This window comes from Escherichia sp. HH41S, assembly GCF_009820115.1.
Lineage (GTDB): Bacteria > Pseudomonadota > Gammaproteobacteria > Enterobacterales > Enterobacteriaceae > Escherichia > Escherichia coli_F.
In genome coordinates, this window is sequence record NZ_VNXE01000113.1 from 1 (window position 1) to 115,343 (window position 115,343).

The window sequence follows — 115,343 nt, forward strand, 5'->3', positions numbered from 1 at the left end:
ATGATACATCAACAATCGGTAAGCGCATCTGGCAGGAACTGCAAAGCGGCAAATGGGGCGAAATCGCCCCGTTCACCGTCACGCCGGAACTTATCGCAGCGGCAAAGGATGCCAAAAAGCGGGAAATCGAGCTCTGGCGCACAGAACAGGAGGCGCAGCCGTTCACCTTCGAATGGAACGGTCGTACCTGGAATGGTGGTGCAGACTCAATAAGTCGTATTGCGCCCGTGGCAATGGCGGCAAAGGTTGCAGGTGTGCGGTCAACGCTGGGATGGGGGGACGCAGCAAATAACCTTGTCACACTGACAATGGCGCAACTTCAGGAGCTGGCAGCTGCGATGGCGCAGGCGCAGGTTAAGCGCAATGACGAGATTTATCAGCGCCAGCGTGAGATGAAGGAAGAACTGAATAATCTGGAGGATTTACGCTCAATCAGAGCGATGACGATTAGCAGTAATTAGCGTTCAATTCTGGGCTTTTTGGTTGCACGCTTTTTGCCCAGAATTGTGCGTCAATTAGCCCAGAAAAAAATCGCAAAGTTACAATCAGGCAAAAAATCCCTTCTGCAAAACCAAAAAAGATTTCAACAAAATCAATCGGTTAAAAACACAGAAAAACGGTACAAAAAAGCATCTCAAAATCTTATTTTTTGTTTTAAATACAATTGGTTATTGTATTTTTTGAAACCTGCCAGTGTGGTACATGGATATCGATACCACCGCCAATTATAAACTGGGCGGTGCACAGCAACACGATAGCGTACGCCTCGATCCGTGGGTGTTTATGTTCTCAGCAGGATATCGTTTTTAATTCCGCATAAAAACGACCCCGTAATGTACGGGGTCAATAAGGACATGGTATAAAGGGTATTATTTCTTCGCTTCTACGCCATCAGTTTCAGAGCGTATTAAAAATTTCTCAGTTGTTTGCGGAATATGCTGAATCAGCCACTCGGCCATTTCTTTTTCCTCATTTAAAATCGCTTCAATGGTTGGAATTGAAGCTGTATCACCGGCATTTTTTGCTGCTGCTAATAGTGAGGTGTAACAGGCGATTTCAAATTGCTCGAAGACATATCCGCTAATAGAGCCTTTGACTATTTCATCAGAAGGGAATATACCACCGATTGACTGCCCAAGCGCAGCCATTTTACTCATGGAATCTTTAATGACTGAACGTGAAATGTCATTACGGTCAAGAATAGTTTCCAGTTGAACAATCTGGTTTTTGGTTTCACTAAGATGTTGTTCAATACGAGCGCGTAGTTCAGGATAATTATCTATACGACTGGCCATGGATTCAAGCATAGATTCGGCTTGCTTTTCCATTGCGTGGGCGTCACGTAACCAGTCATGATAATGTTCAATACGATTCATGAAAATGTCCTCTTTATAAAATGACTAAAAGTTAAAGTTCATATTTCAGGCTTTATTTTCGGCTTTCTTATTTACGTTATTAAGGGCCAGTTCAGTCAATTTGATGTCGGTGGCCTTTTCTTCTTCCAGGGTTTCTTTCAGAAGCTTCGCTGCTTTACGATAACCTAATTGTTCAGCCAGCGTCGCTAAGGTCCCGTAACTGGCGATCTCATAGTGCTCGACTTTCTGTGCAGCGGCAATCAGTGCGGCATCACGCACTTCGTTTTTCTCGGTGCTTTCGATGACCTCATTAGCTTCTTCAATGAGACCTTCCATTGCCACACATTTCATGCGCTTAATTTTCAGGTTCGATTCGGACTCCACAACTTGATCAATACGTTCAATCTGTCCATGAGTTTCCTCGAGGTGTGCATGAAAAGCCTGACTTAATTTTTCGTTTGATGTTGCTCTGGCGAGTTTTGCCAGTGCCCGTGTTAATTGTTTTTCTGCACTGTAGGTGTCTGAAAGCAGGTGAATAAATACATCTTCAATGGACTTCATATTCATATTTTTACTCCAGTGAAATCACTGCGAGCCATACGGCCCGCAGAGGCAATTATCTTTATTAACGTCAGCTGATATTAATAATTAACGGCGGATCAGGATTTTCCTGATTTATTTCCACCGCTGTGCTGACCGCCTTTTTTACCCGCTTCGGATGCGCGTTGCGGATCATTTTTAAAATTACCGCCGCTGTGTTGACCGCCTTTACGGCCTGCGTCGGATGCCTTCTCACGATCTTCGGCGAAATTTCCTGAACCACCACGATGTTCGGCCATGTTATTTCTCCCGTTACGTTGTATTGTTTCATAAATATGAGTGTTGTGTGTCGACACTCATTAAAATTAGTCGGTAATGAGAATTAGTCAAATTGAGCAAAGTGAGAAGGAATGTGAAAAATATATTTTGAAAAGGCTTTCGATATATTCATAAATACCCAAGAAATAAATGGCTTAGAGAAAATTATTGATTTTAGTAGTGTTTTGTTGCGGGATTAATTTGTTTGATTATATTACTTTTGGGCGGAAAAATGACGTAAGTTGACGTACCTCTGTTGTAAGCGGAACGGTAAAAGGATAAATAATAAATGAATTTAGGATTTTTCTGGCTTAGTTAAAGAAAGATAAAATGCCGCCAGCTGAACTGGCGGCTGTGGGATTAACTGCGCGTTGCCGCTTTCATCGGTTGTACAAAAGTTTTCAGTGCCGCCAGCATTTTCTCTGGCTCATTAACATATTGCTCGATGATTTTAACAATTGCCGAACCAGAAATCGCGCCCGCCGCTCCTGTATCAATCGCTGCTTTTACCTGCTCCGGGACGGAAATACCAAATCCTTGCAGTGGAGGCGCCGCGTTGTACTCCTTCAGCTTCGCAACCAGATGATTGAGAGGTAACGCGGCACTGTTTTCAGCTCCGGTCACACCCGCACGCGACAATAAATAGGTGTAACCACGACCGTATGAGGCAATCTGGCGCAGTAAATCATCATCAGCATTCGGCGGGCAGATGAAGATAGGTGCGACATTATGGCGCAACGCGGCCTGGCGGAAGGGCGCAGACTCTTCCACGGGCACATCGGCAACCAGCACCGAATCGACGCCGACTTTCTCGCACTCGGCATAAAACTCATCAATGCCTTTGTTAAACACCAGGTTGGCATACATCAAAAGGCCGATGGGAATGGTCGGGTACTTCTGGCGAATGAGTGCCAGCATCTCAAAGCACTGCGCCGGGGTCACACCTGCCGCAAAGGCACGCAGTGTGGCGTTTTGAATCGTCGGGCCATCTGCCAGTGGGTCGGAGAAGGGGATGCCTAACTCCAGCGCGTCGGCACCAGCTTCGATCAAAGCATCGATAATTTTCAGCGACTGCTCTACGCCCGGATCACCAAGGGTGACGAAAGGAACAAATGCGCCTTCTTTGCGCTCCTTCAGTTGGGCAAACAGAGATTCATAGCGTTCCATCAGATTTCCCCTCGTGCTTTCAAAATATCGTGAACGGTGAAGATGTCTTTATCGCCGCGACCGGAAAGGTTAACTACCAGCAACTGCTCTTTTTCCGGGTTTTCGCGCATCATTTTCAGTGCGTGAGCCAGCGCATGTGAGGATTCCAGCGCCGGGATAATCCCTTCGTGCAGGCACAGCGTTTTGAAGGCTTCCAGAGCTTCATCATCGGTAATTGACACGTAATCAGCGCGTCCAATGCTGTTAAGATAAGCGTGTTGTGGGCCGACAGACGGGAAATCCAGTCCGGCAGAAATCGAGTAAGACTCTTCAATCTGCCCGTCTTCGGTTTGCATCATTGGCGCTTTCATACCGAAATAGATGCCCACGCGACCATGTTTTAACGGTGCGCCGTGCTCGCCAGTTTCGATACCATGACCGCCTGGCTCTACACCAATCAGGCCGACGTCGGTTTCATTGATGAAATCTGCAAACATGCCGATGGCATTCGAACCGCCGCCAACACAAGCGATGACGGCATCCGGCAGACGACCTTCTCTTTCCAGAATCTGCGCTTTCGTTTCTTCGCCAATCATCCGCTGAAACTCACGCACAATGGTCGGGTAAGGATGCGGGCCAGCTGCAGTGCCCAGCATATAGTGCGCGGTTTCATAACTGCCGGACCAGTCGCGTAGCGCCTCATTACAGGCATCTTTCAGCGTCGCGGAACCGCTATGCACCGGGATCACTTCCGCACCCATTAAGCGCATACGAAAAACGTTAGGCGACTGGCGTTCAACGTCTTTGGCACCCATATAAATACGGCATTTCAGGCCGAGCAGGGCGCTGGCAAGCGCAGAAGCCACGCCATGCTGACCTGCACCGGTTTCGGCAATGATTTCAGTTTTACCCATCCGCTTCGCCAGTAAAGCTTGACCGAGCACCTGGTTAGTTTTATGCGCGCCACCGTGCAGTAAATCTTCACGCTTCAGATACAGCGTGGTGTTAGTGCCGGCTGTAATGTTCTGGCATTTGGTCAACGCGGTTGGGCGCCCGGCATAGTTTTTCAGCAGGTCGTTGAACTGGGCCTGAAATTCAGGATCTTTTTGCGCGCTGACAAAAGCTTCTTCCAGCTGGCGCAGAGCAGGCATCAGGATTTGTGGCACGTACATGCCGCCAAACTCACCAAAATACGGGTTAAGTAATGTTGTCATTGTTCCTTTCCTTAATATGCGCGCAGCGTCTGGAATACCGAGGCCAAAAGACGTGCGTCTTTGATGCCCGGTTGCGACTCTACAGCAGAATTAAAATCAAGCCCGGCGCAGCCGGTTTGTGCCGCTTCCACGCAGTTATCTGCGCCTAAGCCGCCCGCCAGCAGAACGTTGCCAAGCGATTGACCGTTTAACAGTGACCAGTCGAAACGTTGTCCGCTCCCGCCCTGACCATTGTCGAATACATATTTATCGATGTGCTGAAAATCGCGCGCGGGAAGAGTTTCACCGACACTTAAAGCCTTCCAGATGGCGACGTTTGCTGGCAGAGCATCACGCAGCGTATCGATATACAGCTGATCTTCATTACCATGCAGTTGCACTGCCGTCAGCGATAACACCTTAGCTTTGTCCACCACATCGGCAATATCGTGATTGCGGAACACGCCAACGTATTGCAACGGTGCCGCAGCCATCACTTCCTGCGCCTGTTCAACGCTGACGCAACGGGGTGACGTTGTAACAAATATCAATCCACCGTAAATCGCACCCGCGTCATAAGCTGCTTTAGCATCTTCCCCACGCGTCAGACCACACACTTTATTCTCACCCAGCAACACCCGGCGCACGGCGGCGTTCAAATCATCATGGGCCATTAGCGCCGAACCAATCAGAAAGCCGTTAGCGAAGTGGCTTAACTCACGCACCTGGGCGTAAGTATTGATGCCGGATTCGCTGATTACCGTCACGTTGTGCCCCAGTTTCGGCGCAAGCTCGCGGGTACGTTTAAGATCAATCGACAAATCACGCAGATCGCGGTTGTTAATGCCAACGACTTTTGCTCCCAATGCAATGGCGCGCTCCAGCTCCTCTTCATTACTGACTTCGGTCAGCACGCCCATCTCCAGACTATGGGCTACAGCAGCGAGCTGGCGATACTGATCGTCGTCCAGCACCGACAGCATTAATAAACAGGCATCGGCCTGGTAATAGCGCGCCAGATAGATCTGGTAAGGGTCGATAATAAAGTCTTTACACAAAATCGGCTGTGGGGCGATTTGGCTGACGATGGGGAGGAAATCAAAGCTCCCCTGAAAATATTTCTCATCAGTCAGCACCGAAATTGCCGAAGCGTAATGTTTATAAATGGCGGCAATGCGTGCCGGATCGAAATCATCACGGATCACGCCTTTTGACGGTGACGCTTTTTTGCATTCCAGAATAAACGCCGTGCGTGCGCCTTGCAGTGCATCATAAAAATGTCGCGTGCTCGGCTGAACCTCATTCTGAAAACTGGCCAGCGGTTGCTGCTGTTTGCGGGCTTCTACCCAAATCGCCTTGTCTGCGACGATTTTCGCTAAAACGGTTTGCATCATTTACCCTCGTGCCGCCAGTGCGGTGACTCTGTCGTAAGCGGAACCACTGCGCAGTACCTCAAGAACGGTTTGCGCATTGGCTTGCAGATCTTCATGGCCATGCAGGCGCATTAACATGGCGACATTCGCCGCGACGGCTGCTTCATGGGCGGCGTCGCCTTTACCTTGTAACAAGCGTGTTAAAATGTCACGGTTTTCTTCCGGTGTTCCGCCTGCCAGTTGCTCCTGATGGTAGGGTGTCAGGCCAAAATCTTCAGCGGTCAACTGATAGCTCTTAATTTCGCCGTCATGCAGTTCGGCAACGATTGTCGGCGCGTGTAATGAAACTTCATCCATCCCCCCGCTGTGCACCACCGCTGCGCGTTGATACCCCAGCACGCGCAAGGTTTCGGCAATTGGCAGCACCAGTTCCGGGCTGTAGACACCAATTAGCGCCAGCGGCGGATGCGCCGGGTTAATCAGTGGCCCCAGCACGTTGAACAGGGTGCGGGTTTTCAGTTGCTGGCGAACCGGCATCGCATGGCGAAATCCGGTGTGATATTTCGGCGCAAAGAGGAAACAGACGCCTAACTCATCCAGCGCCTGGCGCGATTTATCGGCGTTCATATCAAGATTAATACCGAATGCCGCCAGCAGATCCGACGAGCCAGATTTACTGGAGACGCTGCGGTTACCGTGTTTCGCCACTTTCAGTCCACAGGCCGCAGCGACAAAAGCACTGGCAGTAGAAATGTTGATGCTGTTGCTGCCGTCACCACCTGTGCCGACGATATCAGCAAACAGATAATCCGGGCGCGGGAACGGCGCGGCGTTTTCCAGTAGCGCCGTTGCTGCTCCGGCGATTTCGTTCGGGTGCTCGCCGCGAATTTTCATGCTGACCAATGCAGCCGCCAGTTGTTCCGGTTTCAGCTCGCCACGCACCACCGCTGAAAACAGCTGGTGGCTTTCTTGTTGGCTAAGCGTCTGCGCCTGATACAGTTTTTCCAGAATTGGTTGCAGTGTGTTGGTCGGCTCCAGCTTCTGTTGCGCCCAGGCCAGCGTTTGTTCCAGCAGGCGAGCGCCCTGGGTGGTGAGAATGGATTCCGGATGGAACTGGAATCCACAAACGCGATCCGCATCATGACGCACCGCCATCACCATGCCATTAAAATGGGCGTTGATGGTTAAACCGGCCGGAATATTACTGCCAACCAGCGAGTGATAACGCGCCACCGGCAGCGGGTTTGTTAATCCGGCAAACATCGCCTGACCATCATGTTCAATACTCGACGCTTTACCGTGAAGAATTTCGCCCGCCTGACCGACATACCCCCCATAAGTTTCGACAATCGCCTGATGTCCGAGGCAAATGCCAATAATTGGCAGCTTGCCACGCAAACGGGTGAGGAGTTCCGGCATACAACCCGCTTCACTCGGCACTCCGGGGCCAGGAGAAAGCATCAGCACCGGATTGCTCATGGTCGCAAGACGTTCAATTAAGGTTTGCGCCGGAATATGGTTGCGGTAAATCACCACGTTATGCCCATTGCTGCGCAACTGATCTGCCAGGTTATAAGTAAAAGAGTCGATATTATCGAGCAGCAGAATGTCAGCCATCAGAAAGTCTCCTGTGCATGATGCGCGGTGGCGATAGCGCGCAGTACAGCGCGGGCTTTATTACGGGTTTCGTCGGCTTCCGACTGCGGAACAGAATCAAGGACCACGCCAGCACCGGCCTGCACGGTGGCGACGCCGTTTTCCACCAGCGCAGAGCGGATCACAATGCAGGTGTCGAGATCGCCATGTGCGGTGAAATAACCTACCGCACCGCCGTAGCTGCCGCGTCGACGACCTTCCGCTTCGGCAATTAACTGCATGGCGCGCACTTTCGGCGCACCGCTTAACGTACCCATGTTCATACAGGCGCGGTAAGCGTGCAGGGCGTCGAGATCGTGACGCAGCTCACCGACAACGCGGGAGACGAGATGCATCACGTAAGAGTAACGGTCAACTTTGGTGAGATCGGCTACGTAGCGGCTGCCAGGAGTGCAAATGCGTGCCAGATCATTACGGGCGAGATCCACCAGCATCAGATGTTCAGAAAGCTCTTTATGGTCGGTACGCATCTCCAGTTCAATGCGGCTGTCCAGGTCTCTGTCCAGTGAACCATCGGCACGACGACCGCGTGGACGTGTTCCGGCAATCGGGTAGATCTCAATCTGGCGGCTGGTGGCGTCATACTTGAGCGAACTCTCCGGCGACGCACCAAACAGGGTGAAATCATTATCCTGCATAAAAAACATGTATGGGCTGGGATTACTCTTTTTCAGCACGTAATAGGCCGCCAGCGATGACGGGCAGGGCAGTGAGAAACGGCGAGATGGCACGACCTGGAAAATTTCTCCGGCGCGAATCGCTTTTTGCAACGAACGCACTACGCCACCGAACTCTTCATCGCTCTGATTACATTCACAACGCATATGCGGCACGGAAACTACCGGCAGCGGTGGCGCGGTTTCGGTCAGTTGTTGGCGAAGTTCGTTCAGGCGAGCAGTGAGACGTTGTTTTTCTTCTTCATTGGGAGCAAAAAGACTGGCCTGAATACGGGTGCTTTTCTTCTGATGGTCAATCACCATCAGCGTTTCAGCGAGATAAAAACAGAAATCAGGGCAGTTATTTTCCGCTGACAATTGCGGTAAATCTTCAAACCCCGCCACAAGGTCATAAGAGAACAGGCCGCCAAAGAACATCGCTTCCCGTTCTTCCTTCGGTACATTCAACAGATTCTGCAATAAGCGGAAAGCGTCAAAAACCGAAAGTGAGCATAAGCGGGCGTCTTCATCCAGCAATGGACTGACAGGAGGGAAGCGCAGCACGCGGCAGTTTGGTGATTGTTCATTTTCCACACCCGCAGGCAGGGCGTTATCCAGTAATGCCAGCAGAGCTTCGCCATTGCCGGAAAGTGCCTGAATAGTGACAGTGTCACCTAATGCTGTAATGCGCAGCGCACTGTCCACCAGCAGCAGGCTTTTTAAATCATCCTTGCTGTCGATATCTGCGGATTCCAGCAGCAGCGTTGCCGGGCGATCCCCACACAACTGATGAAAAAGCGCGGTCGGATTATCGCGATAAGCACCTTCGCAGGTTAACAGTTCGAGAGTCGGTTTTTGTGTTTGCATTGTTATTCTCTAATTTTGTTCAAAAAAAAGCCCGCTCATTAGGCGGGCTGGGTATCTGATTGCTTTACGCATGGTGAATACACTGCCCGTTTCAGAAAGTGCGCCACCAACCTTTCAGTACGAAAATCGCTTTCATTGTCGATACCCTTTTTACGTGAACTTGCGTACTAGTTAACTAGTTCGGTGATTAATTGTCAACAGCTCATTTCAGAATATTTGCCAGAACCGTTATGATGTCGGCGCAAAAACATTATCCAAAACGGGAGTGCGCCTTGAGCGACACGAATTACGCAGTGATTTATGACCTGCACAGCCATACCACAGCTTCCGATGGCTGCCTGACGCCAGAAGCATTGGTGCACCGTGCAGTCGAGATGCGCGTCGGCACCCTGGCGATCACCGACCATGACACCACAGCGGCAATCGCGCCAGCAAGAGAAGAAATTTCACGTTCAGGACTGGCACTGAATCTTATTCCTGGCGTGGAAATATCCACCGTCTGGGAAAATCATGAAATTCATATTGTCGGGCTGAATATTGATATTACTCATCCGCTAATGTGTGAGTTCCTCGCGCAGCAGACAGAACGGCGCAATCAGCGGGCGAAGTTAATTGCCGAAAGACTGGAAAAAGCGCAAATACCTGGGGCGCTGGAAGGCGCGCAACGACTGGCGCAGGGCGGTGCGGTGACGCGCGGTCATTTTGCTCGTTTCTTGGTTGAATGTGGCAAAGCCAGTTCAATGGCGGATATCTTTAAAAAATATCTGGCGCGCGGGAAAACCGGATACGTTCCGCCACAGTGGTGTACAATAGAACAAGCTATTGATGTCATTCATCATTCTGGCGGTAAGGCGGTGCTAGCTCATCCTGGGCGGTACAATCTTAGTGCTAAATGGCTGAAAAGATTGGTTGCGCATTTTGCCGAACACCACGGCGACGCGATGGAAGTCGCGCAGTGCCAGCAATCGCCCAATGAACGCACCCAACTGGCGACGCTTGCTCGCCAGCATCATTTATGGGCATCACAAGGATCTGATTTTCATCAGCCATGCCCGTGGATCGAACTGGGTCGTAAACTCTGGCTGCCCGCAGGCGTTGAAGGCGTCTGGCAGCTATGGGAACAGCCGCAGAACACCACAGAGAGGGAATTATGAGCCAGTTTTTTTATATTCATCCTGATAACCCGCAGCAACGTCTGATCAACCAGGCGGTGGAGATCGTGCGTAAAGGGGGGGTGATTGTTTATCCAACTGATTCCGGCTATGCGCTCGGCTGTAAAATTGAAGATAAAAACGCCATGGAGCGTATTTGTCGTATTCGCCAGCTGCCGGACGGTCACAACTTTACCCTGATGTGTCGCGATCTTTCTGAACTCTCGACCTATTCATTTGTCGATAACGTTGCGTTTCGTTTGATGAAAAACAACACGCCGGGTAACTACACTTTCATCCTGAAGGGGACGAAGGAAGTGCCACGCCGTCTGTTGCAGGAAAAACGCAAAACCATCGGTATGCGTGTGCCTTCTAACCCGATTGCGCAGGCGTTGCTTGAAGCATTGGGCGAACCGATGCTTTCCACTTCGTTGATGCTACCAGGCAGCGAATTTACCGAGTCTGATCCGGAAGAAATTAAAGACCGTCTGGAAAAACAGGTGGATTTGATTATTCACGGCGGCTATCTCGGGCAGAAACCAACAACGGTTATTGATCTCACCGATGATACGCCAGTCGTATTGCGTGAAGGCGTAGGTGATGTGAAGCCTTTTTTATAAGTGCTTAACTCTGTATACTACGCGGCCTAAAAATGGCGCTCTACTGCGCCATTGATTCTCCTGTTCGACGCCTGGGAAGGCGACACCAAAAGGAAGCTCTATGAGCGAAAAGCTACAGAAAGTGCTGGCGCGTGCCGGCCACGGTTCTCGCCGTGAAATCGAATCTATTATTGAAGCCGGTCGTGTGAGTGTAGATGGCAAAATTGCTAAACTCGGCGATCGTGTTGAAATTACCCCTGGACTGAAAATCCGTATCGATGGTCACCTGATTTCGGTACGTGAGTCCGCTGAACAAATTTGTCGCGTTCTGGCCTATTACAAACCGGAAGGTGAGTTGTGTACCCGTAACGATCCGGAAGGGCGTCCAACGGTATTTGACCGTCTGCCAAAGCTGCGTGGCGCACGCTGGATTGCCGTAGGTCGTCTGGACGTTAACACCTGTGGTCTGCTGCTGTTCACCACCGACGGTGAACTGGCAAACCGTTTAATGCATCCAAGCCGTGAAGTTGAACGTGAATATGCCGTGCGTGTATTTGGTCAGGTTGACGACGCGAAACTGCGTGATTTGAGTCGTGGCGTGCAGCTGGAAGATGGTCCGGCAGCCTTTAAAACCATTAAGTTCAGCGGCGGCGAAGGGATCAACCAGTGGTACAACGTTACTTTGACCGAAGGCCGTAACCGTGAAGTACGTCGTCTTTGGGAAGCGGTTGGTGTGCAGGTGAGCCGTCTGATCCGCGTTCGTTACGGTGATATCCCACTGCCGAAAGGTCTGCCACGCGGTGGCTGGACTGAGTTGGATCTTGCCCAGACTAACTATCTGCGTGAGCTGGTGGAACTACCGCCAGAAACCAGCTCTAAAGTTGCTGTAGAAAAAGACCGTCGTCGTATGAAGGCGAATCAAATTCGTCGTGCGGTGAAACGTCACAGCCAGGTCAGCGGCGGTCGTCGTTCTGGTGGACGTAATAATAACGGTTAATTTAAGTTAAGTATTAAATAAAGGCCCTGCGGGGCCTTTTCTTCATTTGAAGCATGATAAATAGTCGCAGTATTTTAATTTAATTTCATACTTGCTTATGAATAATGCCAGGGAATAGCCACATTACTATTTAATTATCTGAGATAAACTCAACGTCAAGAGGTGGGTTATGATTAGATATAGTGGATTATTTCTATCGCTGTTAATGCTTTCAGGTTGTGCAACTGAAGCATTGAAAAATGAACAAGCTGAAACTGTTATTACTGCGGGTAACAAGGCGGTTGCGGCGAATGCAAGTTTCTTTAAACAATACTATGCTTCTCGTGAAAACTTTCTTGTTAATTTTTATGCGACTAATCCGGATTGTGCATTGCGACCTGATTATACCATTGATGTTGCGAACGATGGTCAGGGTGGGAAATTATGCAGGCCCCCTGAAGAAAAAACAGATAAAGTACAATTAGTCCCATTCGAAAAAGAGAAACTACTGGCTTCAATGGAAGTCATTAATAGCATGAGTGCTTATGTAGAGCTCTTGACTGAAGACATAAAAACTACAGAAAGTCAGCAAGTGACATTACTTAAACAGGCTCTGGATCACGCAAACAACGCGCAAACACTACTTGATGTTTCACATAGCAAAGATTTAGCTGAATCGGCAGCGGCGGTTAAAGATTTAGTAAGTTATTTCAATGAGTTATATATAATAAAGGTCAATGCCGGGAAAATAGGTAAAACGGCGGATAAAAATTGGGTAAGACTTATAAAAAACATGACTGTTTTGCGTAATGATATTTATACAAAAGGCGATAAGATTGAAAATTATACCTTTGCGAATGTACATAATAATATGCTTTATTATAATGCGGTATCTAAAAACTCTAAGAATACAGAGTTTAACACTCTGAAAAACAGGAAGGAGTTTCTAAGTTCAGTAATCAATGTGAATGAAACCAGACTACAGGCATCGGCTGCTGCAATGCCCGCGATTGAAGCTTTAAATGCCTTTATAGATAAGGGTGATTATCTAAAAGGTTTATACACTAATAAAACACGCACGGCAGCTGAACAAAAAAGATTAAATGAAATATTACGCGCACAGGTCATTAGTGGGTTAAAGGCGTCTGAGGGGCTGGCGAAATTACTTATTGCCAGCGGAATAATGTTATAGGAGGGGCTTTTTATGAACGATGTACAAAACCGTAGAATACTGGCATTACTTGATATGCTGTATAATACTCTGGGCAACAAAACCACATGCAAGGTTTGTCATAAATATTTTATCCTTATCCTCACGGTAATGAACAATCTGACGATTAACTACGGTACTGAAACTTCGCCAGAGTTAAGCGGAATCAGTTATGAAGATGCCAATGCGTTAATTACTGAACTGATATTATTTATTGAAGATGTTGACGCTGAGAATCATGAAGCATATCCGGGACATTTGAATGAGATTAAACGGATTCTGAGTTTTGCTATTGCCGCTTGAATATAATTATGATTAAAGCACCTCAAGAGGCGAACTTTTGAGGTGCTTTCACTTAATAATCAATCCCGATTTGCGCCTTAACACCGGCATCAAACGCATGTTTGACGGGGCGTAATTCACTTACCGTATCCGCCAGTTCAAGAATATCCCGATGACAACCACGACCCGTGATAATCACCGTCTGTTGATGTGGACGTTCATTTAACGCCTGCACCACTTCATCCAGTGGTAAATAGTCATACGCCACCATATACGTCAGCTCATCGAGCAAAACCATATCCAGTGAAGGATCGGCCAGCATTCGTTTGGCATGTTGCCAGACTTCACGGCAGGCCGCGGTATCAGATTCGCGGTTTTGCGTATCCCAGGTAAAGCCCGTTGCCATCACCTGAAATTCAACGCCGTGTGGTTCCAGCAGATTTCGTTCGCCATTAGGCCAGGTGCCTTTAATAAACTGCACGACGCCCACTTTTTTTCCGTGACCAACTGCGCGTGTTGCCGTACCAAATGCTGCGGTGGTTTTGCCTTTTCCATTGCCGGTAAAGACGATGATAATACCGCGTTCATCCTGGGCCTGGGCCACACGGGCATCCACTTTATCTTTTACACGCTGCTGACGCTGTTGGTAGCGTTCATCACTCATTGGGATATTCCTGGTTTACGGCCCGGTTGGGCGTCAAAGGTCATGCCGGTTTTACGGCGGCTGTCATCGCCCATCAGCCAGAGGTAGAGCGGCATGATATCAGCGGGTGTTTTAAGTTTCTGTGGATCTTCGGTCGGGAAGGCGCTTGCGCGCATTGCGGTGCGCGTACCACCTGGGTTAATGCAGTTGACGCGCAGGCGCTGCTGATATTCATCGGCCAGTACCTGCATCATCCCTTCGGTGGCAAATTTCGACGCTGCATAAGCGCCCCAGTTTGCACGCCCCTGACGTCCAACGCTTGATGAAGTAAAGACCAGTGAACCGGCGTCCGATTTGAGTAATAAAGGAAGCAGTGCCTGGGTGAGCATAAAGGTGGCATTAACGTTGACCTGCATGACGTCCTGCCAGACCTGCGGGTTTTGCTCGCTCATTGGGCAAACATCGCCGAGCAATCCGGCATTATGCAAAACACCATCCAGACGCGGATAATTAACGGCAATGCGCTGTGCCAGTTGTTGGCAATCTTCGGACGTGCAGGTCAGCAAATCGAGAATAAACCACTGTGGCTGACGCCCAGTTTCTTCGTTTATGTGGCTGGCTACCTGACGTAATTTTTCTTCATTACGGCCCAACAGAATCACTGTCGCACCATAGCGTGCATACGTCATCGCGGCTTCACGACCAATACCATTGCTGGCTCCCGTCACCAGGATAATGCGATCATTGAGTAAATCTTGTTTTGGCTGGTAATGCATGGCTACTCCTCAACGACGTTGTCTGTCGCGCTGCCAGTGTACTTTAAGACTTTGGGGCTTTATGCCTGAAACAGAAGGGCATTTCAATCAGCCTGGGGCGATAACACCGCAAAATGGATACTTTGTCATACTTTCGCTGCAATAACATCTCTGCGAGACGGCTTAACATGCCTGTTGTAAACTGTGAGCCAAAGCGTTGTTTAACCAAGGTGGGGACTCGTGGAATTGTTGTCTGAATATGGTTTGTTTTTGGCGAAAATCGTTACCGTTGTGCTAGCGATTGCGGCGATTGCCGCCATTATTGTCAATGTTGCTCAACGTAATAAACGCCAGCGTGGCGAGTTACGGGTCAACAATCTCAGCGAACAGTATAAGGAGATGAAAGAAGAACTGGCCGCGGCGCTGATGGACTCACATCAGCAAAAACAGTGGCACAAAGCGCAGAAGAAAAAGCACAAGCAAGAAGCGAAAGCCGCAAAAGCGAAAGCCAAACTGGGCGAGGTGGCAACTGACAGTAAACCTCGCGTCTGGGTGCTGGATTTTAAAGGCAGCATGGACGCCCATGAAGTGAACTCGCTACGTGAAGAGATAACGGCGGTACTCGCAGCATTTAAACCGCAGGATCAGGTTGTGCTACGTCTGGAAAGCCCTGGTGGCATGGTGCATGGTTACGGGCTGGCGGCTTCGCAGCTGCAGCGTCTGCGTGATAAAAACATTCCTTTAACTGTTACGGTAGACAAAGTTGCTGCCAGCGGCGGTTACATGATGGCCTGTGTGGCGGACAAAATTGTTTCCGCACCGTTTGCTATTGTGGGTTCCATTGGGGTGGTGGCGCAAATGCCCAACTTTAACCGCTTCCTGAAAAGCAAAGATATTGATATCGAACTGCACACCGCCGGGCAGTATAAGCGCACGCTGACCTTGCTGGGTGAAAACACCGAAGAAGGGCGGGAGAAATTCCGCGAAGAGCTGAACGAAACGCATCAGTTATTTAAAGATTTTGTGAAGCGTATGCGTCCGTCTCTGGATATTGAACAGGTGGCAACGGGTGAACACTGGTACGGACAACAGGCGGTAGAGAAAGGCCTGGTTGATGAAATCAACACCAGTGATGAAGTTATTCTTAGCCTGATGGAAGGCCGTGAAGTGGTCAATGTACGCTATATGCAGCGTAAAAGACTCATTGACCGATTCACCGGCAGCGCGGCAGAGAGCGCCGATCGATTGTTGCTACGCTGGTGGCAGCGGGGGCAAAAGCCATTGATGTAAAAGACAAACGCGAGGGTAAGACCTCGCGTTTTGCTTTAATCAACCAGGTGATATTTTTCTGAAAGCACATGGGCCAGGTGTTTGAACATATTAAACACCGCGGTGCTTTTGGCTGTTGGCAATCCTTGTTCATCTAAAAAGTAGTCGCCGGTAAAGACCAGCACGCCATTACGCTGCGAGACGCCGGTGGCTTCAATCCCTGCGAGCGTATCCTCATGCTCACGAATGATTTTATTGGCCTCTTTCAACAGCGTTTCGCGGTCGATGGGTTGTGTCTCTTTGTTCATTATTTACTCCTTAAACAAGGACATTAGTCTACGCCAGGCATGGCTTGCAGACAAATATACCACGCTGGTGGCAAGAGCGCCTTACTGGCAACTTTGGATTTTGCATGCTAATAAAGTTGCGTATCGGATTTTATCAGGTACAGTGTGACGCTTTCGTCAATCTGGCAATAGATTTGCTTGACATTCGACCAAAATTCCGTCGTGCTATAGCGCCTGTAGGCCAAGACCTGTTAACTCAGTCACCTGAATTTTCGTGAACAGAGTCACGACAAGGGGTTGATATCCGCAGAGAACGAGTCCATATCGGTAACTCGTTGCCAGTGGAAGGTTTATCAACGTGCGACGCATTCCTGGAAGAATCAAATTAGGTAAGGTGAATATGGGTAAAGCTCTTGTCATCGTTGAGTCCCCGGCAAAAGCCAAAACGATCAACAAGTATCTGGGTAGTGACTACGTGGTGAAATCCAGCGTCGGTCACATCCGCGATTTGCCGACCAGTGGCTCAGCTGCCAAAAAGAGTGCCGACTCTACCTCCACCAAGACGGCTAAAAAGCCTAAAAAGGATGAACGTGGCGCTCTCGTCAACCGTATGGGGGTTGACCCGTGGCACAATTGGGAGGCGCACTATGAAGTGCTGCCTGGTAAAGAGAAGGTCGTCTCTGAACTGAAACAACTGGCTGAAAAAGCAGACCACATCTATCTCGCAACCGACCTTGACCGCGAAGGGGAAGCCATTGCATGGCACCTGCGGGAAGTGATTGGTGGTGATGATGCGCGCTATAGCCGAGTGGTGTTTAACGAAATTACTAAAAACGCGATCCGCCAGGCATTTAACAAACCAGGTGAGCTGAATATTGATCGTGTTAATGCCCAGCAGGCGCGTCGCTTTATGGACCGCGTGGTGGGATATATGGTTTCGCCGCTGCTGTGGAAAAAGATCGCTCGTGGTCTGTCTGCAGGTCGTGTGCAGTCGGTGGCGGTCCGCCTGGTGGTCGAGCGTGAGCGTGAAATTAAAGCGTTCGTACCGGAAGAGTTCTGGGAAGTCGATGCCAGCACGACCACGCCATCTGGTGATGCGTTGGCGTTGCAGGTGACTCATCAGAACGACAAACCGTTCCGCCCGGTCAACAAAGAACAAACTCAGGCTGCGGTAAGTCTGCTGGAAAAAGCGCGCTACAGCGTGCTGGAACGTGAAGACAAACCGACAACCAGTAAACCTGGCGCTCCTTTTATTACCTCTACGCTGCAACAAGCTGCCAGCACCCGTCTTGGTTTTGGCGTGAAAAAAACCATGATGATGGCGCAGCGTTTGTATGAAGCAGGCTATATCACTTACATGCGTACCGACTCCACCAACCTGAGTCAGGACGCAGTAAATATGGTTCGCGGTTATATCAGCGATAATTTTGGTAAGAAATATCTGCCGGAAAGTCCGAATCAGTACGCCAGCAAAGAAAACTCACAGGAAGCGCACGAAGCGATTCGTCCTTCTGACGTCAATGTGATGGCGGAATCGCTGAAGGATATGGAAGCAGATGCGCAGAAACTGTACCAGTTAATCTGGCGTCAGTTCGTTGCCTGCCAGATGACCCCAGCGAAATATGACTCCACGACGCTGACCGTTGGTGCGGGCGATTTCCGCCTGAAAGCACGCGGTCGTATTTTGCGCTTTGATGGCTGGACGAAAGTGATGCCTGCGCTGCGTAAAGGCGATGAAGATCGTATCTTACCGGCAGTCGATAAAGGCGATGCTCTGACGCTCGTTGAACTGACACCAGCCCAGCACTTTACCAAGCCGCCAGCCCGTTTCAGTGAAGCATCGCTGGTCAAAGAGCTGGAAAAACGCGGTATCGGTCGTCCTTCTACCTATGCGTCGATCATTTCGACCATTCAGGATCGTGGCTATGTGCGAGTAGAAAATCGTCGTTTCTATGCGGAAAAAATGGGCGAAATCGTCACCGATCGCCTGGAAGAGAATTTCCGCGAGTTAATGAACTACGACTTCACCGCGCAGATGGAAAACAGCCTCGACCAGGTGGCAAATCACGAAGCAGAGTGGAAAGCTGTACTGGATCACTTCTTCTCGGATTTCACCCAGCAGTTAGATAAAGCTGAAAAAGATCCCGAAGAGGGTGGTATGCGCCCGAACCAGATGGTTCTGACCAGCATTGACTGCCCGACCTGTGGTCGCAAAATGGGGATTCGCACAGCGAGCACCGGGGTATTCCTTGGCTGTTCCGGCTACGCTCTGCCACCGAAAGAGCGTTGCAAAACCACCATCAACCTGGTGCCGGAAAACGAAGTGCTGAACGTGCTGGAAGGTGAAGACGCTGAAACCAACGCGCTGCGCGCAAAACGTCGTTGCCCGAAATGCGGCACGGCGATGGACAGCTATCTCATCGATCCGAAACGTAAGTTGCATGTCTGTGGTAATAACCCAACCTGCGACGGTTACGAGATCGAAGAGGGCGAATTCCGCATTAAAGGTTATGACGGCCCGATCGTTGAGTGTGAAAAATGTGGATCTGAAATGCACCTGAAAATGGGGCGTTTCGGTAAATACATGGCCTGCACTAACGAAGAGTGTAAAAACACACGTAAGATTTTACGTAACGGCGAAGTGGCACCACCGAAGGAAGATCCGGTGCCATTACCGGAGCTGCCGTGCGAAAAATCAGATGCTTATTTCGTGCTGCGTGACGGTGCTGCCGGTGTGTTCCTGGCGGCCAATACCTTCCCGAAATCGCGTGAAACACGTGCGCCACTGGTGGAAGAGCTTTATCGCTTCCGCGACCGTCTGCCGGAAAAACTGCGTTATCTGGCCGATGCGCCACAGCAGGATCCGGAAGGTAATAAGACCATGGTTCGCTTTAGCCGTAAAACCAAACAGCAATATGTCTCTTCGGAAAAAGACGGAAAGGCGACTGGCTGGTCAGCATTTTATGTTGATGGCAAATGGGTTGAAGGGAAAAAATAACCTTTAATTCTGTCAGGTTATTATAAACAAAGGGTCGCGAAAGCGGCCCTTTTTTATTGCATATTATTTTTTCTTCACACCTATACACTAAGGCTATAAATGATATAGTGGTTATAGTTAGCACCTTTTTTATTATTAAATCGTATTAGTCACCCGCCAGGTGTGACGAAAAAACGATGTTCTGATGGCGTCTAAGTGGATGGTTTAACATGAAATTACAACAACTTCGCTATATTGTTGAGGTGGTCAATCATAACCTGAATGTCTCATCAACGGCGGAAGGACTTTACACATCACAACCCGGGATCAGTAAACAAGTCAGAATGCTGGAAGACGAGCTAGGCATTCAAATTTTTTCCCGAAGCGGCAAGCACCTGACGCAGGTAACGCCAGCAGGACAAGAAATAATTCGTATCGCTCGTGAAGTCCTGTCGAAAGTCGATGCTATAAAATCGGTCGCCGGAGAGCACACCTGGCCGGATAAAGGCTCGCTGTATATCGCCACCACGCATACCCAGGCACGCTATGCGTTACCAAACGTCATCAAAGGCTTTATTGAGCGTTATCCTCGCGTTTCTTTGCATATGCACCAGGGCTCGCCGACACAAATTGCTGATGCTGTCTCTAAAGGCAATGCCGATTTCGCTATCGCCACAGAAGCGCTGCATCTGTATGAAGATTTAGTGATGTTACCGTGCTACCACTGGAACCGGGCTATTGTGGTAACCCCGGATCATCCTCTGGCAGGCAAAAAAGCCATTACCATTGAAGAACTGGCGCAATATCCGTTGGTGACATATACCTTCGGCTTTACCGGACGCTCAGAACTGGATACTGCCTTTAACCGCGCAGGGTTAACGCCGCGTATCGTCTTCACGGCAACGGATGCTGACGTCATTAAAACTTACGTCCGGTTAGGATTGGGGGTAGGGGTTATTGCCAGCATGGCGGTGGATCCGGTCGCCGATCCCGACCTGGTGCGCGTTGATGCTCACGATATCTTCAGCCACAGTACAACCAAAATTGGTTTTCGCCGTAGTACTTTTTTGCGCAGTTATATGTATGATTTCATTCAGCGTTTTGCACCGCATTTAACGCGTGATGTCGTTGATGCGGCTGTCGCATTGCGCTCTAATGAAGAAATTGAGGTCATGTTTAAAGATATAAAACTGCCGGAAAAATAATTTCTTGCGTTATTTTCGGCACCTTTTATGTAGCGAAGGTGCCGGAATATATTCTCTTTTGTTGCTTATTTGTATACTGTGCACAATATTTTTATCCCTCATATTTATAGGGTAAATTACCTGTAAAGTAGTGTCTAATTACCCGCCTCGCAAACTCCAGTTTTCAAATATCTATTTCAGGTCAAAAGATTGAATTATTCACTGGAGACGATTCGTAAATTCGCTGGATTTTTGACTAAAGTTTCTTTAGGATTTGTCTCATCGTATGATTAATTACACCAATCGTTCAACGTCTTGCTGATAAGTGATGGCGATTATATGAGGTTAGCAATGCCTTCTGGAAATCAGGAACCCCGCCGGGACCCTGAATTAAAACGCAAAGCCTGGCTAGCGGTATTTCTTGGTTCTGCACTTTTCTGGGTGGTTGTCGCACTGCTGATTTGGAAAGTGTGGGGATAACTATGGTCGGTCAGGAGCAACTGGAGTCGTCACCATTATGTCAGCATAGTGACAATGAACCAGTAACGAAACGGGAATGTTCCGTCGTTATTCCAGACGACTGGCAACTAACAACGCAGCAGCAAGCCTTTATAGAACTGTTTGCTGAAGATGATCAGCCGAAACAATAATTATCATCATTCTTATTACCCATTTTTAATGAATTAAAGGGCTTTTAATACACCGCAGCAATAACAGGTTGAGTTATCTCAACACAAAGTAATAACCGTTAAGGGTGTAGCCTATGATCAACACAAATATGAAATATTGGTCCTGGATGGGCGCATTTTCTCTGTCGATGCTCTTCTGGGCCGAACTCCTCTGGATCATTACTCACTGATCCCTGACCCCGCTGCGGCGGGGTTTTCATTTGCTTTGCCACAAGGTTTCTCCTCTTTTATCAATTTGGGTTGTTATCAAATCGTTACGCAATGTTTGTGTTATCTTTAATATTCACCCTGAAGAGAATCAGGGCTTCGCAACCCTGTCATTAAGGAGGAGCTATGTCGTCAACCCTACGAGAAGCCAGTAAGGACACGTTGCAGGCCAAAGATAAAACTTACCACTACTACAGCCTGCCGCTTGCTGCCAAATCACTGGGCGATATCACCCGTCTGCCTAAGTCACTCAAAGTTTTGCTCGAAAACCTGCTGCGCTGGCAGGATGGTAACTCGGTTACCGAAGAGGATATCTACGCGCTGGTGGGATGGCTGAAAAATGCCCATGCTGACCGTGAAATTGCCTACCGCCCGGCAAGGGTGCTGATGCAGGACTTTACCGGCGTACCTGCCGTTGTTGATCTGGCGGCAATGCGCGAAGCGGTTAAACGCCTCGGCGGCGATACTGCAAAGGTTAACCCGCTCTCACCGGTCGACCTGGTCATTGACCACTCGGTGACCGTCGATCGTTTTGGTGATGATGAGGCATTTGAAGAAAACGTGCGCCTGGAAATGGAGCGCAACCACGAACGTTATGTGTTCCTGAAATGGGGAAAGCAGGCGTTCAGTCGTTTTAGCGTCGTGCCGCCAGGCACAGGCATTTGCCATCAGGTTAACCTCGAATATCTCGGCAAAGCAGTGTGGAGCGAATTGCAGGACGGTGAATGGATTGCTTATCCGGATACACTCGTTGGTACTGACTCGCACACCACCATGATCAACGGCCTTGGCGTGCTGGGGTGGGGCGTTGGTGGGATCGAAGCCGAAGCCGCAATGTTAGGCCAGCCGGTTTCCATGCTTATCCCGGACGTAGTGGGCTTTAAACTCACCGGAAAATTACGTGAAGGTATTACCGCCACAGACCTGGTTCTCACTGTTACCCAAATGCTGCGCAAACATGGCGTGGTGGGGAAATTCGTCGAATTTTATGGTGATGGGCTGGATTCACTACCGCTGGCGGATCGCGCCACCATTGCCAATATGTCGCCAGAATATGGTGCCACCTGTGGCTTCTTCCCAATCGATGCTGTCACCCTCGATTACATGCGTTTAAGCGGGCGCAGCGAAGATCAGGTCGAGTTGGTCGAAAAATATGCCAAAGCGCAGGGCATGTGGCGTAACCCGGGCGATGAACCGATTTTTACCAGTACGTTAGAACTGGATATGAATGACGTTGAAGCGAGCCTGGCAGGGCCAAAACGCCCACAGGATCGCGTTGCACTGCCCGATGTACCAAAAGCATTTGCCGCCAGTAACGAACTGGAAGTAAATGCCACGCATAAAGATCGCCAGCCGGTCGATTATGTTATGAACGGACATCAGTATCAGTTACCTGATGGCGCGGTGGTCATTGCTGCGATAACGTCGTGCACCAACACCTCTAACCCAAGTGTGCTGATGGCCGCTGGTTTGCTGGCGAAAAAAGCTGTAACCCTGGGCCTCAAGCGGCAACCGTGGGTCAAAGCGTCGCTGGCACCAGGCTCGAAAGTCGTTTCTGATTATCTGGCAAAAGCGAAACTGACACCGTATCTGGATGAACTGGGATTTAACCTTGTGGGATACGGTTGTACCACCTGTATTGGTAACTCTGGTCCATTGCCCGATCCTATCGAAACGGCAATCAAAAAAGGCGATTTAACCGTCGGTGCGGTGCTGTCCGGCAACCGTAACTTTGAAGGCCGTATCCATCCGCTGGTTAAAACTAACTGGCTGGCCTCGCCGCCGCTGGTGGTTGCCTATGCGCTGGCGGGAAATATGAATATTAACCTCGCTTCTGAGCCTATTGGTCACGATCGTAAAGGCGATCCGGTATATCTGAAAGATATCTGGCCATCGGCACAAGAAATTGCCCGTGCGGTAGAACAAGTCTCCACAGAAATGTTCCGCAAAGAGTACGCAGAAGTTTTTGAAGGCACAGCAGAGTGGAAGGAAATTAACGTCACACGATCCGATACCTACGGTTGGCAGGAAGATTCAACCTATATTCGCTTATCGCCTTTCTTTGATGAAATGCAGGCAACACCAGCACCTGTGGAAGATATTCACGGTGCGCGGATCCTCGCAATGCTGGGGGATTCGGTTACCACTGACCACATTTCTCCGGCGGGCAGCATTAAGCCCGATAGCCCGGCGGGGCGATATCTACAAGGTCGGGGTGTTGAGCGAAAAGACTTTAACTCCTACGGTTCGCGGCGTGGTAACCATGAAGTGATGATGCGCGGCACCTTCGCCAATATTCGCATCCGTAATGAAATGGTGCCTGGCGTTGAAGGGGGGATGACGCGGCATCTACCTGACAGTGATGTCGTCTCTATTTATGATGCCGCGATGCGCTATAAGCAGGAGCAAACGCCGCTGGCGGTGATTGCCGGGAAAGAGTATGGGTCAGGCTCCAGCCGTGACTGGGCAGCAAAAGGTCCGCGTCTACTTGGCATTCGTGTTGTGATTGCCGAATCGTTTGAACGAATTCACCGCTCGAATTTAATTGGCATGGGCATCCTGCCGCTGGAATTTCCGCAAGGCGTGACGCGTAAAACGTTAGGGCTAATCGGGGAAGAGAAGATTGATATTGTCGATCTGCAAAGTCTACAACCCGGTGCGACGGTTCCGGTGACGTTTACGCGCGCGGATGGTAGCCAGGAAGTCGTACCCTGCCGTTGTCGTATCGACACCGCGACGGAGTTGACCTACTACCAGAACGACGGCATTTTGCATTATGTCATTCGTAATATGTTGAAGTAACGAGTATTTGCTTGCCGGTTATTTTGCTTCCGGCAAGCAAATGAATTACACAATGCAAGAGGGTTATTTGTTCAGCAAATGACCCATTTTCTCGGCTTTGGTATCGAGATAATGTTCGTTATTGGGGTTACGACCTACAATCAACGGTACGCGTTCAACAATATTAATCCCTGCTTCGGTCAGAATTTCGACTTTTTTCGGGTTGTTGGTTAACAAGCGGACTTCATTGACGCCAAGGAGTTTGAACATATCAGCGCAAAGAGTGAAGTCGCGCTCATCAGCGGCGAAGCCTAACTGGTGGTTAGCCTCTACAGTATCGTAACCTTGATCCTGCAGTGCATAAGCGCGGATTTTATTCAGCAGACCAATGTTACGACCTTCCTGACGGTGATACAGCAAAATACCACGGCCTTCTTCGGCAATTTGCGTCAGTGCCGCTTCGAGCTGGAAGCCACAATCGCAGCGCAAGCTGAACAGGGCGTCACCGGTCAGACATTCGGAATGGACGCGCGCAAGTACCGGGGTATGCCCGGAAATATCGCCATAGACTAGCGCGACATGATCGTGTCCGGTTGCCAGTTCTTCAAATCCCACCATCAGGAAATCGCCCCATGGGGTTGGCAGTTTGGCTTCTGCCACACGTTTAAGCTGCATGAAATTCTCCAGATAATGCTGGTTCTGTATTGGCTTATTTTGCCATAACGAGAAGGGGTTCACCTAATCACGACGCGTCGATCGTTCACGGAATGGCACAAATCTGTCAATTTTTCCTGGAACTGGCATTTTCAGTTATGATTGTGGGACTTATCAAAAAGGAGATGCCATGCGTTCGATTGCCAGACGTACCGCAGTGGGAGCTGCACTATTGCTTGTTATGCCGGTAGCCGTATGGATTTCTGGCTGGCGTTGGCAACCTGGAGAACAAAGTTGGCTACTAAAAGCAGCTTTTTGGGTTACTGAAACTGTCACTCAGCCCTGGGGCGTCATTACACATTTGATTTTATTCGGCTGGTTTCTCTGGTGTCTGCGTTTTCGCATTAAGGCTGCCATTATGTTATTTGCCATTCTGGCGGCGGCAATCCTTGTGGGACAAGGCGTTAAATCCTGGATCAAAGACAAAGTCCAGGAACCACGACCTTTTGTAATCTGGCTGGAAAAAACACATCATATTCCGGTTGATGAGTTCTACACTTTAAAGCGAGCAGAACGCGGAAATTTAGTGAAAGAACAGTTGGCTGAAGAGAATAATATCCCACAATATTTGCGTTCACACTGGCAGAAAGAGACGGGGTTTGCCTTTCCTTCCGGTCACACGATGTTTGCTGCCAGTTGGGCGCTGTTGGCCGTTGGGTTGCTGTGGCCGCGTCGGCGAACGTTAACCATTGCTATCTTGCTGGTCTGGGCAACAGGAGTCATGGGAAGCCGCCTGCTACTCGGGATGCATTGGCCGCGCGATCTGGTGGTAGCTACGTTGATTTCGTGGGCGCTGGTGGCGATAGCAACGTGGCTTGCACAACGAATTTGTGGGCCATTAACACCACCTGCGGAAGAAAATCGCGAAATTGCGCAACGAGAACAAGAAAGTTAACGCTGGTTGATTTTCCGAATTTAGCCCTTAAATCATCAACAATGCGCGTGGTTGCCATTTCGCAGACGGCGCGAAAATGGTACTTTAAAGGGCTATTGCGGTAAGTTGACCATAATTTATTCGCTCTAACCACATAACGGGAAGTAATGTGAAATATTTACTCATTTTCTTACTGGTGTTAGCGATCTTCGTGATTTCGGTCACGTTGGGTGCGCAGAACGATCAACAGGTGACGTTTAATTATCTGTTAGCGCAAGGGGAGTACCGTATTTCCACATTGCTGGCGGTATTGTTTGCTGCGGGGTTTGCTATCGGTTGGCTGATTTGCGGCCTGTTCTGGCTGCGAGTTCGTGTTTCCCTGGCGCGCGCTGAACGTAAAATAAAGCGACTGGAAAACCAGCTTTCACCCGCGACTGACGTGGCTGTAGCGCCGCATTCGTCAGCGGCGAAGGAATAACTTTCTATGCTGGAGTTGTTGTTTCTGCTTTTGCCTGTAGCCGCTGCCTATGGCTGGTATATGGGCCGCAGAAGTGCGCAACAAAACAAGCAAGATGAAGCCAACCGCTTGTCGCGTGATTACGTAGCGGGGGTTAACTTTCTGCTTAGTAATCAACAGGATAAAGCGGTAGACCTGTTTCTCGATATGCTTAAAGAGGATACGGGTACCGTTGAAGCCCACCTTACGCTCGGAAACCTGTTCCGTTCGCGTGGCGAAGTTGATCGCGCTATTCGCATCCATCAGACCCTAATGGAAAGCGCTTCGCTGACCTATGAACAGCGTCTGTTGGCGATTCAACAGCTGGGGCGTGATTACATGGCCGCCGGGTTATACGACCGCGCGGAAGACATGTTCAATCAACTGACCGATGAAACTGACTTCCGCATTGGCGCGCTGCAACAGTTGCTACAAATCTACCAGGCTACCAGCGAGTGGCAGAAAGCAATTGATGTTGCCGAACGCCTGGTGAAGCTGGGTAAAGATAAGCAGCGCGTCGAAATTGCTCATTTCTACTGCGAGTTAGCCCTACAGCATATGGCCAGCGACGATCTCGATCGTGCCATGGCCTTGTTAAAAAAAGGTGCGGCGGCAGATAAAAACAGCGCCCGCATATCTATCATGATGGGACGCGTATTTATGGCGAAAGGAGAATACGCCAAAGCCGTCGAAAGTTTGCAACGCGTGATATCCCAGGACAGAGAATTGGTCAGCGAAACGCTGGAAATGCTGCAAACCTGCTACCAGCAGTTGGGTAAAACTGCCGAATGGGCTGAGTTCCTGCAGCGCGCGGTGGAAGAGAACACCGGTGCCGATGCTGAACTAATGCTTGCGGACATCATCGAAGCGCGCGACGGTAGTGAGGCCGCACAGGTCTATATTACGCGTCAGCTTCAGCGTCATCCGACCATGCGTGTGTTCCATAAGCTAATGGATTACCACTTAAATGAAGCGGAAGAAGGGCGTGCCAAAGAGAGTCTGATGGTGCTGCGTGACATGGTTGGCGAGAAGGTGCGTAGTAAGCCTCGTTATCGCTGCCAGAAATGTGGTTTTACCGCATACACCCTCTACTGGCATTGTCCATCTTGTCGGGCCTGGTCAACCATTAAACCGATTCGCGGTCTTGATGGCCTGTAATTTTTAAAAAAATCCGACTTTAGTTACAACATACTAATTATTGATGTTCCATTGTGCTCCGGTAACTCGGGCGCAGAAAAGCCTGCCAGGGGAAAAATCGCAACTGTTAATTTTTTATTTCCACGGGTAGAATGCTCGCCGTTTACCTGTTTCGCGCCACTTCCGGTGCCCATCATCAAGAAGGTCTGGTCATGACGTTAACTGCTTCATCTTCTTCCCGCGCTGTTACGAATTCTCCTGTGGTTGTTGCCCTTGATTATCATAATCGTGATGCCGCGCTGGCCTTTGTCGACAAGATCGACCCACGCGATTGTCGTCTGAAAGTCGGCAAAGAGATGTTTACGCTGTTTGGACCTCAATTTGTACGCGAACTTCAACAGCGTGGTTTTGATATCTTCCTCGACCTGAAATTTCACGATATTCCCAACACTGCAGCGCACGCTGTCGCTGCTGCAGCTGACTTAGGCGTGTGGATGGTGAATGTTCACGCCTCCGGTGGGGCGCGTATGATGACCGCAGCGCGTGAGGCACTCGTCCCGTTTGGCAAAGATGCACCGCTTTTGATTGCTGTGACGGTGTTGACGAGCATGGAAGCCAGCGACCTGGCCGATCTTGGCGTGACGCTGTCACCTGCAGATTATGCAGAACGTCTGGCGGCACTGACGCAAAAATGTGGCCTTGATGGTGTGGTGTGTTCTGCTCAGGAAGCTGTGCGCTTTAAACAGGTATTCGGTCAGGAGTTCAAACTGGTTACGCCGGGCATTCGTCCGCAGGGGAGTGAAGCTGGTGACCAGCGCCGCATTATGACGCCAGAACAGGCGTTGGCGGCTGGTGTTGATTATATGGTGATTGGTCGCCCGGTAACGCAATCGGTAGATCCAGCGCAAACGCTGAAAGCGATCAACGCCTCTCTACAGCGGAGTGCATGATGAGTGATTCCAACAGCCGTCTGGTCTACTCAACGGAAACCGGACGTATTGATGAGCCAAAAGCGGCCCCTGTACGCCCTAAAGGCGACGGTGTGGTGCGTATTCAGCGTCAGACCAGTGGACGTAAAGGTAAGGGCGTTTGCTTGATTACCGGTGTCGATCTCGATGATGCCGAACTGACAAAACTGGCAGCGGAACTGAAGAAAAAATGCGGCTGCGGCGGGGCAGTTAAAGATGGAATTATTGAAATCCAGGGTGATAAGCGCGATTTATTAAAATCACTGCTTGAAGCGAAAGGGATGAAGGTAAAACTCGCCGGCGGTTAACATAAAAAGCCACGGATATATCCGTGGCTTTAGAATATTTTACTGTGTGTATTATTCAGTTATTTCGTACTGAACAGAATCAAGCGTATTATAATTGCGAGTCGATAATCGACATTTATTTACGATTATTTACCGACCTGGTGACCAATAACACCACCGACGGCTGCACCACCTAATGTACCCAGCGTACTGCCATCGGTCAGTACTGCACCGCCTAATGCACCTGCGCCCGCGCCAATTGCGGTGTTACGGTCTCGTTTAGACCAGTTAGAACAGGCACTCAGAGACATTGCCAGGGTAATTGCCAGAACAGCCGCGGTCATTTTTTTGCTCGTTACAAACATAATACTCTCTCCTGAATTTATGATTCACGGAAGTAAGCTCTCTATAACTATAATAGCTAAGAATAAGCCTGGTGAAATTATTCCGTGAAATCCGCTCGCGCGCAGGGTTATATCACGCAGGTGATAATGACTTCCTGTTATATCGCTGATAATAATTTTATATCTTGAGAGTGTTAATAACAGGTAAATAGTCTTAATTATCAACCAGGAATCATCTTAGAGCGGATGATTTGCAAAACAGCAAATCATCCGTAGAGAAGGGAAATGGTTAAATGTCAACGACGTGAACGGTGAGTTTACTGTGCTCAAGATGCATCAGATCGCTGGCGCGTATTTTCGAATCGGTAATCACGCGATTGAATCGCTCAACGGGGCCGATGGAGTATGAATGTACAGCACCAAATTTCGAACTGTCAGTCAGGACTATCGCTTCGCACTCTTTTTCCAGCACGGCATTGACCACATCGGTACGCATCATATCGCGACCGGTAAACCCAGTTTCAGGCTGCCAGCCATCAATACCAATAAATGCCTTGCTGAAATGCACCTGTTGGATGCAATGACGTGTCAGAGGGCCAACCATACTTTCGCTTTTTTTCTGGTACACGCCACCGAGTAAAATGACTTCACAAGGCGCGTCTTTCAGCAAATGTGCAATATAGCTGCTGACCGTGATGATAGTGACATTTTTCTTCTGCTCGCCCAGAGTCCGGGCGAGTAGTGCATTGCTGCTGCCATTTTCGATAAAGATAGTTTCGCCCGGTTGAACCAGTGACGCGGCAAACTCGGCGAGTTCACGCTTCAGTGTATAGTTGCTCATCATACGGGTTTCGACGTCATCACTATCAAGCGAAACTGCAAAGCCATGTGCACGGCGGAGGTAACTCAGTTTTTCGAGGGTGTTGAGATCCTGGCGAATGGTAACTTCAGAAACTCCAGTGGCTTTTGCCAGATCGGTTACGCTAACCTGACCCTGGTCAATGACCATCTGTAGAATAGTTTGTTGTCGGGAATTCATCGCTGTAATTCTTATAACGTTATAATACTTAATAAAAAAATACTGACGCGCCGGGCATCCTCAAATAGGAAAACCTGAAGGCACGATTGTTAAATCTCCCACGGTGCCTTCGGGATGTCTGGCGTAGATTCAGCAACCTGGCGCAAGAGTTCTGCTTTAAGTATCTCGAGATTATGGATCGCAGAGTGGTAATCGCCTGCCACAAGGATATCTAACACAATATCAATACGTTCGGCAACGCGCTGGGCATCAAATTCAGACATCAAGGACATCCTTATAGCAAAAGGGAGAAAATGAATAATGCAAAAATTGCCGCTAAAAGAGAAGTGTTTAACGGCAACGGCTAATTATCATCCGGGAATACGATATATAATGACGGAATACATCGCTAAGTATATATATTCATCTACTTATGCGCGCTTCAGATAGCGTTTATACCAGCGTTCGAAGGCGACGGCGGGCATTGGTTTGGCAAACAAAAATCCTTGCCGCTCATTGATCCCGTTCTTGGTTAAAAAAGCATCTTCCTTTTTACTCTCCACTCCTTCAGCGATCACCTGAAGATTCAATGCCTGGGCCACAGCGACGATCGCCCGGACCAGCGACTGCGATACAGGTTGTTTGTGAATATCTCGAACAAAAACCTGGTCAAGTTTAATCGCATCGATCGGAAAGCGCGCCAGTTGCGAAAGTGAAGAGTAGCCGGTACCAAAATCGTCCAGATGCACTTGCGCACCTAGTTGGCTAAATTGTTGAATAACAGACAGTGCCAGTTCATCATTCTCAATCAGGCAGCTCTCCGTCAGTTCAACATCAATAGGGCAGTATTCAAAATTGAGTTCCTGGAGAACCTGTTTCAGGGCAGTGAAAATGGTTTGATCGGCGAGCTGACGTGCAGAAATGTTTACCGCCACTCGCAGGTTAATGCCTTTATCCCGCCACTTCGCCACCTGGCGTACGACATCGAGAATCACCCAACGGCCTAAAGGCACAATTAGCCCTGACTCTTCGGCGTAGGAAATAAAGTCCAACGGTGGAATCAACCCACGTTCAGGTGACTGCCAACGTACTAAAGCTTCCAGACTGCGTACTTCGCCACGCCAGGTAATTTTCGGTTGATAGTGAATAACCAACTGATCGTTTTCCAGTGCTTTACGCAAGTTGGTATCCAGCCAGAGATATTCAAATACCCGCTGATTCATTTCTGGGGTAAAAACGCAAAATTGTCCTCGTCCGCCTTCCTTCGCTGTGTACATTGCTGTGTCGGCGTGACGAATAATAGCCGCGCTGTCCGAACCATGTTCGGGAGAGAGTGAAATACCCACTGAACAGCTGGTATAAACTTCAATTAAACCAATGCGGAATGGGAGTCGTAAGCGGGTCAAAATTCGTGATGCCATTGCTTCCAGCGCGCTTTGTGAGGTATTGGATGCCAGTACCAGAAACTCATCGCCACCTGGACGCGCCAACACCTGATCATGTTCGAGACAGCTTAAAATGGCCAATGACACTTCGCGTAATAGCTGGTCACCAAACAAATGCCCATAAGCGTCGTTGACCTTTTTAAAATTATCCAAATCAAGATACACAACCCCAACTTTATTGTTATCTGCCTGATTAATGGCGTGATCGATTAACTCCTGCATTGCGTTACGATTCGGCAGTCCGGTGATACTGTCGGTATTTGCCAGAATACGCAGTCGCTCCTGAGCGCGGCGCTCTTCGGTAATGTCGGTGCCGGAACAGATTAAAAAAATCTCGTTCTTGCCACTGCCGCTGTGGACAAATTTATTGCGAAACAGAAACAGCCGCTGGCCTTTACGTGTTGGTATCCACAGTTCGACTTCATATGCATTGCCGCTTCGAAAAAATACACGGTTATTGCGCCTGGATGCCGCAGCTTCACGACGGCTCATAAACAGTTTAAACACGCTTTGCCCAATGACGTCGTGTTCTTTCAACCCTGTGTAATCTTCACATAACCGATTGAAGCGTTGGATATTCCCCCGACTGTCGAGAATCACTATTGCGGAATGTGCTTCAGAAACTACCTGTTCAGCAAAGGAAAGCCCGTGTGATAAATCACGAGCAACCGCCGGTGTGTCATGCCATGCCGACGCGTTGCCAGCCCATTCCCGTTTATTGATTTTTCGTCCTACCAGATGCACAGAAAGATCGCTTTCATCGACGGTCAGACTCATCATCAGGCTGGAAGTGATGACCGTCATTTCCCTGATGCGAGCAGCCTGTTCGGCAGATAACTGCAACGTACGTTCAGGTTCTGTGGTTTCGGTGGTAGAAAAGCGCAAAACATCGCTGCTTTCCGTCAACCGCCAGTATGGATTGTGCGATCCGAGAAAGTTGTACAACGTTGTGGACTCCCTAACGGTTTTCATGATGCATATCCTCCGGTTAACAGCGGAGTCCGCGGTTAAATAAAAGGAACAACATGACTTACATGAAATTAACGGCGGCTAAACGCATTGTTTTTTTTATCTATTTATTTGTAATCCAGTTTTGGAAAAACGCCAGTTTTCAAACGAAAGTCAGTTAAAAATCTGCCGGGATATGGCGAAGGTGGAGCGGGGAAATAAACGGCCCATTCATGAGGAATGGGCCGTGAAAGGAGATTACGCGACCGGGCGTGCAATAATGCTGCGGGTTTCCATGCGGACTTCGGCAATGGTGACGTCAATAACGTCGGTCACTTTGTAAGCCGTTTCACCTTTAATTTGTACAGTGCCGTTTTCCTGGCTGCAAACCAGTTCATCGCGCACAGCGTGTAAGAAAGGTGCTGGAATAAAGGCGATAGCGCCGTTATCAACCAAACGCACACGCATGCCGCCACGGCTGATATCGACAATTTCCGCCGCGAAATGGGTGTCGGTCCCGGCTTTGTCTTTCAGGAAGCGTGCGTATAACCAGTCGCCAACATCACGTTCTGCCATTCGGTTGAGACGGCGACGCTCGGCCATTTGGACAGTGATTTCATCCTGCGGACGCGTCGCAGTTTCGCCTTTGATAACCGCTTTCAGCAGACGGTGGTTGATCATGTCGCCATATTTACGGATTGGCGAAGTCCAGGTGGCGTATGCTTCCAGACCGAGGCCAAAGTGAGGACCGGGTTCAGTGCTAATTTCAGCAAATGACTGGAAGCGACGAATGCGGCTGTCGAGGAAACCAGTTGGTTGCGCATCCAGTTCACGACGCAGTTTGCAGAAACCGTCCAGCGTGAGCACTTCTTCGGCATCGACATGCAGACCGTGGGTTTTCAGCAACGCTGCCAGCGCGTCGGCATTCGCCGGATCAAAGCCCATATGCACGTTATAGATGCCAAAACCGAGCTTATCGCGCAGTACGCGGGCCGCACAAATGTTAGCGGCAATCATCGCTTCTTCGACGATACGATTGGCAATGCGACGAGGCTCGGCGACGATATCCAGCACTTCACCTTTTTCACCGAGAATAAAGCGGTAATCCGGGCGATCTTTAAATACCAGTGCGTGGCTATTACGCCACTCGCCACGGCGTTGGCAAATTTGCGCTAACAAACGGACTTGTTCGGCAATTGCTTCACTTTCAGGCTGCCAGTCACCGGTATTTTCCAGCCAGTCAGAGACCTGGTCATACACCAGCTTCGCTTTGGATTCGATGGTGGCGGCAAAGAATTCGATATTATCTTCAATGGTGCCATCAGCGGAGAGCGTCATGCGGCATGCCAGTACCGGGCGGACTTCATTGGCGCGCAGTGAGCAGAGATCGTCAGAAAGCTCGCGAGGCAGCATAGGGATGTTGAAGCCAGGCAGATAGTTGGTGAATGCGCGAATTTTCGCGGCTTTGTCCAGCTTGCTGCCTTCAGCAATCCACGCGGTTGGATCGGCAATCGCCACAATCAGCTGAAGTTTGTCATCCGGCAACGCCTTAGCGAAAAGGGCGTCATCCATATCTTCTGTGCTGGCACTGTCGATGGTGACAAAATCCAGCGCTGTCAGATCTTCACGAACCAGACCTTCATCGAGCATTTCGGTAGCGACGCCGTCTGGTGCTTCTTTTTCCAGGTTATGGCGCGCCAGGGTAACCCACCACGGTACAAAGTGGTCGTCACCAAAAGTGATGTATTGTGTTAGTTCAGCATAGAAAGAACGATCGCCTTTCAGCGGATGACGGCGCATTTCGGCAACCGCCCAGTCGCCTTCTTTAAACTCGTGGTTCAGGCCACGGGCTGCGCGGCAAGGAATGGCGTCTTTTAAGAGTGGATGATCAGGAACGATGGCCAGACGGTCATTTTTGCCCTGAACTTTACCCACGAAACGAGTCAGAAACGGTTCAACCAGTTCTTCTGGCTCTGCGGATTCACGTTCTTTTTCACTGTGGATCACCGCGATAATTCGGTCGCCATGCATGACTTTTTTCATCTGCGGCGGCGGAATGAAATAACTTTTTTGCGCGTCGACTTCCAGGAAGCCAAAGCCTTTTTCTGTGGCTTTTACCACCCCTTCAGCGCGTGGCGTCTGGGAATGCAGTTGCTGTTTAAGCTGCGCTAGCAGCGGGTTGTCCTGAAACATAATTGTCTATTTTGGTGGCCATTAGAGCGGCTGACAGTTTTACGCGAATCTGTCTGACGCGGCAAGGTTAATATGTCTCACCCAACGCGATTTTTAAGCGATTTATCCAGCCACACAGCCCGCTCCATACCAGCAGATTAATAATCTGCGTTGATGATTTTTCGTGTTCGAGTAATGGGCTGAACTGGGCGGCGCTAAAGCGATCGGGTGCTCGGGTCAGCCATTGTATCGCCTGAACGGTAGCGCGCTCAACAGAATCACGGTCAGCCCATTGGTTAATTTCATTTTCGCCCTTGCGCAGAAGGGGGCTGATTTTTTTATATTCATTTGATGAATTCATACAGGCGGCAAAACAAGCAGGACTGCCATTAATACGCGCGCATAACAACGCCGCAAGCTTATTATCCGGCTGTGTATTGACCCGTGTGCTGTTTAACAACTTTTCGAGAAGGGAAAGTGAAATAGGGTGGAGAGAGAGCGTTTCAGCCAGTTGGCACAGTTCTGCCGTTGAACTTTTTGCCTGTTCTTCAGGGAGTTTTTCCACCTCATAGCAGCTTCGCCAGCGTATTGATTCAACCGTAAACAGCGACGCGTCGGCGTAGTTTTGTATCTCCAGACCGGGTAACCAGCGTACCGAATGCCCGAGATAAGCCTGAAATGTCGCAATTGCCCGCGCCTGAAAGCCAATAAAACCAATGATTTGGTTGATAATCACACAGTCCCAGGCAGTAAGACCGACGTCATTCAGATGTTGGCGCGATCGGTTGTCGATAATAGAAGGCGAGCTGGCCAGTTGGCGGGCATATTGCGTGATTTGTGCCAAACGATGATTACTTTCCCTGGAGGAATCAGGCCCGGGGAGCGGCGTAAGTCGCGCCGAATAGTAGTTACATAACCGCTGGACGCCGCAAACCTGAGCAACCGTCAGGGCCGTCGACAAGCGTTCATAAGCGGTGAAGGTCTGTGAACGGGTCACAGTAAGCTGGTCAGGGAACAACTCCGCTGCAAGAATGCGCGCCGGGACCATCCATGAAAGGAAGGGGGCCAGCGTTTCTTTATCAAGGATCACGTCGAGCAGAAAGGGATCGCGAACCTTTGCGGCTTCCGGGACCAGAGGCAGAACGTCATTCTCCGCAGTACTGGATTGCGTTTCATGATACCAGTGGCTTTTGCCGGTGATGTGGCGTTGTTCCATGGGCGCTCCTTGGTCGTAAAGGAAATCGTTATCCTGACGCAAGGCGGGAAGGGGAGAAAGACGGATCGGCGATAACAAATATCAGAAAGGTATAACAGAGATAATGGGCGGCAGAACGCCGCCCATCTTGACCAACAGAACGATTATTTCAGTTCGAGTTCGTTCATAGCAGCGATGCTGAAACCGCCGTCAACATGGACCACTTCACCGGAGATACCGGCAGAGAGATCGGAGCACAGGAACGCTGCGGAGTTACCGACGTCTTCGATGGTAACGGTGCGACGAATCGGGGTAACGGCTTCGCAATGAGCCAGCATTTTGCGGAAGTCTTTGATACCGGAAGCCGCCAGAGTACGGATCGGACCAGCAGAGATGGCGTTAACACGCACACCTTCCGGACCCATCGCGTTCGCCATATAGCGCACGTTCGCTTCCAGAGACGCTTTTGCCAGACCCATAACGTTGTAGTTCGGGATAGCGCGCTCAGCGCCAAGGTAGGAAAGGGTCAGCAGGGCAGAACCCGGATTCAGCATGGAGCGGCAAGCTTTTGCCATTGCAACGAAGCTGTAGGAGCTGATGTCGTGGGCAATTTTGAAGCCTTCACGAGTAACGGCGTTAACATAGTCACCATCCAGCTGATCGCCAGGTGCAAAACCAATAGAGTGTACGAAACCGTCAAATTTCGGCCAAACTTTCCCCAGTTCAGCGAACATGGTGTCGATGCTGGTATCTTCGGCAACATCGCACTGCAGAACGATGTCAGAACCCAATTGAGCGGCAAATTCTTCTACGCGGCCTTTCAGTTTGTCGTTCTGGTAGGTGAATGCCAGTTCAGCTCCTTCGCGGTGCATCGCCTGAGCGATACCGTAGGCGATGGACAGTTTGCTGGCAACACCGGTTACCAGAATGCGCTTACCGGAAAGAAAACCCATAGCTTTAATCCTTATTGTTGATGCTTGTTGTGCCTGAAAATCAGGCGATTCGTCGTTTTAGTAAACAGTACGAACAGATAAACGGTTATTATAATCAACCTGGCTGTGGGTGGCTATAGTTGCGCTTTCTGTAGCGGAGAGAAGCTGCGGTACAGAGCATTTTGCGTTATCTACTCCTGACGCCTGCAAGGGGGAGGTTGGGGAAATATCTTATAGAATCTGACTTTGAAACTATTCGTATTAACTCCGATAAGTTTGATGATGAAAACAGAACTGGCGACAACAAGTCGCTGTCTTTCTGATGAATTGACTCCAACTTAATATTGTCAACTATCTTCACAGAATCTCCACAATCTCTTCATTATCAGAATATGCATCATGAATAAATAAAAATACTTTCCATTACTTTGGAGAAACGTATAATTAGCAAAAATGAGAATGATCATTCTCACTAAGTGATAGGCCAGGAGACAGAAATGACCAGCAAGCTGGAGATACGCCACAAACAGCGTCAGGATGAAATCATTAACGCCGCCCGTCGGTGTTTTCGTCGCTGCGGATTTCATGCCGCCAGTATGTCGCAAATTGCCAGTGAAGCTCAGCTTAGCGTGGGTCAGATATATCGTTACTTCGCCAACAAAGACGCCATTATTGAAGAGATGGTTCGCCGTATCATCGACTTTCGTATTGCCCAAATGGACATTGACGCGCGTACCGATCACTTCCCGGAAGTCCTTGCCTTGCGTAAATCCTTAAATGAGGACGACGACGCGCTGATGCTGGAAGTGGCTGCAGAAGCCACACGCAACCCGCGGGTTATGGCAATGCTTGAAGAAGCTGACGCCAGAATGTTCGCTAACGGTTGTGCACATATGAAAAGAATGCATCCCCATCTTAGCGACGATCACATTCGTTGCTGCGTTGAAGTGTTTGCTACCATGATGGAAGGTACGGTTTATCGTCGTTTAACACCGCAAAAAAGCGATCCACAACATCTGCAGGAAATATATCAGGATATTGTTAGTATGTTGATAAATAAATAAGAACAGAATTAACCAATAGCGGGGGATATTAATCCCCCTTATTTCATTGCGAAATTCATTTCGCGATGCGGGTTCGTTATAACTGAATATCCCTGACATATCCTCATTAATTTCAATGAGGAGGGTATTTCTCACCCTGGAGAAAATAATGAAGTATATAGCAACATCTGTAGTGGCAATGCTGCTCTTATCGGGTTGTGATAATACGCAAAGTAACAATTCATCCCCGTCAGAAACAGAAGTCGGCGTTGTTACGCTCAAATCTCAACCGGTTTCGGTAGTCAGTGAATTAACCGGACGCACCAGTGCTGCGCTCAGTGCTGAAGTACGTCCGCAGGTTGGGGGAATTATCCAGAAACGCTTATTTAAGGAAGGTGATCTGGTCAAGGCTGGACAGCCTCTCTACCAGATTGATGCGGCCAGTTATCAGGCTGCATGGAATGAAGCCCGGGCAGCATTACAACAAGCACAGGCACTGGTAAAAGCCGATTGCCAGAAAGCGCAGCGTTATGCCCGACTGGTGAAAGAGAATGGTGTTTCACAACAGGATGCTGATGATGCTCAGTCTACCTGTGCACAAGATAAAGCCAGTGTAGAGGCGAAAAAAGCCGCACTGGAAACTGCGCGCATTAATCTTGACTGGACCACGGTAACCGCACCGATTTCAGGGCGCATTGGCATTTCGTCGGTAACCCCTGGCGCACTGGTGACCGCGTCGCAAGATACAGCGTTAACGACTATTCGTGGTCTGGATACAATGTATGTCGACCTCACTCGCTCCAGTGTCGATTTATTACGTCTGCGTAAACAGTCACTGGCGACCAACAGTGACACCATGAGCGTCTCACTTATTCTGGAAGATGGCACAACCTACAGCGAAAAAGGGCGTCTGGAACTCACCGAAGTCGCTGTAGATGAGTCTACCGGTTCGGTGACATTACGGGCGATTTTCCCCAATCCACAACAGCAGTTATTACCGGGAATGTTTGTTCGCGCTCGTGTCGATGAAGGCGTGATGGAAGACGCTATTCTCGCGCCGCAACAGGGCGTCACGCGCGATGCTAAAGGCAATGCAACTGCGCTGGTGGTGAATAAAGACAATAAAGTAGAGCAGCGAACGCTCGAAACGGGAGAAACGTATGGTGATAAATGGCTGGTGCTGAACGGCCTGCACAACGGCGACCGACTGATTGTTGAAGGTTCTGCCAAAGTCACTTCAGGGCAGACCGTCAAGGCTGTTGAAGTTCAGGCTAATGGAGGCAACGCCTGATGTTTTCGCGCTTTTTTGTTCGCCGCCCGGTCTTTGCCTGGGTTATCGCCATTTTGATTATGTTGGCGGGGATTCTGGCTATTCGCACATTGCCCGTCGCGCAATATCCTGACGTTGCGCCACCGACCATTAAAATTTCAGCCACTTATACTGGTGCTTCTGCCGAAACGCTGGAGAACAGCGTGACTCAGGTTATCGAGCAACAACTCACTGGGCTTGATAATTTACTCTATTTCAGCTCAACCAGCAGCTCTGATGGTTCGGTCAGTATTAATGTGACCTTTGAACAAGGTACCGATCCAGATACTGCACAGGTTCAGGTGCAGAATAAAATTCAGCAGGCGGAGTCGCGCCTACCCAGCGAAGTGCAGCAAACGGGTGTTACGGTGGAGAAATCACAAAGCAACTTTTTGCTGATTGCTGCCGTGTATGACACCACTGACAAAGCCTCCAGTTCGGATATCGCCGACTGGTTGGTTAGTAACGTTCAGGACCCGCTGGCGCGTGTTGAAGGTGTGGGGAGTCTGCAAGTCTTTGGCGCGGAATACGCTATGCGCATCTGGCTTGACCCGGCCAAACTGGCGTCTTACTCGCTAATGCCTTCAGACGTGCAAAGTGCTATTGAAGCGCAAAACGTGCAGGTTACTGCCGGGAAAATAGGGGCATTGCCTTCACCGAATACTCAGCAACTGACCGCAACGGTACGTGCGCAGTCTCGCTTGCAGACGGTGGATCAGTTCAAAAATATTATCGTGAAAAGCCAGTCAGACGGCGCAGTTGTTCGTATAAAAGATGTGGCTCGCGTTGAGATGGGCAGTGAAGATTATACCGCTATCGGCAAACTTAACGGTCACCCGTCTGCCGGGGTTGCTGTAATGCTTTCGCCCGGTGCGAATGCGCTGAATACGGCGACGCTGGTCAAGGATAAGATTGCCGAATTCCAGCGGAACATGCCGCAGGGATACGACATCGCATACCCGAAAGACAGCACTGAATTTATTAAAATCTCTGTAGAGGACGTAATTCAGACGCTGTTTGAAGCCATCGTATTGGTGGTTTGCGTGATGTATTTATTCCTGCAAAACCTGCGTGCCACACTGATTCCGGCGTTAGCTGTCCCCGTCGTTTTGCTGGGCACATTCGGCGTTCTTGCGTTGTTTGGCTATTCGATTAATACCCTGACGTTGTTTGCAATGGTGCTGGCGATCGGCTTGCTGGTGGACGATGCCATTGTGGTGGTGGAGAACGTCGAACGCATTATGCGTGACGAAGGGTTGCCCGCGCGTGAAGCCACGGAAAAATCAATGGGCGAGATTTCTGGCGCACTGGTTGCCATTGCGCTGGTGTTGTCAGCCGTATTCCTGCCGATGGCCTTCTTTGGGGGATCTACGGGCGTAATTTATCGTCAGTTCTCCATCACCATCATCTCCGCAATGCTGCTTTCCGTGGTGGTGGCATTGACCTTGACTCCCGCCCTGTGCGGTTCCGTCCTCCAGCATGTTCCGCCACATAAAAAAGGCTTTTTCGGCGCATTTAACCGCTTTTACCGCCGTACTGAAGATAAATATCAGCGAGGCGTAATTTATGTCCTGCGCCGTGCAGCCCGAACGATGGGGCTTTATGTCGTGCTGGGTGGTGGAATGGCCCTGATGATGTGGAAACTGCCGGGCAGTTTCTTACCCACTGAAGACCAGGGCGAAATCATGGTGCAGTACACGCTGCCGGCCGGGGCGACCGCTGCCCGTACAGCAGAAGTGAATCGCCAGATTGTTGACTGGTTCCTGATTAACGAGAAAGCAAATACCGATGTCATCTTTACCGTTGATGGTTTCAGTTTTAGCGGCAGCGGACAGAACACCGGGATGGCGTTTGTTTCGTTGAAAAACTGGTCTCAACGTAAAGGGGCAGAAAACACCGCCCAGGCTATCGCCCTACGGGCAACCAAAGAGCTGGGCACAATTCGTGATGCCACGGTATTTGCGATGACGCCGCCAGCCGTTGATGGGCTGGGGCAAAGCAATGGTTTTACGTTTGAATTGTTAGCTAACGGTGGAACCGATCGTGAAACACTGCTGCAAATGCGTAATCAGTTGATAGAAAAAGCGAATCAAAGTCCGGAGTTACATTCTGTACGCGCCAATGATTTGCCACAAATGCCGCAATTGCAGGTAGATATTGATAGTAATAAAGCGGTGTCATTAGGGTTGAGTTTGAATGATGTCACCGACACCCTGTCCAGTGCGTGGGGCGGTACTTATGTGAATGACTTTATTGACCGTGGTCGTGTGAAAAAAGTCTACATTCAGGGCGACAGCGAATTTCGTTCCGCGCCGTCAGACTTAGGTAAATGGTTTGTGCGCGGCAGCGATAACGTCATGACACCATTCTCTGCTTTTGCGACCACCCGCTGGCTGTATGGACCGGAAAGACTGGTGCGCTACAACGGCTCGGCAGCCTATGAAATTCAGGGCGAAAACGCGACTGGCTTTAGTTCCGGCGATGCAATGACAAAAATGGAGGAACTGGCAAACAGTCTTCCTGCGGGAACAACCTGGGCCTGGAGTGGTTTGTCATTGCAGGAGAAACTGGCCAGCGGTCAGGCATTAAGTCTGTATGCAGTTTCTATTCTGGTGGTTTTCCTCTGCCTTGCAGCACTGTACGAAAGCTGGTCAGTCCCGTTCTCGGTCATTCTGGTGATCCCTCTGGGGCTTCTTGGCGCGGCGCTGGCGGCCTGGATGCGTGATTTAAACAACGACGTTTACTTCCAGGTAGCGCTATTAACTACTATCGGCTTGTCGTCGAAAAACGCCATTCTGATTGTGGAATTTGCTGAAGCGGCGGTTGCAGAGGGCTATTCCTTGAGTCGTGCGGCATTACGCGCGGCGCAGACTCGTTTACGCCCAATCATCATGACCTCGCTGGCGTTTATTGCGGGGGTAATGCCGCTGGCGATAGCAACCGGCGCAGGGGCGAACAGCCGCATCGCCATTGGTACGGGCATTATTGGCGGCACGCTGACCGCTACATTACTGGCCATTTTCTTCGTTCCTCTGTTTTTTGTACTGGTGAAACGTTTGTTTGCCGGTAAACCGCGCCGTCAGGAGTAAGTTATGTTGCGTCGTTCTCTTATTTTTCTGGTGTTGTTGAGTGCGGGATGTGTCTCGCTCGATCCTCACTACAGTACGCCTGAATCCCCAATCCCGGCGACCTTGCCGGGAGCACAGGGCCAGGGGAAGGCAATCAGCCATGACTGGCAGCAGGTGATCCACGATCCCCGATTGCAGCAGGTAGTAACCATTGCACTGAACAGTAACCGCGATGTGCAAAAAGCGATTGCTGATATTGACTCAGCACGGGCGCTCTATGGGCAAACTAATGCGTCGTTATTTCCGACGGTGAATGCGGCCTTAAGTTCGACTCGCAGTCGTTCGCTGGCGAATGGTACGGGAACAACTGCCGAGGCTGACGGCACGGTGTCCAGTTATACGTTAGATCTGTTTGGTCGTAATCAGAGTTTATCTCGGGCGGCGCGGGAAACCTGGCTTGCCAGTGAATTTACAGCCCAGAACACTCGTTTAACGCTGATTGCTGAAATCAGCACCGCCTGGCTGACACTGGCGGCCGATAACAGCAACCTGGCCCTGGCAAAAGAAACGATGGCCAGTGCAGAAAACTCATTGAAAATTATCCAGCGCCAGCAACAGGTTGGCACGGCGGCAGCGACAGATGTCAGTGAGGCGATGAGTGTTTATCAGCAAGCGCGCGCCAGCGTTGCCAGCTATCAGACACAAGTGATGCAGGATAAAAATGCGCTGAACTTACTGGCAGGTACAACGCTTGCGGAAAATCTGCTACCGGGAACACTGGAAAGCCTGCCGGAACAAATGATAAGTCTGGTTCCTGCGGGAGTATCATCTGATGTTCTGCTGCGTCGCCCGGATATCCAGGAAGCGGAACATAATTTGAAGAGCGCCAATGCAGATATTGGCGCGGCGCGGGCTAACTTTTTCCCGACGATTTCGCTGACTGCCAGTGCCGGTGTGGGCAGTGACGCATTGTCGTCGTTGTTCAGCCACGGAATGCAGATCTGGTCATTTGCACCATCGGTCACATTACCGCTGTTCACTGGCGGAAGTAATCTGGCGCAGCTTCGTTACGCAGAAGCACAAAAGCGTGGGCTCATTGCCACCTATGAAAAAACCGTTCAGAGCGCATTTAAAGATGTCGCTAACGCACTGGCGCGGCGGACCACGCTTGAAGAGCAACTGGATGCACAGCGCCAGTATGTTAAAGCTGAGCAACAAACGGTCGATGTTGGCTTGCGTCGCTATCAGGCGGGTGTTGGTGATTACCTGACCGTGTTGACGGCGCAGCGCAGCTTGTGGAGCGCACAGCAGGAGCTGCTGGCACTGCAACTGACTGATTTTACAAACCGAATCACGCTCTGGCAGTCGCTGGGCGGCGGCATGTCATCACTCAAGTAAGGAATAATATGGCTAGAGTCTCTCTTTCATGGGCATTGATTCTTGGTCTTTTAGCCGGTATCGGCCCGATGTGTACCGATCTTTATTTGCCGGCTTTGCTGGAGATGTCTGAGCAACTGGCGGCAACCACGACCATAACGCAATTAACCCTGACTGCATCACTGATCGGTCTTGGCGTCGGACAACTGTTATTTGGCCCTCTGAGCGACAAAATAGGGCGTAAACGTCCGTTAATCTTGTCGTTGCTATTGTTTATTGTTTCTTCCATTTTGTGCGCGACAACGAACAATATTTACTGGCTGGTGGTCTGGCGTTTTATTCAAGGGATCGCGGGGGCGGGTGGTTCGGTGCTCTCTCGTTCTATTGCTCGTGACAAATATCAGGGAGTAACGTTGACCCAGTTTTTTGCGCTGTTAATGACGGTGAATGGCCTGGCACCGGTGTTGTCGCCAGTGCTGGGCGGGTACATTGTTAGCACTTTTGACTGGCGCACTTTATTCTGGGTAATGGCTGAAATTAGCACCGTACTGTTGCTGGGCTGCCTGTTATTTATTAATGAGACCTTGCCAGAAAATAAAAGGGGCTCATCATTGCTATTAACCGGACGAAGCGTGGTGCAGAACCGCCTTTTTATGCGCTTTTGCCTGATTCAAAGTTTTATGCTGGCCGGTTTGTTTGCGTATATCGGCTCTTCGTCGTTCGTGTTGCAGAAGGAATTTGGCTTTAGTCCAATGCAATTTAGCCTGGTGTTTGGCCTTAACGGCATCGGACTTATCATTGCTTCATGGATCTTCTCGCGCCTGGCGCGACGGATTAACGCGATGACATTGTTGCGAGGTGGCCTGATAGCGGCAATTTTGTGTGCATTGCTCACGGTCTTATGCGCATGGGTACAATTGCCCATTCCGGCACTGGTGGCATTATTTTTCACCATCGCATTTTGTAGCGGCATCGGCACTGTTGGCGGGGCAGAGGCTATGAGTGCAGTAGGGACGCAGGAATCTGGAACGGCGTCTGCGTTGATGGGGATGAGCATGTTTGTCTTCGGCGGTATAGCCGCGCCATTGTCGGGAATTGGCGGAGAAACACTGTTAAAAATGAGTCTGGCAATTACGGTGTGTTATACGCTGGCATTGCTGGTTGCTCTCACCAGAATCGACAATCAAAAGTAATGAACACCTCATCCTGAGGGGGGCCCTGTCAGGATGAGGTGCAAAACACTAACGGTCCTTACGCCACGCATCCGCCGTCAATGCCTCGCCAAAATGACCGGCAATCAGTCGTTTAGTGAGGTCGTGCAGCGGAGAGGCGAGCACATCCGCAGTACTACCTCGCTCGACAACCTCGCCCTGATGCATCACCAGCACCTGGTCGCTAATGTGCTTCATCATTCCGATATGCTGGGTAACATAAATATACGAAATGCCCTGTTTTTCCTGTAACTCCAGCATCAGATTAATCAACTGCGAACGCATCGACATATCCAGTGAGGCGAGGGCTTCATCGGCAATAATCACTTTTGGGCGCAATATCAGCGCGCGCGCCAGACCCAGACGCTGTTTTTGCCCGGGTGCTAACATATGCGGATAGTAACTGACGTGATCCGGTAGCAGCCCAACCATCCGCATCGTTTCAATAATCTGTTTGCGACGCTGTTCAGGTTCCAGATCGGTGTTCAGACGCAGTGGAAAATCCAGAATTTGCGAGATACGTTGACGGGGATTCAACGAGGTCGAAGGATCCTGAAAAATCATGCGAATACGCTGACTGCGGAAGGAATAATCGCCAAAATGCAGCGGATGATCGTCAATCAATAACTCGCCGCTGGTAGGTTCTATCATTCCCGCCAGCATTTTTGCCAGCGTGGATTTACCAGAACCATTCTCGCCAATGATCGCCAGTGTCTGGCCTTCACGTAGCGTAAAGCTCAAGGGTTTTACCGCTTCTACGGTCTGACGACGAAACCAGCCGGTCCGGTAGCGGAACGTTTTACTTAAATTACGCACTTCAAGCAGCGTTTCGATCATCTCACTCTTTCTCCATGTTCAGCGGGAAATGACAGGCATAGAGATGATTTTTCGCCCCCGTCAAACGTGGCGTCACAATGCATTCTCGTTGTGCATACGGGCAACGCGGCCCCAGACGACACCCAATCGGTAACTGTTCCAGCAGTGGGATAGCGCCGGGCAGCGTATTGAGGCGACTTTTATGCGGCATCGCGCTGCCGAAGTCTGGTATCGCGCGGATCAGCGCCTGGGTATAAGGATGGTGTGGCATCGTCACCAACTCTTTACTCGGCGCGGTTTCCACCGTTTGACCGCAGTAAAGCACGTTAATTTTATCCGCCCATTGGCTAAGCATTTGTAAGTCATGGCTGATAAGCAAAATAGTGGTATTGCTGTTTTGGTTGAGACGCGTCAGCAGGCGAAAGATTTGCGCCTGGGTTGTTGGCTCCATTGAGTTTGTCGGTTCGTCAGCAATCAGCAGACGCGGTTGATTCGCCAGTGCAATGGCTATCATCACTTTCTGACATTCACCTTCGGTCAACTCATAGGGAAAACTGCGCATCGCATCTTTGTGATCTTTAATCCCCACGCGGTGCAGCAGTTCAATGGCACGGCGTTTGCGCCAGCCAAAACGCTGCCACCAACGGCCTTTATAGGTCCAGGCTGGGATGTTTTGCATCAACTGGCGACCCACACGTTCTGAAGGGTCAAGACACGACTGCGGTTCCTGGAAAATCATCGACACGTTGTGACCAACCAGCTTGCGCCGTTCGCGTGCGGAGAGACGCAGCAAATCGATATCATCAAAACGCATACGATCAGCTGTAACACGCCAGTTATCTTTATTCACCCCACAAATTGCTTTCGCAATCAAACTTTTGCCGGAACCTGATTCGCCAACAAGACCGCGGATTTCACCTTCGGTTAAGGTCATACTTACGCGGTCGACGGCTTTAACCCACTCATCACCGGTTTTAAATTCAATGGTCAGGTTACGAATATCGAGTAATGGCATTATTCCACCCCCGCAATAATTGCACGACGGACACCGTCGCCAAGGAGGTTAACCAACAGCACGCTAATCATAATTGCCGCACCTGGCAGCATGACAGTCCATGGGGCGACATAAATCAGTTCCAGCGCATCACCGAGCATCGCTCCCCATTCAGGCGAGGGGAGTTGTGCGCCGAGATCGAGAAAGCCCAGCGCGGCGATATCGAGAATTGCCATCGACAGTGCGCGGGTGATCTCGGTGACCAGCCCGGCGGTGATGTTTGGCATCACAGCAAACCAGAGAATATTCAGCGTTGATGCGCCATCCAGACGGGCGGCGATAACGTACTCTTTTTCCAGTTCGTCATGCACCATGCTGTAAATCGAACGTACCATACGAGGCAGCAGCGCCAGCCAGACGGCAAACATGGCGTGCGACAAACTCGGTCCGGCAAACGCTACAACGATAATTGCCAGCAGTAGGGAAGGGATCGCCAGTAAGGTATCCAGAATATGGTTAAGCACCGCTGAGCGTAGGCCGTGCGTCGCCCCGGCGAAGGTGCCCAGTACCAGGCCACAGATCGTCGCGGCAAGCGTCACCACAAATGCGCCACCTACGGTTGGCGCAGCTCCGCTCAGTAAACGGCTTAAAACATCGCGTCCGAGGTCGTCAGTCCCCAGGAAGAAAGAAACTTCGCCATAGCGCGACCATGACGGCGGCAATAATTGATAACCGAGAAATTGTTGGTCGATGCCGTAAGGCGCAAACCAGCCGCCAAAAATACACAGTACAGCCAGTCCCGCGCAGCCGTACAGACCGACCATCGCAGAGGCGTCACTATAAAATTTGCGCCAGGCGGTACGCAGCGTGCCCGGCGGGCGCTTTTCGCTGTATACGCTATCGTAAGGCATACCATTCCTTATGTTTCAGAGGGTTAGCCATGGCACCCAAAATATCAGAAATCACGTTAACAATAATGACCAGTGAGCCACACACCATCACTCCGGCGGAAATGGCCGCGTAATCTTGCTGGCGGATGGCGTTAATTAACCAGCGCCCTAAACCCGGCCAGCTAAAAACCATTTCGGTGATCATCGCCAGCGTCAGCATGGTAGAAAACTGTAAGCCCAGGCGAGGAATAACCGGAGGTAACGCGTTATGCAGAACGTGGCGACGCAAAATAGTAAAGCGCGACAAACCGCGGGTCGCCGCTGCTTTAACATAGTTCTGGTCATACACTTCGATAGTGCTGATACGCATCAGTCGGATCACTTCAGTTGTTGGCGCAACCGACAGGGTGATAACGGGCAATATCATATGGCGGATTGCGCTCATGACCATTTCATCCCGCCATGGTGAGTCCGAAAGCCAGGCATCAATCAACGCAAAACCGGTAATCGGTTTCACTTCGTAGAGCAGATCGAAACGCCCTGAAACGGGCAACCAACCTAGCGTGAGTGAACAAAACAGCGTCAACAGAAGCGCCAGCCAGAACACCGGGATGGAAAAACCCAGTAAGGCGATGGCGTTGATCAAGTTATCCTGCCACTTATGGCGCGTAATCCCGGCAATCATCCCCACGGGGATCCCGACAATCAACGCAAATCCGAAAGCGAGGATGCACAACTCCATTGTTGCCGGAAAGACTTCTTTTAACTGTTCGGCAATCGGCTGACCGTTAATGCTGGAAACACCAAAATCCCAATGGATCAGGCCGTTAAACCAGAACACCCAGGCATTCCACAGTGACGCACCTTGTAACGGCGCATGTGGGGTGAAATAGCTCAAGCTAAAGCCAACGAACGTCAGCAGGAACAAGGTGACAATCAATAACAAAATGCGGCGTAAGGTGAAGATAATCATGGTTTTTTCACCTCATCCTGTTTCTCGCGATACACACCAGCAAAGGAGGCGTTACCAAACGGGCTAAGAACCAGCCCTTTGATATCGTAACGGTAGGCTTGCAAGCGCAATGACGACGCCAGCGGCAAAATGGGTAATTCCTGCGCCAGAATACTTTGCGCTTCGTCATAGGCTTCAATACGCGCCGCCAGCTGCTGCGAGGAGAGCGCCTTACGCAACACGCTGTCGAATTTCGGATCGCACCAGTGGGCGAGGTTGGTCTGGGAATGTATTGCTGCGCAGCTCAGTAGCGGACGAAAGAAACTGTCCGGATCGTTACTGTCTGTCGCCCAACCGGATAACGTCAGATCATGGCTCATATCCATCAACCGCGCCTCCTGAAAACGACCTTCTACCGGCACAATCACCACTTTTACGCCAACCTGCGCCATATCCGCCTGAATCAGTTCGGCGGTTTTCAGTGGGCTGGGGTTCCACGCCTGCGAACGTGTGGGCACCCAAAGTTTCAGCGTTAAGTTTTCCAGCCCTAACGCCTTCAACTGTTCGCGCGATTTCGCCGGATTGTATTCAGTAATTTTAGCCTCGTTGTCATAGGCCCACGAGGCGCGCGGTAAAATAGAGGCCGCCGTTTCAGCCGTACCATAATAGATGGATTGCATCAGGCGTTGGTTATTGATCGCCAGAGCCAGCGCATGGCGCACGGCGGCATTATTAAGCGGCGGTTTGGCGGTGTTAAATGCCAGATAGGCGACATTCATCCCCGGACGCAGCGTTAAACGCAAGCGCGGATCGTCACGCAAAATAGATAGCTGGCTGGCAGCAGGCCAGGCCAGAACGTCGCACTCCCCGGTCAGGAGTTTCGACAGACGTCCGGTACCGCCGGAGCCTAAATCCACCACCACCTGCGGCATTAACGGTTTGCCGCGCCAGAAGTCATCATGACGTTGTAGGCGAATAAATTGCCCGGCGCGGTATTCCGATAACTGATACGGTCCAGTGCCAACCGGTTGACGGTCGAGTTGCTCCTGGCGATCTTCTTTCTCTAACTTCCCGGCATATTCTGCCGACATGACCGATGCATAATGGGTCGCCAGGTGCCACAAAAAAGAAGCATCCGGCTGGGCGAGTCGGAACTCAACGGTATGATTATCCAGTTTGCGGACGCTTTTCACGTTATCGGCAAATTGCAGGCTGTCGAAGTAGGGAAAGTTGCTGCCGTTGACGTTATGCCACGGGTTGTTGCGGTCAAAAATTCGCTGGAAGGTAAACACCACATCGTCGGCATTCATTTTACGAGTGGGAGTAAACCAGTCGGTTTTTTGAAACGGAACATCGCGACGCAGGTGGAAGCGATAGGTCGCGCCGTTGTCGAGCACTTCCCAGCTTTCGGCAAGTTCCGGCATCAGGCGATAGGTATAGGGATCGACATCCAGGAGTCGATCATAAAACTGGGCGGCAAGGGTATCGACAATTAACCCACTGCTCGCTTTGGATGGGTTAAAGGTGTTGACTTGCCCGCTGACGCAATAGACAAAACCGCTGTCGCGGATATCAGCATGCGGGGGGGATTCAGGCGCGGCGATTGCCTGACCACTCACAAGTCCAGCAATCACCAAAAGAGACGATAATACCTGGCGCATAATATTAAGAGATTTTATGTAAAGAGGCTATCTTACTAATATTTAATGACATTTGCCATTACCGTTTGTGTTCAGGGGTCGTAATGAGGGCCGTGTGGTTGGTCGTTGAACAGGTGACGTCGCCATCTGTTCAACATTCGTACCCGTGATTTCTCTATAACTATAACTCACAGAACAACTTAGCGAGGAGCAGAGCGGTACGATCGTGAGAAACCCATTAAAGCACGCTGCAGTGCGTGTCATTTTTAGCCGGATGCGGCGTGAACGCTTTATCCGGGCAACGATACTGACCGAGCGTCCGCAATGAAATAATTACTCATTACCCCATTGATTCAAAAACTCTGCGATCTCATCAATGCGTACGGGATTAATCCCCGCTTCAGCAGCCATTTCATGTTGGGCTTCTTCGCTGATCTCTTCATTGTTCATCAAACGGGTGAGCAGTAACTGGAAGTAGTGGGCCAGCGGTGTGCGTTCAGCGTCTGCGACAGGCTCTGCGCATTCGGTCGCGTACTCATCGGCAATATCAAAATATTTTAGCGGGATATCGTGGTTCATTATTTGCCCCTGGGGTTAATGCGCTAAGCATAAGGGCGGATGATAGCACTCGTGATCCGGGTCATACATCTTTTTATAGTTAATGGCGCGGCGCATTACCCTCAGGCAGGATAATGCGCCGCGCATCCGACTATTACGTTTCGCTCACCGGCGTTCTGTCACCATCATACAACGGCACTTTGCGATAGCGGCGGATCAGATACCACAAATATGCGCCGCCTAATGAAGCCCATACCAGACCGAGTGTCAGTGACGTTGACTCGAGGTTAACCCACAGCACGCCCACCGTCAGCGCGCCAACCAGCGGCATCAGCAAATAGTGAAAGTGTTCCTTCCAGCTTTTATTCATGCCTTTACGCCGCCAGAAGTGATTAAACACCGACAGGTTAACGAAGGTGAACGCCACCAACGCGCCGAAGTTAATCAGTGCCGTGGCAGTGACTAAATCAAAGAACAGCGCTGACAACGCGACAATCCCGACCATAATGACATTCAATGCCGGAGTCCGCCATTTCGGGTGCACATAGCCAAACACGCGTTCCGGAAACACATTGTCGCGCCCCATCACATACAGCAGACGCGACACGCTGGCATGTGACGCCAGGCCAGACGCTAACGTGTTCACAAACGTCGTGCAGAGGAAAATCGACTGGAACAACTTGCCGCCAACGTACAGTGCGATTTCCGGCAGTGCGGCGTCCGGATCTTTAAAGCGGCTGATATCCGGGAAGAACAGCTGCATAAAGAACGACGCCGCGATAAAGATAACGCCGCCGTATACCGCCGTCAGGAAGATGGCTTTCGGAATAACACGCGCGGCGTCCGGCGTCTCTTCCGAAAGCGTGGTCACCGCATCGAAACCGAGGAACGAGAAACAGACAATCGTCGCCCCGGTAATAATCGGGATCAGGTGCGCGTTCTCGCTGATAAACGGCTGAAGTGACCAGACGGTGCCAACGCCTTCTCCTTTATGTAGTCCCTGAACCACCAGGAAGATAAACACCACCATGATGGAGATTTGCACCAGTACAAACAAGGTATTGAAGTTAGCGACCAGGTTGACGCTCTTCAGATTCGCGGCGGTTAAAATGGCGACGAAGGTTACCACCCACACCCACGGCGGCACTTCCGGGAAGAGGGCGGAGAGATAGATTTTCGCCAACAAAACGTTGATCATCGGCAAAAAGAGATAATCCAGCAGCGATGACCAGCCGACCATAAATCCGACGTGCGGGTTAATCGACTTTTGCGCGTAGGTATAGGCCGAACCGGCCTCCGGAAACTGGCGAACCAGTTTGCCGTAGCTGATCGCGGTAAACAGCACACCCGCCAGCGCCAGCAAATAGGACGCCGGAACGTGACCGTCGCTAATGCCGGAAACAATGCCAAAGGTATCGAACACAGTCATCGGCGTGAGATAGGCCAGACCCATCATCACCACCTGCCACAATTTCAGTGATTTTCGCAGACGGGTTTTGCCGGGTTGCGCAGCAATATTCAGTGGTGAATTAATAGCCATAATTGCTGCCTCCCCTGCGTAATAAGGTTTGCGGTCGTGTTGACCTGAAATCAAACCTGTTTAGCAAGGGAAGCAAAGGGGGCGGAGTCCAGTCAGTCGCAGGAGGGGCGCATACGCAGCCTCCCTCGCCATGCGGGGATTTAATCATCGGCATCATCTCATTTCCTCGTCACAGTCTTAATCGTTAACGGAAGCCCGTTGCCGCCTGCGCTCCATAACGCGACATCCGGGAAATGTCTGGATTACCAGCAAATGTCAGGCCAGGCTCCGCTCAGGCCGGTGATACATACCCCGCAAGGGGTCACTACGCGTTTTTCAACATCCACTCAATTTCGGTTTCTGTGATGAGGCGCTCAAACTGCAACAGCTCATCATTCTTACAGGCGTGATACACATGGCAGAAACGCTCGCCCAGATAGTGGCGCAGGTCGTCGTTTTGCATAAACTCCCACAGCGCATCGCTCTGACGAATCGGGAAGGGTAAGCCTTCCTGTTCCAGCCCGTTGCCTTCGACTTCTTCCTGTAATGGCAGTTCGTTATCAAGGCCATGCAAAATACCGGCAAAAATCGCTGCCATCACCAAATACGGGTTGGCATCGGCACCCGCCACGCGATATTCCACGCGGTGATTATGGCGATCGCCGCAGGGAATACGCAGGGCGACGGTGCGGTTGTTATGGCCCCACGACGCCTGCGTCGGTACATACATCCCCGGCTGGAAGCGGCGATACGAGTTCACGTTTGGTGCCAGCAACGCCATTGATGACGGCATCAGGTCAATCATCCCGGCGAGCATCTTTTTCAGCAGCGGCGAATCTTCGCCTTCCGCGTCAGAAAGCACGTTCTCGCCACGATTATTTTGCATACTGATATGGATATGCATCCCGCTGCCCGCGTGCTCTTCATACGGCTTCGCCATAAAAGTGGCGTGCATCTTATGCTTTTCTGCCATCAGACGCACCAGGCGTTTTAGTGCCAGCGCATCATCGCAAGCTTCCAGCACGTTATCGGTATGGTAAAGATTGATTTCAAACTGACCTGGCGAGGCCTCGGCGACCGCGCCATCTGCCGGAATCAGCTGTAACTGCGCCAGCTCATCAATATCATTGAGCACGTCGGCGAAGTGGTTGAGGTTATCAACGGAGTAAACCTGACTTTGTGTATTGCGGTCATCGGTGCCGGGCGCGCAGGGCGGTTGCAGATACCCTTCAGCGTCGCGCTGGCGATCCAGTAAATAGAACTCCAGCTCTACCGCTACGACCGGGAACAAGCCGCGCTGGCGTAGCTGCTGCCACAGGCGGTTGAGAACGTTCCGTGGCTCAACGTCAAAGGGAGCGCCATCTTCATCGACCATGGTCAGGAGCATCTGACCGATAAACTCAGGATCTGCAGCAGAAGGGGTTAAGGAACCGAGAACAGGAACACAGGTACGATCCGGCTCGCCCATTTCCTGACCCAGGCCCGCTTCTTCTACTACGTTGCCCAGAATATCCATTGCAAACACCGAGGCCGGGAAATAACACCCTTTCTCCAGCTTCTTCAGACTTGAAACAGGAATACGTTTCCCGCGAAAACAACCATTCAGATCGGTAAGTAAAACATCAACATATTGCGTATTTGGGTAGCGCTCCAGGTAGCGTTTCACTTCCTGCGTAAAGGCGCTACCCCGCCTCTCTTCTGACTGCTGAACAAAGTTTTCTACTTCAACGATATTGGTTTCCATGATTCTTCGCCTTTGGTTTGTTTTCCGCTCGTTATCAAAACGTAAAATATAATGACCACTCTTCGAATCTGTATGCAAACTAAATGTTTGTCAAATGTTAAATTGAGTTTGCAAAAATGAAAACCCACTGCTAGATTGAAAAAATATTGAACATAAAGGTCATTTAAAGCGCAGTAATGGCGATAATTTAGTCCACTTTGTGAGATTGAGCATGGAAAATATAATGAACAATCCGGTTATCGGTGTCGTAATGTGCAGGAACAGGCTTAAGGGTCATGCGACCCAGACTCTGCAAGAAAAGTACCTGAATGCCATCATCCACGCAGGCGGCTTGCCAATTGCGCTGCCACATGCGCTGGCGGAACCGTCATTACTTGAACAACTTTTGCCGAAACTCGATGGTATTTATCTTCCTGGTAGTCCCAGCAATGTGCAGCCGCACCTATATGGTGAAAACGGCGATGAGCCTGACGCCGATCCCGGGCGTGATCTTCTGAGCATGGCGTTAATTAATGCCGCACTCGAAAGGCGCATCCCCATTTTCGCCATCTGCCGGGGTTTACAGGAACTGGTGGTGGCAACCGGTGGTTCGTTGCATCGCAAGCTGTGCGAACAGCCTGAATTGCTGGAACATCGGGAAGATCCCGAACTGCCGGTGGAACAGCAATATGCACCGTCGCATGAAGTTCAGGTTGAAGAGGGGGGATTACTGTCTGAGTTGTTACCTGAATGTAGCAACTTTTGGGTAAACTCTCTGCATGGACAAGGGGCGAAGGTCGTTAGCCCACGGTTGCGTGTTGAAGCTCGCTCGCCGGATGGCTTAGTTGAGGCGGTTAGCGTCATCAATCATCCTTTTGCGCTGGGCGTACAGTGGCACCCGGAATGGAACAGTAGCGAGTACGCGCTTTCGCGTATATTGTTCGAGGGCTTTATCACCGCTTGTCAGCACCATATCGCTGAAAAACAGCGACTCTGACCACTACAGTTTAAGGAAATGCAAATATGAGTGATGAGGGACTGGCGCCAGGAAAACGCTTGTCGGAAATCCGCCAGCAGCAGGGGCTTTCACAACGTCGTGCCGCCGAACTCTCCGGGCTGACTCACAGTGCTATCAGTACGATAGAACAAGATAAAGTCAGCCCTGCCATCAGTACGCTGCAAAAGCTGCTGAAGGTGTATGGTCTGTCACTCTCGGAATTCTTTTCCGAGCCGGAAAAACCTGATGAACCGCAGGTCGTCATTAATCAGGACGACTTAATTGAAATGGGTAGTCAGGGTGTGTCGATGAAGTTGGTGCATAACGGTAACCCGAATCGTACGCTGGCGATGATATTTGAAACGTACCAGCCAGGCACAACCACTGGGGAAAGAATTAAGCATCAGGGTGAGGAAATAGGCACTGTACTGGAAGGTGAAATCGTTCTGACGATTAATGGTCAGGATTATCACCTTGTCGCGGGGCAAAGTTATGCCATTAATACCGGCATTCCGCACAGTTTCAGTAATACGTCGGCAGGCATTTGCCGAATTATCAGCGCCCATACGCCCACCACGTTTTAATCTTTTTGTTCTGTAAGCCGGGTAAGCGCAATGCGCCCGGCAATCCATAAAGAATGTCGCCGGAAATAAACGGGCTTATCGCTCGGGGATCTCTGCGCCCTGACGTTCACAAATTGCATATATCTGATAGACGTGAAACAGGAGTCATAATGAATTTTCATCATCTGGCTTACTGGCAGGATAAAGCGTTAAGTCTCGCCATTGAAACCCGCTTATTTATTAACGGTGAATATACTGCTGCGGCGGAAAATGAAACTTTTGAAACCGTTGATCCGGTCACCCAGGCACCGCTGGCGAAAATTGCCCGCGGCAAGAGCGTCGATATCGACCGTGCGGTGAGCGCAGCACGCGGCGTATTTGAACGCGGTGACTGGTCACTCTCTTCTCCGGCAAAACGTAAAGCGGTACTGAATAAACTCGCCGATTTAATTGAAGCCAACGCCGAAGAGCTGGCACTGCTGGAAACTCTCGACACCGGCAAACCGATTCGTCACAGTCTGCGTGATGATATTCCCGGCGCGGCGCGCGCCATTCGCTGGTACGCCGAAGCGATCGACAAAGTGTATGGCGAAGTGGCGACCACCAGTAGCCATGAGCTGGCGATGATCGTGCGTGAACCAGTCGGCGTGATTGCTGCCATTGTGCCGTGGAACTTCCCGCTGCTGCTGACCTGCTGGAAACTCGGCCCGGCGCTGGCGGCGGGAAACAGCGTGATTCTAAAACCGTCTGAAAAATCACCGCTCAGTGCGATTCGTCTCGCCGGGCTGGCGAAAGAAGCAGGTCTGCCGGATGGCGTGTTGAACGTGGTGACGGGTTTTGGTCATGAAGCGGGGCAGGCGCTGTCGCGTCATAACGATATCGATGCCATCGCCTTTACCGGTTCGACCCGTACCGGCAAACAGCTGCTGAAAGATGCAGGCGACAGCAACATGAAACGCGTCTGGCTGGAAGCGGGCGGCAAAAGCGCCAACATCGTTTTCGCTGACTGCCCGGATCTGCAAAAAGCCGCGAGTGCCACCGCTGCAGGTATCTTCTATAACCAGGGCCAGGTGTGCATCGCCGGAACGCGTTTGTTGCTGGAAGAGAGCATTGCCGATGAGTTCTTAGCCCTGTTAAAACAGCAGGCGCAAAACTGGCAGCCGGGCCATCCACTTGATCCCGCAACCACCATGGGCACCTTAATCGACTGCGCTCACGCCGACTCGGTGCATAGCTTTATTCGCGAAGGCGAAGGTAAAGGGCAACTGCTGCTGGATGGTCGTAATGCCGAACTGGCTGCGGCCATCGGCCCGACCATCTTTGTGGATGTCGACCCGAATGCGTCCTTAAGCCGCGAAGAGATTTTCGGCCCGGTGCTGGTGGTCACGCGTTTCACATCAGAAGAGCAGGCGCTACAGCTTGCCAACGACAGCCAGTACGGCCTGGGCGCGGCGGTGTGGACGCGCGACCTCTCCCGCGCGCACCGCATGAGCCGCCGCCTGAAAGCCGGTTCCGTCTTCGTCAATAACTACAACGACGGCGATATGACCGTGCCGTTTGGCGGTTATAAGCAGAGCGGCAACGGTCGCGATAAATCCCTGCATGCCCTTGAAAAATTCACCGAACTGAAAACCATCTGGATAAGCCTGGAGGCCTGAAATGACCGAACATACCAGCAGTTATTACGCCGCCAGTGCGAATAAATACGCGCCATTCGACACGCTGAATGAGTCGATTTCCTGCGATGTTTGCGTGGTCGGCGGCGGCTATACCGGGCTTTCCTCCGCGCTGCATCTGGCAGAGGCGGGCTTTGACGTGGTGGTTCTTGAAGCCTCACGTATCGGCTTCGGCGCAAGCGGACGCAACGGCGGGCAGCTTGTGAACTCCTACAGCCGCGACATCGACGTGATCGAAAAAAGCTACGGCATGGATACCGCCCGTATGCTCGGCAGCATGATGTTTGAAGGCGGCGAGATCATCCGCGAACGTATCAAACGTTATCAGATTGACTGCGACTATCGCCCCGGCGGCCTGTTTGTGGCGATGAATGATAAACAACTCGCCACACTCGAAGAGCAGAAAGAGAACTGGGAACGCTACGGCAATAAACAGCTGGAGCTGCTGGACGCCAACGCTATTCGCCGCGAGGTCGCCAGCGATCGCTACACTGGTGCGCTGCTGGATCACAGCGGTGGGCATATTCATCCGCTAAACCTCGCCATTGGTGAAGCCGATGCCATTCGCCTGAACGGCGGGCGCGTGTATGAGCTTTCCGCCGTGACGCAGATCCAGCACACCACGCCAGCCGTGGTGCGGACTGCCAATGGTCAGGTGACGGCGAAGTATGTGATTGTCGCCGGGAATGCGTATCTGGGCGATAAAGTAGAGCCGGAACTGGCGAAACGCAGCATGCCGTGCGGCACGCAGGTGATCACCACCGAGCGGCTGTCGGAAGATTTAGCCCGTTCGCTGATCCCGAAAAACTACTGTGTGGAAGACTGTAACTATCTTCTTGATTACTACCGCCTGACTGCCGATAACCGCCTGCTGTACGGCGGCGGCGTGGTCTACGGCGCGCGCGACCCGGATGACGTTGAGCGTCTTGTTGTGCCGAAACTGCTGAAAACCTTCCCGCAGCTGAAGGGCGTGAAAATTGATTACCGCTGGACGGGCAACTTCCTGCTGACCTTGTCGCGCATGCCGCAGTTCGGTCGCCTTGATACCAACATCTACTACATGCAGGGCTACAGCGGTCACGGCGTTACCTGTACCCATCTCGCCGGGCGTCTGATTGCCGAACTGCTGCGCGGTGACGCCGAACGCTTCGACGCCTTCGCCAATCTGCCGCATTACCCGTTCCCCGGCGGGCGCACGCTGCGCGTGCCATTTACCGCGATGGGCGCGGCTTATTACAGCCTGCGCGATCGTCTGGGTGTTTAATTTCCGATTAACAGTGAAGAGTCAAAAGGTGTGAAACATGAGCAACAATGAATTCCATCAGCGTCGTCTTTCTGCTACCCCACGCGGGGTTGGCGTGATGTGTAACTTCTTCGCCCAGTCGGCAGAAAACGCCACGCTGAAGGATGTAGAGGGCAACGAATATATCGATTTCGCCGCAGGCATTGCGGTGCTGAATACCGGGCATCGCCACCCTGATCTGGTCGCGGCGGTGGAGCAGCAATTGCAACAGTTTACCCACACGGCGTATCAGATTGTGCCCTATGAAAGCTACGTCACCCTGGCGGAGAAAATCAACGCCCTTGCCCCGGTGAGCGGGCAGGCTAAAACTGCGTTCTTCACCACCGGTGCGGAAGCGGTGGAGAACGCGGTGAAAATCGCCCGCGCCCATACCGGACGCCCTGGCGTGATTGCGTTTAGCGGCGGCTTCCACGGTCGTACATATATGACCATGGCGCTGACCGGAAAGGTCGCGCCGTACAAAATCGGCTTCGGCCCGTTCCCCGGTTCGGTGTATCACGTACCTTATCCGTCAGATTTACATGGCGTTTCAACGCAGGACTCCCTCGATGCCATCGAACGCTTGTTTAAATCGGACATTGAAGCGAAGCAGGTGGCGGCGATTATTTTCGAACCGGTGCAGGGCGAAGGCGGTTTCAACGTTGCGCCAAAAGAGCTGGTTGCCGCCATTCGCCGCCTGTGCGACGAGCACGGTATTGTGATGATTGCCGATGAAGTGCAAAGCGGCTTTGCGCGTACCGGTAAACTGTTTGCCATGGATCACTACGCCGATAAGCCGGACTTAATGACGATGGCGAAAAGCCTCGCGGGCGGGATGCCGCTTTCGGGCGTGGTCGGTAACGCGAATATTATGGACGCGCCCGCGCCGGGCGGGCTTGGTGGTACCTACGCCGGGAACCCGCTGGCGGTGGCTGCCGCGCACGCGGTGCTCAACATTATCGACAAAGAATCACTCTGTGAACGCGCTAATCAACTGGGCCAGCGTCTGACAAATACGTTGATTGATGCCAAAGAAAGCGTTCCGGCCATCGCGGCGGTACGCGGTCTGGGGTCGATGATTGCGGCAGAGTTTAACGATCCGCAAACGGGCGAGCCGTCAGCGGCGATTGCACAGAAAATCCAGCAACGCGCGCTGGAGCAGGGGCTGCTCCTGCTGACCTGTGGCGCGTACGGCAACGTGATTCGTTTCCTGTACCCGCTGACCATCCCGGACGCGCAGTTCGATGCGGCAATGAAAATATTGCAGGATGCGCTGCGCTTATCAGGCCTGTAAACGACGTATTGATTATGTATGCCGGATAAGGCGTTCACGCCGCATCCGGCAAGTTGTATTGCCCAACTTCGCTAAATCTGGTGCTTTTTCAACAACGCGCGGAACTGATGATAGGTTAACCCCAGTAATTCAGCCGCGCGCTTCTGGTTATATTTCCCTTGTTGCAAACTGAGTTGCAGTAACTCTTTTTCCTGCTGCATCTGAAACTCACGTAAATCCAGCGGCAGCGTTGGAAGCGAGGTGGTTTCTGAAACGGCGATAGCGTCTTCAGGCGGACGCCGTTTAAAAGGATCAATAATAATGTCATCAAGCGGATAATCGCTGGTGCCGTGGCGATACACCGAACGTTCCACCACGTTTTTCAATTCACGAATATTTCCCGGCCAGCGATAATTCAGCAATGTTTCTCTGGCGTGCTCGGTAAAACCCGGGAACAGAGGCAGCTTGATTTCCCGACACATCTGGATGGCAAAGTGTTCTGCCATCAACATAATGTCGCTTTCACGCTCGCGCAGTGGTGGCAGTTGCACAACATCAAAAGCCAGCCGGTCGAGCAGGTCAGCGCGAAAAGTCCCTTCATTGACCATCGCCGGGAGATCGGCATTCGTCGCGCATACCAGCCGCACATTCACCTGCAATGGCTGGCTGCCGCCAACGCGCTCCAGTTCACCGTACTCAATCACGCGCAATAATTTTTCTTGCACCATCATCGGTGCCGTAGCGAGTTCATCAAGAAATAGCGTACCGCCGTCGGCACGTTCAAATCTCCCTGGATGACGTTTTTGCGCACCGGTAAACGCGCCCGCTTCGTGACCAAACAGTTCGGAATCCAGCAGATTTTCATTTAACGCCGCGCAGTTAAGGGAAATAAACGGCCCCTGCCAACGGGAGGAGAGATAATGCAGACGGCTGGCAATCAGCTCTTTACCTGTGCCGCGCTCGCCGATGATGAGCACCGGTTTGTCCAGCGGTGCGAGATGCGAAACCTGTTCCAGCACTTCGAGAAAGCTGTTCGCCTCACCGAGTAAATTATCTTTGTATTCTGCCATGATGAAATTCGCCACTTGTTAGTGTAATTCGCTAACTCATCCTGGCATGTTGCTGTTGATTCTTCAATCAGATCTTTATAAATCAAAAAGATAAAAAATTGGCACGCAAATTGTATTAATAGTTCAGCAGGACAATCCTGAACGCAGAAATCAAGAGGACAACATTATGGGTATTTTTTCTCGCTTTGCCGACATCGTGAATGCCAACATCAACGCTCTGTTAGAGAAAGCGGAAGATCCACAGAAACTGGTGCGTCTGATGATCCAGGAGATGGAAGATACACTGGTTGAAGTACGTTCTACTTCGGCGCGTGCGCTGGCAGAAAAGAAACAGCTGACTCGCCGTATTGAACAAGCGTCGGCGCGTGAAGTTGAATGGCAGGAAAAAGCCGAACTGGCGCTGCTGAAAGAGAGAGAAGATCTGGCGCGTGCGGCGTTAATTGAAAAACAGAAACTGACCGATCTGATTAAGAGCCTGGAACATGAAGTGACGCTGGTGGACGATACGCTGGTGCGTATGAAGAAAGAGATCGGCGAGCTGGAAAACAAATTGAGTGAAACACGCGCTCGCCAGCAGGCATTGATGTTACGCCATCAGGCGGCAAACTCGTCGCGCGATGTGCGTCGTCAGCTGGACAGTGGCAAACTGGATGAAGCAATGGCTCGTTTCGAATCTTTCGAACGTCGAATTGACCAGATGGAAGCGGAAGCAGAAAGCCACAGCTTCGGTAAACAAAAATCGCTGGACGATCAGTTTGCCGAACTGAAAGCCGATGATGCAATCAGCGAGCAACTGGCACAATTAAAAGCCAAAATGAAGCAAGACAATCAATAATAACATCCAGGCGGCGTCCGAACGCGCCGCCGCTCATCGTCTAAGGAGTCCTTATGAGCGCGCTATTTCTGGCTATTCCGTTAACCATTTTTGTGCTGTTTGTTTTACCGATCTGGTTATGGCTGCATTACAGCAATCGTTCTGGTCGCAGTGAATTGTCGCAAAGTGAGCAGCAACGATTAGCGCAACTGGCTGATGAAGCAAAACGGATGCGCGAACGTATTCAGGCACTGGAATCCATTCTTGATGCAGAACATCCGAACTGGAGGGATCGCTAATGGCGGGCATTAATCTCAATAAAAAATTATGGCGTATTCCACAGCAGGGCATGGTACGCGGCGTCTGCGCCGGGATTGCCAACTATTTTGATGTACCGGTAAAACTGGTACGTATCCTGGTGGTGCTGTCGATTTTCTTCGGCCTGGCGCTGTTTACCCTGGTTGCTTACATCATTTTGTCATTTGCGCTTGATCCAATGCCGGACAACATGGCCTTTGGTGAACAACTGCCTTCCAGCAGCGAATTGTTAGATGAAGTCGATCGTGAACTGGCGGCCAGTGAAACGCGCTTACGCGAGATGGAACGTTATGTCACTTCCGACACCTTCACGCTACGTAGTCGTTTCCGTCAACTGTGAGGAAAGATATGAATACTCGCTGGCAACATGCCGGGCAAAAGATGAAGCCTGGTTTCAAATTAGCAGGCAAGCTGGTACTTCTTACTGCACTGCGCTATGGCCCGGCGGGTGTGGCTGGCTGGGCGATAAAATCAGTTGCTCGCCGACCGCTGAAAATGTTGCTGGCCGTGGCGCTGGAACCGCTGTTAAGTCGGGCTGCCAATAAACTGGCGCAGCGTTATAAAAGGTGAGGGGAGTTTCGCAAAAATTGTTAAAGCTAAGGCGTATTATGGATGGCAATTTTCATCCATAGAAGGACGCTTACATGTTTAAAAAAGGCTTACTTGCTCTGACACTGGTGTTTTCACTGCCCGTTTTCGCCGCTGAACACTGGATCGATGTTCGTGTTCCAGAGCAGTATCAGCAAGAGCACGTTCAGGGAGCCATCAATATTCCCCTGAAGGAAGTGAAAGAGCGCATTGCCACCGCCGTTCCGGATAAAAACGACACCGTGAAAGTGTATTGCAATGCCGGACGCCAGTCAGGGCAGGCAAAAGAGATCCTTAGCGAGATGGGATATACCCACGTTGAGAACGCTGGCGGCCTGAAAGACATCGCAATGCCGAAGGTCAAAGGTTAAAAGAATCCACCCTAAGCGGCGCTTATGCGCCGTTTACTTTTTCTGTCACACCTTATTTACATCCCCATAGATTATTTGCGTCAGCTCACAAATACGCTTTTTCCCTGGTAAAAAATGATTTCCTGCGTGACTAAAACCCTTGTGCTCAATTGACAGTTTATTTTCTGCGGAGTAGTCTCTCGTTTCATGGGACCGCTACCACGGAAAGGCAACATGAAACAGAAAATTACGGATTACCTGGACGAAATCTACGGTGGAACATTTACCGCGACTCATTTACAGAAACTTGTAACGCGTCTTGACAGTGCGAAAAGATTAATTACACAGCGACGTAAAAAACACTGGGATGAAAGTGATGTCGTGTTAATTACCTATGCCGATCAATTTCACAGTAATGATTTAAAACCACTACCCACATTTAATCAGTTTTACCATCACTGGCTGCAAAGCATTTTTTCACATGTTCATTTGTTGCCGTTTTATCCATGGTCATCTGATGATGGCTTTTCGGTAATTGATTATCATCAGGTCGCCAGTGAAGCAGGGGAGTGGCAGGATATTCAGCAACTCGGTGAATGCAGTCATTTAATGTTTGATTTTGTCTGCAACCATATGTCGGCAAAAAGTGAATGGTTTAAAAACTATTTACAACAGCAGCCAGGTTTTGAAGATTTTTTTATTGCCGTTGACCCGCAAACCGATCTCAGCGCCGTCACTCGCCCGCGTGCGTTACCGTTATTAACGCCATTCCAGATGCGCGATCATTCAACGCGCCATTTATGGACCACCTTTAGCGACGATCAAATTGACCTGAATTACCGTAGCCCTGAAGTGTTACTGGCGATGGTGGATATTTTACTGTGTTACCTTGAGAAAGGTGCTGAGTATGTCCGCCTGGATGCCGTTGGCTTTATGTGGAAAGAGCCGGGAACAAGCTGCATCCATCTGGAAAAAACACATCTGATTATCAAGCTGTTACGGTCGATTATTGATGACGTAGCACTAGGTACAGTGATCATTACCGAGACCAATGTTCCGCACAAAGACAACATTGCTTACTTTGGAAACGGTGATGACGAAGCGCATATGGTGTACCAGTTCTCGCTGCCGCCGCTGGTGCTGCATGCGGTGCAAAAACAGAACGTTGAGGCGCTTTGTGCGTGGGCGCAAAACCTGACACTACCTTCCAGCATCACCACCTGGTTTAACTTCCTCGCCTCTCACGATGGCATCGGGCTTAACCCACTGCGTGGCTTGCTACCCGAAAGCGAAATATTAGCGCTGGTCGAGGCATTACAGCAGGAAGGGGCATTAGTAAACTGGAAAAATAATCCCGATGGTACGCGCAGTCCGTATGAAATGAATGTGACCTACATGGACGCATTGAGCCATCGCGATTGCAGTGACGAAGAACGCTGTGCCCGGTTTATTCTTGCTCATGCCATATTGTTAACCTTTCCCGGTGTGCCTGCTGTCTATATTCAAAGTATTCTGGGTTCACGTAATGATTACGCTGGTGTCGAAAAGCTGGGATATAACCGCGCGATTAACCGTAAGAAATATCGTAGTGAAGAGATAGCCAGTGAACTGAATGATGAAACGACACTCAGGCACGCAGTATATCATCAGTTGTCACATTTAATTACGCTTCGTCGCCGTCATAAAGAATTTCATCCGGATAATAGTTTTACCATCGATACGGTTAATTCATCCGTAATGCGTATTCAAAGAAGCAACGCGGATGGTAATTGTCTGACAGGATTGTTTAATGTCAGTGAAAATATTCAGCATATAAATATTACTGACCTGCACGGTCGGGATCTGATTAGTGAAGTTGATATAGTGGGTAATGAAATAACGCTGCGCCCCTGGCAGGTTATGTGGATTAAATAAAAAGGAACATCTCATGATTAAATCAAAAATCGTGCTGTTATCAGCACTGGTTTCCTGCGCCCTGATTTCAGGCTGTAAAGAAGAAAATAAAACGAATGTCTCCATCGAGTTTATGCATTCTTCGGTGGAACAGGAACGCCAGGCGGTAATTAGTCAGTTAATTGCGCGTTTTGAAAAAGAAAACCCAGGCATCACTGTTAAACAAGTGCCGGTGGAAGAAGATGCCTATAACACCAAAGTCATCACCCTTTCCCGTAGCGGCTCGCTGCCGGAAGTGATCGAAACCAGCCATGACTACGCCAAAGTGATGGACAAAGAACAGCTTATCGATCGCAAAGCGGTTGCTACGGTCATCAGTAATGTCGGTGAAGGCGCGTTTTATGACGGCGTTCTGCGGATTGTGCGCACCGAAGATGGTAGCGCCTGGACCGGTGTTCCTGTCAGCGCATGGATTGGCGGTATCTGGTATCGCAAAGATGTGCTGGCAAAAGCCGGGCTGGATGAGCCGAAAAACTGGCAACAGTTGCTGGATGTCGCACAGAAACTGAACGATCCGGCGAATAAAAAATACGGTATTGCACTGCCGACGGCAGAAAGCGTACTGACGGAACAATCGTTCTCTCAGTTTGCGTTATCCAATCAGGCCAACGTTTTTAACGCCGAAGGCAAAATCACTCTTGATACGCCGGAGATGATGCAGGCGCTGACCTATTACCGCGACCTTGCTGCCAACACCATGCCGGGTTCTAACGACATTATGGAAGTGAAAGACGCCTTTATGAACGGCACCGCGCCGATGGCGATTTACTCCACCTATATCCTTCCGGCTGTGATTAAAGAAGGCGACCCGAAGAATGTCGGTTTCGTGGTGCCAACCGAGAAAAACTCGGCGGTCTACGGCATGTTGACCTCGCTGACCATTACCGCCGGGCAAAAAAGCGAAGAGACGGAAGCGGCGGAAAAATTTGTCACCTTTATGGAGCAGGCAGACAACATTGCCGACTGGGTGATGATGTCACCAGGCGCGGCGCTGCCGGTGAACAAAGCGGTTGTGACGACTGCCACCTGGAAAGATAACGACGTGATTAAGGCGCTGGGAGACTTGCCGAATCAGTTGATTAGCGAACTGCCAAATATTCAGGTCTTTGGCGCAGTAGGGGATAAAAACTTTACCCGCATGGGCGATGTGACGGGTTCTGGCGTGGTGAGCTCAATGGTGCATAACGTCACCGTGGGTAAAGCCGATCTCTCTACCACGCTGCAAGCGAGCCAGAAAAAGCTGGATGAGTTGGTCGAACAGCACTAAACCCAGGACAGGAATCCGCAATGAACAGGCTTTTTTCAGGTCGTTCCGATATGCCCTTTGCGCTGCTGCTTCTCGCGCCCAGCTTATTACTGCTGGGCGGTCTGGTGGCGTGGCCGATGGTGTCGAATATCGAAATCAGTTTTTTACGTCTGCCGCTCAATCCCAACATCGAATCAACGTTTGTTGGGGTGAGTAACTATGTGCGTATCCTCTCCGATCCCGGTTTCTGGCACTCGCTGTGGATGACGGTCTGGTATACCGCGCTGGTGGTGGCGGGCAGCACCGTGCTCGGGCTGGCGGTGGCGATGTTTTTCAACCGCGAGTTCCGCCTGCGCAAAACCGCGCGTTCGCTGGTGATCCTCTCCTACGTAACGCCGTCTATTTCGCTGGTGTTCGCCTGGAAATACATGTTCAACAACGGCTACGGCATTGTGAACTACCTCGGCGTCGATCTTCTGCATTTCTATGAGCAGGCACCGCTGTGGTTCGATAATCCGGGCAGTAGCTTTGTGCTGGTGGTGCTGTTCGCCATCTGGCGCTACTTCCCGTATGCCTTTATTTCGTTTCTGGCGATTTTGCAGACCATCGACAAATCGCTGTACGAAGCGGCAGAGATGGATGGCGCTAATGCCTGGCAGCGGTTTCGCATTGTCACGCTGCCCGCGATTATGCCGGTCCTGGCGACGGTGGTGACTCTGCGTACCATCTGGATGTTCTACATGTTCGCTGACGTTTATTTGCTGACGACCAAGGTCGATATTCTCGGCGTCTATCTCTACAAAACCGCCTTTGCCTTTAATGACTTAGGGAAAGCGGCGGCGATCTCGGTGGTGCTCTTCATCATTATTTTCGCTGTCATTCTGCTGACCAGAAAACGGGTGAACCTCAATGGCAACAAATAAACGCACACTCAGTCGTATCGGTTTTTACTGCGGGCTGGCGCTGTTTCTCATCATCACGCTGTTTCCGTTTTTTGTGATGCTGATGACCTCGTTTAAGAGCGCGAAAGAGGCGATATCGCTGCATCCTACGCTGCTGCCGCAACAGTGGACGCTGGAGCATTACGTCGACATTTTTAACCCGGTGATTTTCCCGTTTGTCGATTATTTCCGTAACAGCCTGGTGGTGTCGGTAGTTTCATCCGTGATAGCAGTATTTCTCGGCATTCTCGGGGCTTACGCGCTTTCCCGCCTGCGCTTTAAAGGGCGAATGACCATCAACGCCAGCTTCTACACGGTGTACATGTTCTCCGGCATTTTGCTGGTGGTGCCGCTATTCAAAATCATCACCGCGCTTGGCGTTTACGACACCGAGATGGCGCTGATCATCACCATGGTTACGCAAACCCTGCCTACCGCCGTGTTTATGCTGAAAAGCTACTTCGACACCATCCCCGATGAAATCGAAGAAGCGGCGATGATGGATGGCCTCAACCGGCTGCAAATCATCTTCCGCATCACGGTACCGCTGGCGATGTCCGGGCTGATATCCGTGTTCGTCTACTGCTTTATGGTGGCGTGGAACGACTATCTGTTTGCCTCGATTTTCCTCTCCAGCGCCAGCAATTTCACTTTACCGGTAGGCCTGAACGCGCTGTTCAGTACCCCTGATTACATCTGGGGCCGAATGATGGCGGCCTCGCTGGTGACCGCATTGCCGGTGGTGATTATGTATGCACTTTCGGAACGTTTTATTAAGAGTGGTTTGACCGCCGGTGGCGTGAAGGGCTAAAGCGGCCAGTTTCTTGACAAGGAGTTTTACATGAAAAAGTTAGTAGCCACAGCACCGCGCGTTGCCGCATTGGTGGAGTATGAAGACAGAGCGATTTCAGCCAATGAAGTGAAGATCCGCGTGCGGTTCGGCGCGCCGAAACACGGGACGGAAGTGGTCGATTTTCGCGCCGCCAGCCCGTTTATTAATGAAGACTTTAATGGCGAATGGCAGATGTTCACCCCGCGTCCGGCAGATGCGCCGCGCGGCATTGAGTTTGGCAAGTTCCAGCTTGGCAACATGGTGGTTGGCGACATTATCGAGTGCGGCAGCGAGGTTACCGACTACGCGGTGGGCGACAGCGTATGCGGCTATGGCCCGCTTTCCGAAACGGTCATCATTAACGCGGTGAATAACTACAAACTGCGCAAGATGCCGCAAGGTAGCTCGTGGAAAAACGCCGTCTGTTACGACCCGGCGCAGTTTGCCATGAGCGGCGTGCGCGATGCCAACGTGCGCGTGGGCGATTTTGTGGTGGTGGTAGGGCTTGGCGCGATTGGTCAAATTGCCATTCAACTGGCAAAACGCGCTGGCGCGTCGGTGGTGATTGGTGTCGATCCTATCGCTCATCGCTGTGATATTGCCCGTCGCCACGGGGCGGATTTCTGCCTTAACCCCATTGGCACAGATGTAGGCAAAGAGATTAAAACGCTGACCGGCAAGCAGGGTGCCGATGTGATTATCGAAACCAGCGGCTACGCCGACGCGCTGCAATCGGCACTGCGCGGCCTGGCTTATGGCGGCACCATCTCGTATGTCGCATTTGCCAAACCATTTGCCGAAGGTTTCAACCTCGGACGTGAAGCGCATTTCAACAACGCCAAAATTGTCTTCTCTCGTGCGTGCAGTGAACCGAACCCGGATTATCCGCGCTGGAGCCGCAAGCGTATTGAAGAAACCTGCTGGGAACTGCTGATGAACGGTTATCTCAATTGTGAAGATTTAATCGACCCGGTGGTGACCTTTGCTAACAGCCCGGAAAGCTACATGCAGTATGTCGACCAGCATCCGGAACAGAGCATCAAAATGGGCGTAACTTTTTAATTCTAAGGACGGAAAAATGAAAATCGGTACACAGAATCAGGCCTTCTTTCCAGAAAATATTCTGGAGAAATTTCGTTATATCAAAGAGATGGGGTTTGATGGTTTTGAGATTGACGGCAAACTGCTGGTTAACAATCTCGAAGAAGTCAAAGCAGCAATTAAAGAAACCGGTTTACCGGTGACCACCGCCTGCGGTGGTTATGACGGCTGGATTGGCGACTTTATCGAAGAACGTCGTCTTAATGGTTTAAAGCAGATCGAGCGCATTCTTGAGGCGCTGGCGGAAGTGGGCGGCAAAGGTATTGTCGTTCCGGCTGCGTGGGGCATGTTTACCTTCCGCTTACCGCCGATGACCTCACCGCGCAGCCTGGACGGCGATCGTCAAATGGTGAGCGATTCCCTGCGTTTCCTGGAAAAGGTGGCCGCGCGTACCGGAACGGTGGTGTATCTCGAACCGCTAAACCGCTATCAGGACCACATGATCAACACGCTCGCCGATGCACGTCGTTACATCGTCGAAAACGATCTTAAACATGTGCAGATTATCGGCGATTTCTATCACATGAATATCGAAGAGGATAACCTGGCGCAGGCGCTGCATGACAACCGTGACCTGCTTGGTCATGTGCATATTGCCGATAATCATCGCTATCAGCCGGGCAGTGGCACCCTCGATTTCCACGCGCTGTTTGAACAGCTGCGCGCCGATAACTATCAGGGCTATGTGGTGTATGAAGGGCGCATTCGGGCAGAAGATCCTGCTCAGGCGTACCGTGATTCTTTGGCCTGGTTGCGCACCTGCTAAGAGGTCTTTGTGAAAAGTGCAATGACAAGCTCTCCGCTGCGGGTCGCGATAATAGGCGCGGGCCAGGTGGCGGATAAGGTTCATGCTTCGTACTACTGCACCCGCAACGATCTGGAACTGGTGGCTGTCTGTGACAGCCGTCTTTCCCAGGCGCAGGCGTTGGCAGAGAAATACGGGAACGCATCCGTGTGGGACGATCCGCAGGCCATGCTGCTGGCGGTAAAACCTGACGTGGTAAGCGTCTGTTCACCTAACCGTTTTCATTACGAGCATACCCTGATGGCGCTGGAGGCAGGCTGCCATGTGATGTGCGAGAAACCGCCCGCCATGACACCAGAACAGGCGCGGGAAATGTGCGATACCGCGCGCAAACAGGGCAAGGTGCTGGCCTACGACTTTCACCATCGTTTTGCGCTCGATACGCAACAGCTGCGTGAACAGGTGACCAACGGCGTTTTGGGAGAGATTTACGTTACCACCGCCCGCGCCCTGCGTCGTTGCGGTGTTCCCGGCTGGGGTGTCTTTACCAATAAAGAATTGCAGGGCGGTGGCCCGCTGATCGACATAGGCATTCATATGCTGGATGCCGCGATGTATGTGCTGGGCTTTCCGGCGGTGAAAAGCGTGAATGCGCACAGCTTTCAAAAGATCGGCCCGCAAAAGAGCTGTGGTCAATTTGGTGAGTGGGACCCGGCAACCTACAGCGTCGAAGATTCGCTGTTTGGCACCATTGAATTTCATAACGGCGGCATTCTTTGGCTCGAGACATCATTTGCACTCAACATCCGCGAACAGTCGATTATGAACGTCAGCTTTTGCGGTGATAAAGCCGGAGCCACGCTGTTTCCGGCGCATATCTACACCGATAACAACGGTGAATTAATGACGCTGATGCAACGGGAACTGGCCGACGACAACCGTCATTTGCGCAGCATGGAAGCCTTTATCAATCACGTACAGGGCAAGCCAGTGATGATTGCCGACGCCGAGCAAGGGTACATCATCCAGCAACTGGTGGCGGCGCTGTATCAATCCGCAGAAACAGGGACGCGTGTGGAATTATGACCAGGCCAGTAACATTAACGGAACCCCATTTCAGCCAGCATACCCTGAATAAATATGCCTCATTAATGGCGCAGGGGAACGGCTATCTTGGGCTTCGTGCCAGCCATGAAGAAGATTACACGCGGCAGACGCGCGGCATGTATCTGGCAGGGCTTTATCATCGAGCGGGTAAAGGAGAAATCAACGAACTGGTGAATCTGCCAGACGTGGTGGGAATGGAAATTACCCTAAACGGCGAGATTTTTTCGTTATCCTGCGAAGCGTGGCAGCGTGAGCTTGACTTTGCCAGTGGAGAATTACGCCGCAGTGTTATCTGGCGCACCAGCGACGGCGCAGGGTTCACCCTTGAAAGCCGTCGTTTTGTTTCAACAGATCAACTGCCGCTGGTCGCGCTGGAAATCAGTATTACCCCGCTGGACGCCGACGCGTCAGTGCTGATTTCAACAGGCATTGATGCCACGCAAACCAACCACGGTCGCCAGCATCTGGACGAAACCCAGGTGCGGGTGTTTGGTCAGCATTTGATGCAGGGGATCTACACCACCCAGGATGGGCGCAGTGATGTGGCCATCAGTTGTCACTGTCAGGCGAGTGGTGACGTTCAGCAGTGCTATACCGCAAAAGAGCGCCGTTTGCTGCAACATACCAGCGCGCAACTTCGCACAGGTGAAACACTGACCTTGCAAAAGCGGGTGTGGATTGACTGGCGGGACGACCGACAAGCCGCTTTAGACGAGTGGGGCAGTGCGTCGCTTCGCCAGCTCGAAAGGTGCACGCAACAGAGTTATGACCAACTTCTAGCAGCATCCACAGAAAACTGGCAGCAATGGTGGCAGAAACGTCGTATCACGGTAAACAGTTGCGATGCGCACGATCAGCGGGCGTTAGACTATGCGCTTTATCATTTGCGTATTATGACGCCCGCCCATGACGAGCGTAGCAGCATTGCGGCGAAAGGCTTAACCGGCGAAGGCTACAAAGGCCACGTTTTCTGGGATACGGAAGTGTTCCTGCTGCCGTTCCATCTGTTTAGCGAACCGACGATTGCCCGGAGTTTGCTGCGCTATCGCTGGCACAACTTACCGGGGGCGCAGGAGAAAGCGCGACGCAATGGCTGGCAGGGCGCGCTGTTTCCGTGGGAGAGCGCACGTAGCGGCGAAGAAGAAACGCCGGAATTTGCCGCCATTAACATTCGTACCGGGCTGCGGCAAAAAGTGGCCTCAGCGCTGGCAGAACATCATCTGGTTGCCGATATCGCCTGGGCGGTTATTCAATACTGGCAGGTAACAGGGGATGAAAGCTTCATTGCTCACGAAGGCATGGCGCTACTGCTGGAGACCGCAAAGTTCTGGATTAGCCGCGCGGTAAGGGTTAACGATCGTCTGGAAATTCATGATGTTATTGGGCCAGACGAATATACCGAACACGTTAATAATAACGCATACACCAATTATATGGCCTGCTACAACGTCCAACAGGCGCTGAATATTGCTCGCCAGTTTGGCTGTAGCGACGACGCGTTTATTCATCGTGCCGACATGTTCCTCAAAGAGCTGTGGATGCCAGAAATTCAGCCCGACGGCGTTTTGCCGCAGGATGATTCGTTTATGGCGAAACCGGCGATAGATCTGGCGAAATACAAAGCGGCGGCAGGCAAACAAACCATTCTGCTGGATTATTCACGCGCAGAAGTGAACGAGATGCAGATCCTCAAGCAGGCCGATGTGGTGATGCTCAATTACATGCTACCGGAACAATTTTCAGCGGCCTCTTGTCTCGCCAATCTGCAATTTTATGAACCGCGCACCATTCACGACTCGTCATTGAGTAAAGCGATCCACGGCATTGTTGCCGCGCGTTGTGGCTTGCCTGCGCAGAGTTACCCGTTCTGGCGCGAGGGGAGTGAAATCGATCTTGGTGCTGATCCGCATAGCTGCGATGACGGTATCCACGCTGCCGCAACTGGCGCTATCTGGCTGGGCGCGATTCAGGGTTTTGCCGGAGTCAGCGTGCGCGACGGCGAATTACATCTCAATCCGGCGTTACCTGAGCAGTGGCAACAGTTGTCTTTCCCTCTGTTCTGGCAAGGCTGCGAATTACAGGTCACTCTCGACGCGCAGCGTATTGCGATTCGAACTTCTGCGCCTGTTTCACTGCGGTTGAACGGTCAGCTTATTTCCGTGACTGAAGAATCTGTTTTCTGTTTGGGTGATTTTATTTTGCCCTTCAATGGGACCGCTACCACGCATCAGGAGGATGAATGAAACTACAAGGGGTAATTTTCGATCTGGATGGCGTGATCACCGACACCGCACATCTGCACTTCCAGGCATGGCAGCAGATTGCAGCCGAAATCGGCATCGGCATCGATGTGCAATTTAACGAGACGTTAAAAGGGATCAGCCGCGATGAGTCCCTGCGACGCATTCTGCAACACGGGGGCAAAGAGGGCGACTTTAACGTGCAAGAGCGGGCGCAACTGGCGTATCGCAAAAATCTGCTCTACGTCCACTCACTGCGCGAACTGACGGTTAACGCTGTTCTGCCGGGAATTCGGCCTTTGCTGGCAGATCTTCGGGCGCAAGGCATCCCGGTAGGGCTGGCCTCCGTCTCTCTGAATGCCCCAACAATTTTAGCGGCGCTGGAGCTGCGCGAGTTTTTCACCTTCTGCGCGGACGCTTCCCAACTTAAACACTCGAAACCGGACCCGGAAATCTTTCTCGCCGCCTGTGCCGGGCTGGGCGTGCCGCCGCAGGCATGTATCGGCATTGAAGATGCGCAGGCGGGCATTGACGCCATTAACGCCAGCGGTATGCGCTCGGTGGGGATCGGCGCGGGCTTAACTGGGGCGCAATTACTGTTGCCCTCAACGGAGTCCCTGACCTGGCCGCGGTTATCGGCCTTCTGGCAAAACGTATAGCAAAGGAATCAACATGGCACAGCTTTCGTTACAACATATTCAAAAGATCTACGATAACCAGGTGCATGTGGTGAAGGACTTCAACCTGGAGATTGCCGATAAAGAGTTCATCGTGTTTGTCGGTCCGTCGGGCTGCGGTAAATCGACCACCCTGCGTATGATTGCCGGGCTTGAGGAGATCAGCGGCGGCGATCTGTTGATCGACGGTAAACGAATGAATGACGTTCCGGCCAAAGCACGCAATATCGCGATGGTGTTCCAGAACTACGCGCTGTATCCGCATATGACGGTCTACGACAACATGGCGTTTGGCCTGAAGATGCAAAAAATCGCCAAAGAGGTGATTGATGAGCGGGTTAACTGGGCGGCGCAAATCCTTGGCCTGCGTGAGTACCTGAAACGCAAGCCGGGTGCGCTTTCCGGCGGGCAACGCCAGCGTGTGGCGCTCGGACGGGCGATTGTGCGCGAAGCGGGCGTGTTTTTGATGGATGAACCGCTCTCTAACCTGGATGCCAAGCTGCGCGTACAAATGCGCGCGGAAATCAGCAAGCTGCATCAGAAACTGAACACCACCATGATCTACGTGACCCACGATCAGACCGAAGCGATGACCATGGCGACGCGGATTGTCATTATGAAGGATGGGATTGTTCAGCAGGTCGGTGCGCCGAAAACGGTCTATAACCAACCGGCGAATATGTTTGTTGCCGGCTTTATTGGGTCACCAGCAATGAATTTTATTCGCGGCACGATCGATGGCGATAAATTCGTTACGGAAACGCTTAAATTAACCATTCCCGAAGATAAATTAGCGGTTCTGAAAACGCAGGAAAGCTTGCATAAGCCCATCGTGATGGGAATACGCCCGGAAGATATTCATCCGGATGCGCAAGAGGAAAATAACATTTCCGCCAAAATTAGCGTGGCAGAATTAACCGGTGCGGAATTTATGCTCTACACCACGGTTGGGGGGCACGAGTTAGTGGTCCGTGCTGGTGCGTTAAATGATTATCATGCAGGAGAAAACGTCACTATTCATTTCGATATGACCAAATGTCATTTCTTTGATGCAGAAACGGAAATAGCAATTCGCTAAATACAGGGGGAAGGCATTCCCCCAGGATAATACAAGGAACAATAATGAAAAAGTTATTACCCTGTACCGCACTGGTGATGTGTGCGGGAATGGCCTGCGCACAGGCTGAGGAAAAAAACGACTGGCACTTTAATATCGGCGCGATGTACGAAATAGAAAACGTCGAGGGTTATGGCGAAGATATGGACGGGCTGGCGGAGCCTTCCGTCTATTTTAATGCTGCCAATGGGCCGTGGAGAATATCGCTGGCTTATTACCAGGAAGGGCCGGTAGATTATAGCGCGGGTAAACGTGGAACCTGGTTTGATCGCCCGGAACTGGAAGTGCATTATCAGTTTCTCGAAAGCGATGATTTCAGTTTCGGCCTGACCGGTGGTTTCCGTAACTATGGTTATCACTACGTTGATGAACCGGGTAAAGACACGGCAAATATGCAGCGCTGGAAAATCGCGCCAGACTGGGACGTGAAACTGACTGACGATTTACGTTTCAACGGATGGCTGTCGATGTATAAATTTGCCAACGATCTGAATACAACCGGTTATGCTGATACCCGTGTCGAAACGGAAACGGGTCTGCAATATACCTTCAACGAAACGGTTGCCTTGCGAGTGAACTATTATCTCGAGCGCGGCTTCAATATGGACGACAGCCGCAATAACGGTGAATTCTCCACGCAAGAAATTCGCGCCTATTTACCGCTGACGCTCGGCAATCACTCGGTAACACCGTATACGCGCATTGGGTTGGATCGCTGGAGTAACTGGGACTGGCAGGATGATATCGAACGTGAAGGCCATGATTTTAACCGTCTTGGTTTGTTTTACGGTTATGATTTCCAGAATGGTCTTTCCGTTTCGCTGGAATACGCGTTTGAGTGGCAGGATCACGATGAAGGCGACAGCGATAAATTCCATTATGCAGGTGTCGGTGTGAATTACGCGTTCTGATAATGTGCTAAATTGCCGGATGCGGCGCGAGTACTTTATCCGGTTTATAAATGTAGGCCGGATAAGATGCGCCAGCATCGCATCCGGCATTCAGGCAACGTAGCTGGCATTTATTTCAACGACATATGCGTGGCAACGGTAATATTTTGTGGTGACGGTTTTCCGGCAATTAAGCGGAATAATAACTCGCAGCTTTGTTGACCTAACTCCTGCGTCGGAACATCGATGCCGCCCGGTGCAGGCGTTAATATAAACGACAGCGTTTCATTACTATAACCCACCACCGCTAACTGCTGCGGAATAGCAATGTTTTTCTCTGCCGCCGCACGATAAATGCTCATTAATTTCAGGCTGTCAGTAGCAAACACTGCCTCAGGCAACGGTGACTGGCTTAATAATTCCCGCGCGGCTTGCAGTGCTGTCTCATGGGTATAACCGCCGTCAACGATCCACTCATTGCGCACTGCAATATTATGATCTTCCAGACTTTGCTTATAACCATTAACGCGGTCAACCGAAACATGGACATCAAGCGGAGCATGTAGGCAGGCAATATTTTTATGTCCACTTTCAATTAATGCATCGGTCAGCGCAATACTGTCGCCAAAATTATCGGTATCGACAGAATAAACATGGGCATATTCACCTTCAACTTTGCCAATTACTACCACCGGAATATCGTATTTATCGAGTTGGGCGAAAAAAGACTCATCTGCTGGCGAACTTAGCATAATAATGCCTTTAATCATTTTCTGCTTAATTTTGCTTTCACATTTTTGTAAGTCTTCAGCTGGGTTGTGCGACGTCTGCAATATCACGTCGAAACCCTCATCTTCCGCTTTGGCGGTAATGGCATGCAAAACTTCGGAGAAAAACGGGTTACCCGCCGTAGTTTTGGTCGAGCGGGTAGAAATCACCATAATGGCATCAAAGCCCGAAGAGGTCAGCGCGCGGGCCAGTTTATTTGGCTGATACTGTAATTCTTCAATGGCCCGTAACACTTTTTCGCGCGCTTCCGGGGAGATATTGGTTTGCTTATTCAGCACGCGTGATACGGTGGATTTTGATACGCCGGCAACCCTGGCAATATCATAAATAGTAGGGGACATAGGTCAGGAACTCCGTCCGAACGTGAATGCTGCACATCTTATGGAGTTCGCCTCAAGATGACAACACGGGCAGTTGATAATCAAGGGCATGGCCCCCACATTCATATCCTTACGAATGATTTTTTTCTGGTCCACAGGACAGCAATGAAGCGACTTAAAAATGAACTTAATGCGCTGGTGAATCGGGGTGTCGACAGACATCTGCGCCTCGCTGTAACCGGACTTAGCCGCAGCGGCAAAACCGCGTTTATCACTGCGATGGTCAATCAGTTGCTCAATATTCATGCCGGAGCACGCTTGCCGCTATTAAGTGCGGTGCGTGAAGAGCGCCTGCTGGGCGTAAAACGCATTCCCCAGCGTGACTTTGGCATTCCACGCTTCACCTACGATGAAGGGCTGGCGCAGTTATATGGCGATCCTCCCGCCTGGCCGACCCCAACACGCGGCGTCAGTGAGATTCGCCTGGCGCTACGCTATAAATCGAACGATTCGCTGTTGCGTCACTTCAAAGACACTTCCACGTTGTATCTGGAGATAGTGGATTATCCTGGCGAATGGTTACTCGACTTGCCGATGTTGGCGCAGGACTATTTAAGCTGGTCGCGCCAGATGACGGGCTTACTCAATGGTCAGCGCGGCGAATGGTCGGCAAAATGGCGAATGATGTGCGAAGGGCTGGACCCACTAGCACCTGCCGACGAAAACCGTCTTGCAGACATTGCTGCCGCATGGACCGATTATCTCCACCACTGCAAACAGCAGGGGCTGCACTTTATTCAGCCTGGACGTTTTGTCTTGCCGGGCGATATGGCAGGTGCGCCCGCGCTGCAATTCTTCCCGTGGCCCGATGTCGATGCCTGGGGCGAATCAAAACTTGCACAGGCCGACAAGCACACCAATGCCGGAATGCTGCGCGAACGATTTAATTATTACTGCGAGAAAGTGGTGAAGGGGTTCTATAAAAATCACTTCCTGCGTTTTGATCGGCAGATTGTGCTGGTGGACTGCCTGCAACCGCTCAACAGTGGGCCACAGGCATTTAATGATATGCGTCTGGCGCTGACGCAGCTGATGCAAAGTTTCCACTACGGGCAGCGAACCCTGTTCCGGCGTTTGTTTTCGCCGGTTATCGATAAGCTATTGTTTGCTGCCACTAAAGCAGACCATGTGACCATCGATCAGCACGCCAATATGGTTTCATTACTGCAACAACTGATTCAGGATGCCTGGCAAAATGCGGCGTTCGAAGGGATCAGTATGGACTGCCTGGGGCTGGCGTCAGTTCAGGCGACCACCAGCGGCATTATTGATGTTAACGGTGAGAAAATCCCGGCGCTGCGCGGTAATCGACTCAGTGATGGTGCACCGCTCACTGTTTATCCTGGCGAAGTTCCCGCACGTTTGCCTGGTCAGGCGTTCTGGGATAAGCAAGGCTTCCAGTTTGAGGCGTTTCGTCCGCAGGTGATGGATGTCGACAAACCGCTGCCGCATATTCGTCTTGATGCTGCGCTGGAATTTTTAATAGGAGATAAATTGCGATGACCGAACCGTTAAAACCACGTATTGATTTCGACGGTCCACTGGAGGTCGATCAGAATCCAAAATTCAGGGCGCAGCAGACCTTTGACGAAAATCAGGCGCAAAATTTTGCCCCGGCCACGCTCGACGAAGCGCAGGAAGAAGAGGGGCAAGTTGAAGCGGTGATGGACGCAGCGTTACGTCCGAAACGCAGCCTGTGGCGCAAAATGGTGATGGGCGGGTTGGCTCTGTTTGGTGCAAGCGTTGTCGGGCAGGGCGTGCAGTGGACGATGAATGCCTGGCAAACTCAGGATTGGGTAGCGCTGGGTGGATGTGCCGCTGGGGCATTGATTATCGGCGCTGGCGTAGGTTCAGTGGTAACAGAGTGGCGGCGCTTATGGCGCTTGCGACAGCGCGCCCATGAACGCGACGAAGCGCGCGATTTGTTGCACAGTCACGGCACGGGTAAAGGCCGTGCATTCTGCGAAAAACTGGCGCAGCAGGCGGGCATCGACCAGTCGCATCCGGCACTGCAACGCTGGTATGCCTCAATCCATGAAACGCAGAACGATCGTGAAGTGGTCAGCCTGTATGCTCATCTGGTCCAGCCGGTTTTAGATGCCCAGGCGCGGCGCGAAATCAGTCGCTCAGCGGCGGAATCAACGTTAATGATCGCCGTTAGCCCGCTGGCGCTGGTGGATATGGCATTTATCGCCTGGCGCAATCTGCGTTTGATCAATCGCATCGCCACGCTGTATGGCATTGAACTGGGATATTACAGCCGTTTGCGCCTGTTTAAGCTGGTATTGCTGAATATCGCTTTTGCCGGAGCCAGCGAATTGGTGCGCGAAGTGGGGATGGACTGGATGTCGCAAGATCTCGCTGCGCGTTTGTCTACCCGGGCAGCTCAGGGGATTGGTGCTGGACTTCTGACGGCACGACTGGGGATTAAAGCTATGGAGCTTTGCCGCCCGCTGCCGTGGATTGACGATGACAAACCTCGCCTCGGGGATTTCCGTCGTCAGCTTATCGGTCAGGTGAAAGAGACGCTGCAAAAAGGCAAAACGCCCAGCGAAAAATAATGCAATATCGGGTGCTGACCGGATATCTTTACGCCGAAGTGCCCGTTTTTCCGTCTTTGTGTCAATGATTGTTGACAGAAACCTTCCTGCTATCCAAATAGTGTCATATCATCATATTAATTGTTCTTTTTTCAGGTGAAGGTTCCCATGCGTCTGGAAGTCTTTTGTGAAGACCGACTTGGTCTGACCCGCGAATTACTCGATCTACTGGTGCTGAGAGGCATTGATTTACGCGGTATTGAGATTGACCCCATTGGGCGAATCTACCTCAATTTTGCCGAACTGGAATTTGAAAGTTTCAGCAGTCTGATGGCCGAAATACGCCGTATTGCAGGTGTTACCGATGTGCGCACTGTTCCGTGGATGCCTTCCGAACGTGAGCATCTGGCGTTGAGCGCGTTACTGGAGGCGTTGCCTGAGCCTGTGCTTTCTGTTGATATGAAAAGCAAAGTGGATATGGCGAACCCGGCGAGCTGTCAGCTTTTTGGGCAAAAATTGGATCGCCTGCGCAACCATACCGCCGCGCAATTAATTAACGGCTTTAATTTTTTACGCTGGCTGGAAAGCGAACCGCAAGACTCGCATAACGAGCATGTCGTTATTAATGGGCAGAATTTCCTGATGGAGATTACGCCTGTTTATCTTCAGGATGAAAATGATCAACACGTTCTGACCGGTGCGGTGGTGATGTTGCGCTCGACGATTCGTATGGGCCGTCAGTTGCAGAATGTCGCTGCACAGGACGTCAGTGCCTTCAGTCAAATTGTCGCCGTCAGCCCGAAAATGAAGCATGTTGTCGAACAGGCGCAGAAACTAGCGATGCTAAGCGCGCCGTTGCTGATTACGGGTGACACCGGTACAGGTAAAGATCTCTTTGCCTACGCCTGCCATCAGGCAAGCCCACGAGCGGGCAAACCTTACCTGGCGCTGAACTGCGCGTCTATACCGGAAGATGCGGTCGAGAGTGAACTGTTTGGTCATGCTCCGGAAGGTAAAAAAGGGTTCTTTGAGCAGGCGAACGGTGGTTCGGTGCTGTTAGATGAGATAGGCGAGATGTCGCCAAGGATGCAGGCGAAATTACTGCGTTTCCTTAATGATGGTACTTTCCGTCGAGTTGGTGAAGATCATGAAGTGCATGTCGATGTAAGGGTTATTTGCGCTACGCAGAAGAATTTGGTCGAACTGGTGCAAAAAGGCGTGTTCCGTGAAGATCTCTATTATCGTCTGAACGTGTTGACGCTCAATCTGCCGCCGCTACGTGACTGTCCGCAGGACATCATGCCGTTAACCGAGCTGTTCGTCGCCCGCTTTGCCGACGAGCAGGGCGTGCCGCGTCCGAAACTGGCCGCTGACCTGAATACTGTACTTACGCGTTATGCGTGGCCGGGGAATGTGCGCCAGTTAAAGAACGCTATCTATCGCGCACTGACACAACTGGACGGTTATGAACTTCGTCCCCAGGATATTTTGTTGCCGGATTATGACGCCGCAACGGTAGCCGTGGGTGAAGATGCGATGGAAGGTTCGCTGGACGAAATCACCAGCCGTTTTGAACGCTCGGTATTAACCCAGCTTTATCGCAATTATCCCAGCACGCGCAAACTGGCAAAACGTCTCGGCGTTTCGCATACCGCGATTGCCAATAAGTTGCGGGAATATGGCTTAAACCAGAAGAAAAGCGAAGAGTGATTGTGCTGGCTGCGCCGTTCAGGCGCAGCGGCAACGTTCATTTGATGCCAAACTTTTTATGCCAGGCTTCCACATGGCGCGCCGTTTGACGCAGCGGCGCATTCACTAAATAGTTCTGAATCCAGGGTGTTTCCATCCAGTAGCGGACTTTTTCCGGCGCGTGCGTGAGGCAGTGCATCACGGCGGCATGATGAAATGAATTTGCTGAATTATCATAACCATCATAGGCACCTTCACCGATCCCACGCACTAATACGCCATGTTCCAGCATGGTCGCCAGAACGGGAATTTGTTCTGGAATATGCACAAAGAAATTTAAAAGTTGACCGCCTTTTGCCAAAGCATAGTGTTCCAGCCCCTGAAGGAACCAGTTAACCTGCGGCATATAGTTTGAGTAGATGTGCAGGTTGTAACGCAGGAGGGCCGTTGCTAGCGCATGTGAAAATCGCGGCTGATTTTTACCAAACTCAGCGATGGTAAGGACGCTGTCCAGCGATAACCTCGAACTGAAAGCCAGTGCCATTATTTCCGGTAGTTCCGGTTGTCCAAAGTGCGCGGCGGCGGCGCTACGGCAATCAGCGCGGTCAAACGTGGCGAGCATGGCGTAAATAGGGTCAGCAACGTCATGCGGCTCGTGGGCCAGTTGTTTGAAAATGTCGCCAGCATGTCCGCATTTCATAGCTATCCAGCAGAGATTAACAAATTCACCCGCCATATTGTCATTTACGAAATAGGCATCCGGATACTGATGTAATTCAAAGGACAACCCGGCAACCCATATGAAACGCATCGGAAAGACAAACGGTTCCGCAATCAGTTGTATAAACTCTGCGGCATCAAAGCATTTTCCTTCCTGGCGCTCAAACAAATAACGGGCAATATCTGGGTGAGAAAGTGAACCCCGACGAGGCCATTGGGCGGCAAATTCATGCCACTGATAACTATCATTATGATGCCGGTGAGCGATATTATTTAGCTCAGATGTCTGAAAGGCCGCTTTCGCTGCAATATATTCCACACTATCCAGCTGACGATATTCATAAACCGCTTCGCCGGGCGAGATTAATTTTCGACTAATCGCGCAGCGCTTTCGGGACTTACCGCCAAGAACCTTTTCATAAAGTGACATGAAGGGACCAGAATGCACAACATCATGTCCGACGGTGAGAAATTTATCCTGCAACGCCTGAAACTCTGCGCTGTGCAAGAGATTATTCAGCAAGGTACTAAGTTCAGGCTTTATGCGGCGCTTTGCGCCAGTTGAAACGAAAAGATCATGGAAATGACCATCATTGTTGCGGATTAATTGTTTTACCCAGGTTAGCGCTTCACTTAGCTGATCAGTAGACGAAAATAAACCAATCGCATAGAGATAAAAGTCTGAGTAGGTATGGATATGATTTAATGGTTCTTTTTTACTGCGTACAAAAGAGATCGCATCGGAAAACTGTGCATTGTGGATCAAATGGCGCAAATGGCGGGTATATTGCTTCCAGGTATTACAGGTTCGCTCATCCAGAACGCCCGCATTAATTAACCACGCTTGTTTTGCCAGCAACCAAGTTTCATCATAATAAGCAGGCCCTAACGGGTGGTAATCCGCGATAAACGCTTTCAGCGCATAAGGGGTAAAATTTGGGGCGACAGGGTTATCTTCCGGGACATCGCTGGCATGGAAAAGCGATTCAAGAACAGCGGATGCTTTATTCCAGTCTTCCATTGCGCAAGCGGCGTTAAATAACACCATTCTTAATGCCGGGTAACGCGATAATGCTGTAAAAACAGGCGTACTGCCTCTCCATGAACTATATCCATTTGGATTAAAGAAATGGTAATCAGTAATGGCTGCTTCGAGCCAGGTTTCTGCACCACTAGCCTCGCCGCAGTGAACCATCGCCGCTGCGCCAAGAAAAATACCGGCTGCAGCTGCCGGCGGTAAACATGAACTACCTTGTTCAATAGGATCTGGCGCTAGCTCTAAAAGCCATTCTGCATGGTTCGTTAGTGCCTCGGCAATGGCAGGAATGTCCGTTGAACAGCAATTGTGTTTAAGCCAGACCGTAATTTGTTTATCATCCATAATAGTCATCACTCCGCTGGGCCAATAATGGCAAAGAGCAATCTTAATGCACAACGGTTAGGGGGAATAGTGGCAGGAACTCTGGAAAATAATGGGACTGGTAGATCAAAAAACTGCCGTTCACCGGTGGTGATTCAGTGAACGGCACAGTTGTTTAGCGCAGTACAGCCAGAGCTGCTTCGTAATCCGGCTCGGTGGTGATTTCATCCACCAGCTGGCTGAAAATCACATTGTCATTTTCATCAATAACCACAACGGCACGCGCTGCCAGACCTTTCAGTGGGCCATCAGCAATTGCCACACCGTAGGCTTGCAGGAATTCAGCGTTACGGAAAGTGGAGAGGGTGATAACGTTGTTCAGACCTTCTGCGCCGCAGAAACGAGACTGGGCGAACGGCAGATCGGCAGAGATACACAGCACAACGGTGTTGTCGATCTCGGTTGCCAGTTGGTTAAACTTACGTACTGATGCGGCGCAAACACCGGTATCAATACTCGGGAAAATGTTCAGCACTTTGCGTTTACCCGCAAACTGACCGAGGGTGACGTCAGACAGATCTTTTGCCACGAGAGTAAAAGTCTGCGCTTTGCTACCCGCCAGCGGGATGGAATTGGCGACTGTAACCGGGTTGCCCTGGAAATGAACGGTTTGTGACATGATTATCTTTCCTGTTTACATATAGTTAACGTCACACCTAGTTTATGCTAACTGTCAATAACACAGCAAACGCTATTTGCGCTTAATCCGCAGACCACCGCGACAACAAGGAGTAAAGATGAGAACCGTTAAGGTATTTGAGGAAGCCTGGCCCTTACATACCCCGTTTGTGATTGCTCGGGGAAGTCGTAGTGAAGCGCGCGTGGTGGTGGTTGAACTGGAAGAAGAAGGTATTAAAGGCACCGGTGAATGCACGCCGTATCCGCGTTATGGAGAAAGTGATGCCTCGGTAATGGCGCAAATTATGAGCGTCGTGCCGCAATTAGAGAAAGGGCTGACACGGGAGGAGTTGCAAAAAATTCTCCCTGCCGGCGCAGCACGTAATGCGCTGGATTGTGCATTGTGGGATCTGGCGGCGCGAAAACAGCAGCAATCGCTGGCTGATTTGATCGGCATAACGCTTCCCGAGACAGTCACCACTGCCCAGACGGTAGTCATCGGTACGCCTGATCAGATGGCCAATAGTGCATCAACACTCTGGCAGGCAGGTGCGAAATTACTGAAAGTGAAGCTGGATAACCATCTTATCAGTGAGCGGATGGTGGCAATTCGCACAGCTGTGCCCGATGCGACGCTGATCGTTGATGCAAATGAATCCTGGCGTGCAGAAGGGTTGGCGGCGCGTTGCCAGCTATTGGCGGATTTAGGCGTTGCGATGCTTGAACAACCGCTTCCTGCGCAGGACGATGCGGCACTGGAGAATTTTATTCATCCGTTACCGATTTGTGCAGATGAAAGTTGTCATACTCGTAGCAATCTGAAGGCGCTGAAAGGGCGCTATGAGATGGTTAACATTAAGCTCGATAAAACGGGTGGCCTGACGGAAGCGCTGGCGCTGGCGACTGAAGCACGTGCACAAGGTTTTAGTCTGATGCTGGGCTGCATGTTGTGTACCTCTCGTGCCATTAGCGCCGCTTTACCGCTGGTGCCGCAGGTCAGTTTCGCCGATCTTGACGGACCGACCTGGCTGGCGGTAGATGTGGAACCGGCGCTTCAGTTCACAACGGGCGAATTGCATCTTTAGGATGCCAGCGCAGCAAGTTTGCCATCGCAAAGAGATATTTTTCGCTGGCTTCGTCGGAGGAGATGGGCGGAAACTCTGCGGTGATGCAATGCAGGTTGAGATCCGCACACCAACTGCCGAAAGAGCCAGGCGTTTCATAACCGACGCTGGTGACCAGTGGCAATTCAAACGCCTGGGCCAGCCATTCACCTAATTCGCTGTGTCTGGGGTCTTCAATACAGGCCAGTGGATCGTGGAATGAGACCACCCAGGCAGGTTGAATGCGATGTATAAGCTGGCACAGCGCCTGAGTTTCAGGTTCGGAGCCAGGTTTGTCACCTGTCAGTAAAACGACATCACGTTCTTCAGCGGCGCTGTTCCAGCGATAAACCGTTTCACCTTCCTTCCAGTTTGCTGCCGGAAAGTTTCTATTTAAATCCACGCCATTAGCATTGGCCCGTAACCCTAACTGGCAGCCGTCAGGATTCACACACAGCACCACATGATGGCGGCGCAAAGAAGGTGTCAATGTCCGCAGAGCACAGGAGAGGGTCACGACCGAAGAGTTTTCATCACCGTGGGTGCCAGCCAGAATCAAACCACTTTCGTGACTGGCGGCTGGGGCCGGAAACCAGATCAAAGGCGCGCCCAATAATGAACGTCCGTAATGTTCTGTACCGGGCGGAAATGCGCCGCGTTCGGCGCGTGGGCGAGTTACGGTCATGATCGTCTCTGGTTCAGGAAGTATTACAGGCAGTGTTGTGCAAATTTTGCGGATTATCAAATCCTTTTCTTCAACGCTATGTTATCGATCTTGTATCACTTTTTTGCCGGAAGTTGTTTGCATTTCTTTAAGGCGAAACAAATAATTACGCATGATTATTAACGCAGGTTTGAGGGTAACTTATGAAGCACTCTGTTTCAGTCACGTGTTGTGCGCTGTTGGTCAGCAGCATTTCCCTATCGTATGCTGCAGAAGTTCCGAGCGGCACAGTACTGGCAGAGAAGCAGGAGCTGGTGCGCCATATTAAAGATGAGCCTGCGTCGCTGGATCCCGCTAAAGCCGTGGGTCTGCCAGAGATTCAGGTCATTCGCGATCTTTTTGAAGGACTGGTGAATCAGAACGAGAAAGGGGAGATTGTCCCCGGCGTTGCGACTCAGTGGAAAAGTAATGACAACCGTATCTGGACTTTCACCCTGCGTGATAACGCAAAATGGGCGGATGGCACACCGGTAACGGCACAGGATTTTGTCTACAGCTGGCAACGTCTGGTTGACCCAAAAACGTTGTCGCCGTTTGCCTGGTTTGCCGCGCTGGCGGGAATCAACAACGCACAGGCGATTATTGATGGTAAAGCTACGCCTGATCAGCTAGGCGTCACCGCGGTTGATGCCCGTACTTTGAAAATCCAGCTTGATAAACCGTTGCCGTGGTTTGTGAATTTAACAGCCAATTTTGCCTTCTTCCCGGTGCAAAAAGCTAACGTAGAAAGCGGGAAAGAGTGGACGAAACCCGGAAATCTGGTCGGCAATGGCGCTTATGTTCTTAAAGAGCGTGTAGTCAATGAAAAACTGGTCGTGGTGCCAAATACCCATTATTGGGATAACGCCAAAACGGTGTTGCAAAAAGTGACCTTCCTGCCAATTAATCAGGAATCCGCAGCCACTAAGCGTTATCTCGCGGGGGATATTGATATCACCGAATCCTTCCCCAAAAATATGTATCAGAAGCTGTTGAAGGATATTCCGGGGCAGGTTTATACACCGCCGCAGCTCGGGACCTATTATTATGCGTTTAACACGCAAAAAGGGCCGACGGCAGATCAGCGTGTTCGTCTGGCATTAAGTATGACGATAGATCGCCGCCTGATGACTGAAAAAGTGTTGGGGACGGGCGAAAAACCAGCGTGGCATTTTACGCCAGATGTTACTGCCGGATTCACGCCGGAACCTTCGCCGTTTGAACAAATGAGTCAGGAAGAACTGAATGCGCAGGCAAAAACTTTGTTGAGCGCAGCCGGTTATGGTCCGCAAAAACCGCTGAAGCTGACGCTTTTGTATAATACTTCAGAAAACCATCAAAAAATTGCGATTGCTGTGGCATCGATGTGGAAAAAGAACCTTGGTGTAGATGTCAAACTGCAAAATCAGGAGTGGAAAACCTATATCGATAGTCGTAATACAGGTAATTTTGATGTTATCCGCGCCTCGTGGGTGGGGGATTATAATGAACCCTCCACCTTCCTGACATTATTAACGTCAACGCATTCAGGCAACATTTCACGCTTTAACAACCCGGCCTACGACAAAGTTTTGGCCCAGGCATCGACGGAAAATACCGTTAAAGCGCGTAATGCCGATTACAACGCGGCAGAAAAAATCCTCATGGAGCAAGCACCGATTGCACCAATTTATCAATATACCAATGGACGATTAATCAAGCCGTGGCTGAAAGGTTATCCCATTAATAACCCGGAAGATGTGGCGTATAGCCGGACTATGTATATTGTGAAACATTGATGTGAACTGGCGTTACCCTTGTGGGTAACGCCAGTGATGTCTGAATTAACGACCCTGGTCTGGTGGTGTAATGTTATCCATATACAGCGTCTGGCTTGGGAACGCGAAATCCGCGCCGTGTGACTGTACAATATCGATAATCTTCAAATAAACATCCTGCTGGGCGGCAAGCCATTCAGCCCATACTGTGGTTTTGGTAAAGCAATAAACCATAATATTCAATGACGAGTCAGCAAACTGGTTGAAATAAACCAGTAAGGTTTGTCGCTGGTCGATGGCTGGGTGATTTTTAAGCATCTCACGTACGGCTTCGACAATGGCTCCCACTTTTGCCGCATCCTCATAACGTAAACCGATTGTCGTGGTAATACGTCGGTTGGTCATTCGTCCTGGGTTTTCTACGCTGATAGACGAAAACAGCGAGTTCGGGACGTATAACGGACGATTATCAAAGGTCGTAATTTTGGTAATTCGCCAGCCAATTTCCGCTACTGTACCTTCGATATTTCTGTCCGGTGAACGGATCCAGTCGCCAATACTAAAAGGACGGTCGAAATAGAGCATAATCCCGGAAAAGAAGTTACTCAAAATATCTTTACCGGCCATACCGACAGCCAGACCACCAATACCACCAAAGGTCAGCAAGCCAGAAAGGCTCATACCGAAATGTTCGCCATAAAGCAAAACAAGTACCACAATAATGGTGATTTTGATAATACGCGACATAATCCGCGCACTGGTGATATCGCGACCTTTTTTAATCTGCTGTTTTTCAAACTGATTTATCAGCAGAAATAGTTTAATCGTCAGAATAACCGCAATCAGGGACGTACAGATAAAATCGATAACGCCTGGGGTGATAAATTTGAGTTTATAGTTTTCTATAACATAATTAATGATGCTACCAACAGCACTGATAATTATGGTGTAGATTAAAAATTGCACCGCATGGAATAAAAATCCTTTTCTTTTACGATTTCCGCGGCGAAACCAAAAGCTCATCAGAATCAATGCTGCGCAGCTACCGAAAATAATGACCAGATTAAGCGCATTATTTGTAAACAGTTCAGCGATCATTGTTTTATCAGGCTCCTCCAGATAATTGTCGTCATGCCGGAAACCCCTGGCGGGGATATTTTACCGCGACAATTCATTCAGATCATCAATAGTCAGGGAAGGAAGTAGCAACATTAGCTAACTAATCAATGCGTTGATTGTAAATCCAGCTAAGAGGTGAGGTTTTCAGAGCAGACAACGGTGAAATGTCATGGTATTGTTACGGTTAGGTAACAAGAAATTTGTCTGCACAAGGATTACATCATGATCATGGCGAAACTGAAGTCAGCGAAAGGGAAGAAATTTCTCTTTGGTTTGTTGGCGGTTTTCATTATTGCGGCGTCGGTTGTGACTCGCGCGACCATCGGCGGCGTGATAGAACAGTACAATATTCCGCTGTCTGAGTGGACGACATCAATGTATGTGATTCAGTCATCAATGATTTTTGTTTATAGCCTGGTCTTTACTGTGTTGCTGGCAATCCCGTTGGGAATTTATTTCCTTGGCGGCGAAGAGCAGTAAGTAAAAAATAGGCCCGTTAACTCGGGCCTTGTCAGTTATTGAAGAGTCGTTAATCGTCTTCTTCGTCATCCAGTTCAACGGGTGTCTGATACTGGTCAGGTTTAATGACCAGCAGGTCGCAGCGAAGATGATCAATCACCTGTTCCGCCGTGTTGCCAAGGAATGCTGCTGAAATACCGGTGCGTCCGACCGTGCCCAGAACCACAATCCCCGCCTGTAAGTGCTCCGCCAAATCAGGAATCACCTCTTCTGGTAGACCTTTTTCTACGTGCGTCATGTTTTCATTAATGCCGAATTTCTGCCGCAGGGCTTTCATAGCCAGCAAATGTTGCCCACGAATGGCATCGTTATAAACGCTCGGGTCAAATTCCGGCAGTTCAATCGCGATATTAATTGGCGTTACCGGATAAGCGCCTACCAGATGAACTTCGGTATGATTAACTTGTTCCGCCAGTTCGATCGTCTCTTTAACCAGTTTTTCATTGAGCGCATTATGGTACGGCTCTTCACTGGCGAGATTCACCGCCACCAGCGCCTTACCCCCTTCCGGCCACGGCTGGTCTTTCACCATCCACACCGGGCTTGGGCATTTGCGTAACAGATGCCAGTCCGTTGGCGTAAAAATCACCGCTTCCAGACGGTCATGTTGGTGCGCCATTTTTAGCACCAAATCGTGTCCGCCGCTGATCACTTCCTGAATGATGGCTTCGAATGGACGGTTATGCCAGACCACTTTAATTTCAATGGGAACGCCAGCATTGAGATAATATTTTGCCTGCTCGTGGATCCAGGCTGTTCGCTGGCTGATGACGCCCTGACGCATAGCGGTACGTTCGTCCGGGGAGAGCAGGGTGGTCATTTCGTATGAGAAGTCATAGATCGGCAAAAAGGCTTTAATTTTGCCACCAATCCGTTGATGTAAATAAACAGCTCGCCGCAATGCTGGTTGGTCGTCCTGGTTGGGATCGATAACAACGAGCATGTTCTGATACATAGCCATACAGGGTCTCCTTACAACAACTGTCAACGCAGTTTGTAATTAAAAGATTAACCCATATCTGGTGAATGAAACAGTGATGAACCTTCTGTCAGATCAATAAATCAGAAAAATTTAATGATATGACAGAAGGATAGTGAGTTATGCGGAAGAATCAGGCAACGTTACGCGTGTGACCAGCAAGCTGGGCCAGCGCATCGTTATTTTCGATGGTGATGTATTTACCTTTGACTGCAAGCATGCCGCTTTTCTGGAAGCGACCCAGCAGACGGCTGATGGTTTCTACCGTCAGGCCCAGATAGTTACCGATATCGCCACGAGTCATCGTCAGGCGGAATTCACGAGGGGAGAAGCCGCGTTGGGCAAAACGACGGGACAGGTTGTAGATGAATGCAGCCAGACGCTCCTCGGCATTTTTCTTCGACAACAGCAGGATCATGTCCTGATCGCCTTTGATTTCACCGCTCATCAGACGCATCATCTGCTGACGCAGATTCGGCATTTTACCGGACAAATCGTCCAGCGTTTCGAACGGAATTTCACATACCATCGAGGTTTCCAGCGCCTGCGCGAAGCTCGGGTGATGACCGCTGCCGATTGCATCAAATCCCACCAGGTCACCAGCTAAATGGAAACCAGTGATTTGCTCGTCGCCTTGCTCAGTAATGGTATAACTTTTAATCGTACCGGAGCGGATGGCATAAAGCGATTTAAGTTCATCACCAGCCTTAAACAGCGTCTGGCCTTTCTGAATAGGCTTCTTTCGCTCAATGATATTATCAAGCTGATCAAGCTCATGTTCGTTGAGTGTGAACGGGATGCAAAGCTGGCTGATGCTGCAATCCTGGCAATGGATAGCACAACCGCCAGACTGAATGCGCCGTATAATTCGCTTTTCCGGGATCATAGGTCTGCTCAAGCCGTAATTGATATTTGTCAATTTTAACATCTTTTTAGGGAGCAAGTAAGTCTAAGCAAACCTTAACAGCAGAGAATTCCGATATTAGATGTAAATATATGTCTATCTATTTGAAAACCCTTAAGTTATTAAGGGTAACTTTACATAAAAGTGTGAACAAGCTGGCACAAATTGTTTAATGTTTACAGCAAAAGATAACCTTCGTGGCGTAATAACCACTCTTTTCGCTGAACTCCGCCTGCATATCCGGTCATGGTACCGTTTCTGCCAATGACCCGATGACAAGGCACAACAATGCTGATGGGATTCGATCCATTTGCCGCACCTACGGCACGCGCCGCGCCGGGGCGGCCCAATTGTTCAGCCAGTTGGCCGTAATGCATTACCTGCCCGCAGGGGATTGTGCGTAATGTTTTCCAGACTTCGCGCTGAAATGGCGTCCCCCCCGTGGCAGTGGGAAGCGTATCAATAATGCTAAGATTACCGGCAAAATATTCACGAAGCTTGTCGCTTAAACCACCTGGGTTGGTGGCAGAAATGCGCTCATAGCCTTCTTTGCGGTAATGGATGTCCAGCAGCTGCACCATGCGTTCGCTGTACTCTTCCCATTCAACCGCCCGCAAGTGAAATTGCTCATCGCAAATCACCCACAGTGGACCTAGTGGCGTGGCAATTTTTTCTTCAAGTAATCTCAGCATCCGTTCTCTCTTAAGACAAACGAGGGTAAATCCCCGGACCTATCGGCAGACCGACAAGATACCACGCCAGCAACATCAGCAGCCATACCACCAAAAAGAAAAGTGGATAGGGCAAAACTAACGAATAGTAAGTACCCAGTTTCGCGTCAGGTTTGTAGCGTTGCAGGAATCCAAGAAACAGTGGAACAAAAGGAGATACCGGCGCTAAAGGCAATACGGATGAGTCGGCAATACGAAAGAGGATTTGCGCAAATGCCGGGTGAAAGCCAAGTAGCATAAACATTGGTACGAAAATGGGGGCCAGAATCGACCAGATTGCGGAACCGCTGGCGATAAACATGCATAAGAAAGAGGAAAGCAACGCCAGACCGACAAACGCCGGGATGCCGCTAAGCCCTGAACTTTCGAGTATATCGGTCAGCCCCACCGCGATGAATTTCCCCATGTTGCTCCAGTTAAACATGGCGACAAACTGGGCCAGGGGAAAAACCATCACGATAAATCCCGCCATCTCTTTCATCGGTTCAATCATTAAATGCGGTAAATCCGCCTGACGTCGAATTGTGCGGGTAGCGATGCCATAAGCCAGCGAAACCACAAAGAAAAAGAGAATGATCAGTGGCACGATACCTTTAATAAAGGGGGATGGCATCACGGTGTGATTAATCGGATCGCGCAATATCCCATTTTCCGGGATCACCATCAGCGCAATTGCGGCAATAAAAAGTAGCGATACGACACCTGATATGCGTAAACCAAAACGCTGACTTTCGGTCAAGGTTTGCAGTTTCTCATCGCAATTTCCCTGCCATTGACCTAACCGCGGCTCAATGATTTTGTCGGTTATCAGGCCGCCAACAATCGTCAGTACGACTACGGAGCTGGCCATAAAATACCAGTTATCAATTACACTGACGTGCATTTGCGGATTGAACGCAGCCGCAGCCTCCGTGCTGATCCCCGACAGCAACACGTCGGTTGTGACAATCAGTAAATTAGCCGTAAAGCCGCAACCTACGCCTGCAATGGCGGCCAGTAAGCCTGCAACTGGATGCCTGCCCACCGCCAGAAAAATCAGCGCACCCATCGGTGGCATGATCACTAACGCCGCATCGGAAGAAATGTGGCTGAAAAAAGCAATAAACAGCACCATATAACTGGCGTAGCGAGCATTCACATGCGATGCCATTTTAACCATCAACGCTGGCAGTAAGCCGACGCGCTCCGCCAGACCGGCACCTAAAACCAGCGCCAGGATCGCGCCAAGTGGAGCAAAACCGCTAAAGTTTTTAATAACATTGGGTAAAAACCAGTGTAATCCTTCCACACTGAGCAGGTTTTTCACGACCACTGGCGTACCATCGGTCGGGTTTTTCGCACTGACGCCAAAGGCCGACAAAATTGCCGTCGTCACCATGAGTACGATAATCAAATAGATAAAGAGCAAAAAAGGATGGGGAACCTTGTTACCAATTCTTTCGACCCAGCCATAGAGCTTCCCGGATTGGGAGGACGACGGTATGGATGACATACTCATGGGCATTCCTCGATTGTTGTGTTTGCGTTGTTGTTGTTATTTTAAAGGTGACGGTGTCACGTTTTTCGGAATAGGGCAGTGATACGGTTGCGTGTCCGTAACTTGCTGATGCTCTTGTTGGCATTCTTGCAATAGCCCTGAAACAGTGAAGAGATTGAGTGTGGTTGCTGCCATAGTTTTCGCCGCCAGCAGCATTCCTTTATGAGCAATAGACGTTCGCCCCTGGCTAACCAGTTGCCACGTATGTAGCGGTGTACCGACGGCGAAACAGGGGCTGAAACACTGGGCAACAGGCAGTTTCCAACTGACGTCGCCGACATCAGTCGATGCCGCAAGCACGTTATCGGTGGCGGCATATGGAGCGACTTCATTCGCCAGTACCGTTTCACGATGACGTATTGCAAAAGCCTTGCCGTTTTCTCCACCGGTTGCGGCGATATTATTCAGACTGTTTTGCCGATCGTTGGGGGTGAGCGTAGCCTGAATTTGTTTCGCAAAAGCCAGTTCTTCGGATTTCCATTCAGGGGTTCCAAAATGGGACAGAGCCTGGTACATGGCCTTTTCTAAGGTGCGATTAGGGAGATAACTGGAACAGGCTTTGTCGAAGCGGCATTCAACCGTGGTTTCGGTCATCAATGCCGCACCTTCGGCGATTTTGGCTACCCGATCATAAATATGCTGCACGTCGGTCATTTCGGGGGCGCGGATAAGATAAAGCACTTCTGCCTGCGCCTGGACCACGTTGGGCGAGATCCCGCCGCTCTCTGTGATGGCATAGTGTACGCGCGCTTTTTCAATAATATGTTCGTTGAGGAAGTTGGTGCCAGTGGTCATCAACGTTACGGCATCAAGGGCGCTGCGTCCCAAATGAGGGGAATTTGCAGCATGTGCTGCGATCCCTTTAAAGCGCCATGATGCTTGAATATTTGCCAGCGTGCGGGTATTGAACATACCGGCAAAGGCTTCCGGGTGCCAGGTGAGTGCCGCATCCACATCATCAAATACCCCCTCGCGGACCATGAACGTTTTACCCGAGCCGCCTTCTTCGCCAGGACAACCATAAAAGCGCACCGTGCCGCCTTGCCCATATTGTTCCAGCCATTTCTTGACGGCTATTGCTGCGGCAAAGGCGGCGGTTCCGAGCAAATTGTGTCCGCAACCGTGACCATTTTCACCGGGCGTCGTGGATGTAGGCTGCGCGCAACCTGCTTGCTGACTTAAACCTGCCAGGGCGTCATATTCCCCCAGCAAGGCGATAACCGGTTTGTCTTGACCAAACGAAGCAATAAAGGCATTTGGGATATTGCCTACGTTGCGAGTCACGGTGAAGCCTGCAGATTCCAGCGCCGAAGCCAGATGTTCCGCTGACCAGAACTCTTCAAAACGTGTTTCTGGATGATCCCAGATTTGATCAGCAATATCGGTATAACGTTGGCGATCGGCTTCAATCGCATCGTCGATAAAACGATAGATTTCCTGCATCAGATACCTCGCGTCCAGGGAAAATTGAGCGCGGTGCGCGCCAGCGTTTCGACGGCAATAGCGAGAACCTGCTCGTCAAAATCGAATTTTTCGTTGTGATGACCTGCCGCCAGCTGTGTGCCAAATACCATGTAGGAGGCTTGCCCTTGATGTCGCTGCACGCGGGCCATCATTAATGTGGCATCTTCGGAACCCGCAGGCGCTTCAACACGTTCAATGGCCTGATTGACCCCCGCGACCTGAGCCGCCTGGCTTTGTAACCATGCGACCCATTGCGGCGAAGGAGAACTGGCGGTAGCTGCACCCATCAGCCGAGTTTCAACGCCGACACCATACATGGCTGCTGCGCCCTGAATCGCTTGTTGTGCACGGTCAAAAACATATTGATTAATGACGTCGCTGGCCCCGCGTGTTTCCACTTTCAGCAACGCTGAGGCGGGAACCACATTACGACCGCTTCCTGCCTGCATAACGCCCACGTTTACTCTGGAAGCGCCTTCGCTGTGCGGGGCGATTGCATGCAGTGCAAGAGTTGCTTGTGCTGCCGCCAACAAGGCATTGTGACCATCTTCTGGTTTTGCGCCTGCGTGAGCGGCGGTCCCGGTGAAGTACGCGTCAAATTTGGTTGTTGCCATAAAATTATCACTGCCGCACACCACGGTGCCCGCAGGTACGCCAGTGCCAATGTGCACGGCAGTAAAATAATCAACATCATCCACTACACCTGCATCGACCATCGCCCGCGCGCCACGCGTACCTTCCTCTGCAGGCTGAAAAATCAGTTTGATGATGCCATGTAGTCCGGACTCGAACTGTTTAAGGGTGTGCGCCAGCCCAAGCCCAATAGCGGTATGTCCATCATGACCACAGGCATGCATCATTCCGGCGTTACATGACGCAAAACCGTCGCGGTAGGGGCGATGGCTGACATCCCGTTCTTCACTGAGATCCAGCGCGTCCATATCGACACGGAAAGCCATCACCGGACCGGGGCGACCGGTATCCAGGGTGGCGACGATGCCAGTGAAACCACCTTCAAAAGCCGCAATCCATTGTGCTAACGCACCTTGTTGAAGAGCGCGCTCGAATTCGCGCTGTAGAGTGAATTCATCAGGTAGTCCCATCCGACTACTTTCATTAACGACTTCGCGGCCCAGCGCCAGTGAATAGCCGAGCTGGTGCAATTCTTCTGCAACAAGGGTGGCTGTGCGGAATTCCACCCAGCCAGACTCTGCATAGCGATGAAAATCACGTCGCCAGTGCGATAATCTTGGGGCAAGCGAATTAACAAATTGATTCAAAGACTCCATAACCTTTCCCGTCATCAGTAAAAAATGTGACCCGGTTCACGTAGTGATAGTTTTTACTTATCACTAACTGATTTTTCACAGTTTTAACCGTTCATAAATTACCCTGACACAATCATCTGCATTAAAGTAGATGCCAGTTTCTTTGGTCTGATAAATAACGGTTATCGGTGGCGTCATGGCTTTTCAGGTAAAAATTCATCAAATTCGGGCTTTTGTTGAAGTGGCTCGTCAGGGCAGCATTCGCGGAGCGAGCCGAATGTTGAATATGTCGCAACCGGCACTGAGTAAATCTATTCAGGAGCTGGAAGAAGGGTTAGCGGCGCAACTCTTTTTTCGCCGTAGTAAAGGCGTGACGTTAACTGATGCCGGTGAAAGTTTTTATCAGCACGCCAGTCTTATTCTTGAAGAGCTGCGCGCAGCGCAAGAGGATATTCGCCAACGACAAGGGCAACTGGCAGGGCAAATTAATATCGGCATGGGGGCCAGTATTTCCCGCAGTCTGATGCCAGCTGTCATATCTCGTTTTCATCAGCAGCATCCGCAGGTAAAAGTACGCATTATGGAAGGGCAACTGGTGTCGATGATTAATGAATTGCGCCAGGGAGAACTGGATTTCACCATCAATACCTATTATCAGGGACCCTACGACCACGAATTTACTTTTGAGAAATTACTGGAAAAGCAATTCGCGATCTTTTGCCGCCCAGGACATCCCGCCATTGGTGCCCGTTCGATCAAACAGTTACTGGACTACAGCTGGACAATGCCGACGCCACACGGCAGCTACTACAAACAGTTGAGTGAATTGCTTGACGATCAGGCGCAAACGCCACAGGTCGGCGTAGTCTGCGAGACGTTTTCAGCCTGTATCAGTCTGGTGGCAAAAAGCGATTTTCTCAGCATACTACCTGAAGAAATGGGCTGCGATCCCTTGCACGGACAGGGGCTGGTGATGTTGCCGGTTAGCGAAATTTTACCGAAAGCGGCCTATTATTTGATTCAGCGGCGTGATAGTCGCCAGACACCACTGACCGCGTCATTAATCACGCAATTTCGGCGAGAAAGCGGCTATCTGCAAAGTTAAAACTGCATAAAAAAATAGAGTCTGTCGACATCCGCCAGACTCTACAGTACACACAGCAGTGCATCCGCGTCTTAAATCCGGCATGGTCTCCTCTGCGCCGGTGACTGTGTTATAACGGTTTTAACCTTTAGTTGCCAATTTTCTTCAGTGACAGATTTCACGAAAATATAAGTTACATTATTAACATCGTGAATGAATAATCATGCATAAGCATTTTGCTTAAAATATCGGCAATATTTGGAACTTATTACTGGAATTTTGGGTAATACGTTGTTGGACCGACCCGGTCTGGTTATCATATCGCGCTCTTAATTGCGGGAGGATGTAACATGAACCTTGACGACAAATCGCTGTTTCTTGACGCCATGGAAGATGTCCAGCCGCTGAAACGTGCTACAGATGTCCACTGGCATCCAACGCGTAACCAACGTGCGCCGCAGCGTATCGACACGCTGCAACTTGATAATTTCCTCACCACCGGATTTCTCGACATCATCCCGCTAAGCCAGCCGCTGGAGTTTCGGCGGGAAGGGTTGCAACATGGGGTGCTGGATAAGCTGCGCAGTGGTAAATATCCGCAACAGGCGAGCCTGAATCTTTTGCGCCAGCCGGTGGAAGAGTGCCGCAAAATGGTGTTCAGTTTCATTCAACAAGCCCTGGCGGATGGTTTGCGTAATGTGCTGATTATTCATGGTAAAGGGCGGGAAGATAAATCGCATGCCAATATTGTCCGCAGCTATGTGGCGCGCTGGTTGACCGAATTTGATGATGTCCAGGCATATTGTACCGCGCTACCGCATCATGGCGGCAGCGGGGCGTGTTACGTCGCACTACGTAAAACGGCGCAGGCAAAGCAAGAAAACTGGGAGCGCCACGCTAAGCGCAGTCGTTGATCTCGAGACGCATCCGCGGCTTATGCCGCCAGCACGCGGTTGCGTCCATCATTTTTCGCCCGATACAAAGCATCATCAACGCGTTTAAACAGTTCATCGATGCTTTCATTTCCTTCGTGATGCGCCACACCAATGCTGACGGTAAAGCGTGGTAAGCCCGAAATACTCACTTTTGCCACGCTTACGCGGATAGTTTCAGCCAGCGCAAGCGCGGTATCCAGTGGGGTTCTTGGTAGCAATAAGACAAACTCTTCGCCTCCCCAACGAAACACCAAATCGCCTTTGCGAGCGCAACTTTCGAGAGTGCGGGCGAGGGCGCATAACACCTCATCACCTTTAGAATGCCCATAGAGATCGTTAATGTGTTTAAAACGATCGGTGTCGATGAGCAATAAGCTGTAATCCTGAGCGATGGCGAGGTGCTGCATTTGGCCTGGCTCGGTAATGTGATAAAACTGGCGCCGATTCAGTAATCCGGTCATCGCGTCATGGTGGGCAGCATGTTCCAGCTGCTCCTCCAGCCGTTTTTGCTCAGTAATATCATGCACAATACATAACATGAGCTTGTCGCCATAAATTTCAATCGGCCCAGCATAGGTCTGCACATGACGAGTCGAACCATCCGCCAGTTTATGAACAAAATTCAAAGGCTTATGACCACCGGGTAAATGCGAGATTTCATGCATGATAGGCATGACGCGACGCCCGAGCATATTAATTTCCCAGGTATGTTTCTGGCACATCGTTTCATGGTTATAACCATAGAAATTGAGCGCGGCGAGGTTAGCATCGACGATTTGGCCATCTCGTGAGGGGTCAATCAACAACATTGGTGCAGAGTTAGTCAGAAAAAAGCGCGCATAAAAACCTTGTTTTTTGCGCTGATAATTTGCCGAGCGACTGGCTTTTAAACCCAGCGTTGCCGGCGCTTCGATACCTTCGAAAATAATCACCGGTTCTGCTTCTGTCAGCTCTCGCAAAACAAGCCGACAGCTTAATGCTGTTTCCTCTTCTTTACGTTGAACGGTGAGGATTTCGATAATATCGTGTTGGTTTTGCAGATCGGAGAGGTATTTCGGCAGTTCTTTTTGTGAGGAGACGGAATAGGGACCGGTTCGTAGCTGACTAAACGTGAGGTCTTGCATCAACAGTCGCGCCGCGCTGTTGGCATAAATTAACTGTTCCTCAAAGGGCGAAACGATCCAGACAGGACTGGTGAGTAAGTCCAGGGTATTGAAGTTGTGCGTAATCATTGAGATCCCGTTATTTTTATCAATTTTTGTTGCTATCCGATCGCAATAAAGCCACGTCATATGATCAGATAATTCTGATAATGATAGACGCTATTTAACACTTCACACGGTTTGTATATGGAAAAGCATTTTGCTTTTTGTATTCAATTTAGACAGAATTTTATTAATCATTTCAGGGTAATGGGGTGATGAGATGTTGCGTAACAGGGCCAGAAGGCTAGACTACAAAATAATGCGTTGATGATGGAGGCACTGTGGAAGCGATTAAGGGATCGGACGTTAATGTCCCGGATGCAGTATTTGCCTGGATGCTGGATGGTAGAGGCGGCGTTAAACCGCTGGAAAATACAGATGTGATTGATGAAGCGCATCCCTGCTGGCTCCACCTTAATTATGTACACCATGATAGCGCCCAATGGCTGGCGACAACACCGCTGCTTCCCAATAACGTACGTGATGCGCTGGCGGGCGAGAGCACACGGCCCCGAGTCAGCCGTCTCGGTGAAGGTACGCTGATTACATTGCGCTGTATAAACGGCAGCACCGATGAACGCCCCGACCAACTGGTCGCCATGCGTGTATATATGGACGGGCGGTTAATTGTTTCGACCCGACAACGCAAAGTGCTGGCGCTGGACGATGTGGTAAGCGATCTGGAAGAAGGCACTGGTCCGACCGATTGCGGAGGATGGCTGGTGGATGTGTGCGATGCGTTGACCGATCATTCCAGTGAATTTATTGAGCAGCTGCACGATAAAATTATCGACCTTGAAGATAATCTCCTCGATCAACAAATTCCACCGCGTGGATTTCTGGCGCTGCTGCGCAAACAATTAATTGTTATGCGTCGCTATATGGCACCGCAACGTGATGTTTATGCTCGTCTTGCCAGTGAGCGTCTGCCGTGGATGAATGATGATCAACGCCGCCGAATGCAGGATATTGCCGATCGCCTTGGGCGCGGCCTGGACGAAATTGACGCCTGTATAGCACGGACTGGCGTGATGGCGGATGAAATCGCTCAGGTGATGCAGGAAAATTTAGCCCGTCGCACCTATACAATGTCATTAATGGCAATGGTCTTTTTACCCAGTACGTTTCTGACCGGGTTATTTGGTGTCAACCTTGGTGGGATCCCTGGTGGCGGGTGGCAATTCGGATTTTCAATTTTTTGTATTCTGTTAGTCGTTCTTATTGGTGGTGTTGCTTTATGGTTGCATCGTAGTAAATGGTTGTAACAACAGCAATTTTCCCTACTATCTGTATACAAAAACGCCGCAAAGTTTGAGCGAAGTCAATAAACTCTCTACCCATTCAGGGCAATATCTCTCTTGCAGGTGAATGCAACGTCAAGCGATGGGCGTTGCGCTCCATATTGTCTTACTTCCTTTTTTGAATTACTGCATAGCACAATTGATTCGTACGACGCCGACTTTGATGAGTCGGCTTTTTTTTGCCTGTTATATATCAGCGTCTACCCTTTAAGAGTCCACCCAATGACCGGAGGGAAATATGACGACACTCATTTATTTGCAAATTCCTGTCCCTGAACCGATTCCTGGCGATCCTGTTCCAGTGCCCGATCCAATCCCTCGCCCGCAACCCATGCCTGACCCACCACCCGATGAAGAACCGATTAAATTGTCGCATCGTGAGCGTAGATCTGCGAGGATACGCGCTTGCTAATTTTTGCGTCGATGACCACGAGAACAGATTGTGACCGCTTTTTCTACCCTGAATGTTTTGCCTCCCGCCCAACTCACGAACCTTAATGAGTTGGGTTATTTGACTATGACGCCGGTGCAGGCTGCCGCGCTTCCGGCGATCCTTGCCGGAAAAGATGTTCGCGTGCAGGCGAAAACCGGCAGCGGCAAAACGGCGGCTTTTGGCCTCGGGCTGCTACAGAAAATTGATGCGTCGCTATTTCAGACCCAGGCTTTAGTGCTGTGCCCTACGCGTGAACTGGCGGATCAGGTGGCAGGTGAATTGCGTCGGCTGGCGCGTTTTCTGCCAAATACCAAAATTTTGACTTTGTGCGGTGGTCAACCGTTCGGTATGCAGCGTGATTCGTTGCAACATGCGCCGCATATTATCGTGGCAACCCCAGGTCGTTTGCTGGACCATCTGCAAAAAGGCACGGTATCACTGGATGCGTTGAATATGCTGGTGATGGATGAAGCCGATCGCATGCTGGATATGGGATTTAGCGATGCCATTGATGATGTTATCCGTTTTGCGCCAGCATCTCGACAGACGCTTCTGTTATCGGCAACCTGGCCGGAAGCCATCACCGCAATCAGCGGACGAGTTCAACGCGAGCCATTGGCGATTGAAATTGACTCAACAGATGCTCTGCCTCCCATTGAACAACAATTTTATGAGACATCCAGCAAAGGCAAAATTCCGCTGTTGCAACGGTTATTAAGTTTGCATCAGCCATCCTCTTGCGTGGTGTTTTGCAATACCAAAAAAGATTGTCAGGCTGTCTGCGACGCGCTGAATGACATAGGGCAAAGTGCATTGTCGTTACATGGCGATCTGGAGCAACGTGACCGCGATCAGACCCTGGTACGTTTTGCTAACGGTAGCGCTCGTGTGCTGGTCGCGACGGATGTTGCTGCGCGTGGTCTTGATATTAAATCGCTTGAGCTGGTAGTGAACTTTGAACTGGCGTGGGACCCTGAAGTTCATGTACATCGCATCGGTCGTACAGCGCGTGCAGGAAATAGCGGTCTGGCGATCAGTTTCTGTGCCCCGGAAGAAGCACAGCGGGCCAATATCATTTCTGACATGTTGCAGATAAAACTTAACTGGCAAACGCCGCCAGTTAATAGTTCCATTGTGCCGCTGGAAGCAGAAATGGCAACGTTATGTATCGATGGCGGGAAAAAAGCCAAAATGCGCCCGGGTGATGTATTAGGTGCGCTGACAGGAGATATCGGGCTTGATGGCGCAGATATTGGCAAAATCGCCGTGCATCCGGCGCATGTCTATGTCGCGGTGCGTCAGGCTGTTGCTCATAAAGCATGGAAACAGTTACAGGGCGGGAAGATTAAAGGAAAAACGTGCCGGGTGCGGTTATTAAAATAATGAAATGTTGAATCGCAGGGTGCAAGAGTAAACATCTTCTTCGGGATTGCCGGATGCGACGCTGGCCGCGTCTTATCCGGCCTCCATAAGAGTAGCCCGATAAGCTTGCGCATCGGGCGCTATCCGGGTTATTTCACTTCAACCACATTCAGTCGTAACTCATCCAACTGATTTTCATCTTCTTCAGGCTGCCAACCCGCCGGTTGTAGAGGGATCTCTTCGCGATCAAACGCCAGATCACCCCCGTTAACCACTTCAGAACCGTGGGTAATGCCTTTGAAATCGAACAGGTTGGTATCGCACAGATGCGACGGCACCACATTCTGCATCGCGCTGAACATCGTCTCGATACGCCCCGGATAACGTTTATCCCAGTCACGCAACATGTCAGCAATCACCTGACGTTGCAGGTTAGGCTGTGAACCGCACAGGTTGCACGGAATAATCGGGAACGCTTTTGCATCGGCAAAGCGCTGAATATCTTTCTCGCGGCAGTAGGCCAGCGGACGAATCACAATATGTTTGCCATCATCGCTCATCAGTTTCGGAGGCATACCTTTCATCTTGCCGCCGTAGAACATATTTAAGAACAACGTTTGCAGGATATCGTCACGATGGTGACCCAGCGCGATCTTCGTCGCTCCCAGTTCCGTTGCGGTACGGTAAAGAATTCCGCGACGAAGACGAGAACACAGTGAGCAAGTGGTTTTGCCCTCCGGAATCTTCTCTTTCACGATACCGTAAGTGTTCTCTTCCACAATCTTGTACTCAATGCCCAGCTTTTCAAGATACTCGGGCAGAACGTGTTCCGGGAAGCCCGGTTGCTTTTGATCGAGGTTAACAGCCACCAGCGAAAAATTGATTGGCGCGCTTTGCTGCAAATTGCGCAGAATCTCCAGCATGGTATAGCTGTCTTTACCCCCGGAGAGGCAAACCATGATGCGATCGCCTTCTTCAATCATATTGAAGTCAGCAATGGCTTCGCCCACGTTACGACGCAGACGTTTTTGTAATTTGTTGAGATTGTATTGTTCTTTCTTACTAATTTCTTGATTTTGCGACATTTAAAAGCGGCTCAATTCGTTATATGGCATCAGAAGAGTATGCGTCATGCCGGAACGCCCAGCATAAGAAATCTGATATAAAAACTGTGGCGTGTATGGTACGGATTAGAGGGGAAAATGTCAGCACATTTGCGAAATGAATCAAAAAGCCCGCAGCAATGTGCGGGCGTTAGTGTCAGCGCACAACCAGCACGGAGCACTCTGCGTGACGCACTACAGCTGCGGCGTTAGAACCGAGCAGATAAGTGGTGATATCCGGTCGATGGGAAGCAATGATGATCATATGAGCGGGGATCTTCTTCGCCAATTCCAGAATGCGGTCTTTGGGCGAGCCTTCCTCAACATGGACATGCACTCTGTCGGTTGGCAGTTTAAATTTTTTAATGATCTCTTCCAGTTGCGATTTGGCTTCCGCTTTCAGGTCATCCATTGCCGGTAATTCTGCGGAATACGCTAAACCCAGAGAGGCATAGTAGGGCAGTGAAGGTATTACCGTCAGGAAATGAACCTCTGCATCATCAATCTTTGCCTCTGCCTCAACGTGGCTAATCACGCGTTGAGTTAATTCTGAATCGGAAATATCGATAGGGACAAGAATCGTTCTGTTCATAAAACCTCCTGTTTTAGTATCCGCATAAAGTGTAACGCCAGATGACACTTTTTGTGTAATGACGGAGTTCACATTTTTAATTTAGATCAAAGGAGGAAGAATAAGCAGAAAAAGCCCGCCATAACAGCGGGCAGGAGGATTTAGAACTGATAAACCAGACCTAAAGCGACAATATCATCGGTAGAGATGCCGTTGGCAGCGTAGAAGCTGTCATCTTCATCCAACAGGTTGATTTTATAGTCAACGTAGGTGGACATATTTTTGTTGAAATAGTAAGTCGCGCCAACATCGGCGTATTTAACCAGATCTTTATCATCAACACCTGCCGGGTTGTCTGCACCACCGGCAGCGTGCAGGTCACGGCCTTTAGACATCAGGAAAGAGACTGCCGGACGCAGACCAGAATCAAACTGGTACTGTGCAGTGACTTCAAAGTTCTGGGTTTTGTTTGCAACAGCATAATCGCTGTCGCCAAACGGGGTCATATTACGCGTTTCTGAATACATGGTTGCCAGGTAAATATTGTTAGCATCGTATTTTAGCCCAGCAGTCCACGCGTCTGCTTTATCACCATCAGCCGCAGTATGGTTAACCTGGTCATTGGTGCGGTCAGAAGAGGTGTATGCCGCACCAGCGCTAAAGCCTATGCCTAAATCATATGTTGTGGAAAGACCCCAGCCGTCACCGTTTTCATGGCGAACATCACGTCCGTTGTTGGTGCCTTCCTGACCATTACTGGCTCCTTCGTTGTTACCTTGATACTGCACCGCGAAGTTCAGACCATTTACCAGACCGAAGAAATCAGTGTTACGATAAGTCGCGACGCCATTGGCACGACCAGTCATAAAGTTGTCTGCATTGGTATAAGAGTCACCGCCAAATTCAGGCAGCATATCGGTCCAGCCTTCGATGTCGTACAGTACGCCATAATTACGTCCGTAATCGAAAGAACCGTAATTTGCAAATTTCAGTCCGGCAAATGCCAGACGGGTCCATGACTGGTTTTTTGAAGATTCAGTGTTGTTTGCCTGAATATTGTATTCCCATTGACCGTAGCCAGTAAGTTGATCGTTAATTTGGGTTTCGCCTTTAAAACCCAGACGCGCATAGCTCTGGTCGCCATCTTTCGCTGAATTATCAGAAAAATAATGCAGGCCATCAACTTTGCCATACAGATCTAATTTGTTGCCGTCTTTATTATAAACTTCGGCTGCATGTGCAGCACCTGCGGCGAGCAGGGCAGGAATTAAAAGTGCCAGTACTTTGCTTTTCATTGAATAAATCCTTTAGTTATTTTATTTGCCTTTTATCCCCATTTCGGGGAATGAAAACATCCTAAAGGAGAAGTTCAGTTAGCCGATAAATATCATTTGTTACGCCTTAAGTAAAACCTTAATCAAATAATTCCTCTGAAATGATAATAAGTCTGGTGAATGTATCGAAGATAATACATACAAAATAAAAATTATACTTTTAATTTGCTATACGTTATTCTGCGCGAGTTATATGCCTTTATTGTCACAGATTTTATTTTCTGTTGGGCCATTGCATTGCCACTGATTTTCCAACATATAAAAAGACAAGCCCGAACAGTCGTCCGGGCTTTTTTTTAGAATTGGATAATCCTTATCCAGAGCATTTAATCGGTGTTGCTTTTTTCCGCTTTTCCGGCCATTTGTGCCAGGAAGTCATAGCGTTTTTGCAAATCAGCTGCGGCATCTTTCCATAACTGTTCTGCCACTTCTGGCTGCTGCGAATTCAGACGACGGAAACGCTGCTCGTGAAGTAACGTTTCTTCCAGTGCTTCTGACGGCGGTCGTGAATCCAGCGCCAGCGGCAGTTTGCCTTCATCGGCACGACGCGGATCAAAGCGATATAGCGGCCAGAAGCCGGTAGCAGTGAGTTGGCGCATCTGGTCGTGACTGAGTGCCAGATCGTAACCATGCTCTTCACACGGGCTATAAGCGATGATCAGCGATGGCCCCGGATACGCTTCCGCTTCCTGAATCGCTTTCACCGTCTGGTTGAGCTGCGCGCCGAGAGAAATCTGCGCCACATAAACATGACCGTACATCATCATACTGACGCCAAGATCTTTACGCGCTTTACGTTTGCCGTGCTCGCCAAACTTAGTCACCGCGCCAAGCGGCGTGGCTTTTGACGCCTGACCACCGGTATTGGAATAGCATTGCGTATCCAGCACCAGAATGTTGACGTTTTCCGTCAAACTCAATACATGATCCAAACCGCCAAAGCCGATATCGTAAGCCCAGCCATCGCCACCAATCAGCCAGATCGATTTTTCCACCAGTGCATCTGCATCACGTAGCAGTTCATGTGCTTCGGCAACATCGTTGAGTTGCTGACGTAAAGCTGCAACCTGTTCACGACGAACCTCTGGCGTGGCGTCTGATTTCAACGCAGTCAGTAATTCCGCCGGGATTTTATCGGCAAATTGATCCAGCAGACGCAGCACGCGGACACGGTGTTGATCGACCGTCAGGCGGAAACCAAGGCCAAATTCGGCGTTATCTTCAAACAGCGAGTTCGCCCATGCCGGTCCACGACCGTTGGCATCGGTAGTATACGGTGTAGAGGGCAGGTTACCGCCATAAATTGAAGAACAACCCGTAGCGTTAGCGATCAACATCCGATCGCCATAGAGCTGAGTCAGCAATTTAATATACGGCGTCTCGCCACAACCAGAGCAAGCACCTGAATATTCAAACAGCGGTGTAATCAGTTGCGATGTACGAATATCAATACGTTCCAGTTTGCTGCGATCGATTTCTGGTAAATTCAGGAAGAAGTCGTAATTGATTTTCTCTTCCTCGACATGTTCCAGGCGCGACATCATATTGATGGCTTTAATCTCTGGATCCTGACGGTCTTTCGCCGGGCAAACTTCGACGCACAGGTTACAGCCGGTGCAATCTTCCGGAGCTACCTGCAAGACATATTTCTGCCCGCGCATATCACGCGATTTTACATCCAGCGAATGCAGGCTGGCAGGGGCATTTTCCATTGCTTCAGGCGGCACCACTTTGGCGCGAATAGCTGAGTGTGGGCAAGCGGCAACGCAGTGGTTACATTGGGTACAGAGTTCCTCTTTCCAGATGGGGATCTCTTCGGCAATATTGCGTTTTTCCCAGCGGGTGGTACCCATCGGCCAGGTGCCGTCTGGCGGCAGCGCCGAAACGGGGAGAGCATCGCCAAGTCCGGCGAGCATCGCAGCGGTAACGGTTTTCACGAAATCAGGAGCAGCATCGGAAACCACAGGCGGTCGATTGGCGCTGTGCGGATTAACCGGCTGCAGCGGAACTTCTTCTACCGATTCACGCGCCAGTGCCAGAGCCTGCCAGTTGCGTTCCACCAGATCCTGGCCTTTGCTGCTGTAGCTTTTGGCAATCGCGCCCTGCAATTCGGCCAGGGCGCTATCGCCAGGCAGAATTTGTGTCAAATGGAAAAATGCCATCTGCATGACAGTATTAATACGGGCCGCCAGGCCACATTCGCGGGCAATTTTCGCCGCGTTAATCACATAGAAACGCGCTTTTTTCTGGTTTAGCACGGCCTGAACTTCCTGCGGTAAGCGCGACCACACTTCCTCTGCGCTGTACGGCGTGTTGAGCAGGAAAATGCCGCCAGGTTTCAAACGTTCAGCCATCTGATATTTGTCGATAAACTGCAACTGGTGACAGCCAACAAAATCAGCCTGGGAAATGAGATAAGCGGAACGAATCGGCTGCTCGCTCACGCGAAGGTGAGAAACCGTCAGGCCGCCTGCCTTTTTGGAGTCGTAAACAAAATAGCCCTGTGCGTACCACGGCGTGGAATTACCGATAATTTTGATATTGTTTTTGGTCGCGGAAACGCTGCCATCACTACCAAGACCATAAAACAAGGCTTCCAGTTTCGCCGAGTTTGGCAGGGTGTTTTCCGGTAACGGAAGTGACAGATTGGTCACATCATCGTAAATACCAACCGTAAAGCGCGCTTTCGGTTTAGCCGCGTTGAGCTCGGCAAATACCGCCAGTACACAGTCCGGGCCAAATTCTTTGGATGAAAGACCATAGCGCCCGCCGATGACACGGGGCAGGGTTTCGCGCTCGCCATTATTAAAGGCTTCTGCCAGTGCAGTCATCACATCCAGATACAGGGGTTCCGCTTGCGCACCTGGCTCTTTGGTGCGATCCAGCACCGCCACTATCCGAACAGAGTCCGGCAATGCTTGCAGTAAGTGTTTGGCGGAGAAGGGGCGGTACAGGCGAACTTTCAGCACGCCGACTTTTTCGCCACGGGTCAGCAATTCATCAACCACTTCTTCACATGTGCCAATGGCAGAGCCCATCAGGATAATCACCCGTTCCGCTTGTGGATGCCCGTAATACTCAAACGGCTGATACTGGCGACCTGTCGCGGCAGCGAAATCATTCATTGCCTGTTCAACATGGTCATAGACTGCGTTGTACCATGGGTTGGTGGCTTCGCGAGACTGGAAATAAGTGTCAGGATTGGCGGACGTACCGCGGATCACCGGATGTTCCGGGTTGAGTGCACGGGCGCGATGAGCATCAATTTCTGCCTGCGGCATCAGTTCAAGAATAGTGTCATCGGCCAGCGGGACAATTTTATTGATCTCGTGGGAGGTGCGGAAACCATCAAAGAAATGAATAAATGGCACGCGACTTTTCAGCGTCGCAATGTGCGTAATGAGAGCAAAGTCTTGCGCCTCCTGGACGTTTGCTGCACACAACATCGCGCAACCCGTCTGGCGCACTGCCATGACGTCGGAATGATCGCCAAAAATAGAGAGTGCATGTGTGGCAACGGTACGAGCCGCAACATGCAGGACAAACGGCGTCAGTTCGCCTGCCAGTTTGTACAGCGTTGGGATCATCAGCAGCAAACCCTGCGATGACGTAAACGATGTTGAGAGGGCGCCAGTTTGCAAAGCACCATGCACGGTAGCGATAGCACCCGCTTCCGACTGCATTTCAACCACGCGTGGTGTGTCTCCCCAAACGTTTTTCAAGCCGTTTCCGGCCCATGCATCAGCCTGTTCTGCCATCGTGGAACTGGGGGTAATAGGGTAGATGGCGATAACTTCACTGGTGCGAAACGCCACCGAAGCAACCGCGCCATTACCGTCAATAGTAATCATATGACACCCTTACATTGCGCAAATGAGGGGCGCACGAAATTGCTGCGCGCCCAGTAGTTATCTTTCAATTTTAGCAAATGGCTTTCTTCTGCATTTTCGCTTTTGTGTCCCCCACATCAGCGTAATGAATGTTTTGATCAAACAGAGGGCAAAAAAATAGCCATAAAAAAGTAAAAATGCGGGGCAACGCGCAGGACAGCTCTCGACGCCGCCCTCTGTGCTGCCTATTATTTATGGCGGTGTCGTTTGGCTTGAAGATCAGAGGAAGAAAAGATGCGAGCAGCGTTTTGGGTAGGGTGTGCCGCTTTATTATTGTCGGCGTGTAGTAGTGAACCTGTTCAGCAGGCGACTGCGGCGCACGTAGCGCCAGGTTTAAAAGTGTCGATGTCCAGTAGTGGAGAAGCAAATTGTGCAATGATCGGCGGTTCGCTTTCTGTTGCCCGTCAACTGGATGGTACGGCGATTGGGATGTGTGCATTACCCAACGGCAAACGCTGTAGCGAACAGTCACTTGCCGCCGGGAGCTGTGGCAGCTATTAATTCATTAAATCCGCCAGCTTATAAGTTAATGTCTGTTTCGCGGTCGCCAGCGTTAACTGGTTCGCGGTCAGATCCACTTGTGCACCTTCTTTCAGCATTTCGCTAATGGTGTTATCGAGTTCATTAAGCTGCGGGTTAGCGCACATCATACGGGTCATTGCCAGCCCTTTGGCTGTCAGTTCACCATTTGACAGTTTGCCTTCACCGCTAAAGCGGTTACACATGCTGCCGGAAATCATCATCTTTTCACCAAAGCTGATTTCTGGCGGGTTTTTATCGCTGGTCACGGGCTTACCGTTTACGCTTTCCAGCACAAAGCGATGATGCTGTAGCTGTTCTGGGGTTACAGCAATTTTGTCATTACTTACACATCCCGCCATCAGCAGGCTTAGCGCAACAAGCGCGGCTACTTTCTTCATTGTGGTTCTCAATTACGGTTTCTGACTGAGGAATATTTTAAGAATAGAGGATGAAATATCTTTGGGGATTATCTGAATAAGCTCCCCTGGCGTACAGGGGAGCGGCAAGATTAAACCAGTTCGTTCGGGCAGGTTTCGCCTTTTTCCAGATTGCTTAAGTTTTGCAGGGTAGTTTGGGAAATACTGGTCAGAGCTTCTGCTGTCAGGAATGCCTGGTGCCCGGTAAACAGCACGTTGTGGCAGGCAGACAGACGACGGAAGACATCATCCTGGATTACGTCGTTGGATTTATCTTCAAAGAACAGATCGCGTTCGTTTTCATACACGTCCATACCCAACGAACCAATTTTCTGATTTTTCAGCGCTTCAATTGCCGCCTGAGAATCAATCAATGCACCGCGACTGGTATTGACGATCATCACGCCATTTTTCATCTGATCGAAGGCGGCTTCGTTCAACAGATGGTAGTTTTCCGGTGTCAGCGGGCAGTGCAGAGAGATAACGTCTGATTCAGAGAACAGGGTTGGCAGATCGACATACTCCACACCGAGTTCCAGCGCCGCCGCACTTGGATACGGATCGAACGCCAGCAGACGCATTCCAAAACCTTTGAGAATGCGCAGCATCGCCACACCGATTTTACCAGTACCGATAACGCCTGCCGTTTTGCCATACATGGTAAAGCCGGTCAGACCTTCCAGAGAGAAGTTGGCGTCACGCGTACGCTGATATGCGCGATGGATACGGCGGTTCAGCGTCATCATCATACCGATGGCGTGTTCAGCAACAGCTTCTGGATCATAGGCTGGAACACGGACTACTTTCAGCCCTAGTTCTTTTGCTGCGTCAAGGTCAACGTTATTGAAACCGGCACAGCGCAGGGCGATATATTTAACGCCGTGCTTTTTCAGTTCTTCCAGCACCGGGCGGCTGCCGTCATCGTTTACGAAAATACATACCGCTTCGCAGCCATTGGCCGTTTTAGCGGTTTTTTCCGTCAGCAGAAAGTCAAAAAATTCCAGCTCAAAGCCAAAGGACTCGTTCACCTGTTGCAGGTACTTCTTGTCGTACTGTTTTGTGCTATAAACGGCGAGTTTCATAAGACTTTCTCCAGTGATGTTGAATCACATTTAAGCTACTGAAAATATTTTACAAAATTTCAAATATAATTGAAAGCTATGGCGATATTGAAAAATTCATCAACAACTATGCTTAGTGTAGGCGCAACCTTCAACTGAACGGTTAAACATGCCACAATACCCGTATTGAATGCTTAATTTTTCGCTAAATCAGGATATTAACTACCCATGTTGGGTAAATATAAAGCCGTTCTCGCGCTGCTATTACTGATTATTCTTGTGCCGTTGACGCTACTGATGACGCTCGGGTTGTGGGTTCCCACGCTGGCGGGCATCTGGCTACCGCTCGGCACACGTATTGCTTTAGATGAAAGCCCACGCATTACGCGTAAAGGTTTAATCATTCCCGATCTCCGTTATCTGGTAGGAGATTGTCAGCTTGCACATATCACAAACGCCAGCCTTTCTCATCCCAGCCGCTGGTTATTGAACGTCGGCACGGTAGAACTTGATTCTGCTTGTCTGGCGAAATTGCCGCAGACGGAGCAATCGCCAGCCGCTCCGAAAACCCTCGCGCAGTGGCAGGCCATGTTGCCTAACACCTGGATCAATATCGATAAACTGATTTTTTCTCCCTGGCAGGAATGGCAGGGAAAACTCTCTCTCGCATTAAACTCCGATATCCAGCAACTGCGTTATCAGGGCGAAAAAGTTAAATTTCAAGGCCAGCTGAAAGGGCAACAACTTACAGTCAGCGAACTGGATGTCGTCGCGTTTGAAAATCAGCCGCCAGTTAAACTGGTGGGGGAATTTACTATGCCGCTAGTGCCGGATGGACTTCCTGTAAGTGGTCATGCTACTGCGACGTTAAACTTGCCGCAGGAGCCTTCACTGGTGGATGCCGAGCTGGACTGGCAGGAAAATAGCGGGCAATTGATTGTGCTGGCACGGGATAACGGCGATCCGTTGCTCGATCTGCCGTGGCAAATTACTCGCCAACAATTGACCGTAAGCGATGGTCGCTGGAGCTGGCCGTATGCAGGTTTTCCTTTGAGTGGACGACTGGGTGTCAAAGTCGACAACTGGCAGGCAGGGCTTGAGAATGCTCTGGTCAGCGGACGACTGAGTGTGCTGACCCAGGGGCAAGCGGGTAAGGGCAACGCGGTGCTTAATTTTGGCCCAGGAAAATTAAGCATGGATAACAGCCAGCTGCCTATGCAACTGACCGGTGAAGCGAAACAGGCGGACCTCATTTTATATGCCCGTTTACCTGCGCAGCTAAGCGGAAGTCTGACTGACCCAACGCTGGCCTTTGAGCCAGGCGCGTTATTACGTTCGAAGGGAAGAGTCATCGATTCGCTGGATATTGATGAAATCCGCTGGCCTTTAGCGGGTGTAAAAGTCACCCAACGTGGTGTTGACGGACGTTTGCAGGCCATTTTGCAGGCGCATGAAAATGAACTGGGCGATTTCGTACTGCATATGGATGGGCTGGCGAATGATTTTCTCCCTGACGCTGGCCGCTGGCAGTGGCGCTACTGGGGAAAAGGGAGTTTTACACCGATGAATGCCACCTGGGATGTCGCAGGAAAAGGTGAGTGGCATGACAGCACGATTACGCTGACCGATCTCTCAACCGGCTTTGACAAATTGCAATACGGGACAATGACGGTAGAAAAGCCGCGATTGATTCTCGACAAGCCCGTCGTCTGGGTACGTGATGTGCAGAATCCTTCGTTCAGCGGCGCGCTGTCACTGGACGCCGGGCAAACGCTGTTCACGGGTGGCAGTGTGTTACCGCCATCAACCTTAAAATTTAGTGTCGATGGACGCGATCCGACATATTTCCTCTTCAAAGGGGATTTACATGCTGGTGAGATTGGGCCGGTGCAGGTAAATGGACGCTGGGACGGCATTCGCCTGCGCGGTAACGCCTGGTGGCCTAAGCAATCGTTGACTGTGTTTCAACCGTTGGTGCCACCCGACTGGAAGATGAACTTACGCGATGGCGAGCTGTATGCCCAGGTTGCATTTTCTGCTGCGCCTGAACAAGGATTCCGCGCGGGAGGGCACGGTGTGTTGAAAGGCGGTAGTGCCTGGATGCCAGATAATCAGGTCAACGGTGTCGATTTTGTCCTGCCTTTCCGTTTTGCCGATGGAGCCTGGCATCTGGGGACTCGCGGCCCCGTTACGTTGCGAATTGCCGAAGTGATTAATCTGGTGACAGCGAAAAATATTACGGCTGACTTGCAAGGGCGTTATCCGTGGAGTGAAGACGAACCATTGTTGTTGACCGATGTTAGCGTCGATGTGTTAGGCGGTAACGTGCTGATGAAACAATTACGCATGCCGCAACATGACCCGGCGCTGTTGCGGCTGAATAATCTCTCATCCAGCGAACTGGTTAGCGCCGTCAATCCGAAACAATTCGCCATGTCCGGGGCATTTAGTGGGGCATTGCCTTTATGGCTGAACAATGAAAAATGGATAGTTAAAGACGGCTGGCTGGCAAATAGCGGACCAATGACTTTGCGGCTGGATAAAGACACCGCAGATGCGGTGGTGAAAGACAATATGACTGCGGGTTCAGCGATTAACTGGTTGCGCTATATGGAAATTAGCCGTTCATCGACAAAAATTAATTTAGATAATCTTGGTGTGTTAACCATGCAGGCCAATATTACAGGTACCAGTCGCGTCGACGGTAAAAGTGGTACGGTAAACCTTAATTACCATCATGAAGAGAATATTTTTACCCTGTGGCGCAGTTTACGCTTTGGCGATAATCTCCAGGCATGGTTGGAGCAGAACGCGCGTCTGCCGGAAAATGGCTGTCCGCAAGGAAAAGGGTGTGAGGAAAAACAATGAAAATTTTACTGGCTGCGTTGACGTCATCTTTTATGCTGGTTGGCTGTACGCCTCGCATTGAAGTCGCTGCACCTAAGGAACCGATCACTATCAATATGAACGTTAAAATTGAGCATGAGATCATCATTAAGGCAGACAAAGATGTCGAAGATTTACTCAAAACCCGTAGCGATCTTTTCTGAGGGGATGATGAAGAAAACATTACTTCTTTGTGCGTTTCTTGTTGGACTGGTAAGCAGCAATGTAGTGGCATTAACACTGGACGAGGCCAGAATTCAGGGGCGGGTAGGTGAAACATTTAACGGTTATTTGGTTGCGTTGAAAACGGATGCTGAAACAGAGAAATTAGTAACCGAGATTAATGCCGCACGTAAAGTGAGTTATCAACAACTGGCAAAGCAAAATAATGTATCGGTAGATGATATCGCGAAGCTTGCCGGACAAAAGCTTGTAGCTCGGGCCAAACCGGGGGAATATGTGCAGGGAATTAACGGGAAATGGTTGCAAAAATAAGCACTATGCAACAGCGATATTTCAATGATTTAATTTAAAGGCTGTATAGATATTTTATGGGTGTCCTATTTTTCCAATGCCATCATGAATATCATCATCAACCTCAATATTAAGGGTTTTTATAGTCAACCCAAATATGGACGGCATCGCTCATTTAAGTGAAGTTACGAGGTTTATGGGATTGCTTGTAACACCACATTGTTTTTAGCATCTTGCAAGCCTCATCTTCTGTCAACGCCTGGTAAACCTGTCAGGGGCAGTCAACAACAAACCGCAGTAGATAACCTCCAGATTTTCAGTGGGTTGATTAAATGGAACATGGTTGAAATGTTAATATTTTCACGATGAATGAATTTCCGGAGTGGTCAGTAATATGAATCAGCTACCCAATTTGACGCTGACATTGCTTTTTGTCTGATTATTGTTAGAGGATGTGTATTAATGCAACAAATAGCCTAAGTAATCGAATAATTTGTTTTTTATGTGTCTACATTGAGGTTTCGAAATACTAATTAAGTTGAATGTTCTGGGATTGCTAAATAAAATTTCAAGAGCAGGCATTAAATCATGACACAGCCTGTGGCTATTTCTTATCTATTACTCATATTTTATTATTTGAAATGTCATTCATTGAAAAGGATTTCTCATGCAAAAGAAAACGTTATTATCAGCGTGTATCGCTATAGCGTTAAGTGGCCAAAGCTGGGGGGCGGAAATAACAGAAGGCGAGAGTGCAGACAGTATGCGCAGAAGCTCTCAAATGACATGTCAGTCAGAAGGGCACGCCCGACCGTCAACGAAGTTGAAAACAGTGCCAGAAAAATGTGCTGTTGTTACAAATAATGGTTTCAGCTCGTTACTGGCATTAGGTGCCACGGCGGTACTGGCAACACTCGCAGTGATTGAATTGTCTCATGACAATGATCATTCTGCTCACTCTTCTTTTCCCCAGCCCATACCGCCAGATGATAATGGCCCTCT

General features: G+C 50.4%; 111 protein-coding genes, 1 pseudogene and 1 other annotated feature (1 of these 113 running past the window's edge). Of the genes and pseudogenes, 64 read left to right on the forward strand and 48 right to left on the reverse strand.

What is annotated here, in order from left to right; all coding sequences use genetic code 11:
* Both FQZ95_RS20990 and FQZ95_RS20995 read left to right on the forward strand, forming a co-directional pair.
* Positions 1-461, forward strand: a 461-nt coding sequence (locus FQZ95_RS20990) for a DUF4376 domain-containing protein (protein ID WP_160530617.1), incomplete at its 5' end; no start/stop codon positions are given.
* A gap of 223 nt (positions 462-684) precedes the next feature.
* Positions 685-810, forward strand: a pseudogene (locus FQZ95_RS20995) (OmpW family outer membrane protein); the annotation flags it as partial.
* 59 nt (positions 811-869) lie between these two features.
* Here FQZ95_RS20995 and FQZ95_RS21000 read toward each other — a convergent pair.
* The 9 genes from FQZ95_RS21000 to trpL form a co-directional block, all read right to left on the reverse strand.
* The gene (locus FQZ95_RS21000; protein WP_115738307.1) at positions 870-1,376 is read right to left on the reverse strand and encodes a ferritin-like domain-containing protein; all 507 of its coding nucleotides are present in this window, start codon (positions 1,374-1,376) and stop codon (positions 870-872) included.
* A 45-nt stretch (positions 1,377-1,421) separates the two neighbouring features.
* On the reverse strand, positions 1,422-1,922 hold the full coding sequence (locus tag FQZ95_RS21005) for a YciE/YciF ferroxidase family protein (protein WP_115738308.1): 501 nt from the start codon (positions 1,920-1,922) through the stop codon (positions 1,422-1,424).
* 92 nt (positions 1,923-2,014) lie between these two features.
* Entirely contained in the window at positions 2,015-2,194 is a 180-nt protein-coding gene (locus tag FQZ95_RS21010; protein WP_000807647.1) for a general stress protein, read from the reverse strand.
* A 379-nt stretch (positions 2,195-2,573) separates the two neighbouring features.
* Positions 2,574-3,380 (reverse strand): tryptophan synthase subunit alpha, encoded by an 807-nt coding sequence (gene trpA / locus FQZ95_RS21015; RefSeq protein ID WP_115738310.1) that lies wholly within the window; start codon positions 3,378-3,380, stop codon positions 2,574-2,576.
* Positions 3,380-4,573 (reverse strand): tryptophan synthase subunit beta, encoded by a 1,194-nt coding sequence (gene trpB, locus FQZ95_RS21020; protein WP_000209509.1) that lies wholly within the window; start codon positions 4,571-4,573, stop codon positions 3,380-3,382. Before trpB ends, trpA begins: the two co-directional genes overlap by 1 nt.
* An 11-nt stretch (positions 4,574-4,584) precedes the next feature.
* The gene (trpCF, locus tag FQZ95_RS21025; protein WP_202384185.1) at positions 4,585-5,946 is read right to left on the reverse strand and encodes a bifunctional indole-3-glycerol-phosphate synthase TrpC/phosphoribosylanthranilate isomerase TrpF; all 1,362 of its coding nucleotides are present in this window, start codon (positions 5,944-5,946) and stop codon (positions 4,585-4,587) included.
* Positions 5,947-7,542, reverse strand: a complete 1,596-nt coding sequence (trpD, locus tag FQZ95_RS21030; protein WP_046082650.1) for a bifunctional anthranilate synthase glutamate amidotransferase component TrpG/anthranilate phosphoribosyltransferase TrpD — start codon at positions 7,540-7,542, stop codon at positions 5,947-5,949.
* A complete protein-coding gene (gene trpE, locus FQZ95_RS21035; RefSeq protein ID WP_160530618.1) occupies positions 7,542-9,104 on the reverse strand; it encodes an anthranilate synthase component I in 1,563 nt (520 codons plus the stop codon). Before trpE ends, trpD begins: the two co-directional genes overlap by 1 nt.
* 21 nt (positions 9,105-9,125) lie before the next feature.
* Positions 9,126-9,219, reverse strand: a sequence feature (Trp leader region).
* Positions 9,196-9,240, reverse strand: a complete 45-nt coding sequence (gene trpL / locus FQZ95_RS21040; protein WP_160530659.1) for a trp operon leader peptide — start codon at positions 9,238-9,240, stop codon at positions 9,196-9,198. It overlaps the preceding feature by 24 nt.
* A 136-nt stretch (positions 9,241-9,376) precedes the next feature.
* Here trpL and rnm point away from each other — a divergent pair, with 136 nt between their 5' ends.
* From rnm to FQZ95_RS21065, 5 genes are all read left to right on the forward strand, one after another.
* A complete protein-coding gene (gene rnm / locus FQZ95_RS21045) occupies positions 9,377-10,258 on the forward strand; it encodes an RNase RNM (RefSeq protein WP_032184177.1) in 882 nt (293 codons plus the stop codon).
* The gene (locus FQZ95_RS21050) at positions 10,255-10,875 is read left to right on the forward strand and encodes an L-threonylcarbamoyladenylate synthase (RefSeq protein ID WP_001353240.1); all 621 of its coding nucleotides are present in this window, start codon (positions 10,255-10,257) and stop codon (positions 10,873-10,875) included. Before rnm ends, FQZ95_RS21050 begins: the two co-directional genes overlap by 4 nt.
* Positions 10,876-10,975: 100 nt before the next feature.
* Entirely contained in the window at positions 10,976-11,851 is an 876-nt protein-coding gene (rluB, locus tag FQZ95_RS21055; RefSeq protein ID WP_001291206.1) for a 23S rRNA pseudouridine(2605) synthase RluB, read from the forward strand.
* A gap of 169 nt (positions 11,852-12,020) precedes the next feature.
* Positions 12,021-13,022, forward strand: a complete 1,002-nt coding sequence (locus FQZ95_RS21060; protein ID WP_032184017.1) for a hypothetical protein — start codon at positions 12,021-12,023, stop codon at positions 13,020-13,022.
* Between the two features lie 12 nt (positions 13,023-13,034).
* Positions 13,035-13,343, forward strand: a complete 309-nt coding sequence (locus FQZ95_RS21065; protein WP_001000709.1) for a hypothetical protein — start codon at positions 13,035-13,037, stop codon at positions 13,341-13,343.
* Positions 13,344-13,395: 52 nt separating this feature from the next.
* Here FQZ95_RS21065 and cobO read toward each other — a convergent pair whose 3' ends face one another.
* Entirely contained in the window at positions 13,396-13,986 is a 591-nt protein-coding gene (gene cobO, locus FQZ95_RS21070; protein ID WP_001278876.1) for a cob(I)yrinic acid a,c-diamide adenosyltransferase, read from the reverse strand.
* The gene (locus tag FQZ95_RS21075) at positions 13,983-14,741 is read right to left on the reverse strand and encodes a YciK family oxidoreductase (RefSeq protein ID WP_000559303.1); all 759 of its coding nucleotides are present in this window, start codon (positions 14,739-14,741) and stop codon (positions 13,983-13,985) included. Before FQZ95_RS21075 ends, cobO begins: the two co-directional genes overlap by 4 nt.
* 219 nt (positions 14,742-14,960) lie before the next feature.
* On the opposite strand from FQZ95_RS21075, the gene sohB reads away from it, so the two are divergent.
* Positions 14,961-16,010, forward strand: a complete 1,050-nt coding sequence (gene sohB, locus FQZ95_RS21080) for a protease SohB (protein WP_000422045.1) — start codon at positions 14,961-14,963, stop codon at positions 16,008-16,010.
* Positions 16,011-16,045: 35 nt separating this feature from the next.
* Here sohB and FQZ95_RS21085 read toward each other — a convergent pair whose 3' ends face one another.
* Positions 16,046-16,297, reverse strand: coding sequence for a YciN family protein (locus FQZ95_RS21085; RefSeq protein WP_001031527.1), 252 nt, complete (start codon positions 16,295-16,297; stop codon positions 16,046-16,048).
* A gap of 379 nt (positions 16,298-16,676) precedes the next feature.
* On the opposite strand from FQZ95_RS21085, the gene topA reads away from it, so the two are divergent.
* The 6 genes from topA (at position 16,677) to acnA (ending at position 24,135) form a co-directional block, all read left to right on the forward strand.
* Positions 16,677-19,274: a type I DNA topoisomerase gene (topA, locus tag FQZ95_RS21090; protein WP_001309471.1), complete on the forward strand. Its 2,598-nt coding sequence runs from the start codon at positions 16,677-16,679 to the stop codon at positions 19,272-19,274.
* A gap of 209 nt (positions 19,275-19,483) precedes the next feature.
* Entirely contained in the window at positions 19,484-20,458 is a 975-nt protein-coding gene (gene cysB, locus FQZ95_RS21095) for an HTH-type transcriptional regulator CysB (RefSeq protein ID WP_000776253.1), read from the forward strand.
* Positions 20,459-20,776: 318 nt separating this feature from the next.
* Entirely contained in the window at positions 20,777-20,917 is a 141-nt protein-coding gene (locus FQZ95_RS21100) for a YmiA family putative membrane protein (RefSeq protein ID WP_001300896.1), read from the forward strand.
* Between the two features lie 2 nt (positions 20,918-20,919).
* Positions 20,920-21,087, forward strand: a complete 168-nt coding sequence (gene yciX / locus FQZ95_RS21105) for a protein YciX (protein WP_001353237.1) — start codon at positions 20,920-20,922, stop codon at positions 21,085-21,087.
* A 113-nt stretch (positions 21,088-21,200) separates the two neighbouring features.
* Positions 21,201-21,296 (forward strand): small membrane protein YmiC, encoded by a 96-nt coding sequence (ymiC, locus tag FQZ95_RS21110; protein ID WP_001310756.1) that lies wholly within the window; start codon positions 21,201-21,203, stop codon positions 21,294-21,296.
* Between the two features lie 163 nt (positions 21,297-21,459).
* A complete protein-coding gene (acnA, locus tag FQZ95_RS21115; protein ID WP_105277388.1) occupies positions 21,460-24,135 on the forward strand; it encodes an aconitate hydratase AcnA in 2,676 nt (891 codons plus the stop codon).
* A 63-nt stretch (positions 24,136-24,198) separates the two neighbouring features.
* On the opposite strand, the gene ribA is transcribed toward acnA, so the two are convergent.
* Complete coding sequence (gene ribA, locus FQZ95_RS21120) at positions 24,199-24,789, reverse strand: GTP cyclohydrolase II (protein ID WP_001176295.1); 591 nt, start codon at positions 24,787-24,789, stop codon at positions 24,199-24,201.
* A 169-nt stretch (positions 24,790-24,958) separates the two neighbouring features.
* Here ribA and pgpB point away from each other — a divergent pair, with 169 nt between their 5' ends.
* The 5 genes from pgpB (at position 24,959) to yciH (ending at position 28,611) form a co-directional block, all read left to right on the forward strand.
* Positions 24,959-25,723 (forward strand): phosphatidylglycerophosphatase B, encoded by a 765-nt coding sequence (gene pgpB, locus FQZ95_RS21125; protein ID WP_105277389.1) that lies wholly within the window; start codon positions 24,959-24,961, stop codon positions 25,721-25,723.
* A gap of 148 nt (positions 25,724-25,871) precedes the next feature.
* On the forward strand, positions 25,872-26,180 hold the full coding sequence (gene lapA / locus FQZ95_RS21130) for a lipopolysaccharide assembly protein LapA (RefSeq protein WP_000876284.1): 309 nt from the start codon (positions 25,872-25,874) through the stop codon (positions 26,178-26,180).
* A 6-nt stretch (positions 26,181-26,186) separates the two neighbouring features.
* Positions 26,187-27,356: a lipopolysaccharide assembly protein LapB gene (gene lapB / locus FQZ95_RS21135; protein ID WP_105277390.1), complete on the forward strand. Its 1,170-nt coding sequence runs from the start codon at positions 26,187-26,189 to the stop codon at positions 27,354-27,356.
* Between the two features lie 191 nt (positions 27,357-27,547).
* A complete protein-coding gene (gene pyrF / locus FQZ95_RS21140) occupies positions 27,548-28,285 on the forward strand; it encodes an orotidine-5'-phosphate decarboxylase (RefSeq protein WP_000176265.1) in 738 nt (245 codons plus the stop codon).
* Positions 28,285-28,611 (forward strand): stress response translation initiation inhibitor YciH, encoded by a 327-nt coding sequence (yciH, locus tag FQZ95_RS21145; RefSeq protein ID WP_001353236.1) that lies wholly within the window; start codon positions 28,285-28,287, stop codon positions 28,609-28,611. The genes pyrF and yciH overlap by 1 nt, the downstream gene beginning before the upstream one ends.
* A gap of 125 nt (positions 28,612-28,736) precedes the next feature.
* On the opposite strand, the gene osmB is transcribed toward yciH, so the two are convergent.
* From osmB to FQZ95_RS21160, 3 genes are all read right to left on the reverse strand, one after another.
* A complete protein-coding gene (gene osmB, locus FQZ95_RS21150; RefSeq protein WP_000498253.1) occupies positions 28,737-28,955 on the reverse strand; it encodes an osmotically-inducible lipoprotein OsmB in 219 nt (72 codons plus the stop codon).
* Between the two features lie 268 nt (positions 28,956-29,223).
* Positions 29,224-29,973, reverse strand: coding sequence for a DNA-binding transcriptional regulator YciT (gene yciT / locus FQZ95_RS21155; protein WP_001088613.1), 750 nt, complete (start codon positions 29,971-29,973; stop codon positions 29,224-29,226).
* An 89-nt stretch (positions 29,974-30,062) separates the two neighbouring features.
* On the reverse strand, positions 30,063-30,236 hold the full coding sequence (locus FQZ95_RS21160; protein ID WP_001288368.1) for a YciZ family protein: 174 nt from the start codon (positions 30,234-30,236) through the stop codon (positions 30,063-30,065).
* Positions 30,237-30,273: 37 nt separating this feature from the next.
* On the opposite strand from FQZ95_RS21160, the gene ymiD reads away from it, so the two are divergent.
* A complete protein-coding gene (gene ymiD, locus FQZ95_RS26545; protein ID WP_212736689.1) occupies positions 30,274-30,402 on the forward strand; it encodes a protein YmiD in 129 nt (42 codons plus the stop codon).
* On the opposite strand, the gene pdeR is transcribed toward ymiD, so the two are convergent.
* Entirely contained in the window at positions 30,384-32,369 is a 1,986-nt protein-coding gene (gene pdeR, locus FQZ95_RS21165; protein ID WP_000859968.1) for a cyclic di-GMP phosphodiesterase, read from the reverse strand. The two genes, ymiD and pdeR, sit on opposite strands and share 19 nt — an antisense overlap.
* 53 nt (positions 32,370-32,422) lie before the next feature.
* Here pdeR and FQZ95_RS21170 point away from each other — a divergent pair, with 53 nt between their 5' ends.
* Complete coding sequence (locus FQZ95_RS21170) at positions 32,423-32,527, forward strand: hypothetical protein (protein WP_000221855.1); 105 nt, start codon at positions 32,423-32,425, stop codon at positions 32,525-32,527.
* Positions 32,528-32,603: 76 nt separating this feature from the next.
* Here the strand turns inward: FQZ95_RS21170 and rnb are convergent, their stop codons facing one another.
* The 3 genes from rnb to fabI all read right to left on the reverse strand — a co-directional run bounded on the left by rnb (position 32,604) and on the right by fabI (position 36,665).
* Complete coding sequence (rnb, locus tag FQZ95_RS21175; protein WP_105288040.1) at positions 32,604-34,538, reverse strand: exoribonuclease II; 1,935 nt, start codon at positions 34,536-34,538, stop codon at positions 32,604-32,606.
* A 67-nt stretch (positions 34,539-34,605) separates the two neighbouring features.
* On the reverse strand, positions 34,606-35,733 hold the full coding sequence (locus tag FQZ95_RS21180; protein ID WP_105288041.1) for a carboxymuconolactone decarboxylase family protein: 1,128 nt from the start codon (positions 35,731-35,733) through the stop codon (positions 34,606-34,608).
* 143 nt (positions 35,734-35,876) lie between these two features.
* Positions 35,877-36,665, reverse strand: coding sequence for an enoyl-ACP reductase FabI (gene fabI / locus FQZ95_RS21185; protein ID WP_000506492.1), 789 nt, complete (start codon positions 36,663-36,665; stop codon positions 35,877-35,879).
* Between the two features lie 476 nt (positions 36,666-37,141).
* Here fabI and FQZ95_RS21190 point away from each other — a divergent pair, with 476 nt between their 5' ends.
* From FQZ95_RS21190 to FQZ95_RS21210, 5 genes are all read left to right on the forward strand, one after another.
* Entirely contained in the window at positions 37,142-37,708 is a 567-nt protein-coding gene (locus FQZ95_RS21190) for a TetR/AcrR family transcriptional regulator (RefSeq protein ID WP_105271235.1), read from the forward strand.
* A gap of 148 nt (positions 37,709-37,856) precedes the next feature.
* A complete protein-coding gene (locus tag FQZ95_RS21195; RefSeq protein ID WP_000873802.1) occupies positions 37,857-38,978 on the forward strand; it encodes an efflux RND transporter periplasmic adaptor subunit in 1,122 nt (373 codons plus the stop codon).
* On the forward strand, positions 38,978-42,085 hold the full coding sequence (locus FQZ95_RS21200; protein WP_198598466.1) for an efflux RND transporter permease subunit: 3,108 nt from the start codon (positions 38,978-38,980) through the stop codon (positions 42,083-42,085). The genes FQZ95_RS21195 and FQZ95_RS21200 overlap by 1 nt, the downstream gene beginning before the upstream one ends.
* A gap of 3 nt (positions 42,086-42,088) precedes the next feature.
* Entirely contained in the window at positions 42,089-43,462 is a 1,374-nt protein-coding gene (locus FQZ95_RS21205) for an efflux transporter outer membrane subunit (protein ID WP_000946226.1), read from the forward strand.
* A gap of 8 nt (positions 43,463-43,470) precedes the next feature.
* Positions 43,471-44,634, forward strand: a complete 1,164-nt coding sequence (locus tag FQZ95_RS21210; RefSeq protein ID WP_105288042.1) for a multidrug effflux MFS transporter — start codon at positions 43,471-43,473, stop codon at positions 44,632-44,634.
* Positions 44,635-44,682: 48 nt separating this feature from the next.
* On the opposite strand, the gene sapF is transcribed toward FQZ95_RS21210, so the two are convergent.
* From sapF to puuA, 9 genes are all read right to left on the reverse strand, one after another.
* Entirely contained in the window at positions 44,683-45,489 is an 807-nt protein-coding gene (gene sapF, locus FQZ95_RS21215; RefSeq protein ID WP_000573406.1) for a peptide ABC transporter ATP-binding protein SapF, read from the reverse strand.
* 1 nt (position 45,490) lies between these two features.
* Complete coding sequence (gene sapD, locus FQZ95_RS21220; protein ID WP_001128858.1) at positions 45,491-46,483, reverse strand: peptide ABC transporter ATP-binding protein SapD; 993 nt, start codon at positions 46,481-46,483, stop codon at positions 45,491-45,493.
* Positions 46,483-47,373 carry a peptide ABC transporter permease SapC gene (gene sapC / locus FQZ95_RS21225; protein ID WP_001146163.1) on the reverse strand — a complete coding sequence of 297 codons (891 nt, stop codon included), beginning with the start codon at positions 47,371-47,373 and terminating at the stop codon, positions 46,483-46,485. Before sapC ends, sapD begins: the two co-directional genes overlap by 1 nt.
* A complete protein-coding gene (sapB, locus tag FQZ95_RS21230) occupies positions 47,360-48,325 on the reverse strand; it encodes a putrescine export ABC transporter permease SapB (protein WP_000583281.1) in 966 nt (321 codons plus the stop codon). Before sapB ends, sapC begins: the two co-directional genes overlap by 14 nt.
* The gene (gene sapA, locus FQZ95_RS21235; RefSeq protein WP_105288043.1) at positions 48,322-49,965 is read right to left on the reverse strand and encodes an ABC transporter substrate-binding protein SapA; all 1,644 of its coding nucleotides are present in this window, start codon (positions 49,963-49,965) and stop codon (positions 48,322-48,324) included. Before sapA ends, sapB begins: the two co-directional genes overlap by 4 nt.
* 312 nt (positions 49,966-50,277) lie before the next feature.
* Complete coding sequence (locus FQZ95_RS21240) at positions 50,278-50,523, reverse strand: YmjA family protein (protein WP_001015099.1); 246 nt, start codon at positions 50,521-50,523, stop codon at positions 50,278-50,280.
* Between the two features lie 133 nt (positions 50,524-50,656).
* A complete protein-coding gene (gene puuP, locus FQZ95_RS21245) occupies positions 50,657-52,042 on the reverse strand; it encodes a putrescine/proton symporter PuuP (RefSeq protein ID WP_032184027.1) in 1,386 nt (461 codons plus the stop codon).
* Complete coding sequence (locus tag FQZ95_RS21250; protein ID WP_120795382.1) at positions 52,032-52,196, reverse strand: YmjE family protein; 165 nt, start codon at positions 52,194-52,196, stop codon at positions 52,032-52,034. The genes puuP and FQZ95_RS21250 overlap by 11 nt, the downstream gene beginning before the upstream one ends.
* Before the next feature lie 150 nt (positions 52,197-52,346).
* The gene (gene puuA / locus FQZ95_RS21255; RefSeq protein WP_105288044.1) at positions 52,347-53,765 is read right to left on the reverse strand and encodes a glutamate-putrescine ligase; all 1,419 of its coding nucleotides are present in this window, start codon (positions 53,763-53,765) and stop codon (positions 52,347-52,349) included.
* A gap of 211 nt (positions 53,766-53,976) precedes the next feature.
* On the opposite strand from puuA, the gene puuD reads away from it, so the two are divergent.
* From puuD to puuE, 5 genes are all read left to right on the forward strand, one after another.
* On the forward strand, positions 53,977-54,741 hold the full coding sequence (gene puuD / locus FQZ95_RS21260; RefSeq protein WP_105288045.1) for a gamma-glutamyl-gamma-aminobutyrate hydrolase: 765 nt from the start codon (positions 53,977-53,979) through the stop codon (positions 54,739-54,741).
* Positions 54,742-54,767: 26 nt separating this feature from the next.
* Positions 54,768-55,325: an HTH-type transcriptional regulator PuuR gene (puuR, locus tag FQZ95_RS21265; protein WP_001278727.1), complete on the forward strand. Its 558-nt coding sequence runs from the start codon at positions 54,768-54,770 to the stop codon at positions 55,323-55,325.
* 149 nt (positions 55,326-55,474) lie between these two features.
* Complete coding sequence (gene puuC, locus FQZ95_RS21270; protein ID WP_105288046.1) at positions 55,475-56,962, forward strand: aldehyde dehydrogenase PuuC; 1,488 nt, start codon at positions 55,475-55,477, stop codon at positions 56,960-56,962.
* 1 nt (position 56,963) lies between these two features.
* On the forward strand, positions 56,964-58,244 hold the full coding sequence (gene puuB, locus FQZ95_RS21275; protein ID WP_000134848.1) for a gamma-glutamylputrescine oxidase: 1,281 nt from the start codon (positions 56,964-56,966) through the stop codon (positions 58,242-58,244).
* Between the two features lie 37 nt (positions 58,245-58,281).
* The gene (puuE, locus tag FQZ95_RS21280; protein ID WP_105288047.1) at positions 58,282-59,556 is read left to right on the forward strand and encodes a 4-aminobutyrate transaminase; all 1,275 of its coding nucleotides are present in this window, start codon (positions 58,282-58,284) and stop codon (positions 59,554-59,556) included.
* 71 nt (positions 59,557-59,627) lie between these two features.
* Here puuE and pspF read toward each other — a convergent pair whose 3' ends face one another.
* Positions 59,628-60,605, reverse strand: coding sequence for a phage shock protein operon transcriptional activator (gene pspF / locus FQZ95_RS21285; protein ID WP_001361677.1), 978 nt, complete (start codon positions 60,603-60,605; stop codon positions 59,628-59,630).
* Between the two features lie 166 nt (positions 60,606-60,771).
* Between pspF and pspA the strand changes: the two genes are divergently transcribed.
* The 16 genes from pspA (at position 60,772) to ompG (ending at position 75,545) form a co-directional block, all read left to right on the forward strand.
* Positions 60,772-61,440: a phage shock protein PspA gene (gene pspA / locus FQZ95_RS21290; RefSeq protein WP_000511033.1), complete on the forward strand. Its 669-nt coding sequence runs from the start codon at positions 60,772-60,774 to the stop codon at positions 61,438-61,440.
* A 53-nt stretch (positions 61,441-61,493) separates the two neighbouring features.
* Complete coding sequence (gene pspB / locus FQZ95_RS21295; RefSeq protein ID WP_001274963.1) at positions 61,494-61,718, forward strand: envelope stress response membrane protein PspB; 225 nt, start codon at positions 61,494-61,496, stop codon at positions 61,716-61,718.
* Positions 61,718-62,077, forward strand: coding sequence for an envelope stress response membrane protein PspC (gene pspC, locus FQZ95_RS21300; protein ID WP_000907387.1), 360 nt, complete (start codon positions 61,718-61,720; stop codon positions 62,075-62,077). Before pspB ends, pspC begins: the two co-directional genes overlap by 1 nt.
* 8 nt (positions 62,078-62,085) lie before the next feature.
* Positions 62,086-62,307 carry a phage shock protein PspD gene (gene pspD / locus FQZ95_RS21305; protein WP_064527286.1) on the forward strand — a complete coding sequence of 74 codons (222 nt, stop codon included), beginning with the start codon at positions 62,086-62,088 and terminating at the stop codon, positions 62,305-62,307.
* 74 nt (positions 62,308-62,381) lie between these two features.
* A complete protein-coding gene (pspE, locus tag FQZ95_RS21310) occupies positions 62,382-62,696 on the forward strand; it encodes a thiosulfate sulfurtransferase PspE (protein ID WP_000473128.1) in 315 nt (104 codons plus the stop codon).
* 213 nt (positions 62,697-62,909) lie between these two features.
* On the forward strand, positions 62,910-64,589 hold the full coding sequence (gene ycjM, locus FQZ95_RS21315; RefSeq protein ID WP_088542047.1) for a glucosylglycerate phosphorylase: 1,680 nt from the start codon (positions 62,910-62,912) through the stop codon (positions 64,587-64,589).
* Between the two features lie 13 nt (positions 64,590-64,602).
* On the forward strand, positions 64,603-65,895 hold the full coding sequence (locus FQZ95_RS21320; protein WP_105288048.1) for an ABC transporter substrate-binding protein: 1,293 nt from the start codon (positions 64,603-64,605) through the stop codon (positions 65,893-65,895).
* A gap of 20 nt (positions 65,896-65,915) precedes the next feature.
* On the forward strand, positions 65,916-66,797 hold the full coding sequence (locus FQZ95_RS21325) for a carbohydrate ABC transporter permease (RefSeq protein ID WP_160530624.1): 882 nt from the start codon (positions 65,916-65,918) through the stop codon (positions 66,795-66,797).
* Positions 66,784-67,626: a carbohydrate ABC transporter permease gene (locus FQZ95_RS21330; protein ID WP_000224670.1), complete on the forward strand. Its 843-nt coding sequence runs from the start codon at positions 66,784-66,786 to the stop codon at positions 67,624-67,626. Before FQZ95_RS21325 ends, FQZ95_RS21330 begins: the two co-directional genes overlap by 14 nt.
* Positions 67,627-67,656: 30 nt before the next feature.
* The gene (locus FQZ95_RS21335; protein ID WP_000737371.1) at positions 67,657-68,709 is read left to right on the forward strand and encodes a zinc-dependent alcohol dehydrogenase; all 1,053 of its coding nucleotides are present in this window, start codon (positions 67,657-67,659) and stop codon (positions 68,707-68,709) included.
* A gap of 16 nt (positions 68,710-68,725) precedes the next feature.
* Positions 68,726-69,514 (forward strand): sugar phosphate isomerase/epimerase family protein, encoded by a 789-nt coding sequence (locus tag FQZ95_RS21340; protein WP_032184031.1) that lies wholly within the window; start codon positions 68,726-68,728, stop codon positions 69,512-69,514.
* Between the two features lie 9 nt (positions 69,515-69,523).
* Positions 69,524-70,579, forward strand: a complete 1,056-nt coding sequence (locus FQZ95_RS21345) for a Gfo/Idh/MocA family protein (RefSeq protein ID WP_039020823.1) — start codon at positions 69,524-69,526, stop codon at positions 70,577-70,579.
* Positions 70,576-72,843, forward strand: coding sequence for a kojibiose phosphorylase (ycjT, locus tag FQZ95_RS21350; RefSeq protein ID WP_105288049.1), 2,268 nt, complete (start codon positions 70,576-70,578; stop codon positions 72,841-72,843). Before FQZ95_RS21345 ends, ycjT begins: the two co-directional genes overlap by 4 nt.
* Positions 72,840-73,499, forward strand: coding sequence for a beta-phosphoglucomutase (gene pgmB / locus FQZ95_RS21355; protein ID WP_104917315.1), 660 nt, complete (start codon positions 72,840-72,842; stop codon positions 73,497-73,499). The genes ycjT and pgmB overlap by 4 nt, the downstream gene beginning before the upstream one ends.
* A 13-nt stretch (positions 73,500-73,512) precedes the next feature.
* Positions 73,513-74,595 (forward strand): ABC transporter ATP-binding protein, encoded by a 1,083-nt coding sequence (locus tag FQZ95_RS21360; RefSeq protein ID WP_000057969.1) that lies wholly within the window; start codon positions 73,513-73,515, stop codon positions 74,593-74,595.
* 44 nt (positions 74,596-74,639) lie between these two features.
* Positions 74,640-75,545: a monomeric porin OmpG gene (ompG, locus tag FQZ95_RS21365; protein ID WP_000735245.1), complete on the forward strand. Its 906-nt coding sequence runs from the start codon at positions 74,640-74,642 to the stop codon at positions 75,543-75,545.
* Positions 75,546-75,655: 110 nt separating this feature from the next.
* Here the strand turns inward: ompG and FQZ95_RS21370 are convergent, their stop codons facing one another.
* The gene (locus FQZ95_RS21370) at positions 75,656-76,654 is read right to left on the reverse strand and encodes a LacI family DNA-binding transcriptional regulator (protein WP_032302950.1); all 999 of its coding nucleotides are present in this window, start codon (positions 76,652-76,654) and stop codon (positions 75,656-75,658) included.
* Between the two features lie 144 nt (positions 76,655-76,798).
* Here FQZ95_RS21370 and FQZ95_RS21375 point away from each other — a divergent pair, with 144 nt between their 5' ends.
* From FQZ95_RS21375 to tyrR, 3 genes are all read left to right on the forward strand, one after another.
* Positions 76,799-78,196, forward strand: a complete 1,398-nt coding sequence (locus tag FQZ95_RS21375) for a YcjX family protein (protein WP_000825801.1) — start codon at positions 76,799-76,801, stop codon at positions 78,194-78,196.
* Entirely contained in the window at positions 78,193-79,254 is a 1,062-nt protein-coding gene (locus FQZ95_RS21380) for a YcjF family protein (protein ID WP_000138728.1), read from the forward strand. Before FQZ95_RS21375 ends, FQZ95_RS21380 begins: the two co-directional genes overlap by 4 nt.
* 147 nt (positions 79,255-79,401) lie before the next feature.
* Positions 79,402-80,943, forward strand: a complete 1,542-nt coding sequence (gene tyrR, locus FQZ95_RS21385; RefSeq protein ID WP_032184038.1) for a transcriptional regulator TyrR — start codon at positions 79,402-79,404, stop codon at positions 80,941-80,943.
* Positions 80,944-80,980: 37 nt separating this feature from the next.
* Here the strand turns inward: tyrR and FQZ95_RS21390 are convergent, their stop codons facing one another.
* Both FQZ95_RS21390 and tpx read right to left on the reverse strand, forming a co-directional pair.
* A complete protein-coding gene (locus FQZ95_RS21390; RefSeq protein WP_032184039.1) occupies positions 80,981-83,023 on the reverse strand; it encodes a hypothetical protein in 2,043 nt (680 codons plus the stop codon).
* A 154-nt stretch (positions 83,024-83,177) separates the two neighbouring features.
* Entirely contained in the window at positions 83,178-83,681 is a 504-nt protein-coding gene (gene tpx / locus FQZ95_RS21395; RefSeq protein WP_032184040.1) for a thiol peroxidase, read from the reverse strand.
* Positions 83,682-83,799: 118 nt separating this feature from the next.
* On the opposite strand from tpx, the gene ycjG reads away from it, so the two are divergent.
* Positions 83,800-84,765, forward strand: coding sequence for an L-Ala-D/L-Glu epimerase (ycjG, locus tag FQZ95_RS21400; protein ID WP_032184041.1), 966 nt, complete (start codon positions 83,800-83,802; stop codon positions 84,763-84,765).
* On the opposite strand, the gene mpaA is transcribed toward ycjG, so the two are convergent.
* Complete coding sequence (gene mpaA / locus FQZ95_RS21405) at positions 84,740-85,468, reverse strand: murein tripeptide amidase MpaA (RefSeq protein ID WP_032184042.1); 729 nt, start codon at positions 85,466-85,468, stop codon at positions 84,740-84,742. The two genes, ycjG and mpaA, sit on opposite strands and share 26 nt — an antisense overlap.
* 182 nt (positions 85,469-85,650) lie before the next feature.
* On the opposite strand from mpaA, the gene mppA reads away from it, so the two are divergent.
* Positions 85,651-87,264, forward strand: coding sequence for a murein tripeptide ABC transporter substrate-binding protein MppA (gene mppA / locus FQZ95_RS21410; protein ID WP_000683032.1), 1,614 nt, complete (start codon positions 85,651-85,653; stop codon positions 87,262-87,264).
* Between the two features lie 45 nt (positions 87,265-87,309).
* Here mppA and ynaI read toward each other — a convergent pair whose 3' ends face one another.
* A complete protein-coding gene (gene ynaI / locus FQZ95_RS21415; RefSeq protein WP_000559893.1) occupies positions 87,310-88,341 on the reverse strand; it encodes a low conductance mechanosensitive channel YnaI in 1,032 nt (343 codons plus the stop codon).
* Between the two features lie 243 nt (positions 88,342-88,584).
* Here ynaI and FQZ95_RS21420 point away from each other — a divergent pair, with 243 nt between their 5' ends.
* On the forward strand, positions 88,585-88,842 hold the full coding sequence (locus FQZ95_RS21420) for a DUF2534 family protein (RefSeq protein WP_000605090.1): 258 nt from the start codon (positions 88,585-88,587) through the stop codon (positions 88,840-88,842).
* A 49-nt stretch (positions 88,843-88,891) separates the two neighbouring features.
* Here the strand turns inward: FQZ95_RS21420 and uspE are convergent, their stop codons facing one another.
* The 6 genes from uspE to abgA form a co-directional block, all read right to left on the reverse strand.
* Positions 88,892-89,842: a universal stress protein UspE gene (gene uspE, locus FQZ95_RS21425; RefSeq protein WP_001262123.1), complete on the reverse strand. Its 951-nt coding sequence runs from the start codon at positions 89,840-89,842 to the stop codon at positions 88,892-88,894.
* Between the two features lie 151 nt (positions 89,843-89,993).
* Positions 89,994-90,746 carry a fumarate/nitrate reduction transcriptional regulator Fnr gene (gene fnr / locus FQZ95_RS21430; RefSeq protein WP_000611911.1) on the reverse strand — a complete coding sequence of 251 codons (753 nt, stop codon included), beginning with the start codon at positions 90,744-90,746 and terminating at the stop codon, positions 89,994-89,996.
* 194 nt (positions 90,747-90,940) lie between these two features.
* A complete protein-coding gene (gene ogt / locus FQZ95_RS21435) occupies positions 90,941-91,456 on the reverse strand; it encodes a methylated-DNA--[protein]-cysteine S-methyltransferase (protein WP_039020832.1) in 516 nt (171 codons plus the stop codon).
* 10 nt (positions 91,457-91,466) lie between these two features.
* Positions 91,467-92,993, reverse strand: a complete 1,527-nt coding sequence (gene abgT, locus FQZ95_RS21440; protein WP_088542038.1) for a p-aminobenzoyl-glutamate transporter — start codon at positions 92,991-92,993, stop codon at positions 91,467-91,469.
* A gap of 36 nt (positions 92,994-93,029) precedes the next feature.
* The gene (abgB, locus tag FQZ95_RS21445) at positions 93,030-94,475 is read right to left on the reverse strand and encodes a p-aminobenzoyl-glutamate hydrolase subunit AbgB (protein ID WP_088542037.1); all 1,446 of its coding nucleotides are present in this window, start codon (positions 94,473-94,475) and stop codon (positions 93,030-93,032) included.
* The gene (abgA, locus tag FQZ95_RS21450; protein ID WP_105288053.1) at positions 94,475-95,785 is read right to left on the reverse strand and encodes a p-aminobenzoyl-glutamate hydrolase subunit AbgA; all 1,311 of its coding nucleotides are present in this window, start codon (positions 95,783-95,785) and stop codon (positions 94,475-94,477) included. Before abgA ends, abgB begins: the two co-directional genes overlap by 1 nt.
* 175 nt (positions 95,786-95,960) lie before the next feature.
* Here abgA and FQZ95_RS21455 point away from each other — a divergent pair, with 175 nt between their 5' ends.
* Together FQZ95_RS21455 and smrA are read left to right on the forward strand one after the other, a co-directional pair.
* Positions 95,961-96,869 (forward strand): LysR family transcriptional regulator, encoded by a 909-nt coding sequence (locus FQZ95_RS21455; protein WP_088542035.1) that lies wholly within the window; start codon positions 95,961-95,963, stop codon positions 96,867-96,869.
* Positions 96,870-97,198: 329 nt separating this feature from the next.
* Positions 97,199-97,762: a DNA endonuclease SmrA gene (gene smrA / locus FQZ95_RS21460; protein ID WP_001046832.1), complete on the forward strand. Its 564-nt coding sequence runs from the start codon at positions 97,199-97,201 to the stop codon at positions 97,760-97,762.
* Between the two features lie 20 nt (positions 97,763-97,782).
* Here the strand turns inward: smrA and dgcM are convergent, their stop codons facing one another.
* The gene (gene dgcM, locus FQZ95_RS21465; RefSeq protein WP_088542074.1) at positions 97,783-99,015 is read right to left on the reverse strand and encodes a diguanylate cyclase DgcM; all 1,233 of its coding nucleotides are present in this window, start codon (positions 99,013-99,015) and stop codon (positions 97,783-97,785) included.
* 193 nt (positions 99,016-99,208) lie between these two features.
* On the opposite strand from dgcM, the gene ydaN reads away from it, so the two are divergent.
* The 4 genes from ydaN to dbpA all read left to right on the forward strand — a co-directional run bounded on the left by ydaN (position 99,209) and on the right by dbpA (position 102,105).
* The gene (gene ydaN, locus FQZ95_RS26550) at positions 99,209-99,256 is read left to right on the forward strand and encodes a protein YnaN (protein ID WP_211180494.1); all 48 of its coding nucleotides are present in this window, start codon (positions 99,209-99,211) and stop codon (positions 99,254-99,256) included.
* A gap of 13 nt (positions 99,257-99,269) precedes the next feature.
* Entirely contained in the window at positions 99,270-100,253 is a 984-nt protein-coding gene (gene zntB / locus FQZ95_RS21470) for a zinc transporter ZntB (protein WP_000387385.1), read from the forward strand.
* A gap of 274 nt (positions 100,254-100,527) precedes the next feature.
* The gene (ynaL, locus tag FQZ95_RS26770; protein ID WP_001296046.1) at positions 100,528-100,701 is read left to right on the forward strand and encodes a proline-rich small protein YnaL; all 174 of its coding nucleotides are present in this window, start codon (positions 100,528-100,530) and stop codon (positions 100,699-100,701) included.
* Between the two features lie 30 nt (positions 100,702-100,731).
* Positions 100,732-102,105, forward strand: coding sequence for an ATP-dependent RNA helicase DbpA (gene dbpA, locus FQZ95_RS21475; protein WP_160530625.1), 1,374 nt, complete (start codon positions 100,732-100,734; stop codon positions 102,103-102,105).
* A 128-nt stretch (positions 102,106-102,233) separates the two neighbouring features.
* Here dbpA and ttcA read toward each other — a convergent pair whose 3' ends face one another.
* The 4 genes from ttcA to nifJ all read right to left on the reverse strand — a co-directional run bounded on the left by ttcA (position 102,234) and on the right by nifJ (position 108,943).
* The gene (gene ttcA / locus FQZ95_RS21480) at positions 102,234-103,169 is read right to left on the reverse strand and encodes a tRNA 2-thiocytidine(32) synthetase TtcA (protein WP_000081415.1); all 936 of its coding nucleotides are present in this window, start codon (positions 103,167-103,169) and stop codon (positions 102,234-102,236) included.
* A gap of 175 nt (positions 103,170-103,344) precedes the next feature.
* The gene (gene uspF, locus FQZ95_RS21485; protein ID WP_001295593.1) at positions 103,345-103,779 is read right to left on the reverse strand and encodes a universal stress protein UspF; all 435 of its coding nucleotides are present in this window, start codon (positions 103,777-103,779) and stop codon (positions 103,345-103,347) included.
* A 140-nt stretch (positions 103,780-103,919) separates the two neighbouring features.
* Positions 103,920-105,053 carry a porin OmpN gene (gene ompN / locus FQZ95_RS21490; protein ID WP_160530626.1) on the reverse strand — a complete coding sequence of 378 codons (1,134 nt, stop codon included), beginning with the start codon at positions 105,051-105,053 and terminating at the stop codon, positions 103,920-103,922.
* A gap of 365 nt (positions 105,054-105,418) precedes the next feature.
* Positions 105,419-108,943, reverse strand: a complete 3,525-nt coding sequence (nifJ, locus tag FQZ95_RS21495) for a pyruvate:ferredoxin (flavodoxin) oxidoreductase (RefSeq protein WP_105288054.1) — start codon at positions 108,941-108,943, stop codon at positions 105,419-105,421.
* 273 nt (positions 108,944-109,216) lie between these two features.
* Here nifJ and FQZ95_RS21500 point away from each other — a divergent pair, with 273 nt between their 5' ends.
* On the forward strand, positions 109,217-109,483 hold the full coding sequence (locus FQZ95_RS21500; RefSeq protein ID WP_088542031.1) for a putative hemolysin: 267 nt from the start codon (positions 109,217-109,219) through the stop codon (positions 109,481-109,483).
* Here the strand turns inward: FQZ95_RS21500 and hslJ are convergent.
* Complete coding sequence (hslJ, locus tag FQZ95_RS21505) at positions 109,480-109,902, reverse strand: heat shock protein HslJ (RefSeq protein ID WP_001309480.1); 423 nt, start codon at positions 109,900-109,902, stop codon at positions 109,480-109,482. The two genes, FQZ95_RS21500 and hslJ, sit on opposite strands and share 4 nt — an antisense overlap.
* A gap of 110 nt (positions 109,903-110,012) precedes the next feature.
* Positions 110,013-111,002 (reverse strand): D-lactate dehydrogenase, encoded by a 990-nt coding sequence (ldhA, locus tag FQZ95_RS21510; RefSeq protein ID WP_000762229.1) that lies wholly within the window; start codon positions 111,000-111,002, stop codon positions 110,013-110,015.
* Positions 111,003-111,209: 207 nt separating this feature from the next.
* Here ldhA and FQZ95_RS21515 point away from each other — a divergent pair, with 207 nt between their 5' ends.
* From FQZ95_RS21515 to FQZ95_RS21530, 4 genes are all read left to right on the forward strand, one after another.
* The gene (locus FQZ95_RS21515; RefSeq protein ID WP_088542030.1) at positions 111,210-113,849 is read left to right on the forward strand and encodes a YdbH family protein; all 2,640 of its coding nucleotides are present in this window, start codon (positions 111,210-111,212) and stop codon (positions 113,847-113,849) included.
* Positions 113,846-114,031 carry a YnbE family lipoprotein gene (locus tag FQZ95_RS21520; RefSeq protein ID WP_000698143.1) on the forward strand — a complete coding sequence of 62 codons (186 nt, stop codon included), beginning with the start codon at positions 113,846-113,848 and terminating at the stop codon, positions 114,029-114,031. The genes FQZ95_RS21515 and FQZ95_RS21520 overlap by 4 nt, the downstream gene beginning before the upstream one ends.
* A 4-nt stretch (positions 114,032-114,035) precedes the next feature.
* Complete coding sequence (locus FQZ95_RS21525; RefSeq protein ID WP_160530660.1) at positions 114,036-114,362, forward strand: YdbL family protein; 327 nt, start codon at positions 114,036-114,038, stop codon at positions 114,360-114,362.
* 646 nt (positions 114,363-115,008) lie between these two features.
* Positions 115,009-115,343, forward strand: the start of a protein-coding gene (locus tag FQZ95_RS21530) for a BigA/YdbA N-terminal beta-barrel domain-containing protein (protein WP_160530627.1). The gene runs 5,164 nt beyond the window's last position; 335 of the gene's 5,499 nt are visible here — the first part of the coding sequence; its start codon is at positions 115,009-115,011; its stop codon lies off the right edge, out of view.

Bases quoted from the DNA above. Each gene is read 5' to 3' on its own strand.
- FQZ95_RS21000 (WP_115738307.1), bottom strand. From the start codon at position 1,376: ATGAATCGTATTGAACATTATCATGACTGGTTACGTGACGCCCACGCA.
- FQZ95_RS21005 (WP_115738308.1), bottom strand. From the start codon at position 1,922: ATGAATATGAAGTCCATTGAAGATGTATTTATTCACCTGCTTTCAGAC.
- FQZ95_RS21010 (WP_000807647.1), bottom strand. From the start codon at position 2,194: ATGGCCGAACATCGTGGTGGTTCAGGAAATTTCGCCGAAGATCGTGAG.
- trpA (WP_115738310.1), bottom strand. From the start codon at position 3,380: ATGGAACGCTATGAATCTCTGTTTGCCCAACTGAAGGAGCGCAAAGAA.
- trpB (WP_000209509.1), bottom strand. From the start codon at position 4,573: ATGACAACATTACTTAACCCGTATTTTGGTGAGTTTGGCGGCATGTAC.
- trpCF (WP_202384185.1), bottom strand. From the start codon at position 5,946: ATGATGCAAACCGTTTTAGCGAAAATCGTCGCAGACAAGGCGATTTGG.
- trpD (WP_046082650.1), bottom strand. From the start codon at position 7,542: ATGGCTGACATTCTGCTGCTCGATAATATCGACTCTTTTACTTATAAC.
- trpE (WP_160530618.1), bottom strand. From the start codon at position 9,104: ATGCAAACACAAAAACCGACTCTCGAACTGTTAACCTGCGAAGGTGCT.
- FQZ95_RS21050 (WP_001353240.1), top strand. From the start codon at position 10,255: ATGAGCCAGTTTTTTTATATTCATCCTGATAACCCGCAGCAACGTCTG.
- rluB (WP_001291206.1), top strand. From the start codon at position 10,976: ATGAGCGAAAAGCTACAGAAAGTGCTGGCGCGTGCCGGCCACGGTTCT.
- FQZ95_RS21060 (WP_032184017.1), top strand. From the start codon at position 12,021: ATGATTAGATATAGTGGATTATTTCTATCGCTGTTAATGCTTTCAGGT.
- FQZ95_RS21065 (WP_001000709.1), top strand. From the start codon at position 13,035: ATGAACGATGTACAAAACCGTAGAATACTGGCATTACTTGATATGCTG.
- cobO (WP_001278876.1), bottom strand. From the start codon at position 13,986: ATGAGTGATGAACGCTACCAACAGCGTCAGCAGCGTGTAAAAGATAAA.
- FQZ95_RS21075 (WP_000559303.1), bottom strand. From the start codon at position 14,741: ATGCATTACCAGCCAAAACAAGATTTACTCAATGATCGCATTATCCTG.
- FQZ95_RS21085 (WP_001031527.1), bottom strand. From the start codon at position 16,297: ATGAACAAAGAGACACAACCCATCGACCGCGAAACGCTGTTGAAAGAG.
- topA (WP_001309471.1), top strand. From the start codon at position 16,677: ATGGGTAAAGCTCTTGTCATCGTTGAGTCCCCGGCAAAAGCCAAAACG.
- cysB (WP_000776253.1), top strand. From the start codon at position 19,484: ATGAAATTACAACAACTTCGCTATATTGTTGAGGTGGTCAATCATAAC.
- FQZ95_RS21100 (WP_001300896.1), top strand. From the start codon at position 20,777: ATGAGGTTAGCAATGCCTTCTGGAAATCAGGAACCCCGCCGGGACCCT.
- yciX (WP_001353237.1), top strand. From the start codon at position 20,920: ATGGTCGGTCAGGAGCAACTGGAGTCGTCACCATTATGTCAGCATAGT.
- ymiC (WP_001310756.1), top strand. From the start codon at position 21,201: ATGATCAACACAAATATGAAATATTGGTCCTGGATGGGCGCATTTTCT.
- acnA (WP_105277388.1), top strand. From the start codon at position 21,460: ATGTCGTCAACCCTACGAGAAGCCAGTAAGGACACGTTGCAGGCCAAA.
- ribA (WP_001176295.1), bottom strand. From the start codon at position 24,789: ATGCAGCTTAAACGTGTGGCAGAAGCCAAACTGCCAACCCCATGGGGC.
- pgpB (WP_105277389.1), top strand. From the start codon at position 24,959: ATGCGTTCGATTGCCAGACGTACCGCAGTGGGAGCTGCACTATTGCTT.
- lapB (WP_105277390.1), top strand. From the start codon at position 26,187: ATGCTGGAGTTGTTGTTTCTGCTTTTGCCTGTAGCCGCTGCCTATGGC.
- pyrF (WP_000176265.1), top strand. From the start codon at position 27,548: ATGACGTTAACTGCTTCATCTTCTTCCCGCGCTGTTACGAATTCTCCT.
- yciH (WP_001353236.1), top strand. From the start codon at position 28,285: ATGAGTGATTCCAACAGCCGTCTGGTCTACTCAACGGAAACCGGACGT.
- osmB (WP_000498253.1), bottom strand. From the start codon at position 28,955: ATGTTTGTAACGAGCAAAAAAATGACCGCGGCTGTTCTGGCAATTACC.
- yciT (WP_001088613.1), bottom strand. From the start codon at position 29,973: ATGAATTCCCGACAACAAACTATTCTACAGATGGTCATTGACCAGGGT.
- FQZ95_RS21160 (WP_001288368.1), bottom strand. From the start codon at position 30,236: ATGTCTGAATTTGATGCCCAGCGCGTTGCCGAACGTATTGATATTGTG.
- ymiD (WP_212736689.1), top strand. From the start codon at position 30,274: ATGCAAAAATTGCCGCTAAAAGAGAAGTGTTTAACGGCAACGGCTAAT.
- pdeR (WP_000859968.1), bottom strand. From the start codon at position 32,369: ATGAAAACCGTTAGGGAGTCCACAACGTTGTACAACTTTCTCGGATCG.
- FQZ95_RS21170 (WP_000221855.1), top strand. From the start codon at position 32,423: ATGACTTACATGAAATTAACGGCGGCTAAACGCATTGTTTTTTTTATC.
- rnb (WP_105288040.1), bottom strand. From the start codon at position 34,538: ATGTTTCAGGACAACCCGCTGCTAGCGCAGCTTAAACAGCAACTGCAT.
- FQZ95_RS21180 (WP_105288041.1), bottom strand. From the start codon at position 35,733: ATGGAACAACGCCACATCACCGGCAAAAGCCACTGGTATCATGAAACG.
- fabI (WP_000506492.1), bottom strand. From the start codon at position 36,665: ATGGGTTTTCTTTCCGGTAAGCGCATTCTGGTAACCGGTGTTGCCAGC.
- FQZ95_RS21190 (WP_105271235.1), top strand. From the start codon at position 37,142: ATGACCAGCAAGCTGGAGATACGCCACAAACAGCGTCAGGATGAAATC.
- FQZ95_RS21195 (WP_000873802.1), top strand. From the start codon at position 37,857: ATGAAGTATATAGCAACATCTGTAGTGGCAATGCTGCTCTTATCGGGT.
- FQZ95_RS21200 (WP_198598466.1), top strand. From the start codon at position 38,978: ATGTTTTCGCGCTTTTTTGTTCGCCGCCCGGTCTTTGCCTGGGTTATC.
- FQZ95_RS21205 (WP_000946226.1), top strand. From the start codon at position 42,089: ATGTTGCGTCGTTCTCTTATTTTTCTGGTGTTGTTGAGTGCGGGATGT.
- FQZ95_RS21210 (WP_105288042.1), top strand. From the start codon at position 43,471: ATGGCTAGAGTCTCTCTTTCATGGGCATTGATTCTTGGTCTTTTAGCC.
- sapF (WP_000573406.1), bottom strand. From the start codon at position 45,489: ATGATCGAAACGCTGCTTGAAGTGCGTAATTTAAGTAAAACGTTCCGC.
- sapD (WP_001128858.1), bottom strand. From the start codon at position 46,483: ATGCCATTACTCGATATTCGTAACCTGACCATTGAATTTAAAACCGGT.
- sapC (WP_001146163.1), bottom strand. From the start codon at position 47,373: ATGCCTTACGATAGCGTATACAGCGAAAAGCGCCCGCCGGGCACGCTG.
- sapB (WP_000583281.1), bottom strand. From the start codon at position 48,325: ATGATTATCTTCACCTTACGCCGCATTTTGTTATTGATTGTCACCTTG.
- sapA (WP_105288043.1), bottom strand. From the start codon at position 49,965: ATGCGCCAGGTATTATCGTCTCTTTTGGTGATTGCTGGACTTGTGAGT.
- FQZ95_RS21240 (WP_001015099.1), bottom strand. From the start codon at position 50,523: ATGAACCACGATATCCCGCTAAAATATTTTGATATTGCCGATGAGTAC.
- puuP (WP_032184027.1), bottom strand. From the start codon at position 52,042: ATGGCTATTAATTCACCACTGAATATTGCTGCGCAACCCGGCAAAACC.
- FQZ95_RS21250 (WP_120795382.1), bottom strand. From the start codon at position 52,196: ATGCCGATGATTAAATCCCCGCATGGCGAGGGAGGCTGCGTATGCGCC.
- puuA (WP_105288044.1), bottom strand. From the start codon at position 53,765: ATGGAAACCAATATCGTTGAAGTAGAAAACTTTGTTCAGCAGTCAGAA.
- puuD (WP_105288045.1), top strand. From the start codon at position 53,977: ATGGAAAATATAATGAACAATCCGGTTATCGGTGTCGTAATGTGCAGG.
- puuR (WP_001278727.1), top strand. From the start codon at position 54,768: ATGAGTGATGAGGGACTGGCGCCAGGAAAACGCTTGTCGGAAATCCGC.
- puuC (WP_105288046.1), top strand. From the start codon at position 55,475: ATGAATTTTCATCATCTGGCTTACTGGCAGGATAAAGCGTTAAGTCTC.
- puuB (WP_000134848.1), top strand. From the start codon at position 56,964: ATGACCGAACATACCAGCAGTTATTACGCCGCCAGTGCGAATAAATAC.
- puuE (WP_105288047.1), top strand. From the start codon at position 58,282: ATGAGCAACAATGAATTCCATCAGCGTCGTCTTTCTGCTACCCCACGC.
- pspF (WP_001361677.1), bottom strand. From the start codon at position 60,605: ATGGCAGAATACAAAGATAATTTACTCGGTGAGGCGAACAGCTTTCTC.
- pspA (WP_000511033.1), top strand. From the start codon at position 60,772: ATGGGTATTTTTTCTCGCTTTGCCGACATCGTGAATGCCAACATCAAC.
- pspB (WP_001274963.1), top strand. From the start codon at position 61,494: ATGAGCGCGCTATTTCTGGCTATTCCGTTAACCATTTTTGTGCTGTTT.
- pspC (WP_000907387.1), top strand. From the start codon at position 61,718: ATGGCGGGCATTAATCTCAATAAAAAATTATGGCGTATTCCACAGCAG.
- pspD (WP_064527286.1), top strand. From the start codon at position 62,086: ATGAATACTCGCTGGCAACATGCCGGGCAAAAGATGAAGCCTGGTTTC.
- pspE (WP_000473128.1), top strand. From the start codon at position 62,382: ATGTTTAAAAAAGGCTTACTTGCTCTGACACTGGTGTTTTCACTGCCC.
- ycjM (WP_088542047.1), top strand. From the start codon at position 62,910: ATGAAACAGAAAATTACGGATTACCTGGACGAAATCTACGGTGGAACA.
- FQZ95_RS21320 (WP_105288048.1), top strand. From the start codon at position 64,603: ATGATTAAATCAAAAATCGTGCTGTTATCAGCACTGGTTTCCTGCGCC.
- FQZ95_RS21325 (WP_160530624.1), top strand. From the start codon at position 65,916: ATGAACAGGCTTTTTTCAGGTCGTTCCGATATGCCCTTTGCGCTGCTG.
- FQZ95_RS21330 (WP_000224670.1), top strand. From the start codon at position 66,784: ATGGCAACAAATAAACGCACACTCAGTCGTATCGGTTTTTACTGCGGG.
- FQZ95_RS21335 (WP_000737371.1), top strand. From the start codon at position 67,657: ATGAAAAAGTTAGTAGCCACAGCACCGCGCGTTGCCGCATTGGTGGAG.
- FQZ95_RS21340 (WP_032184031.1), top strand. From the start codon at position 68,726: ATGAAAATCGGTACACAGAATCAGGCCTTCTTTCCAGAAAATATTCTG.
- ycjT (WP_105288049.1), top strand. From the start codon at position 70,576: ATGACCAGGCCAGTAACATTAACGGAACCCCATTTCAGCCAGCATACC.
- pgmB (WP_104917315.1), top strand. From the start codon at position 72,840: ATGAAACTACAAGGGGTAATTTTCGATCTGGATGGCGTGATCACCGAC.
- FQZ95_RS21360 (WP_000057969.1), top strand. From the start codon at position 73,513: ATGGCACAGCTTTCGTTACAACATATTCAAAAGATCTACGATAACCAG.
- ompG (WP_000735245.1), top strand. From the start codon at position 74,640: ATGAAAAAGTTATTACCCTGTACCGCACTGGTGATGTGTGCGGGAATG.
- FQZ95_RS21370 (WP_032302950.1), bottom strand. From the start codon at position 76,654: ATGTCCCCTACTATTTATGATATTGCCAGGGTTGCCGGCGTATCAAAA.
- FQZ95_RS21375 (WP_000825801.1), top strand. From the start codon at position 76,799: ATGAAGCGACTTAAAAATGAACTTAATGCGCTGGTGAATCGGGGTGTC.
- FQZ95_RS21380 (WP_000138728.1), top strand. From the start codon at position 78,193: ATGACCGAACCGTTAAAACCACGTATTGATTTCGACGGTCCACTGGAG.
- tyrR (WP_032184038.1), top strand. From the start codon at position 79,402: ATGCGTCTGGAAGTCTTTTGTGAAGACCGACTTGGTCTGACCCGCGAA.
- FQZ95_RS21390 (WP_032184039.1), bottom strand. From the start codon at position 83,023: ATGGATGATAAACAAATTACGGTCTGGCTTAAACACAATTGCTGTTCA.
- tpx (WP_032184040.1), bottom strand. From the start codon at position 83,681: ATGTCACAAACCGTTCATTTCCAGGGCAACCCGGTTACAGTCGCCAAT.
- ycjG (WP_032184041.1), top strand. From the start codon at position 83,800: ATGAGAACCGTTAAGGTATTTGAGGAAGCCTGGCCCTTACATACCCCG.
- mpaA (WP_032184042.1), bottom strand. From the start codon at position 85,468: ATGACCGTAACTCGCCCACGCGCCGAACGCGGCGCATTTCCGCCCGGT.
- mppA (WP_000683032.1), top strand. From the start codon at position 85,651: ATGAAGCACTCTGTTTCAGTCACGTGTTGTGCGCTGTTGGTCAGCAGC.
- ynaI (WP_000559893.1), bottom strand. From the start codon at position 88,341: ATGATCGCTGAACTGTTTACAAATAATGCGCTTAATCTGGTCATTATT.
- FQZ95_RS21420 (WP_000605090.1), top strand. From the start codon at position 88,585: ATGATCATGGCGAAACTGAAGTCAGCGAAAGGGAAGAAATTTCTCTTT.
- uspE (WP_001262123.1), bottom strand. From the start codon at position 89,842: ATGGCTATGTATCAGAACATGCTCGTTGTTATCGATCCCAACCAGGAC.
- fnr (WP_000611911.1), bottom strand. From the start codon at position 90,746: ATGATCCCGGAAAAGCGAATTATACGGCGCATTCAGTCTGGCGGTTGT.
- ogt (WP_039020832.1), bottom strand. From the start codon at position 91,456: ATGCTGAGATTACTTGAAGAAAAAATTGCCACGCCACTAGGTCCACTG.
- abgT (WP_088542038.1), bottom strand. From the start codon at position 92,993: ATGAGTATGTCATCCATACCGTCGTCCTCCCAATCCGGGAAGCTCTAT.
- abgB (WP_088542037.1), bottom strand. From the start codon at position 94,475: ATGCAGGAAATCTATCGTTTTATCGACGATGCGATTGAAGCCGATCGC.
- abgA (WP_105288053.1), bottom strand. From the start codon at position 95,785: ATGGAGTCTTTGAATCAATTTGTTAATTCGCTTGCCCCAAGATTATCG.
- FQZ95_RS21455 (WP_088542035.1), top strand. From the start codon at position 95,961: ATGGCTTTTCAGGTAAAAATTCATCAAATTCGGGCTTTTGTTGAAGTG.
- smrA (WP_001046832.1), top strand. From the start codon at position 97,199: ATGAACCTTGACGACAAATCGCTGTTTCTTGACGCCATGGAAGATGTC.
- dgcM (WP_088542074.1), bottom strand. From the start codon at position 99,015: ATGATTACGCACAACTTCAATACCCTGGACTTACTCACCAGTCCTGTC.
- ynaL (WP_001296046.1), top strand. From the start codon at position 100,528: ATGACGACACTCATTTATTTGCAAATTCCTGTCCCTGAACCGATTCCT.
- ttcA (WP_000081415.1), bottom strand. From the start codon at position 103,169: ATGTCGCAAAATCAAGAAATTAGTAAGAAAGAACAATACAATCTCAAC.
- uspF (WP_001295593.1), bottom strand. From the start codon at position 103,779: ATGAACAGAACGATTCTTGTCCCTATCGATATTTCCGATTCAGAATTA.
- ompN (WP_160530626.1), bottom strand. From the start codon at position 105,053: ATGAAAAGCAAAGTACTGGCACTTTTAATTCCTGCCCTGCTCGCCGCA.
- nifJ (WP_105288054.1), bottom strand. From the start codon at position 108,943: ATGATTACTATTGACGGTAATGGCGCGGTTGCTTCGGTGGCGTTTCGC.
- FQZ95_RS21500 (WP_088542031.1), top strand. From the start codon at position 109,217: ATGCGAGCAGCGTTTTGGGTAGGGTGTGCCGCTTTATTATTGTCGGCG.
- hslJ (WP_001309480.1), bottom strand. From the start codon at position 109,902: ATGAAGAAAGTAGCCGCGCTTGTTGCGCTAAGCCTGCTGATGGCGGGA.
- ldhA (WP_000762229.1), bottom strand. From the start codon at position 111,002: ATGAAACTCGCCGTTTATAGCACAAAACAGTACGACAAGAAGTACCTG.
- FQZ95_RS21515 (WP_088542030.1), top strand. From the start codon at position 111,210: ATGTTGGGTAAATATAAAGCCGTTCTCGCGCTGCTATTACTGATTATT.
- FQZ95_RS21520 (WP_000698143.1), top strand. From the start codon at position 113,846: ATGAAAATTTTACTGGCTGCGTTGACGTCATCTTTTATGCTGGTTGGC.
- FQZ95_RS21525 (WP_160530660.1), top strand. From the start codon at position 114,036: ATGATGAAGAAAACATTACTTCTTTGTGCGTTTCTTGTTGGACTGGTA.